Source organism: Streptomyces avidinii, from assembly GCF_045161815.1.
GTDB lineage: Bacteria > Actinomycetota > Actinomycetes > Streptomycetales > Streptomycetaceae > Streptomyces > Streptomyces avidinii.
This window is the reverse complement of sequence record NZ_CP108863.1, coordinates 2295451-2410065: the sequence shown is the minus strand read 5'-3', so window position 1 is coordinate 2410065 and position 114615 is coordinate 2295451. Positions and strand designations below refer to the sequence as shown.

Genomic DNA, 114615 nt, shown 5'->3' with positions numbered 1-114615 from the left:
GGTCCCGGTGAACACGGAGGCGTTGTGGACGACCAGGGCAGCCGAACCGCGCCCGGTGGAGGACGCGGCCGAGGGCGCCGGGTCGGCGGCGGCCGGGGCGGCCCCCAGCAGGCCGGCCGCTCCGGCGACCCCGGCGGCCGCGAGCAGTCCCCGGCGGGAAAGGTGGTGAGAAGCGTGAGAAGGGTGCGAAGACGTCATGCCCACTCCGAACGTTGGTGTGGTCAGGACACTGTTTGATTAACCGCTTAACCAGAAGCCGCCCCCACCGACGAAATCCGTACGATGGCGGCGTGCCCGCACCCCCGCCCGCACCCGGGTCCTCCTCCGGGCCTTCCTCCGGGCCCGCCCCCGGTCCGACGCTCGCCGACATCGCGCGCGCCGCCGAGGTCTCCACCGCGACCGTCTCGCACGCGCTGAACGGCACCGGCCGCCTCGGCGAGTCCACCCGGCGACGGGTCCGCGAGGTGGCGGGCGCGCTCGGCTACGGAGCGCGCCGCGGCCCGCGCACCCGCAGCCTCGGCGTCGCGGTGACCACGTACGCGGGGGACGCCTGGGACTTCGTCGGGATCGCCTACTTCTCCCGGCTGCTCACCGCGGCGACCTCGGCCGCGCACGCGCACGGCTACGCCCTGACCACCCTGCCCGCCGACCGGGGCGCGGAGCCGCTGTGGCACACCCTCGCCGTGGACGGGATGCTGCTGCTCGACAGTCCGGCCGGCGACCCGGTGCTGCGGGCCCTGCGGGCGCGGGGTCTGCCGGTGGTCTTCGACGGGCGGCCGCCCGACCCCTGGCCGGGGGACGTGTGGGTGGACAACGACCACACCGCCACCACCCGGGAGGTGCTCGACCACCTCGCCGCGTCCGGGGCCCGGCGGATCGCCCTGCACGCCGGCTACGGCCGGGAGTTCTACACGGGGGCCGTCACGTCGGCCTACGAACAGTGGTGCGCGGAGCGCGGCCGCGCTCCGCACCTGGTCCCCTTCGACCCCGAGGACACGGCGGGGCGCGCCTTCGACTCCGCCTTCGCCGGCCCGGACCGCCCCGACGCCGTGTACTGCGTGTACGACCCGGGCGGCCGGCAGGTACTGGCCGCCGCCGCCCGCCATGGCCTGCGCATACCCGGCTCGCCCGGCCCGCGTACCGGCGCATCCGGCATTCCGGGGCATGACGGGCTGCTGCTCGTCTGCGCCAGCGAGGATCCGGCCTACGCCGCGACCGAACCCGCCGTGACCACCGTCACCCTGAATCCGGAGCGGATCGCCGCTTCGGCGGTGTCTGTCCTGGTCAACCTGATCGAATCCGGGCATGCGGAATCGCCAGGGCAACGGACGGTCCCGGCGGGGCTACGGGTGCGCGCCTCGTCCCTCCGCCCGGACATGTACTAGAGTTATCTCGACATCGAGATATCTGCCGAAGGCGTACCGCAGCCGCCCCCGCTGGTAAGGGTTACCTAACTTAGCCCTACCTTAGCGGATTGGCCAAGGGGCGTGGCGGCAGGATTGCGGTAATACGCGCGAATTCATGCATGAAGGAGACTGTCGTGTCGGCGAACAGCTTCGACGCCCGCAGCACGCTGCAGGTGGGCGACGAGTCGTACGAGATCTTCAAGCTGGACAAGGTCGAGGGCTCCGCCCGCCTTCCCTACAGCCTGAAGGTCCTGCTGGAGAACCTGCTTCGCACCGAGGACGGCGCGAACATCACCGCCGACCACATCCGGTCGCTCGGTAACTGGGACTCGCAGGCCCAGCCCAGCGAGGAGATCCAGTTCACGCCGGCCCGCGTGATCATGCAGGACTTCACCGGCGTCCCCTGCGTCGTGGACCTCGCCACCATGCGTGAGGCCGTCAAGGCCCTCGGTGGCGACCCGGCGAAGATCAACCCGCTCTCGCCCGCCGAGATGGTCATCGACCACTCGGTCATCGCCGACAAGTTCGGCACGAAGGACGCCTTCGCGCAGAACGTCGAGCTGGAGTACGGCCGCAACAAGGAGCGCTACCAGTTCCTGCGCTGGGGCCAGACCGCCTTCGACGACTTCAAGGTCGTCCCGCCGGGCACCGGCATCGTGCACCAGGTCAACATCGAGCACCTGGCCCGCACGGTCATGGTCCGTAACGGTCAGGCGTACCCCGACACCCTCGTCGGCACCGACTCGCACACCACCATGGTCAACGGCCTGGGCGTGCTGGGCTGGGGCGTCGGCGGCATCGAGGCCGAGGCCGCGATGCTCGGCCAGCCGGTCTCCATGCTGATCCCGCGCGTCGTCGGCTTCAAGCTGACCGGCGAGCTGCCGACCGGCACCACCGCCACCGACCTCGTGCTGACCATCACCGAGATGCTGCGCAAGCACGGTGTCGTCGGCAAGTTCGTCGAGTTCTACGGTGAGGGCGTCGCCGCCACCTCCCTCGCGAACCGCGCCACCATCGGCAACATGTCGCCGGAGTTCGGCTCCACCGCCGCGATCTTCCCGATCGACGACGAGACCCTGAAGTACCTGCGCCTGACCGGCCGCGACGCCCAGCAGGTCGCCCTCGTCGAGGCGTACGCCAAGGAGCAGGGCCTGTGGCTGGACCCGGCCGCCGAGCCGGACTTCTCCGAGAAGCTGGAGCTCGACCTCTCCGCGGTCGTCCCCTCCATCGCCGGCCCGAAGCGCCCGCAGGACCGCATCGTCCTCGCCAACGCCTCCCAGCAGTTCGCGCTGGACGTGCGCAACTACGTCGAGGACGACGACGAGGCGGGCAAGGAGTCCTTCCCGGCCTCCGACGCCCCGGCCTCCACCGACGGCGTGCCGACCCGCCCGACGCTGGTCACCCTGGCCGACGGCACCTCCTTCGAGATCGACCACGGCGCCGTCACCGTCGCCGCGATCACCTCCTGCACCAACACCTCGAACCCCTACGTCATGGTCGCCGCGGCGCTCGTGGCCAAGAAGGCGGTCGAGAAGGGCCTGACCCGCAAGCCGTGGGTCAAGACCACCCTGGCCCCGGGCTCGAAGGTCGTCACCGACTACTTCGACAAGGCCGGCCTGACCCCGTACCTCGACAAGATGGGCTTCAACCTCGTCGGGTACGGCTGCACCACCTGCATCGGCAACTCCGGTCCGCTGGACGAGGAGATCTCGAAGGCGATCAACGAGCACGACCTCGCGGTCACCTCGGTGCTCTCCGGCAACCGCAACTTCGAGGGCCGGATCAACCCCGACGTCAAGATGAACTACCTGGCCTCCCCGCCGCTGGTCGTCGCGTACGCCATCGCGGGCTCCATGAAGGTGGACATCACCACCGAGGCCATCGGCATCGACACCGAGGGCAACCCGGTCTTCCTCAAGGACCTCTGGCCCTCCGAGGCCGAGGTCAACGACGTCGTGGCGAACGCCATCGGCGAGGACATGTTCAGCAAGTCCTACCAGGACGTCTTCGCGGGCGACGCCCAGTGGCAGGCGCTGTCGATCCCGACCGGCAACACCTTCGAGTGGGACCCGCAGTCCACCTACGTCCGTAAGCCCCCCTACTTCGAGGGCATGACGATGGAGACCACCCCGGTCTCCGACATCGCCGGCGCCCGCGTGCTGGCGAAGCTGGGCGACTCGGTCACCACCGACCACATCTCCCCGGCCGGTGCGATCAAGGCCGACACCCCGGCCGGCAAGTACCTCACCGAGCACGGCGTCGAGCGCCGCGACTTCAACTCGTACGGTTCCCGCCGCGGCAACCACGAGGTCATGATCCGCGGCACCTTCGCCAACATCCGCCTGCGCAACCAGATCGCGCCGGGCACCGAGGGCGGCTTCACCCGCGACTTCACCGTCGACGGCGCGCCGGTCTCCTTCATCTACGACGCCTCGCAGAACTACCAGGCCGCCGGCATCCCGCTGGTCATCCTGGCGGGCAAGGAGTACGGCTCCGGCTCGTCCCGCGACTGGGCGGCCAAGGGCACCGCGCTGCTCGGCGTCAAGGCCGTCATCGCCGAGTCCTACGAGCGCATCCACCGCTCCAACCTGATCGGCATGGGCGTCCTGCCCCTGCAGTTCCCCGAGGGCGCCACCGCCGCCTCCCTGGGCCTCACCGGCGAGGAGACCTTCGCCTTCACCGGTGTGGAGGAGCTGAACAACGGCACCACCCCGCGCACCGTCAAGGTGACCACCGACACCGGTGTGGAGTTCGACGCGGTCGTCCGCATCGACACGCCGGGTGAGGCGGACTACTACCGCAACGGCGGCATCATGCAGTACGTCCTGCGGAACCTCATCCGAGGCTGAGGACCGTAGCGGCACCAAAGGGCCGTATCCCCGTTAAGGGGGTACGGCCCTTCCGCCTTTTCCGGCCGGGGCCAGGTTTCGGGGAGGTCTCAACTCGGAAAAGCTGACAGGCAACCGTGTGCATGATCTTGCTCACACGAGCGGAAGTGGACTATACCTGTGCCCGTCCGGATCGCCGCGGTACGGGGCGGCGCCGGACCGGGGGATGGCGGGGACCTGCGGTGATGTCCGTATGCGCGGTGACCGTCGCGATTTCCGGCCTCCTTCACACTTCTGACGAAGGCGAGGACAAGAGCATGGGATCCACTGGTGAGGGCCTCGGCCGCCGTGACCTGATCAAGCGCTCCGCAGCGCTGGGACTGATCTCGGTGCCCACGATGAGCTTCCTGTCCGCCTGCGCCTCCGGCGGTCAGGACACGACGAAGGGGCCGGACAAGGGGGCGGTGACCAAGGAGAACCCCTTCGGCGTCGCCAAGGGCGGCAAGCTGGACGTCGTCGTCTTCAAGGGCGGGTTCGGTGACGACTACGCGAAGGCCTGGGAGGCCGCCTTCGACAAGAAGTGGGGCACCACCAGCTCCCACCTGGGCACCCAGGAGATCACCGGAAAGCTCCAGACGCGCTTCAACGGCGGAAACCCGCCGGATGTCGTCGACAACTCCGGCGCCCAGAAGATCAAGCTGGACGTGCTCTTCAAGAGCAACCAGCTGGCCGACCTGACCCCGGTGCTCGACGCGCCGTCGCTCGACGACCCGAGCAAGAAGGTCCGCGACCTGCTGATTGCCGGCACCATCGAACAGGGCACGCAGGGCGGCAAGTTCGTCTCGCTCAACTACGTCTACACCGTCTTCGGCTTCTGGTACTCCGGCAAACTCTTCAAGGAGAAGGGCTGGACGGCGCCAAAGACCTGGGACGAGTTCCTCGCCGTCTGCGCGAAGGCCAAGGAGGCCGGCATCGGCGGCCTCGCCCACCAGGGCAAGTTCCCGTACTACATCAATGTCGTCATCATGGACCTGATCGCCAAGAAGGGCGGTCTGGACGCCATGAAGGCGATCGACAACCTCGAGCCGAACGCCTTCGAGGGCAGTGCGGCGGCCCTCGCCGCCGTCGAGGCGGTCTACGAGGTGGTCGAGAAGGACCTGCTGCTCCCGGGCACCAACGGCCTGACCCACACGGAGTCCCAGACCGCCTGGAACCAGTACAAGGCGGCCTTCATCCCCTCCGGCTCCTGGCTGGAGAACGAGCAGCTCAAGCAGACGCCGGAAGACTTCGACATGCAGTTCCTGCCGGTCCCGCTGCTGGCCGACAGCAAGCTGCCCCTCGAGGCCATCCGGGCAGGCGCCGGCGAGCCCTTCATCGTTCCGGAGAAGGCGGCCAACAAGGCCGGCGGCCTGGAGTTCATCCGTTCGATGCTGTCCCGCGAATGGTCGACCATGTTCGCCCAGCAGGCGAACTCGCTCACCGTGGTCAAGGACGGCGTGGACCCGGGCGTGAAACTGCGGCCCGGCACCCAGTCGGCGGTGACGGCCCTCAAGGCGGCGGGTACGAACACGTTCAACTACCTGTACCCCGACTGGTACAGCGAAATGGACACGGCGATCCAGGACGCGTCCAATGAGCTGATGGCCAAGCGGATTCAGCCGAAGGAGTGGATCAAGCGGGCCCAGGCTGCGGTAAACAAGGCGGCGCAGGACCCGAACGCCAAGAACAACCGTCGCAGCTGACCACGCGCACCACCGGGCACCGGTCACCGGGCACTCCAGGGACGGACACCATGAGCCAAGTAGCCCAGGGCAGGGGACGGGGCGGCTTCATCGCCGGCTTCCTCCTCGCACCCCTCGCGCTGTACCTGACCTTCGTCATCTGGCCGTACGTACAGACGTTCGGCTATTCCTTCACCAACTGGACGGGCCAGTCGCCGACCTTCGATTTCGTCGGGGTGGACAACTACACGGCCCTGATGAAGGACGAGGTCTTCCGCGGCGCCCTGTGGAACAACCTGCTCCTCCTGGTGTTCGTCCCGGTGGTCACCATCCTGCTCGCCCTCTTCTTCGCCTTCATGGTGAACGCGGGCGGGCGGGGCGGGGCCGGCGGGGTGCAGGGTGTGCGGGGATCGGGCTTCTACAAGATCGTCTACTTCTTCCCGCAGGTCCTCTCCCTCGCCATTCTCGCGGTGCTCTTCGGCGCCGTGTACCGCACCGACGAGGGCGGCCTGCTCAACGGCGTCCTCATCCGTCTCGGCCTGGTCGACCGGCTGCACCCGGTCGAATGGCTGAACGAGCCGCGACTCGTGCTCTGGTGCCTGCTCCTCGTGGTCGTCTGGCACGGCGTCGGTTTCTACCTCGTGCTGTTCTCGGCGGCCATGCAGTCCGTCCCCAAGGACATCTACGAGGCCGCCCTGCTCGACGGGGCCGGGCGCGCCCAGACCTTCTTCAAGGTCACCCTGCCCCTGCTGTGGGACTCTGTGCAGACTTCCGCGGTCTACCTCGGCATCGCCGCGATGGACATGTTCGTCCTGGTGTCGACCATGACCTCGGGCCAGTTCGGCGGCGGGCCCGACCACCACAGCGAGGTCATGGCGACGGTGCTGATGAGGAACTTCCTCTACTTCGGCAAGAGCGGCTACGCCTGCGCCATGGGCGTGGTCATGCTCGTCCTCACCATGATCCTTTCCGTCATCACGCTGCGCGCCACCCGCCGCGAGCGCATCGAGTTCTGAGCGGGAGACCCTCATGACCACAGTGATCAAGGCTCCGGGCGAAGCGGCCGCGGAGCGGTCCGGGGGAGCCGGCCCGAGCGGGGAACGGGGCGGAAAAGGCTCCGAGGGCACGGTCCTCAACGTCTTCTCCCACGGCTTCCTCGCCGTCTGGGCCATACTGATCGTCCTGCCCCTGATCTGGCTGGCGCTCGGCTCCTTCAAGACCGACGCGCAGATCGGCGGCTCGGCCCTCAGCTGGCCCTCCAACTGGAACCTCGACGCGTTCGGCCGGGCCTGGGACAAGGGCATCGGCGACTACTTCGCCAACACGCTCATCGTGATGGTGTTCTCGGTCCCGCTGACGATGCTCCTCGGGTCCATGGCGGCGTACGTACTGGCCCGCTACCCCTTCCCGGGGAACCGGTTCGTCTACTACTTCTTCGTCAGCGGGGCGATGTTCCCCGTCTTCCTGGCGCTCGTCCCGCTCTTCTTCATGGTCAAGCGGTTCGACATGCTGAACACGTACCAGGGCCTGATCCTCGTGTACGTCGCCTACTCGATGCCGTTCACCGTCTTCTTCATGCACTCCTTCTTCCGGACGCTGCCGACGGCGGTGCACGAGGCGGCGGTGATCGACGGGGCCTCGGACACCCGGATCTTCTTCCAGGTGATGGTGCCCATGGCCAAGCCCGGCCTGATCAGCGTCGGGATATTCAACATCCTGGGCCAGTGGAACCAGTACATCCTGCCCTCCGTGCTGATGCAGCCCCAGACCGGCTCGGACCCCGAGCGCTATCTGCTCACCCAGGGACTGATCCAGCTCCAGCAGCAACAGGGGTACGAGACCGACCTGCCGGTCCTCTTCGCCGGTGTCACCATCGCGATGATCCCCATGCTGGTGGTCTACCTCTCCTTCCAGCGCCAGATCCAGGCGGGCCTCACCTCGGCGACGCTGAAGTAGCGGCTCCGGCCTCCGGCGTCAGGAGCCGCCGGAGGCCTTCCGCAGCCTGTAGAACTTCCCGGAACCCGGGTCGCCGACCTCCTGCTGGATCCGGGGCTGCCGGGCGGTGCCGCCGACGCTCCACGCGGGCCAGGTGCACCCCGGGACGTCTGTGCGGATCTGCTGCGTCCGGACGTCCCTGCCGGGCTCGTACGACCAGGTCCCGGAGCCCGAGCACCGCTCCGACGGGCCACTGGGGTGGTCGCCGGGGCGGTGCCGACCGACGCCGGAGGCCGTGACCCGGCCGTCCGAGGTGAAGACCAGGCTTCCGCCCGTGTGGGCGGCCCAGCTGCCGGGCATGGTCTGCGGACCGATCGCCGGGGGCTCGTAGGCGGGCAGCAGGCCCGCGGTGAGCCCGAGTGCGCCGAGCAGGCCCGTCCCCGCCACCACCGCCGTGCCCCGCAGCGCCACCCGCCGCAGCAGTCCCGGGTACCGGGGCCGGGCGATCAGCGCGCCCACCGAGAGCGAGACCGTGGCCGAGGCCCAGAAGATCAGGGTGGGGCGCGTCTGCGCATCGTTGTACGCCGCGTAGCCCAGGACGGGCGGCGCCAGCAGGGCCGCCACCATCGGCGGGACCACCCACCACGGCGCCTCGCGCCCGCCGAACAGGCGGCCGAGCAGGTCGGCCAGCGCGACCGCCGGCAGCACGAAGACCACCGTCAGCAGGAACGCGATGACGGCGACGAGGGGCCAGGCGGAGAACACGGCCGCCGCGACGGCGGCGTAGTCGGGGCGTTCGTCCGGCGGCGGCTGCGTCTGCACGTAGAGCAGGACCACCACGACGGCGAGCGCGACCTCCAGGTTTCCCACCAGCGTCGAGACCAGCAGGATCCGGCCGTACGACCGTTTCTGACGCATGCTCAATCCCCCCTCGCGGCACGACGGAGGAACGCGCCGGCCCGGCCGGCGGCGTCCCGGCAATTCATTCTTCGTGCCCACCTCCCCCGGGCACGACCGACCAGCTGACCGCCGACACCGAGGGATCCAGCGAGAGGTTGCTGACCGCCTCCTCCAGCGTCCGGCCCGCCTCGCCCTCGGCGGTCAGCAGCGCGGACACCGTCACCCGGCCGGGCACCGGGCCGTCCTGGCTGCGGATCGAGCGCAGCCGGTAGCCCGGACGGCCCAGGGCATCGACCAGCCGGTGGCGGATGTGGGCCTCCTCCGCCTCCAGGCACACCGCCTCGAAGTGGTAGTCGGTGGCCACCTCGGCCCCGCCGCGCGGCTCCCGGTCCAGGCGCCGGCCCAGCGGGCGCAGCAGGATGTTGGCTCCCACCACGCCCGCCGTGCCGCACAGGGCCAGGACGAACAGGCCCACGCCGGCCAGGCAGCCCACGGCCGCCGAACACCACAGGGTGGCGGCCGTGTTCAGGCCCCGCACGCTCAGGCCGTCCCGCATGATCACTCCGGCGCCGAGGAAGCCGATCCCGGAGACGATCTGGGCGGCGACCCTCGATCCGTCGTAGTTCACTTCCGAGGCCGCGCCGATGAACCCGTACTGCGAGAGCAGCACGAACAGCGCGGCCCCGCCCGCCACGAGGGCGTTCGTACGCAGCCCCGCGAGGCGGGCCCGCCACTGGCGCTCCAGGCCGATGACCGCTCCGAGTCCGAGCGCGGCGGCCAGATGTGCGGCCATCTGCCATTCGGTGAGCAGCATCGGCCTCTCCCTCCTTCCGGGGCTGCTACAGCCAGGTGTTGAACCGGCGGATGTACCAGGTCTTCACGAGCTGGGTGAGCGTGCAGTACGCGAGCAGGACGCCGATCAGCCACGGGAAGTAGCTCGCCGGCAGGGCCACGAAGCCCAGCGAGGGCGCCAGCGGCGAGAAGGGCAGCCAGAGCCCGGTCAGCACCGCGAGGACGGTCATCACCATCACCGGCCAGGAGGCGCGGGACTGGATGAAGGGGATCTTCCGGGTGCGGATCATGTGGACGATCAGGGTCTGCGAGAGCAGGCCCTCGATGAACCAGCCGGACTGGAAGAGGGACTGCTCGGCCGCGCTGTTCGCCCCGAAGACGTGCCACATGATCAGGAACATCGAGATGTCGAAGACGGAGCTGACCGGACCGATGGTGACCATGAAGCGGCCGATGCCCTTGGCGTCCCAGTTTCGGGGCTTGCGCAGGTATTCCTCGTCCATCCGGTCCCACGGGGTCGCCAGCTGCGAGATGTCGTAGACCAGGTTCTGCACCAGCAGCATGATCGCGAGCATCGGCTGGAAGGGGATGAAGGCGCTCGCGACCAGGACCGAGAAGACGTTGCCGAAGTTCGACGACGCGGTCATCTTGATGTACTTGATCGTGTTGCCGAAGGTGGTCCGGCCCTGGATCACGCCCTGCTCCAGGACGGTCAGGTCCTTCTCCAGCAGGATGATGTCCGCCGACTCCTTGGCGATGTCCACGGCGGTGTCCACCGAGATGCCGACATCGGCGTCCCGCAGCGCGGCCGCGTCGTTGATTCCGTCGCCGAGGAAGCCGACGGTGTGCCCGTCGGCCTGCAGAGCGCGTACGATCCGGGCCTTCTGGACCGGGTTGACCTTGGCGAAGACCGTCGTACGGGCGGCCAGCGCGCGCAGCGCGGCGTCGTCGAGGTCGTCGGTACCGGGGCCGAGCACCACCTGCCCGACGTCGATGCCGACGTCGGCGCAGACCCGGGCGGCCACGAGCTCGTTGTCGCCGGTGACGACCTTCACCGCGATGCCCTTGTCGGCCAGGCCCGTCAGGGCCCGGGCCGCGTCGGCCTTCGGCGGGTCGAGGAAGGCGAGGAAACCGACCAGGGTCAGCCCGTCCTCGTCGGCGACGGTGTAGGCCTCCCGCGGGGTGTCCATCGTGCGGGTGGCGACGGCGAGGACCCGCAGGCCCTGCCGGTTGTTGCCCTCGGCGATCCGGGTGACGTGCCACCGCAGCTGCTCGGTCAGCTCGACCCTCTCACCGCGGTCCCTCATGTGGGTGCACAGGGCCAGGACCTCCTCCACGGCACCCTTGGTGATCACGATGTGCTCGGGGCGCCCGAAGTCGCCCACCACGCGATTGCGCCCCAGGACCACCGACATCCTGCGCCGGGCGAAGTCGAAGGGGATCTCGTCGACCATCGAGAACCGTGCGTCGACGACAACCTCCTCGGCCTCGTCCACGCGGTCGATGACGGCCTGGTCCATCAGGTTCTTCAGGCCGGTCTGGAAGTGCGAGTTCAGGTAGCCGTACTCGAGCACCTCGGCGTCCTCGTCGCCGTGCACGTCCAGGTAGCGGTCCAAGACGATCCGGTCCTCGGTGAGCGTGCCGGTCTTGTCCGTGCAGAGCACGTCCATCGCGCCCAGGTTCTGGATCGCATTGAGCCGCTTGACGACCACCTTGCGCCTGGACATGGCCACCGCCCCGCGCGCCAGGTTGGCGGAGACGACCATCGGCAGCATCTCGGGGGTCAGTCCGACGGCGACGGCGATGCCGAAGAGGAAGGCCTCGTCCCAGTCGCCCTTCGTGAAGCCGTTGATCATGAAGACGACCGGGACCATCACCAGCATGAAGCGGATCAGCAGGAAGCTGACCCTGCGCACGCCGGTGTCGAAGTTGGTCTGAGGGCGCTCGCCGACCAGCGAGCCCGCCATCGAGCCGAAGTAGGTGTCGCCGCCGGTGGCGACGACCACGCCGGTGGCGGTGCCCGAGGTGACCGAGGTCCCCATCAGGACCAGGTTGTCGGCCTCCACCGGGTCGGTGGTGTCCGGCCTGCCGAGGTCCTGCAAGCGGGTGTCGGCCTTGGCCACCGGCAGGGACTCGCCGGAGAGCGCGGCCTGGCCGACATTGAGGTCCTTGGCGGTGATGAGCCGCAGGTCGGCCGGGATCAGGTCGCCGGCCGCCAGCTTGACCACATCGCCGGGGACCACCTGGTCCATGGGCACCTCGAACGTGGTGGGCGCGGAGCCGCTGCCTGCCCGGCGCTGCACCGCGCAGGTGGTGGACACGAGCTTCTTCAGCGCGTCGGCGGCGCGGCCCGAGCGGAACTCCTGCCAGAACCGCAGCAGCCCGCTGATCCCCACCATCACGGAGAGGATGACGACGCCCGGGTCCGCGGGGTCCTGCCAGTACATGACCGCCGCGAGGAGGACCAGGACGGCGATGAAGGGGTTCCGGAACGCCTTGGCCAGCTGGAGGTACCAGCGGGGGGCGCGCTCGTGGGCGACGACGTTGGCGCCGTGGCGCTCCAGGCGCAGGGCGGCCTCGGCGTGGGTGAGGCCGGCGGGCGAGGCGTCCACCTCCTGCAGGACCTGGACGCCCGAACGGGCGCTGATCCCGGCGAGGCGCTCGCCGACGAGCCGGGTACGGGCCTGCAGCTCGGCGGCCCGGCGCTCGCGGCGGGACCGGCCCGGCGGTGCGAGCTCGGCCGGGGTACGGGGGGTGAGCATGGTCATGACGAATACCTCCCTCCACGGTGTCCGGACAGCGCGAGGCCGAGCGGTCACGTGGAGTGATCATGGGTCGGCGCACGGCGGTCCGAAGGGGCCGCGGGCACGCCGATGGGCATGGATGACGCACGCCCGGCAGAGTTGGCAGGGCATGCGGAAGGAAGGGAATGTGGAAGGAAGGAACGCGCAGCAACGCGAGCGCGCACAAAGCAGCGGTCCACCGCTGCCGTGCGTACGCAGAGAAAGGTCAGCCGGTCACAAGGTCAGCCGACGAGAGCGCTGCAAGGACTTCGATCGGGACTCATCCCGAACACCTCCTTGCGCAGCGCGGTCATTACGAAACGCCCGATCCGGCCGGAAAGGCCACAGATGATCGGCGCCTCAGCGACCGTAGCACGATCCAGGGGGCCGCTTCTCTCCCCCTTTAGGTCAGTAGCGGCCGTTTCATGCCGCGTCAGCCTCTTGACGTCTGGATGCGCGCAGGCTCGACTTAAGGTTCACAAGTTGGAGAGATGCCGGGGTCTCGGAGTACGAAGCCGTGACGTGCCCCGGCCGGGGGGCGACGGCTTGCCGTCGCTAATGGGCAGGAGTGGATGAGTCGTGCAGACTCCCGGATCGCAGTCGTCGCTGCATCGCGCGAATCTCGAACGGGTCGTGCGGGCGGTGCGGCTCGCGGGATCGCTGACCCAGGCGGAGATCGCCCGCGCCACCGGACTGTCGGCGGCCACGGTCTCCAACATCGTCCGGGAGCTGAAGGACGGCGGGACCGTCGAGGTCACCGACACCTCGGCCGGTGGCCGCCGGGCCCGCAGCGTCTCGCTCAGCGGTGACGCGGGCATCGTCATCGGTGTCGACTTCGGCCACACCCACCTGCGGGTGGCGGTGGGGAACCTCGCCCACCAGGTGCTGGCCGAGGAGTCCGAGCCGCTCGACGTCGACGCCTCCTGGGCGGACGGCTTCGACCGGGCGGAGGCCCTGGTCGGCCGCCTGATCGCGGGCATCGGGGTGGGGCTGGAGAAGGTCATCGGCGTCGGGCTCGGCGTGCCCGGCCCGATCGACGTGGAGTCCGGGACCCTGGGCTCGACCGCGATCCTGCCGGGCTGGGCGGGCATCAACCCCCGCCAGGAGCTCTCGCAGCGCCTCGGGGTGCCGGTCTACGTGGACAACGACGCGAACCTCGGCGCCCTCGGTGAACTCGTTTGGGGGAGCGGGCGGGGAGTAAAGGACCTGGCCTACATCAAGGTGGCCAGCGGCGTCGGCGCGGGCCTCGTGATCAACGGCCAGATCTACCGCGGTCCCGGCGGCACGGCGGGCGAGATCGGGCACATCACCCTGGACGAGTCGGGCCCTGTCTGCCGCTGCGGCAACCGCGGCTGCCTGGAGACCTTCGCGGCCGCCCGGTACGTCCTGCCGCTGCTCCAGGGCACGCACGGGCCGGAATTGACGATGGAGCGGGTGGTCGAACTGGCCCGCGAGGGGGATCCGGGCTGCCGCCGCGTGATCACGGACGTGGGCCGGCACATCGGCAGTGGCGTGGCCAGTCTCTGCAACCTGCTGAACCCGAGCCGGGTGGTCCTGGGCGGCTCGCTGGCGGAGGCCGGTGAACTGGTGCTCGCTCCCATCCGTGAATCAGTGGGGAGGTACGCGATCCCCAGCGCGGCCCGGCAGTTGTCGGTGCTGACGGGGAGCCTGGGCGGGCGCGCCGAGGTGCTGGGCGCACTGGCGCTCGTACTCAGCGAGATGGGCGATTCGACGCTTTTGTCAGATCATGGGAGTGGAGTGCGCGCTCCAGCGGTCTTGTCTTCAGGTAGATAACGAATGGCACCGTTGTCATCTCGTTAAGAATTCACTCCTTGACGGCAAAACGCGGCCGGGGTTGACTCACATCCACCTCGGCCGCGGCGTAGCGGCCTCGTCAGGGAGGTTCAAGTAATGAACACGCGTATGCGCAGAGCCGCTGTAGCCGTTGCCGCCGGCGCCATGGCCGTTTCCCTCGCCGCTTGTGGCAGTGCCAAGGAGGCCGGCGACAAGACCAAGGAGTCCTCCGGCGCTGCCAAGGGCGACGCGATCAAGGTCGGCCTGCTCCTGCCGGAGAACCAGACCGCGCGTTACGAGAAGTTCGACAAGCCGCTCATCGAGAAGAAGGTCGCCGAGCTCACCGGTGGCAAGGGCGAGGTCGTCTACGCCAACGCCAAGCAGGACGCGACCACGCAGAACTCCCAGGTCGACACGATGATCACCAACAAGGTGGACGTCCTCATCGTCGACGCGGTGGACTCCAAGGCCATCGCCGGCTCGGTCAAGAAGGCGAAGGAGGCCGGTATCCCGGTCGTCGCCTACGACCGACTGGCCGAGGGCCCGATCGACGCCTACACCTCCTTCGACAACGAAGAGGTCGGCAAGGTCCAGGGCAAGGCGCTGCTGGAGGCGCTGGGCGACAAGGCCAAGGACGGCCAGATCGTCATGATGAACGGTTCGGTCACCGACCCGAACGCCAAGCTCTTCAAGTCCGGTGCGCACTCCGTCCTCGACGGCAAGGTGAACGTCGGCAAGGAGTACGACACCGTCGAGTGGAAGCCGGAGAACGCCAACACCAACATGGCGGCCGCCCTCTCCGCGCTCGGCAAGGACAAGGTCGTCGGCGTCTACTCCGCCAACGACGGCATGGCCGGAGGCATCATCACCGCCCTCAAGGCGGCCGGCGTCTCCCCGCTTCCGCCGGTCACCGGCCAGGACGCCGAACTCGCCGGTGTGCAGCGCATCGTCGCGGGTGAGCAGTTCATGAGCGTCTACAAGCCGTACGCCCCCGAGGCCGAGGCCGCGGCGAAGATGGCCGTCGCCCTCGCCAAGGGCGAGAAGCTCGAGGGAGTCACCACCTCCACGGTCGACAGCCCGACCACCAAGGGTGTCGCGTCCGTGCTGATCCCGGTCGTCTCGCTCACCAAGGGCAACATCAAGGACACCGTCGTCAAGGACGGCGTCTACTCGATCGACGAGATCTGCAGCGACAAGTACGCGGCGGCCTGCGCCGCCGCCGGCCTGAAGTAGCGGCCCCCGCCGTCTCCCCACGAGACGGCCCCCGTGCCTGACCGGCGTCCCGCCCACTCATCCCCGCCACCGGGCGGGGCGCCGGGCAGAAACGTTCCTCCCTCATACACCCTGCTCCTGCTCTTCTGTACGACATCCCCGCCGGTCAGGCGGCGAAGGAGATGGTTCATGTGTCCGCTGCGCCCGTGCTGGCGTTGCGAGGGGTCTCGAAGCGGTTCGGTGCCGTTCAGGCCCTCACCGACGTAGAACTCGAGATCCACTCCGGTGAAGTGGTCGCCCTCGTCGGCGACAACGGTGCCGGAAAGTCCACGCTGGTCAAGACGATCGCCGGCGTGCACCCCATCGATGAAGGTGTCATCGAGTGGGAGGGCCGCCCGGTCGCCATCGGCAAGCCCCACGACGCCCAGAACCTGGGCATCGCGACGGTCTACCAGGACCTGGCGCTCTGCGACAACATCGATGTTGTCGGCAACCTCTTCCTCGGCCGGGAGCTCAAGAGCTTCGGCATCCTCGACGAGGTGGAGATGGAGCGGCGCGCCCGCGAGCTCCTGACCACCCTGTCCATCCGGATCCCCAGTGTCCGGATCCCCATCGCCTCGCTCTCCGGCGGTCAGCGCCAGACCGTGGCGATCGCCCGTTCGATGCTGGGCGAGCCCCAGCTCGTCATCCTCGACGAGCCCACCGCAGCCCTCGGCGTCGAGCAGACCGCCCAGGTCCTCGACCTGGTGGAGCGGCTGCGCGAGCGCGGCCACGCCGTCATCCTCATCAGCCACAACATGGCCGATGTGAAGGCCGTCGCCGACAAGGTGGCGGTCCTGCGGCTGGGCCGCAACAACGGTGTCTTCAGCGTCGCCGACACCTCGCAGGAAGAGATCATCTCCGCCATCACCGGTGCCACGGACAACGCCGTGACCCGCCGGGCGGCCCGCACCTCGGAGGCCGGCAAGTGAGCACCCAGAACCCTGCCACCGGTCCACTGGACAAGGGCCCCGTCGACCAGCAGGAGCACGTCGACCCGGTCAACCCCGCGGCCGCGCACGACGCGATCCCGGCCGTGGACCCCCGCCTGCTCGTCAGGGAGGAGGGCCTCGCCGGATACGTGGGCGAGTTCAAGCGCAAGATGAAGGCCGGCGATCTGGGTTCCCTCCCGGTCGTCATCGGCCTGATCGTCATCTGGTCCATCTTCCAGGGGCTGAACTCGAACTTCCTCTCCCCGGAGAACCTCACCAACATCGCGATCACGATGACCGGCACCGGCATGATCGCCATCGGCATCATCTTCGTGCTGCTGCTCGGTGAGATCGACCTCTCGGTCGGCTCGGTGAGCGGTGTCTCGGGCGCGATCGTCGCCGTCCTCGCCGTCACCAACGGCGTGAACGAATGGCTGGCCATCCTGGCGGCCATCGTCGGAGGGGCCCTGATCGGCTCCATCCACGGCTTCTTCTTCGCCAGGATCGGCGCCCCGGCCTTCGCCGTCACCCTGTCGGGCCTGCTCTTCTGGCTCGGCGCGATGCTGCAGATCCTCGGCAGCAACGGCACGATCAACATCGACTCCGACGGCGTGGTCGGCCAGCTGACCACGTACTTCTTCTCGGACGTGGCCGTCGCCTACGGGCTGGCCGCACTCGCGGTGGCCGGTTACTTCCTCGCGTCCTTCTTCGACGCGAGGCGCCGCGAGGCCGCCGGGATGCCCTCCCGGCCGCTCGTCGAGGTCCTGCTGCGCACCGGTCTGCTCGCGCTGTGCACCTTCGGCCCCGCCGTGCTGTTCAACCAGTACAAGGGCCTGCCGCTCGCGGTGGTGCTCTTCCTGCTGGCCCTGGTCGTCACGGACTTCCTGCTGCGCCGCACGACCTTCGGGCGAAACGTTTTCGCACTGGGCGGCAGCGTCGAGGCCTCCCGCCGCGCGGGCATCAACGTCACCCGGATCCGGATCACGGTCTTCGCGATCTCCAGCACCTTCGCCGCCATCGGCGGTCTGTTCTGGGCCTCCAAGATCGCGGCGGCCAACCAGAGCGCCGGCGCCGGCGACCTGCTGATGAACGTGATCGCGGCGGCCGTCATCGGCGGCACCAGCCTCTTCGGCGGCCGGGGCCGGACCTGGAACGCCCTCCTCGGCGTCATGGTCATCGTCTCGATCCAGTACGGTCTGGCTCTGGAAGGCATCGCGACGCCGATCCAGTACATGATCACCGGTGCGGTGCTGCTGACCACCGTGGTGATCGACTCGGTCTCGCGCAAGACCCAGAAGACGGCCGGACGCGCCTGACAGCGCGTCCGATCGCCCGCCGGAGCGGCATTCGGCGGTAAGACCGGTCACAGTGCCCGGCGCCACTTCTTGTGGCGCCGGGCATCCGTGCTTACACGTACGGGGTACTCATGTGCGGGTATACGCCCGTATGTGATGTGTGGCCGAGCATTCGTGCGTACATGTATGACAAAGGTGTGACTCCCCCGGGACGGCCCGATGACCGAGCCCGGGAGCGGAACATTAGACTCGACAGATCAGCTGGCAACTGCAAGGAGGCACGGGTGCTGCTGCCCCGCATCAAGGGACCGCGCGATCTGGACCGGCTCAGCCAGGAGGAGCTCGACCAGCTCGCGGCCGAGATCAGGTCCTTCCTCGTCGACGCCGTCTCCAAGACCGGCGGGCACCTCGGCCCCAACCTCGGGGTGGTCGAACTGACGATCGCCCTGCACCGGGTCTTCGACTCGCCCAAGGACAAGGTCCTCTTCGACACCGGCCACCAGGCCTACGTCCACAAGCTGCTCACGGGCCGCCAGGACTTCGCCGGCCTGCGCACCAAGAACGGCCTGTCCGGCTACCCCTCGCGCGCCGAGTCCGACCACGACGTGATCGAGAACTCGCACGCCTCCACCGTGCTCGGCTGGGCCGACGGCCTGGCCAAGGCCAACGAGGTGCTGGGCCGCGAGGACCACCACGTCGCCGCCGTCATCGGCGACGGCGCGCTGACCGGTGGCATGGCCTGGGAGGCGCTGAACAACATCGCCGCCGCCAAGGACCGCCCCCTCGTCATCGTCGTCAACGACAACGAGCGCTCCTACGGCCCCACCATCGGCGGCCTCGCCAACCACCTGGCCACCCTGCGCACCACGGACGGCTACGAGCGCTTCCTGGCCCGCGGCAAGGAGATCCTGGAGCGCACCCCGGTCGTCGGGAAGCCGCTCTTCGAGACCCTGCACGGCGCCAAGAAGGGGCTCAAGGACTTCATCGCCCCGCAGGGCATGTTCGAGGACCTCGGGCTCAAGTACATCGGGCCCATCGACGGCCACGACATCGAGGCCCTGGAGTCCGCCCTGCAGCGCGCCAAGCGCTTCAGCGGCCCGGTCATCGTGCACTGCCTCACCCAGAAGGGCCGCGGCTACACCCCGGCCCTGGAACACGAGGCGGACCGCTTCCACGCGGTCGGTGTGATCCACCCGGACACCGGCCTGCCGGTGAAGACCGCCGCCGCCAGCTGGACCTCCGTCTTCGCCGACGAGATGGTCAAGCTCGGCCACGAGCGCGAGGACATCGTCGGCATCACCGCCGCCATGCTGCACCCGGTCGGCCTCAACAAGTTCGCCGAGGCCTTCCCGAACCGGATCTACGACGTGGGCATCGCCGAGCAGCACGGCGCCACCTCGGCGGCGGGCCTCGCCACCGGCGGGGTCCACCCGGTCTTCGCGGTGTACGCCACGTTCCTCAACCGCGCCTTCGACCAGGTCCTGATGGACGTGGCCCTGCACAAGTGCGGGGTCACCTTCGTCCTGGACCGCGCCGGCGTCACGGGTGACGACGGTGCCTCCCACAACGGCATGTGGGACATGTCCATCCTGCAGGTCGTCCCCGGTCTGCGGCTCGCCGCCCCGCGCGACGCCGAGCAGCTGCGCGCCCAGCTCCGCGAGGCCGTCTCGGTCAAGGACGCCCCGACCGTCGTGCGCTACTCCAAGGGCGTCGTCGGCCCGGCCGTCCCGGCCGTCGGTCGGATCGGCGGCATGGACGTCCTGCGCGCCCCGCGCGCCGAGGTCACCCACCCCCTCGGCCCTTCGGGCCTGGGGGGACCCCTTGGGGACGTACTGCTCGTCTCGGTCGGCGCGCTCGCCCCGATGTGCCTGGAAATCGCCGATCTGCTGGACAAGCAGGGCATCTCCACGACCGTGGTCGACCCCCGCTGGGTCAAGCCCGTGGACGAGGCCCTGGCCCCGCTCGCGGACCGGCACCGCGTGGTCGTCACGGTCGAGGACAACGGCCGCACCGGCGGTGTGGGAGCGGCCGTCTCGCAGGCCCTGCGGGACGCGGGTGTCGACGTACCGCTGCGCGACTTCGGCATTCCGCAGCGCTTCCTCGACCACGCCCTCCGCAAGGAGATCATGGCCGAGATCGGCCTGACCGCGCCGGACATCGCCCGGCAGGTCACCGGCCTGGTCGCCAAGCTGGACGGCCGCTACGACAGCGAGCCGGCCGCCGCCGTCGACTAGTCCGGAAATCGCCGCCCGCGCCGTTCGTAGATCGAGGCGCGGTTGCACGTCACGGGCCGGGAGATCACTCTTGAGGAGTGGGCCTCCCGGCCCGTTCGTGCGTCGTCACCTCTCGGAGGCGTCGGTGAGCAAGGATCTGAACAGCCCATTCCGTACCAAGACGGTGGAGCAGTCCATCCGCGACACGGAGGAGCCGGAACACGCGCTCCGGAAGTCGCTTTCCGCCTGGGACCTCACGGTCTTCGGGGTGGGCGTCATCATCGGCACCGGCATCTTCGTCCTGACGGGCATTGCCGCCCGCAACAATGCCGGTCCCGCGACCGCCCTGGCCTTCGTGGCAGCGGGCATCGTCTGCGCCCTCGCGGCGCTCTGCTACGCCGAGTTCGCGTCCACCGTCCCGGTGGCCGGGTCGGCGTACACGTTCTCGTACGCCTCGATCGGTGAGCTGCCCGCCTGGATCATCGGCTGGGACCTGGTGCTGGAGTTCGCACTCGGCACCGCCGTCGTCGCGGTCGGCTGGTCCGGGTACGTACGCCACCTCATGGACACCAACCTCGGCTGGACCCTGCCGACCTCCCTGTCCGGCCCCGATGCCGGCGGCCACTTCGACCTGCTGGCGTTCCTGCTGGTCCTGGCGCTGACGGCGATCCTGGTCGTCGGGACGAAGCTCTCGGCCCGCATCACCGCGGTCGTCGTCGCCATCAAGGTCACGGTCGTGCTGCTGGTCATCATCGCGGGCCTGTTCTTCATCAAGGCCGACAACTACTCGCCGTTCATCCCGCCGGCCCAGCCACAGGCCGAGGGCGTCAGCGGCTGGCACTCGCCCCTGGTCCAGTTGCTCTTCGGCTACGAGCCCACGAACTTCGGCGTCATGGGCATCTTCACGGCGGCCTCGCTCATCTTCTTCGCCTTCATCGGCTTCGACGTGGTGGCGACGGCGGCGGAGGAGACCAAGAACCCCCAGCGGGACATGCCGCGCGGCATCCTCGGCTCGCTGCTGGTCTGCACGGTGCTCTACGTCGCCGTGACCCTGGTGGTCACCGGCATGCAGAAGTACTCGGAGATGTCCCCGACCGCACCACTCGCCGAAGCCTTCAAATCGGTGAACCAGCCGTTCTTCTCGGGCGCCATCAGCCTCGGCGCGGCCGTCGGTCTGATCACCGTGTGCATGATTCTGCTGCTCGGCCAGACCCGCGTGTTCTTCGCGATGAGCCGTGACGGACTGCTGCCGCGGGTCTTCTCCGTGACGCACCCGAAGTACCGCACCCCCTACCGGGCGACCCTCTTGCTCGGCGGGATCATCGCGATCGTCGCGGGTTTCACCAGCCTGGAGACCCTCGCGGAACTGGTGAACATCGGCACCCTGTTCGCCTTCGTGGTGGTCGCGCTGGGCGTGATCGTCCTGCGCAAGACCCGCCCCGACCTGCACCGGTCCTTCCGGACCCCGTGGGTGCCGTTCATCCCGATCGTGTCGATCGCGGCCTCGTTCTGGCTGATGCTCAACCTGCCGGCCGAGACCTGGCTGCGCTTCGGCATCTGGATGGCCATCGGCATCGTCGTCTACTTCCTCTACGGCTACCGCAACAGCCGCCTGCACAAGGTCGGCCAGGACGCGAGGTTCTGAGCGCCGCTCGCCGGCCGCACACGACGCAGCGGGCCCGTACGGGAGACATTCCCGTACGGGCCCGCTGCGTCGTGCGTGCGGTTGCGGCAGGCGGCTCAGCCCTTGGCGGGGGAGTCCTTCGCCGAGGCCGGGACCTTCTGGTCGTTGCGCAGGGCCTCCCACAGCTGGGTCGCCTGCGGCTCGGCCACGACCACGCGGTTCGGGTCCACCTTGTCGTAGGCGACCGGAAGCATGATCGTCTCCATGGTGTCCGGGTCGACGCCCTTCATGCTCTGCGCGAAGTCGGACAGCGCGGTGAGGGAGGCGAGATCGGAGTCGGTGGTCAGCGACTTGGTGCCGGCGTCCGCGAGTTTGTACAGCCGTGCCGGGTTGCCGAGGGCGTCCTGCTTCTTGATCTCGGACAGCATCGCCATCATGAACTTCTGCTGCAGGCCGATGCGCCCGAGGTCGCTGCCGTCGCCGTAGCCGTAGCGGGTACGGACGAACTTGAGCGAGTCGGCGCCGTTCAGCCGGTGCGTGCCCGCGTCCAGCTTCAGGCCGCCCTTCGCACCGCTCATCGGCTTGTCCAGGGTGACGGTGACCCCGCCCAGCGCGTCGACCAGGCCCTTGAAGCCGGCGAAGTCCACCTCGACGAAGTGGTCCACGCGGACACCGGACAGCTGCTCCACCGTGTTGACCACACAGGCCGGACCGGCGAGCGAGTAGACGGAGTTGAACATGACCCGCTTGGCGGACGGCAGGGTCTTGCCCTTCCCGTCCTTGCACTCGGGCCGGGTGATGAGGGTGTCGCGGGGGATGCTCACCGCGGTCGCCTTGGCCCGGCCCTCGGGTATGTGCACCAGCATCGCGGTGTCCGAGCGGGCACCGCTGACGTCGCCGTGGTCGAGATCGGCGTTGGCCCCGGCGCGCGAGTCGGAGCCGAGCACCAGGATGTTCTGGGCGTTCGCGACGACCTTCGTGGGGCGGTTGTCGCCGATCGCCTGGTCCAGGTCGACGCTGTCGATGTTGGAGTTGAGGTGGCTGTAGGTCCACCAGCCGGCTCCGGCAGTGCCCAGGATCAGCACGGCGACCAGCAGCAGGGTGATCCGCAGAATGCGGCGGCGGCGCCTGGGCCGCGCGTGCTTTTCCGTCATGAGGGTGAATCTTAGACAGGTATTCGAACGGATCCGGCCCGCCCCCCGGAGGGAGCGGGCCGGTCCGCTGTACGGCTGTCCGCGACCGGTACTAGACCGGCACGCTCGCCAGGCCGGGGGCGAGGAACTTCTTGCCGTTGACGCGCTCCGAGACGCCTTCACGGTCCAGGTACGGCGTCACGCCGCCCAGGTGGAAGGGCCAGCCGGCGCCCGTGATGAGGCAGAGGTCGATGTCCTGGGCCTCGGCCACGACACCCTCCTCCAGCATCAGGCCGATCTCCTGCGCCACCGCGTCCAGGACGCGGTCGCGGACCTGCTCCTCGGTCAGGACGACATCGCCCTGTACGAGGAGGGCGGCGACCTCGGGGTCCAGCTCCGGCTTGCCGGAATCGTAGACGTAGAAGCCGCGCTTGCCGGCCTTGACGACGGCAGCCAGGTTCGGGGAGACGGTGAAGCGCTCCGGGAAGGCGCGGTTCAGGGTCTCGGAGACGTGCAGACCGATCGCAGGTCCCACGAGCTCCAGGAGCACCAGCGGGGACATCGGCAGGCCGAGCGGCTCGATGGCCTTCTCCGCCGTGACGACCGGGGTGCCCTCGTCGATGACGTTCTGGATCTCGCCCATGAAGCGGGTCAGGATGCGGTTCACGACGAACGCCGGGGCGTCCTTGGTGAGGACCGCGGTCTTCTTCAGCTTCCTGGCGACACCGAAGGCCGTGGCCAGCGAGGCGTCGTCGGTCTGCTCACCGCGGACGATCTCCAGCAGCGGGAGGATCGCGACCGGGTTGAAGAAGTGGAAGCCGACCACGCGCTCCGGGTGCTGGAGCTTGGAGGCCATCTCCGACACCGACAGCGAGGAGGTGTTGGTGGCGAGGATCGCGTGCGCCGGAGCGACCGCCTCGACCTCCGCGAACACCTTCTGCTTGACGGACATCTCCTCGAACACGGCCTCGATGATGAAGTCCGCGTCCGCGAAGCCCTCGGCCTTGTCCAGGACACCGGTCACCAGGGCGGTCAGGCGGTTGGCCTTGTCCTGGTTGATGCGGCCCTTGCCGAGCAGCTTCTGGATCTCGGCGTGGACGTAGCCGACACCCTTGTCCACGCGCTCCTGGTCGATGTCGGTGAGGACCACCGGCACCTCCAGGCGGCGCAGGAAGAGCAGCGCCAGCTGCGAGGCCATCAGGCCCGCGCCGACGACGCCGACCTTGGTGACCGGACGGGCCAGGGACTTGTCCGGGGCACCGGCCGGGCGCTTGGCGCGCTTCTGGACCAGGTTGAAGGCGTAGATGCCCGAGCGCAGCTCGCCGCCCATGATGAGGTCGGCCAGGGCCGCGTCCTCGGCGTCGAAGCCGGCCTGGAGGTCGCCCGACTTGGCCGCGGCGATGATGTCCAGCGCGCGGTAGGCGGCGGGAGCGGCGCCGTGCACCTTGGAGTCCGCGATGAAGCGGCCCTTGGCGACAGCCGCGTCCCAGGCCTCGCCACGGTCGATCTCGGCGCGGACGACCTCGGTGGTGCCGTTCAGGACGTTCGCGGTCCACAGGAGCGACTGCTCCAGGAAGTCCGCACCCTCGAAGAGCGCGTCGGCGATGCCCAGGTCGAAGACCTGCTTGCCGCGCAGCTGCTTGTTCTGGTTGAGCGAGTTCTCGATGATCACCGAGACCGCGCGCTCGGCGCCGATCAGGTTCGGCAGGATGGCGCAGCCGCCCCAGCCGGGAACCAGGCCGAGGAAGACCTCGGGCAGCGAGAAGGCCGGGATGGCCTTCGAGACGGTGCGGTAGGTGCAGTGCAGACCGACCTCGACGCCGCCGCCCATGGCCGCGCCGTTGTAGTACGCGAAGGTCGGGACGGCCAGCGCCGAGAGGCGCTTGAAGACGTCGTGGCCGCCCTTGCCGATGGCGAGCGCCTCGTCGTGCTTCTTCAGCAGCTCGACACCCTTGAGGTCGGCGCCGACCGCGAAGATGAACGGCTTGCCGGTGATGCCCGCGCCGACGATGGAGCCGGCGATGGCCTCCTGCTCGACCTGGTCGATCGCCGCGTTCAGGTTGGCGAGCGACTGCGGACCGAAGGTGGTCGGCTTGGTGTGGTCGAAGCCGTTGTCCAGCGTGACGAGCGCGAAGCGCCCGGCGCCGAACGGCAGGTCCAGGTGGCGGACGTGCGCGGACGTGACGACCTCGTCCGGGAACAGCTCGGCCGCGCCCTTCAGGAGCTCAGCGGTGGTGCTCACTTGGAGTCTCCCTCGGCGTTGAAGTTCGGGTTCTCCCAGATGACCGTGGCGCCCATGCCGAAGCCGACGCACATGGTGGTCAGGCCGTAGCGGACGTGCGGCTGCTCCTCGAACTGACGGGCCAGCTGCGTCATCAGGCGCACGCCCGAGGAGGCGAGCGGGTGACCGAAGGCGATGGCGCCGCCGTACTGGTTCACGCGGGCGTCGTCGTCGGCGATGCCGTAGTGCTCCAGGAACGCGAGGACCTGGACCGCGAAGGCCTCGTTGACCTCGAAGAGACCGATGTCATCGATCGTCAGGCCGGCCTGGGCCAGGGCCTTCTCGGTGGCCGGGATCGGGCCGTAGCCCATGACCTCGGGCTCGACACCCGCGAAGGAGTACGAGACCAGGCGCATCTTGACCGGGAGGTTGTTCTCCCGGGCGAAGTCCTCGGACGCGATGATCGCGGCGGTGGCACCGTCGTTGAGACCGGCGGCGTTGCCCGCGGTGACCCGGCCGTGCGTACGGAACGGGGTCTTCAGGCCGGACAGGTTCTCCAGCGTGGTGCCCGGGCGCATCGGCTCGTCGGTGGTGACCAGGCCCCAGCCCGTCTCACCGACCTCCGCGTTGGTGTTGCGCACCGAGATCGGGACCAGGTCCTGCTGGATCTTGCCGTCGGCGTACGCCTTGGCGGCCTTCTCCTGCGAGCGCACGGCGTACTCGTCGGCGCGGAGCTTGGTGATCGTCGGGTACCGGTCGTGCAGGTTCTCGGCGGTCATGCCCATGAACAGGGCGGACTCGTCGACCAGCTTCTCGGAGACGAAGCGCGGGTTCGGGTCCACGCCCTCGCCCATGGGGTGACGGCCCATGTGCTCGACACCGCCGGCGAGGGCGACGTCGTACGCACCGAAGGCCACGCCGCCCGCGACGGCGGTCACGGCGGTCAGCGCGCCGGCGCACATGCGGTCGATGGAGTAGCCCGGGACGGACTGCGGGAGGCCCGCGAGAATGCCGGCGGTACGGCCCAGCGTGAGGCCCTGGTCACCGATCTGCGTGGTCGCGGCGATGGCGACCTCGTCGATCTTCTTGGGGTCCAGGTCCGGGTTGCGGCGCAGCAGCTCCCGGATCGCCTTCACGACGAGGTCGTCGGCGCGGGTCTCGTGGTAGATGCCCTTCGGGCCCGCCTTGCCGAACGGGGTGCGGACGCCGTCGACGAAGACGACGTCCCTGACGGTACGAGGCACGTTGGCTCTCCTCCAGGTGCGGGGGTGCACTGCTGCGCGCGGGGGCGTTCGGCGTAGGTCGCTGAGCGCCCGCTCACCCGACCATGCTACTTGCGGGTAACCAATGTGCACACCCCCTCCCGGAGGAGCGGCGAAGGTCACACTCCCCGGCGCGGGAGCACGGCTGCGCCCGCCACCCCCGGGACCGCGCCCCGGGCGCCGCGCCTCACACGCCGGCGGGGCTGGACCCGTCCGGCGCCGGCGCCGGGAATCGGTCGGGGCCGGTGCGCATCGCCCTGGCCAGCGGGCCGGAGGAGCGGATCACGTCCGCGGTGAACCTGCGGCGCCGGACGCCCAGGTGGCGCAGCGCCGGGCCGTGGTCCGCGGCGACGATCGCGGCCGCCCCCGCGAGCAGGACCCGCCAGGCCGTCGTGGCGCACCGGCGGACGGGAGCCGGCAGCGGGGACAGCCCCTCGTGCAGCCGCCGGCAGTGGAACGGCACGTGCCGTTCCTCGTCCGCCAGGATCCGGCCCGCCACCTCCGCGGCCAGCGGATCGGGGGCCCCGTCCCGCACCGCCCGGTAGTACCGCAGGGCCACCACCTCCGCGACCATCAGCACCAGCAGTTCGACCCGCAGCCCCAGGAGCCGGCGCAGTCGCACGAACACCGCGTCGCTCCAGTGCCCGGACAGGGTGCCCGCGCCCCCGGCCGCGAGCAGCAGTGCCAGCATCCGCGCATGGTTCTGCTCCTCCGCGACGAACAGCCGTACCGCCTCGGCGTACGCCGGATCCCCGGCCCGCTCCGCCTTGCCGATCAGGGCGGAGCCGTCCCCGTCCTCACCCACCTGGAATCGCTGCAGGCTCCGGACGAGCGCCGGATCCAGCGCCGCGCCCCGGCTCCACGCGGGATCGCCCACCGTGGCGCGGCGCTCCCGCTCGGCCTCGAAGTCCCGCACCCACGCCTCGTATTCATGATTGATCATGTTCAAAAAGCTAGCGAGGTTTGAGCGTGTTCAAAAGATGCCCCCGGGGGGTTGTGGCGGAACCGGGACACTCGCTGCGCGCGGACTGGTCCAGGGTGCGTCAGGCGGTGGCGGCCAGGGCTGTGACCAGTACCGGGGTCACCAGCTCGATCTGCCAGGGCCGGGCGCCGTGGCCGGCGAGGGCCTGTGAGACAGCGTCCGCGGTCAGCCGCTGCGGCGGCTCCCAGCACAGCCGGCGGACCGTGTCGGGGGTGATCAGGTTCTCCTGCGGCAGGTTGAGCTCCTCCGCCAGCGCCGAGACGGCGGTGCGGGCCGCCGAGAGCCGGGCGGCGGCGGCCGGGTCCTTGTCCACCCAGGAACGCGGCGGCGGCGGACCGGCCGGGGTGGCCCCGGGCTGCGGCAGCTCGCTCTCGGGCAGGGCCTTCGCCCGGTCCACGGCGGCCATCCACTGGTCCAGCTGGCGCCGGCCCATCCGCTGCCCGTAGCCGGGCAGGGCGGAGAGGGTGTGCACGTTGGCCGGCAGGGCGAGAGCGGCCTCGACGATCGCGGCGTCGCCCAGCACCTTGCCCGGCGACACGTCACGCCGCTGCGCGATCCGGTCCCGGGACTCCCACAGCTCGCGCACGACCGCCATCTGCCGGCGCCGGCGCACCTTGTGCATGCCGGACGTACGGCGCCACGGGTCCTTGCGCGGCGGCGCGGGCGGGGCGGAGGCGATGGCGTCGAATTCCTGGCGGGCCCATTCGAGCTTGCCCTGCCGGTCCAGCTCCTTCTCCAGCGCGTCGCGCAGGTCCACCAGCAGCTCGACGTCCAGGGCGGCGTAGCGCAGCCACGGCTCGGGGAGCGGACGGGTCGACCAGTCGACGGCGGAGTGGCCCTTCTCCAGCGCGAAGCCGAGCACGCTCTCGACCATCGCGCCGAGCCCGACCCGCGGGAAACCGGCGAGACGGCCGGCCAGCTCGGTGTCGAACAGGGAGGTGGGCACCATGCCTATTTCCCGCAGGCACGGCAGGTCCTGGGTGGCGGCGTGCAGGATCCATTCGGTGCCGGACAGGGCTTCGCCCAGTGCGGACAGGTCGGGGCAGCCCACCGGGTCGATCAGTGCGGACCCCGCACCCTCGCGGCGCAGCTGCACCAGGTAGGCGCGCTGGCCGTACCGGTACCCGGAGGCCCGTTCGGCGTCGACGGCGACGGGGCCGGTGCCCGCGGCGAAGGCCGCGACCACTTCGGCGAGGGCGTCCGCGTCGGCGACCACCGGAGGAATCCCCTCACGGGGCTCCAACAAGGGAGTCGGCAGCCCACCGGGCGGAACAACGACGTCGTCCGGGGGGCCGCCCCCGGTGGTGGTGCGCAGGTCTGCTGCGGGATCTTGGGCGTCGGTCACCGGTCAAGGGTATCTGTGTATACGACGCGCCCGTCGCCGGAACGTTCCGTCGACGGGCGCGAGCGGTATGCGGGGCGTTTTCCCGGCAGCCTCCGGGGGTCTCCCGGGAGGTTTCCCGGCAGCGGCAGCGGCAGCGGCTGCGGAGGCGGGTATCCGGGGGCCGCGGCCCCGGGTCAGTGGATGATCCCGGTGCGCAGCGCCACGGCGACCATGCCGGCGCGGTCACCGGTGCCCAGCTTGCGGGCGATCCGGGCGAGGTGGGACTTGACGGTCAGGGCGGACAGGCCCATCGAGACGCCGATGGCCTTGTTGGACTGGCCCTCCGCGACGAGGCGCAGGACCTCGACCTCGCGGCCGGAGAGCTCGCGGTAGCCGCCCGGGTGGCTCGGGGCACCCGGGGGGCGGCGGTGCATACGGGCGGCGGCAGCGCCGATGGGGGCGGCGCCGGGCCGGGTGGGGAGCCCGATGTTGGTCCGCGTACCGGTGACGACGTAGCCCTTGACGCCGCCCGCGAGGGCGTTGCGCACGGCGCCGATGTCGTCGGCGGCGGACAGGGCCAGGCCGTTGGGCCAGCCGGCGGCCCGGGTCTCGGAGAGCAGGGTGAGACCGGAACCGTCGGGCAGGTGTACGTCGGCCACGCAGATGTCGCGCGGGCTGCCGACGCGGGGGCGGGCCTCCGCGATGGACGACGCCTCGATCACGTCACGTACTCCGAGGGCCCACAGATGGCGGGTCACGGTGGAACGGACGCGCGGGTCGGCCACGACGACCATGGCCGTCGGCTTGTTCGGGCGGTAGGCGACCAGGCTTGCGGGCTGCTCGAGAAGAACGGACACCTAGGCCTCCTGGGGGAGTGGCGGGACGGCCGGCTCGGGGAAGGAAGCCGGTGCGAACCGTGCGGATGGTCACCCACTCCTTCGGCACGTCACCCGCCCGGCTTTAGGGAATGATCACGATTTGGTGAGTAACAATTCGGGCAATTCGGACGCACGATCGATCATCGGTTGATCAGAAGCCCGCAAGGGGCGCCGTCTTTCGACAATCCGCCCAGGTCTTCGATCAGTCGTTCTGCACCGCGTGCCGTTCCCGGCGGCCGGACGGCTCTGTGACGCGGCCGTACGGCCCTGCCGCTACGGGTGGTGCGGACCGCGGCGCTGTGGCAGGGAGACCACGCCCGTCGCGGTGTCCGTCGGACCCACCGGCGGCAGGCCCGCGATCTGGCACAGCAGTTCGCACCACGCCGACAGGTGCGCCGAGGTGTCCGGCACCCCGCCCACCCCCTCGCGCGGCGTCCACGAGGCCCTGATCTCGATCTGGGTGGCCGGACGCCGCTCCGCGAGCCCGCCGAAGTAGTGCGAGCCCGCCATGGTCACGGTGCCGCTCGCCTCCCCGTACGCCAGCCCGCGCGCGTCCAGCGCGCCGGTCAGCCAGGACCAGCAGACCTCGGGCAGCAGCGGGTCCGCGGCCATCTCCGGCTCCAGCTCCGCCCGTACGAGCGTCACCAGCCGGAAGGTCCCCTGCCAGGCGTCGTGCCCGGCCGGATCGTGGAGCAGGATGAGCCTGCCGTCGGCCAGGTCGTCCTCGCCGTCCACCACCGCGGCCTCCAGCGCATAGGCGTGCGGCGCCAGTCTCTGGGGTGGTTTCGTGGGGTCGATCTCGATCCCCGGACGCAGCCGGGACTTCCTCAAGCCGTCGACCGCCCGCCGGAACGGGAGCGGGACGGAGCTCTCCTTCGCGCTGTCCGTACCCTCGGCGCCATCTGAAAATCGTCCCTGAGCCGCAGCCATGCGGGGAAGACTAGGCGGAACGAGCGCCCGTACGGCGCAGGGACACCCTCGCCGGGGCGGACACTTCTTCATACGTGCGAAGATTTGGGTCGTGAGCGCCAACACCCGCCCCACGGGCCAGCCGAGTCAGACGTACGATTCCGCCTTCCTGAAGGCGTGCCGGCGGGAGCCGGTGCCGCACACCCCGGTGTGGTTCATGCGACAGGCGGGGCGCTCGCTCCCGGAGTACCGCAAGCTGCGCGAGGGCACGCAGATGCTGGAGTCCTGCATGCGGCCCGACCTGGTCACCGAGATCACGCTGCAGCCGGTGCGGCGCCACCAGGTGGACGCGGCGATCTTCTTCTCGGACATCGTGGTCCCGCTCAAGGCCATCGGCGTCGACCTGGACATCAAGCCGGGCATCGGCCCGGTCGTCGCCCAGCCGATCCGTCGCCGCGAGGACCTCGCACAGCTGCGCGACCTCACCCCCGAGGACGTCTCGTACGTCACCGAGGCGATCGGCATGCTCACGGGTGAACTGGGCTCCACTCCGTTGATCGGATTCGCGGGCGCGCCTTTCACCCTCGCGAGCTACCTGGTCGAGGGCGGACCCTCCAAGAACCACGAGCACACCAAGGCCCTCATGTACGGGGACCCGAAGCTGTGGGCCGACCTCCTGGACCGCCTCGCGGAGATCACCTCCGCCTTCCTGAAGGTCCAGATCGAGGCCGGCGCCTCCGCCGTCCAGCTCTTCGACTCCTGGGTCGGCGCGCTCGCCCCGGCGGACTACCGCCGCTCGGTGATGCCGGCGTCGGCGAAGGTCCTGGAGTCCGTCGCCTCGTACGGGGTCCCGCGCATCCACTTCGGCGTGGGCACCGGCGAGCTCCTCGGCCTCATGGGCGAGGCCGGCGCGGACGTCATGGGCGTCGACTACCGGGTCTCGCTGGACGAGGCCGTGCGCCGCGTCGGCCCCGGCAAGGCGCTCCAGGGCAACCTGGACCCCGCGGTGCTCTTCTCCACCCCGGAGGCCGTCGAGGCCAAGACGGACGAGGTCCTCGCGGCCGCCGCCGGCCTGGAGGGCCACATCTTCAACCTGGGCCACGGCGTCCTCCCGACGACCGACCCCGACGCGCTGACCCGCCTGGTGGACTACGTCCACACCAAGACGGCCCGCTGATCCGAGCAAGATCGAAACGTCGGTACCGTGCCATGCATGACATGGCACGGGCCGACGTTTCGCATATCCGACGGAGAAACCATCGACGGGGTCTGGTGCCTCGTCGAGAGCAAGCACGACTGGCTGGACGAGCACCACACCGAGCACCTCTTCGTCTACGCGGACGGCAGGATCACCCGCGGGCGGTACGAGGAGACCGACCTGGCCGGGCTGGGGAGGCTGCTGGCCTCGGGGAAGCTCGCACTGGACCCGCCGGGAGTCCGGGAGCGTCCCGCCGAGCCGTCGAAATGGCGGTCCCGCAGCCCGGAACCGAGGACGGACGAGAGCTTCCTCCTGGAAGTCGCCGACGAGATCGCCCGGCTGGCCGGCAGGCCGACGGCGGCCGACCGGTGCTGGGACGCCATCCGCGCCCACCTGGCGGAGCCGACACAGGAGCGACGGGTCCGGCTCCGGGACGCCTACCTCGCCGTCCCCGCCCACCGGCGGGTCTACGTCCTGGGCGACATGGACAGCCAGGACCGGCCGCTGCGGATCCTGGTGACCGACCCGGGCGAGGCGGTGGACGGAGACGGCCCGGTGGTGACGCACGAGCTGCACCGGGAGGCCCTCGCCTACTTCACCGACCTTGAGGAGGGCGTGGAGCGGGCCGAAGAGCGGCGGGCCGTCCTGCACGCGGACGACCCGAGCGGTGCCCCGCAGCCCCCGGTCGTCCTCCATCAGACCGTGTACCCGCAGGGCCCACCCGCCGAACCCGGCGACTTCGCGCTGCGCAACGACCACGACGCCCCCTTCACGTACGCGGGGCAGACCTACCCCACCGTGGTCCACGGCTACTGGGCCCTCTCGGCCGCGGCCCCCGCCGACCACGAGCGCATCCGCTCCGCCGCCACCGCCGACGAGGCGCGGGAAGAGGGCGGGCGTGCGGCGCGGCGTGCCGACTGGTCCGGTGTGCGGCTCGCCGTCATGGCCGGGCTGCTGCGGGCCAAGTTCGACCAGCACCCCGACCTCGCGGACCTGCTGCTCGCCACTGGCGAAGCGGGCATCAGCTACACCGGTTTCTCCGACGCCCCCTTCTGGCGCGACGAGGACCCCCGCGGCGGCCGCAACTGGACGGGCCGCCTCCTGGAACTGGTCCGCTCCGAACTCCGGGCAGCGCGCCGGCCTCAACGGTGAGGACGTCCGCTCCGGATCCACGGCTCGGCCCGGACCGGACGGGCGGGGAAGGGGCCGGGCGGACGCAGCATCCAGGACGTGAGGAAGTGTCCCGTCTCCCGTCCGCCCGCCGCGTCCGGGCGGGGCGACGAGGCGGCGGACGGGGACAGTTCCGGCGCCGCCGCGAACGGCGGGGTGTCCTGCCCGCACCGCGCCCCCTGCGGCGGGAGCGCGCCGGTCAGGACGTACCGCACCACATGACGCTTCACGCAGGCACTCGGGTTGTCCAGCGCGGTGTGCCCGTAACCGTCGAGCGTCAGCAGCCGGGCCCCGGCGAGCTCCGCGGCCATCGCCTGCCCGCCGCGGTAGGGGGTCGACGGGTCGTGCACCGTGTTGACCACCAGCACCGGGTGCGCGGTGGTCCGGTTCCACGGGCCCGTGTACCGGTCGGCGGCCCGGGCCGGCCACGCCGTGCACGGCTCGTTCGCCCACGCCCACCACCGGCCGAGCGCCCCGGCCCGCTGCACGGCCCGCTTCTCCAGCTCGGCGTAGCGTTGCGGGGAAGCGGGGTTGGGGCTCTCGGAGCACAGGACGGCGAGCGACTGTTCGAACCCGGGGTAGTGGTCGGGCCCGGTCGGCGCCGGGGGCTCGTCGGGCGCCCGTCCCTGCCACAGGGCCTGAAGCATGTCGGCCGTCCCGGCCCAGCCCGGGTGCACGGTGTAGAGCCCGCCGCGGACCTCGCTCACCGCCCGGGCGTACGTCCAGCTTCCGACCGGCCGCCCTTCGAGACGCGTCAGCAGGGTGTCGTACTTGGCCCGGGTCGCGGCCGGGCTCCCCGCGGAGAACGGGCAGCGGGACGCCGGCGCCCGGCCGCAGCGGTCGAGGAACTGCGCGAGCGTGTCGGCGGATCCGAGGTCCGAGCCGAGGCGCAGGAAGGTGTTCAGCCCGGGCTCGGCGCGCGCGCCGTGGTCCATCCACTCCTGCGGGTCGACGTTGCCGTCGACCACGAGCCGCCCGACCCGGTCGGGGAAGAGGTTCGCGTACGTCGCGCCGAGCAGCGTGCCGTACGAGATGCCCCAGTAGCGCAGCCGGTCCTCTCCCACCGCCCGGCGGAGCAGGTCCAGGTCGCGCGCGGTGTCGGCGGTCGAGACGTGGCGCATCAGCTGCGGATCCCGCCGCTCGCACCGCTCGGCGAGCTCGACGTGCGCAGCTATGTAGGCCCGCTGCTCCTGGGGGCCCACGGGGAACGGCGGGACGTCCTTGTGCCAGGCCGCGGCCTCGGCGGCGGTGTCGAAGCAGCGCACCGCCGTACTCTCCCCGACGCCGCGCGGATCCCAGCTGACGATGTCGAAGCGGTCCTTCAGCTCCTGCGGAAACTTGCCGTACAGCTCGGGCAGTCCGAGGGTCCCGGGGCCACCGGGCCCACCGGGGTTGAAGAACAGCGACCCGGCGCGCCGCCGCGGGTCGGCCGCCCCGCGGCGGATCACCGCCAGGTCGATCGTCCGGCCCGAAGGGGCGGCGTGGTCCAGCGGCACCTTCGCCACCGCGCAGTCGAAGCCCGCCTGCGCCGGCCCGGAGCACGGCCGCCAGCGCAACGCGCGGCCGCCGCTGTCGCCGCCTCCGCCCGGACCGCCCGCCGACGCCACACCGGCCGCCGCCGTCAGCGCCAGTAGGGCTCCTGCCGCCAGCCCCGCCGCGCCTCGCAGCGGTGTCGATATGCCGGTGCTGCGCATCGCGGGCCCTTCGTACGGGGGAGGGTCCACGGGTGCCGACAGACCCTGCCTGTCATGACACCGGCGGTCGGTGCGCCGGGCAACCGACGGGCGTCCGAACGGGTGGGCCTCGAACGCCGGCCGGCCCGAGGTCCGCCTCGAACGCCGGCGGGGCCGGATTCGGCTGATGCCGCCTGCCGGGTGCGGCCGGACCGCGGCCCGCACGGGCCGCCCGTCAGACCCCGGCCGAGCGGACCGCCGAGACGGCCTTGCGGGCCGCCACCAGGATCGGGTCCCAGACGGGGGAGAACGGCGGGGCGTAGCCCAGGTCCAGGGACACCACCTGGTCCACCGTCATCCCCGCCGTGAGGGCCACCGCCGCGATGTCCACCCGCTTCGCGGCCCCCGCGCCACCGACGATCTGGACCCCGAGGAGGCGGCCCGTGCGGCGTTCCGCCAGCATCTTCACCGTCATCTCCGCCGCGCCCGGGTAGTAGCCCGCCGTGTTGGTGGAGGTGATGGTGGCGGTCACGAACCGCAGGCCCGCCTCCAGCGCGTCCCGCTCGCGCAGCCCCGTACGGGCGATCTCCAGGTCGCAGACCTTGCTGACCGCCGTGCCGACCACCCCGGGGAAGGTCGCGTAGCCGCCGCCCACGCCCGAGCCGATGACCTGGCCGTGCTTGTTGGCGTGCGTGCCGAGCGGGATGTGCCGGGTGCGGCCCGCGACCAGGTCCAGGACCTCCACGCAGTCGCCGCCCGCCCAGATGTTCTCGTGGCCCCGGACGCGCATCGAGAGGTCGGTGAGGATGCCGCCCGACGGGCCGAGGGGGAGGCCGGCGGCGCGGGCGAGCGCCGTGCGCGGCTCGACGCCGATGCCGAGCACGACCACGTCCGCCTCGTACTCCTCGCCCGCCGACGTGGCCGCCGCACGGGCCCGGCCCTCCTCGTCGGTGAGGATCTTCGTCACCTCGGCGCGGGAGACCGTACGGATCCCCATGCGGTTCATCGCGCTGTGCACCAGGCCGCCCATGTCCGGGTCCAGCGTGGCCATCGGCTGCTCGCCCCGGTGCAGGACGGTGACCTCGTAGCCCCGCTCCACCAGTGCCTCGGCCATCTCCACGCCGATGTAGCCGGCGCCGACCACGACCGCCCGGCGGCCCCCGGTGCGCCGCAGGGTGTCCATCAGGCGCTGGCCGTCGTCCAGGGTCTGGATGCCGTGGACCCCGTGCGCGCCGATCCCGGGGAGCCGGGGGCGGACCGGGCGGGCGCCGGTCGCCAGGACGAGCTTGTCGTAGCCCGTCCAGGATTCGGATCCGGTCTCCAGGTCGCGGGCGCGGACCCGGGATCCGGGGAGATCGAGCTCCACGACCTCGGTCCGCGTGCGCAGATCGATGTCCCGGGCGCGGTGCTCCTCGGGGGTGCGGGCGATCAGGTCGTCGCGCTCGGAGACCCGGCCGCCGACCCAGTACGGGATCCCGCACGCGGAGTACGAGGTGAAGTGCCCCCGCTCGAAGGCGACGATCTCCAGCTCCGCCGGGCCCTTGAGCCTGCGGGCCTGTGACGCGGCGGACATCCCCGCCGCGTCACCGCCGACCACCACCAGTCGTTCCGTCGCCATCGTCCGTACCGCCCCTTCACCATCATCGGATGGTGAACACGCTACGGCCGAACGCGCGTTCAGTCCTGTACGTCGGCCTCGGTGTCCGGTGCCTTCCGGGCCGCCGGCACCGTCACCCGCTTCGCCACCGGGCCCGTCCTCGGCGCCGCCGGACGCCACCGCCGGTACAGCCGGACCAGCAGCGCCACCACCGCGGCCGTCAGCACGAACGGCAGCACCGCGCCCACCGCCACCGTCAGGTAGCGCAGGACCTTGGTGAAGACGTCCCAACCGCCGCCCAGGGCCCCCAGGAAGGTGGGCTCCTTCTTCTTCTCCTTCTTCTCCGCCGCCGGCTTCGCGGCGGGCTCCGAGACCTCCAGCGTGATCGTGCCCAGCGAGGTCTGGTCCTTCAGCGCCGTCTGCTGCGCCAGCAGCGACTCCAGGTCGGACTGGCGGCGGGACAGCTCGCTCTCCAGCATCACCACCTCGCTCAGCGCCGAGGCCTTGCCCATCATCTCCCGCACCCGCGCCACGCTGGCCTGCTGTGACGCCACGCGGCTGCCGATGTCGGCGACCTTCTCGGTGACGTCCTGCGCGTCGACCTTGCGGTGCAGGAGCTTTCCGCTGCCCTCCATCGCGCCGAGCACCGCGTCGTACTGCTCGCCCGGTACCCGCAGGGTCAGCGTCGAGGTCATCCGGCCGTCCTCGCCGCGCTTGGTGGACTCGTTGCCGACGTAGCCGCCCGCTCCGTCGGCGGCCGTGCGGGCCGCGGCGAGCGTCTTCTGGACGTCCTCCGTCTCGATGCCCAGCGTCGCCGTACGGATCACGTTCGGGCGGACCACGGCCGGCGGCCGGTCGGTCCTGCCGGCGGCGCCGGAGCCGGAGGCCCCCGCGGACCCGGCCGGCGCCGGGGCCGCCGCGGCGCCCTCCGGGGCCTTGCCGTCGGCGGCGGGCGCCACGGCCGCCTTGTCGCCGGCGGAACCCTGGCCGCTCGCGCCGCAGCCGGTGAGCGCGAGCGCCCCGGCCAGTGAGAGGGCGGCCAGGGCCGCCGCGGAACGGTGTCTGTCGAAGCTGCGCATCGCTGTAAACCCCCGAGGATCGGCTGGTGTTGCCGGTTCGACGTCCAGAGTCCCGTCGCGGGTTTCGAATCCACGGTCCCGGGCCGATCCCGATGCGGTCACGGTCCGGCCTCGGAGATCGATCTGAGACGATGTGTCCATGCACGAAGCGGACATGCGTACGGATCGGCCGGGCTCCTCCCCCCGGTCCACCGGCTCCCCGGGCCACGTCGTCGTCATCGGGGGCGGCATCGCGGGCCTCGCGGCAGCCCACCGGCTGCTCGGCGAAGGCGTCCGCGTCACCCTGCTGGAGGCCGGACCGCGGCTCGGCGGCAAGCTGTACGCCGGTGAGCTCGCCGGGGCGCGCGTCGACCTCGGCGCCGAATCCATGCTCGCCCGCCGTCCCGAGGCGGTGGCGCTCGCCGAGGCCGTCGGCCTCGGCGAAGCCGTGCAGGCGCCCGCCACCGCCACCGCCCACCTGTGGACCCGCGGCGCGCTGCGTCCGATGCCGCGCGGCCACGTCATGGGCGTCCCCGGCGACCTGGCACCGCTCGCCGCCTCCGGGGTGCTCTCCGCCGAGGGCCTGGCCCGCATCGAGGCCGAGCGGACGCTGCCGCCCACCGAGATCGGCGAGGACGTCGCCGTCGGCGAGTACGTCGCGGCCCGCCTCGGCCGCGAGGTCGTCGACCGGCTGGTGGAACCGCTGCTCGGCGGGGTCTACGCGGGCGACGCCTACCGGATCTCCATGCGGGCCGCCGTGCCCCAGCTCTTCGAGGCCGCCCGCACGCACGCCCTCCTCTGCGACGGCGTACGCGAGCTGCAGCGCCGGGCGGAGGCCGCGCCCCAGCAGGCCGGCCCGGTCTTCGCCGGTATCGACGGCGGCATCGGACGGCTCCCGCTCGCCGTGGCCGAGGCCTGCCGGGCGGCCGGGGCGCGGCTCGTCACCGGCGCCCCCGTCCGCGAGGTCGTCCGTACCGCCGAAGGCTGGCGGGTGGTGGCCGACGCCGAGGTCATCGAGGCCGACGCCGTGATCCTGGCCACCCCGGCCGGGGCCGCCGCCCGCCTGCTGGACGGGCTCGCGCCGACCGCGGCCGCCGAGCTGCGCGGGGTCGAGTACGCCTCGATGGCCCTGATCACGATGGCCTTCCGCCGCTCCGACCTGCCGGCGGCCGTCTCCCGCGGCGGCGCCAGCGGATTCCTCGTACCGCCCGTCGACGGCCGGACCATCAAGGCCTCCACCTTCTCCAGCAACAAGTGGGCCTGGGCCGGAGCGGATCCGGAACTCTTCCTGCTGCGCACCTCGGTGGGCCGCTACGCGGACGAGAGCGACCTGCTGCGCGAGGACGGCGAGCTCGTCGACGTCTCCCTCGCCGACCTCGGCGAGGCCGTGGGCCTGGCGGCCCGGCCGGTCGCCTCCACCGTCACCCGCTGGGACGGCGGGCTGCCCCAGTACCCGGTCGGCCACCTCGACCGCGTCGCCCGGATCCGCGGCGCCGTCGCCGCCCTGCCGGGCCTTGCGGTGTGTGGCGCGGTCTACGACGGCGTGGGCATCCCGGCCTGCGTCGCGAGCGCCGGCAAGGCCGCGGACGCGGTGATCGCCGCGCTGGGTGCGCGTACGGCACCCCTGGCACCGACCACTGATCAGCGCACGGGACAATAGGCACATGACTGCACCAGAGAAGATTCCCAACGCGGGGAAGAAGGCGAAGGACCTCAACGAGGTCATCCGCTACACCCTGTGGTCCGTCTTCAAGCTGAAGGACGTTCTTCCCGAGGACCGGAGCGGCTACGCCGACGAGGTCCAGGAGCTCTTCGACCAGCTGGGCGCCAAGGACATCACCGTCCGCGGCACCTACGACGTCTCCGGCCTGCGTGCCGACGCCGACGTCATGATCTGGTGGCACGCCGAGACGGCGGACGAGCTGCAGACCGCCTACAACCTGTTCCGCCGCACCAGGCTGGGCCGCGCGCTGGAGCCGGTGTGGTCGAACATGGCCCTGCACCGTCCGGCCGAGTTCAACAAGTCGCACATTCCGGCCTTCCTGGCCGACGAGGTCGCGCGCGACTACGTCAGCGTGTACCCCTTCGTGCGCAGTTACGACTGGTACCTGCTGCCCGACGAGGACCGCCGCCGTATGCTCGCCGACCACGGCAAGATGGCGCGTGGCTACCCCGACGTGCGCGCCAACACCGTCGCCTCCTTCTCTCTGGGCGACTACGAGTGGATGCTGGCCTTCGAGGCGGACGAGCTGTACCGCATCGTCGACCTCATGCGTCACCTGCGTGCCTCCGAGGCCCGTATGCACGTCCGTGAAGAGGTGCCCTTCTACACCGGGCGCCGCAAGTCCGTCGCCGACCTGGTCGCCGGGCTCGCCTGATACCTCCCCTGGGGGGAAGGACCGGAGGACGACCACACCGTCAGGTGAGTTCCTCCGGTGGATCGGGAGGCTGGTCCGAAAGACGGCCCCTGCCCCCGAAACGACGCAGCCGGAGATCCCGCCCGGAAGTTCAGACGACTGGCGGCAGCAGCGCCCTGCGGGCACTCGCTGCCCGGTCGTCCAGCGACACCGGTGCGGGCTCCGGATGCGGCGCGCACGTGACGCGCCACCCCGGGGTGGCGCCCGTCAGCAGATACCGCTCCACGTGACGGTCCACGCAGTCATTGCCTGCGCCGACCACTCCGTGGGAGCCGGCCCCCGCCTCCGTCACCAGCGAAGCCCCGGCGCCGAGCCGCCGCTGGAGTTCCAGCGCGCCCGGGTACGGTGTCGCCCCGTCCCGCTCCGCCGCGACCACCAGGGTCGGCGGCAGCCGCTCCGGCTGGGCCCCGACCGCCACCGGCCGCTGCCGCTCGCGCACCGGCCAGGAGGCGCACGGCAGGTTCAGGAAGGCGTTGTCCCAGGTCTCGAAGGGGGCCCTGCGGGCCAGATCGGTGTTGTCGCGGTCCCAGGTCTCCCAGTCCGCGGGCCACGGGGCGTCGTTGCACAGCACCGCCGTGTACACCGCCGTCGCGTTCTCGGCCCCGGCCGCCGTCTCCGGGTCGGGGGCGGGCGCGGCCTGGGCGGTCAGCGGCGCGGGATCGCCGCGCAGGTGGGCCGCGAGGGCCGCCGCCCGGTCCGGCCACACATCGTCGTAGTACGCGGCCTGGAGGTAGGCGGCCCGGAGCTCGCCGGTGCCGACGACCCCGCCCGCCGGGGTACGGGCCACCGCGTCCCGGACCCGTTCGTAGCTCGCCTGTACGGCCGCGGGAGTGGCGCCGAGGGCGTACGTGTCGTGGTGCCGGGCCGCCCAGGCGCGGAAGTCGTACCAGCGGCGCTCGAAGCCGGCCGACTGGTCGAGGTTGTTGCGGTACCAGATGCGGCGCGGGTCGGGATCGACCGCCGAGTCCAGGACCATCCGGCGGACCCGGCCCGGGTACAGGGTGGCGTAGACGGCCCCGAGGTACGTGCCGTACGAGGCGCCCGTGAAGCTCAGCTTCCGCTCGCCGAGCGCGGCCCGCAGGACGTCGAGATCGCGGACGTTGTTGAGCGTCGTGTAGTACGGCAGGGCCGAGCCCGCCCGCCGTGCGCAGCCGCGGGCATAGGCCCGGGCGGCCGCGAGGCGTTGCCTCTTGTACGCCGGGGAGGGCTCGGCCGGTACCCGGGTGGGGCCCCCGGCCCGGGCGGCGGGGTCCTGGCAGGACAGCGGGGCGGAGCGGCCCACGCCGCGCGGGGCGTAGCCGACGAGGTCGTAGGCGGCGGCGATCCGCTCCCAGCCCGGCAGGTCGGCGACGAGCGGGAAGTGCATGCCGGAGGCTCCAGGGCCGCCGGGGTTGTGGACCAGCGCGCCCTGGCGGACGGCGCCGCGGGCGCCGGTGGCGGCAATCCGGCTGACGGTGAGGGAGATCTGCGGGCCGTCGGGGCGGGCGTAGTCGAGCGGTACGTCCAGGGTGGCGCACCGGACCGGGCCGGGGAGGCCCTCGACCCCGGGACAGCGGCCGAAGCGGAGGCCGTCGCCGCCCCGGGCCGCGGCGCGGCGGGCGACGAGGGCGGCGCCGGCGGCCTCGGCCGCCGTCCCGCCGAGGGGGCCGGGCGGGGCGCTCTGCGCGGCGTGGGCCGGCCGGTGGGCCGGGGCGCAGAGGAGGAGCGAGAGCGCCGCCACGGCGGCCGTGCGCCCCACCAGGCCCGTCCGCATGGCGGCCCCTTCCTCTCATCCGATGAACCGATGAGAGGCCCGGGCCCCGCACTTGTAAAGGATCACCGCCGGGTGTCGGCGCCTATGCTCCCGTTGCCGCGGAATCCGCCCCCGGTTGCCGTACCCCCGGCGGTCAGGAGCTGCTGCTGCCGCAGCTGGAGCTGGACGAGCTGCCGCAGCTCGACGAACTGCCGCAGCTGGAGCTGCTGCTCGAACAGCTGGAACCGCCTCCGGAGGAGCCGCAGCCGCCTCCCGAGGAGCCGCAGCTCGACCCGCCGCCGCAGCCCGAACCGCTGCCGCAGCTCGACCCGCCGCCACCGCCGCCGCCGCTCCCGGCGCACCAGAGGATCGGCAGCACCTCGGCCCCGGACCAGTGCGCGGAGCTGTCCGTGCCGTGGGAGCGCGTGTGCGACTGGGCCGCGGCCAGCCGGGTACCGCGCGCGGCGGGCACCAACTGCTGGCGCAGGTACGGGTCCCGCAAGCCGCGCAGCCCGAACAGCGCGGTCTGCACGCGCGGGGTCCGGTCGTTCAGATGGGCCGAGCGGATCGCGCGCAGCGCCCGCGCCCCGGCCCCGGTGACCCGGCTCTTGGCCCGGGCCGCGCAGACCAGGCCCACGACGATGCCGCCCACCAGGGCGAACAGCACCTTCACGACGAAGGGCACCGCGGAGCCGGAGTCGACGGCGAGCGCGACGAAGGTCAGCACCATCGACACCGGGAACAGCAGCGCGCACACCAGGGCCTGAATCAGCCCCCAGCGACGCCATCGCCGCAGTCCGGACCCGGGCGGGGTGATCAGCCCGCGGGCGGCCAGCGCATCCCCGATCTCCTGGACGGCCGGGTCGCACATGGCGGCGTAGCGCACCTGGTAGAGCCATCCCGAGGGCGCCCCCCGGTGGGCCTGGAGGACGGCCCGCTCGGCGGGGTCGGTGGCCCGAGCCCCGGGGTGTACCTGGACGATCCCCGGACCGCCCGCCACCAGCCGGCCGTCCCCGAGCATCGAGACGAGCGCGGCATCCACGACGGTGCCGGGGCCGCCCACCACGAAGGCGGCCTCGGACAGGTCGTGCAGGCCGGGGGCGGGTCCGGCGGGCGCGGACCGGGACCGGCGGAGTCCGGTGATCAGCAGGAGGGAGGAGGTGAGGACGGCGATCCAGATCGCCACGGCGAGAAGGTTCATGCCGCTCTCCCCGCGAGCGACCGGGCCCAGCGCACGATCCGGCGCGGCGGCCTGGCCCCGGTCCGGTCCCGCCACCAGGAGGTGAGCCGGCGCCGGGCGACGGGATCGGCCGGCAGGTCCCGGATCAGCAGGTCCTCGGCGAAGTCCAGCGCGTCCCGGCGGTACCCGGCGGTCATCGGGCGGCCCTTGGCGTAGGAGAGGAAGGCCTCGCGGTACGGCTCCAGGCCTCCCAGGATCGCCGGCAGCTCGGGAGCCAGCCGGGCCACCACGTCGGCCCGCTTGGCGGCCAGCGCACGGGCCTGCACCCGGATCCGCCGGCGGTCGAAGCCCTCGGGCACGGGGGTCCCGGCCACCAGGGCCGACAGCAGCGCGGCCTGTCCGAGTGCCACCCGGGTCCGGGCCGACTCCTCGACCGGGCGCGGCTCCTCGACCGTGCGCGGCTCGCAGGCCGCCGGGCCGGACCCGGCGACGGCCGGCCGCTCCGGGGTGGGCGGCCGCTCGGGGGCGGGCGGTCCCGCCGTCACCACCGCGCGGATCGCGGCCAGTTCTCCCGCGAGCTCCGCCTCCGCCGGGAAGTCGTCGTCCCGCTCCAGCAGGACGCCCGGCGGGTCCACCCGGGAACGCAGCTCGGCCAGCAGGTCGAGCACCACCGGCGGCACCGGGTGCGCGTGGGTGTCGTGCCAGACGCCGTCCCGTTCGATCCCGCCCGCCACGTGCACGTACGCGAGTGCCTCCAGCGGGATCGCGTCCAGCACGGCGGCCGGGTCCTCGCCCCGGTTGACCCGGTTGGTGTGCAGGTTGGCCACGTCGATGAGCAGCCGGACCCCGGTCCGCTCGACCAGCTCCGTGAGGAACTGCCCTTCCGTCAGCTCCTCGTCCGGCCAGGAGAACAGCGCGGCGATGTTCTCCAGGGCCAGCGGCACCGGGAGGGCGTCCTGCGCGATCCGCACGTTCTCGCACAGCACGTCCAGCGCGTCGCGGGTGCGCGGAACGGGCAGCAGGTGCCCGGCCTCCAGTACCGGCGAGGAGGTCCGTACGAAGGCGATGTGCTCGGTGACGAGCGGCGCCCCCAGCGCCGCCGCCCGCTCGCCGAGCGCCGCCAGCTTCGCCGGATCGGGGCGGTCGGCCCCGCCGAGGCCGAGCGAGACCCCGTGCGGCACCACGCGGGTGCCCCGCTCGCGCAGCCGCAGCAGGGACTCGGGCAGGTGGCCCGGGCATACGTTCTCGGCCACCACCTCGACCCAGTCCAGGCCGGTCAGCCGCTCGACGGCGTCCGCGATCTCCGGCCGCCAGCCGATGCCCACCCCCAGGTGTGCCATGGGTTTCATGTCCCCTCGCCCCCTCTCGTCGCACCGTGTGCCGGTGTCATGGCCCCGACGGAGTCGCGCCAACCGCAGAAGGGGACGTTCAGAGGAACATTTGAGGTTCCCGCCGGCCGGCGCGGAGCCCGGCCGTCAGAGCCCGGCCGTCAGGGCCCGGCCGTCAGGGCCCGGCCGTCAGGGCCCGGCCGTCAGGGCCCGGCCGTCAGGGCCCGGCCGTCAGGGCCCGGCCGTCAGAGCCGGGCCCGCAGCGCCGGATGCTCGGCGACCACCGTCGCGCTGCCCGGCGCGATCTCGGTGAACCCGGCGTCGCGGACCACCGGGAGCCCGCTCCCGCTGAGCTCCGCCCACCGCTCCCGCGGGGCCGTCCGTACCGACAGCCGGAAACCGGACTCCTGCCAGGCGGCCCGCTCCGCCCCCGTCAGCTCCCACCACGCCAGTTGCGCCGCGTGGCCGGCCTGGGCCATGGCCTTGCCGGCCGACATGTCGAGGCCCGGGTTGAGCCACAGCACGGGCAGGCCCGGCTCCGTGGCCGCGGCGACCGGCTCCGGGTCGTCCAGATCGGTGCCCGACACCTGGAGCTTGGCCAGTTCTTTGGGCCAGCCGTCGAGGGGCACCGGCGGGAAGACGCGCACCTGCGCGCCGTCCCCGTGGACCGTGACGCCCGGCAGGGTCTCCGCCTTGCGCCACTCCGCCCCGCGGGCCCGCCGGACCACCTTGCGGATCCGGGCGTCCTGCCAGTCGCGGACCGCCCCGGCCCACTCGCCCTCGCCCTGCGCCCGCTCGTCGGTGAGCAGGACCAGTACCGCGCGGGCCGCCGTCTCCAGAGCGTCGGTCCGGGCGGGCGGCTCGGCCTTCTCGATCCGCACCACCAGCGGCAGCACGAACTGCGGGGCCTCGTCGCGCCGTACGTGCTCCTGCCGGAAGGGGCTGTCCTGCCCGACCGCTGGGACGTCGGAGATGTCGTTGGTGTGCTGGCTGCTCATCCCGCCAAGGATGCCAGCCTCCACCTTCAGGATGACGCCCCGGGTGTGCGGCCCGGGTGAGGATCGCAGCCATGAAGAGTGACCTTTTCGCGTCCGAGAACCTGGCCCAGGCGGCTGTCGCCCCCGGCATGAGTCTGCAGAACGCCAAGTCGGTGAAGTACAACGTCAACGGTGAAATGCTGGCCCGCCAGGGCTCGATGGTCGCCTTCCGCGGCAACCTCCAGTTCGAGCGCAAGGGGCAGGGCATAGGCGGCATGCTCAAGCGCGCCGTGACGGGCGAGGGCCTCGCGCTCATGTCCGTACGCGGCCAGGGCGAGGCCTGGTTCGCCCACCGGGCGGGCAACTGCTTCATCATCGACTTCGAGCCGGGCGACGCCCTCACCATCAACGGCCGCAACGTGCTCTGCTTCGACACCACGCTGTCCTACGAGATCAAGATGGTGAAGGGCGCCGGGATGACCGGAGGCGGTCTCTTCAACAGCCTCTTCACCGGCACCGGCAAGCTCGCCGTCGTCTGCGACGGCCACCCGATCATCATCCCCGTCACCGCGCAGGCACCGGTCTACGTGGACACGGACGCGGTGGTCGGCTGGAGCGCCCGGCTGGAGACCGGCCTGCACCGCTCCCAGTCGGTCGGCTCGATGATCCGCGGCGGCTCGGGCGAGGCGGTCCAGCTGAAGCTGAGCGGCGAGGGCTTCGTCATCGTCCGCCCGAGCGAGGCCACCGAGACGGCGGCGGCGCACTGAACCTGACCGGTGTGGGCCGCCGCTACGGACGGCGCCGGCCCTGGGTGCTGCGCGGGATCACCCTGGAACTCCCGCGCGGCGCCCTCGTACGGATCGAGGGCGGCAACGGCGGCGGCAAGTCCACCCTGCTGCGGCTCCTCGCGGGGATCGACGCCCCGACCGAGGGGCGCATCACGGGCCGCCCGCCCCGCACGGGCTACGTGCCCGAACGCTTCCCGGCGGCGCTGCCGCTCACGGCCGCCTCCTACCTGACCCACCTGGGGCGGGTGCACGGACTGCCGCGCGCCGAGGCGGCCCGCCGGGCGGCCGACCGGCTGGAGCGGTTCGGCGCCGCCGCGTACGCCCGCACCCCGATGGCCGAACTGTCCAAGGGGAGCAGCCAGAAGGTGGCCGTCGCCCAGGCCCTGCTCGCCGAACCGGGGCTGCTCGTCCTCGACGAGGCGTGGACCGGCCTGGACGCCCCCGCCCGGGCCGAGCTGGACCGCGCCGTCACCGAGCGCACCGCCGCCGGAGGCACCGTCGTGTTCGTCGACCACGACCCGCGACGGCTCGCGGGCGCTGCCGACGCCCACCACCGGATCGAGGGCGGGACCCTCGTCCCCGGGTCCCGGACGGCCGGACCCCGCGTACGGATCCACGCGGTCGGGCCGCCCGGCAGCCCGCTGCCCCCCGGCCCGGGCGTCGCACCCGCCCCCGGCGGTGGAGTGCTGCTCACCGTGGACGCCGAACGCTCCGACGCGGTCCTGAGTGAACTGCTCGCGGCCCGGCCGCCCTGGCACATCCGCACCGTGGAGGAACTCCGGTGACCGCCCTGCTCCGTTACCGGGGCGCGCTGCTCCTGCGCTCCCAGCGATGGCTCGCGCCCCTGATCACGTACGCCGCCTTCGTGGCCGCCGGGATCCGCCCGGGCGACCCGGCGCTGGACTCCCTCGGGTTCGCGGCCGCCGGCCTGGTCCCGGCCACCGCCTGGCTGGTCCGGATCTGCGTGACCGGCGAGCCCGACGCGGCCCGCGACTGCACGGCCGCCGCGGCCGGGCCCGTACGGGTGCACGCCGCGGCCCTGCTCACGGCCCTGGCCGGGGCGCTGCTCGCCGGTGCCGCGGCGGCCGCCGTGGCCCTGCTGATCGGTGACCGTGCCGGCGCCGGAGCCGGCCCGGCCGCCCTCGCCGGAGCCCTCGCGGTGGCGGCCTGCGCCCTGACCGGCGCGGCCGTGGGCGCCCTGTGCAGCCGGCCGCTGGTCCGGCGCCGGGGCTACGGCGTCCTGGCCGCGACCCTCGGTTCCCTGCTGGCCTGGCTGCTCGCCTTCTCCCCGGCCCACGGCGCGGTGTCCGCCCTGGTCACGGCGGCGCGCTCGGGGACGGCGCCGCTGCCCCTCGCGCCCCTGGCGGGTGCGCTGCTGCTGGCCGCCGGGGCGGGCACGGCGGCCTGCCTGGCCGCCGCGCGCAGGAGCTAGGCCGGCTCTTTCGGATCTTGCCGGGCCCGCGACGCCCGGCACCGCACCCGGCCGCGTTGTCGGGCACGGCACCGGACGCCGCGGGCTCGGCCGACAAGGTCCGAAAGAGACGACCTAGCCCACGCTCGCGGGGGAGGAGCCGCCCGGGACGAGGAGACGGGGTGGGCCCGTGCCGTCCGCCGGGACCGACCAGATGTCGCTGGTGCGGCCGTCCTGTCCGGGCAGGGCGTAGGCGAGGGTCGAGTCGTCGAGCCAGGCGGCCTGGTCGTCGACGCTGTGCGGTTCGGCCAGCGGCTGCTCGCGCATCGTCGCCAGGTCCAGGACGTACAGCCGCCAGGGTGCCCGGGGGTCGTCGGAGACCTTCTTCTTGAAGGCGACGCGGGCGCCGTCCGGTGACAGCGAGGGACACTCGGCGTTCTCCCGCAGTGCCTTCGCCGACCAGGCGCGCAGGTCGCCCTCGACCAGGTGGGTGGCGCCCCGGGTGGAGACGGTGGCGTAGAAGCGGTTGTCGTCGGCGGCGAAGGTCACGCCCCAGTAGTTGACGTCGGAGTCGTGGTGGCGGGCCCCGCCGAGGGTCAGCGGGATCTGCTCGATCGACTTGATCAGGTAGCCGGTGCGCAGGTCCAGGATCGCCGTCCGGGTGGAGAACGCGGCGGTGTTGTAGGAGTCGCCGGTCGTGAAGGTGGTCCACGACAGGATCCGGCCCGAGGCCGAGACGCGGGCCCGGTTGGGGATGCCGGGAACGGTCACTCTGCGGACCTCCCGCAGCCCCCGGTCGAGTACGAGGGCCTCGGTACGGGCCGGGACCCCGGGCAGCTTGCGCAGGCACAGCGCGTGGTCCCCGGCGGTGTGGAAGCGGTCGCAGGACGGGCCGCCGGTCACGCGGGGCAGACCCGCGCCGGGTTGGCGCGCGACCCGCCCGCCCGCCGTGTCCCGGAAGTAGAGGCCCGGCTCCTCGAGGCGGAAGGAGGCGTCGGCCCGCTGCCCGGGCGGCTGTTCGCGGTGCCGCGCGTGGAGTACGTACCCCAGCGAGCCGCCCGCCAGCAGCAGGACCGCGGTGACGGTGAGGGCGAGGCGGAGCCGGCGGGAAAGGGCGTTCACGGGGCCTCCGGTGCGGTCGGGGAAGCGGCGGGCACAGCGGCGGGCATGATGCGCGAAGCGGCCGCGAGGGCCCCGGCCAGCGCGAGGGCCGCGGCCCAGAGGGCGGGCCGCGACCCCCAGAGGGTCCAGGCCGCCCCGAATCCGGCGGCGCCCACCAGCCGGGCCAGCGCCTGGCCGGTCTGCAGCACGGCGAGCCCGCCCGCCCGGCCGGCCGCGGGCAGCGCGGGCGCGGCGAGCGCCATCAGGACCCCGTCGGTGGCGGCGTAGAAGACGCCCAGCAGGGCGAGCACCCCCACGACGGTCGGTGCCCCGACGGGGGCGAGCAGCAGGGCGTACGCGCCGAGCAGGGCGGCGTGCCCGATCAGGAAGGCCGTCCGGCGCCCGGTGCGGTCGGCGATCCGGCCCGCGGGGACGGCGAGCAGCAGGTAGACGGCGGCGGCCCCGAGCGGAAGCAGCGTGAACAGCACGGGCGGCAGGTCGAGTCCGCGCAGGAGCAGCAGGTAGAGGAAGGAGTCGCCGATGGTGGTGGCGCCGAGCAGGGCCGAGGCGTACAGCACGCGGCGGAAGGCCGGATCGCGCAGGACCGAGGGCCGCGGTGGGGCGGCCCGGGACGCGGGGGGCGCGGTGGCCGGACCGGGCGCGGCCGGGACGTACACCACGAGCAGGAGCACACCGAGCAGGCCGGTGCAGAAACTGACGGCGAACACCGCGTCATAGGCGTCGGCGGTGGCCCACAGCACGGCGAACGCGGCGAGCGGCCCGAGCAGGGCACCCGTGGTGTCCATGGCGCGGTGCACGCCGAAGGACCGGCCGAGGGTCTCCGGAGGCCCGCTGAGGGAGATCAGGGCGTCGCGCGGGGCGGTACGGATGCCCTTGCCGAGCCGGTCGGCGGCGAGCGCCGCGGCGATCGCACCGGTGGCGCTCCCGGCGAGGAGCAGTCCGAGCCGGGAGAGGGCGGAGAGCAGGTACCCGGCGCCGGCGACCCGCTTGTGGTGGCCGCGGCGGTCGGCGAGCCGGCCGCCGAGCAGCCGTACGAGTGCGGTGGCCCCGTTGAACATGCCGTCCAGGAAGCCGAACTGGAGGGGGGTCAGGCCGAGGCCGAGGACGAGGTAGAGCGGCAGCACCGCCGTGACCATCTCGGAGGAGATGTCGGTGACGAGGCTGACCGCGCCGAGCGCGAGGACGGTGGCGGGGACGCGCCGCCGGGCCCCTGGGGTGCGGGGCGGCGCGTCCGGGCGGCCGTTGGCGGCCAGGTACATCAGTGGCAGCTGTACTTCGGGCTCGTGTCCTTGACCTGGCCGTCGGTGGCGACGTAGGTCCACCCGTAGCCGGAGTCGGTGAAGTCCAGCTTCACCACGCCGTACGGTCCGCTGATCCGCTTCTGGCTGTTGGGCTGGACCTCCTCGATCGGGTAGGGCTCGGCGCCGCCCATCCCGCCGACGATCTCCACGATTCCGTCGGCGGTCGCCCGGCCCTCGGGGTCCTGCGGGGCGAACCGCTCGTAGTGGTGGTCGTGCCCGTTCAGGACCAGGTCGGCCCTGGCCGCGTACAGGATCTTCCACACCGGCTTGGAGACCGGGTCGTTGCCGTGTCCGCCGGACGAGTAGAGCGGGTGGTGCCAGTAGGCCGCGACGCATTGCCTGGTGTTCGCGGCGAGGTCGGCCTTCAGCCAATTGAGCTGGGCGGCCTGGTCGAAGGAGTTGGAGTCGAGGGCGATGAAGTGCCAGTTGCCCTCGTCGAAGCTGTAGTAGCTCTTGCCCTGGGGGAAGGCGATGCTGCCGAAGTACGACTTGTACCCGGCGAGCGGGCCGGCCGGGTCGTACGTCTCGTGGTTGCCGGGGACCGGGCGGGTCTTGGCCTTGAAGGCGCCCCAGCTCTTGTCGTAGTAGGCGCGGTAGTCGGAGAGCCGGGCGTCGTCGTACTGGTTGTCGCCCATCGTCAGATAGAACTTCGGGTCGATCCGCTGGGCGAGCGCGGCTGTTCTGGGATGCGCGCAGCCGCTGTCCGACGCGGTGCACTGGGCGGCGATGTCACCTGCGGCGACGACCGTGAAGGAGCCGCCGGGCGGCGGCCCGCCGTCGACGGCGCCGTACACCTCGGCCTCGAAGAGCGAGTAGCCGTACGAGGTTCCGCGCGCGGTGCCCTGGACGCGCAGGTACCGGCCCTTGCCGGACAGGCCGGTCCAGTCGTCGACGCCGCCGTTGCCGGCGGCCTCGGTGGCGAGCGCGGTCCAGGCGGCACCGTCGGCGGACACCTCGACGCGGTACGCCCGGGCGTAGGCAGCCTCCCAGGTGAGGCGCACCCGCGAGACGGTGGCGAGGGAGCCGAGGTCGACCCGGATCCACTGCGGGTCCTTGCCCTCGGCGCTGGCCCAGCGGGTGGCCGGGTCGCCGTCGAAGGCGTTCTTCGCGGAGAGCGAGGAGCTCTCGGTGGAGGACGCGGTGGCCGGCTTGCCGCGCGATATGAGGGGATCGGTGGCGGCCCCGGCCCGTTCGGGCCAGGCCAGGAGCAGCGCGGCGACGAGCGCGAGTGCGGCGACGCCGGCGAGGAGGAGGGTGCGGAGTCTGCCGCGTAACAGCGGGGGACGAGCGGAGGCGTTCAGGCGCATACCTGGAACTCCCTGCCTTGAAGGGCGGCGAGAGCTGGACACTGGTGCGGGGCGCCGCACCCGTCCGCGGGCGGGCAGGGGACGACGCCACGGCGGCCGGGTCAGAGCTCTCGCTGAGCGCGTCATGCCCGTGGGGGTGGGCACCGCGCCAAGCCGCCGCCCGGGACACTAACAGGAAGGAAACTTTCCTACCAGTGTGCGGACGGCAGTTGTGGAGGCCGTTCTCGGCAGTGGTTCCGCGGCCCGGGCCGGTAGGCTCACGGGTATGGATTCGCCGGACGCGACCCCGTCGTACTGCCCCGCCCCCGCCGCCCCGGCCGGGCGGGTGCCCGGACCGCCGTACGCGGACTGCGTGGAGTGCGGGAAGCCCACCGAGTACGGGGTCGCGACCCCGGGCGTGGTGCTCTGCCCGGTGTGCGAGTGGCAGGACGCCCAGCGCACCGCCTGCTCCGGATAGTCGCTACTTCCCGATCAGCTCGGAGACCTTCACGAAGCGGTAGCCGCGCTTGCGCAGCTCCGGGACGATCCGTTGCACGGCCTCCTCGGTGACCGGGGCGGCGCTGCGCGTGCAGTGCATGACCACCACCGAACCGGGCTTCACCCCGGCGAGCACCTGCTCGGCCACGGCGGCCGGGTCCTTGGCGAAGGCGTCCCCGCTGACCACGTCCCACTGGACGGCCGTGACCTTGGCCGTGGACACGGCCCGCAGCGCCTGGTCGTCGTAGCACCCGCCGGGGAAGCGGAAGTACGGGACGGTGTTGACCGCGCCCGCCTGCCGGAAGGCGGCGAAGGCCCGGTCCACGTCGGCGCGGGCGGCCGCCGCGTCGAGCGCGGGAAGCCCGTAGCAGGGGGACGTGAAGGCGTGGTGGCTGTACGAGTGGTTCGCGATCTCGAAGTTCGGGTCGGTGCCGATCGACTTCGCCTGGTCCGGGTACTCCTCGGCCCAGCGGCCCGTCATGAAGATCGTCGACGGCACCTTCAGGGTGCGCAGGGTCGAGATCAGCGCGGGGTTGTCGAAGTGCTCCCCGCCCTCGGCGCGCGGCCCCTGATCGGAGGTCATGTCTGCGTCGAAGGTCAGCGCCACGGTCTTGTCCGTCTGCTGCTTCGCCCGCTCGAAGACGGGGGTCAGGCCGTTCGGGCCCGGCGCCATGGTCGGGGGCTTGGCGGGGGCACCGGCCTGCGGAGCCGCGGCGGGCGATCCGGAGGCCGACGGGGAGGCGGAGCCCGCGGCGGCGGGGGTGCCCATACGGGCGGCCTCGCGGCCGGCGTCCGGCGCGCCGGCGCCGCCCCCGCATCCCGCGAGGACGGCGCCGAGCATCGCCGTGGCAGCTGCGGCAGCTACTTTTCGTACGGAATTGGTCACGTACGCAAACTATATGACTAACCGATCAGAAGAATGAACGACAGGCGGTCGAGCGGAACTCACCCCGCCGGCAGCAGCCTGCGGCACTCCTCGATGTCGAACTCCCCCTTCGGATACCGCGGATCGAGGTCTTCGAGATGCTCCCGCAGCACCCGGCGGCGGTCCCCCGCGGTGCGATCTTCCGGCAGACCGAACGGGAGCGCGAGGTCAGTGCCAGGGCCCCGTCACGGCGAACGTGGTGCCGGGTGCGTAGGCGTTCACGAACATCGTCCGCCCGTCGGGGGAGAAGGTGACCCCGGCGAACTCCCCCCACTCCGGGGCGCCGGGCCGCCCGATGTCCTCTGCGTTGCGGGCCATCGGGTAGACCTCGCCGCTCGTCGTCACCCCGAAGACGTACTGCGCCCCGCCGCCGTCCTCGCAGACCATCAGTCCGCCGTCCGGGCCCGGGCAGATGTTGTCGGGGGAGTCCCCGGGCAGCGCGATGTCGGCGGCCGGGCCGAACAGCACGTCCAGCCGCAGCACCGAGCGCCGCGGATCGTAGAACCACACCTGCCCGTGATGGTCGGCGGCCGCCCCCTCGGCGCTGCGGGCGAAGCTGGACACGAAGTGGACTCCGCCGTCGCCCCAGTAGCAGCCCTCCAGCTTCTGGGCGTGGGTGATCCCGCCCGGCCCGAAGTCCTGGAGCCGGATCGGTGTCCCGGCCGCCGAGGGGTCCGGTACGGTCACCCACTCCACCGGGAACCGCGCCCCCGGCTCGTCCACCGCCGCCAGGTCCGCCAGCCCCGGGACCCGCATGGCCTCCAGCCGGCCCCCCGCCCGCAGCGAGCCGAGCCCCGCGAGCGGCCGCTGCGGCAGGAACCGGTAGAAGAGCCCGAAGGGCCGGACGAAGGCGTCCTCCGTCTCGTAGACCACCCCGCGGTACGGGTCCACGGCGACGGCCTCGTGGGCGAAGCGGCCCATCGCGGTGAGCGGGACCGCGCCCGAGCGGTGCGGGTCGGCGGGGTCCACCTCGAAGACGTATCCGTGGTCCCGGGTGTAGCCGGAGGTGCCCGCGCGGTCCTCGGTCTCCTCACAGCTCAGCCAGGTGTTCCAGGGGGTGCGGCCGCCCGCGCAGTTGACGGCGGTGCCGGCGAGGGCGACCCGCTCGCCCGTGACCCGTCCGGCCGCGTCGAGCTCCAGGGCGGTGCAGCCGCCGAGGGCTTGGGGGTCGTAGGTCAGTCCCGGGACGGCGGGGACGCGCAGGGCCGCGGTGGTGCGGTTCTCGTGGTTGCGGACCAGCCGCACGCGCCCGCCGCCCGCGTCGAAGGCGGCCATGCCGTCGCAGTTGGCGGGCACGGGGCCCTCACCGGAGCGCAGCGAAGCGCCGGCCCGGGAGAGCACCCGGTACGTGAACCCCGCGGGCAGGTCGAGCAGCCCGCGCGGATCGGCCACCAGCGGCCCGTAACCGCGGTCGGTCCGGGGGGCCCGGGGTGCGCGGGTGGCACGGGCGGCCCGGGCGTCGCCACCGGCGAACAGCGCGCCGAACGCCCCGCTGAAGGCGATCGTGCCCGCGGCGAGCAGGCTGCGCCGGGTGACGGACTCCGGCGGCCGCACGGGCGGCATCAGACGGCGGGCTTGGGGCGGGTGGTGCCCGGGAGGCAGTTCACCGCCTGGTTGAAGGTCTTGAACAGGCCGCCGGGATTCTTCTTCCAGAGCCACATGTGCAGGGCGTAGTGCACCGGCTGACCGGGGAAGTTGCCGGGCCGGGGGCCCTGGAAGGCGGTACCGAACATCGTGGGGCGGTCGTCGTCCGTCGTCACCTTCTGGTCGCGGTCGTAGACCAGCCACTGGACCGCGACGAGCCGCTTGCCGCCGCGTCCGTCGTCCTCGTAGAACAGTGCGGCGGGCTTCGCCGGGTCGACGGAGTTGTCGTACTTGTGATTGAAGTGCGGGTAACCGAGCGCGCCGGTGCCCGCCTTGTCGACGACGCAGTACTGGTCGGGCTTGTAGCCCGCCGCCACCGCGTTGGCGTGCACCTGGAACCTGGCGGTCGCCGCGTACACGAGGGCCCGGTCGCCCAGGGCCCGGCCGGGGCCCGGGTCCGCCGCGGCGGACGGGGCGCAGGGAGCGGCGAGGGCCGCCAGGGTGAGCGAGGCGGCTGCGGTGAGGGCCGGGGCGAGACGGCGGGCCATGCGCGGGCTCCTTGTGACGGGCTGGCTGGGGCACCTGCAGCCCTTCCCCGGGCCGCCGCGCCCGCCACACACTCGGCCCGGACGGACGACCGCCGATCGGCTGACGGCCGGCCGGACCCGTCCCGGCCACCGCCGCGGCCGGCTCACTCGAACGGGAAGGCCGCCGTTTCGCGAGGCATCCGTACGGGGAACCGGTGATGTCCCCAGAAGGCGAATGCGACGGAGGCTACGGACCATGGCGCAGCAGGATGCGGCACCGAACGGCGGAGGCGAGCTGCACGAGATCGTCTCGGCCGTGTCCCGGGGCGCGCCGGAGTACCGGCAGTGCCCCCACCCCCTGTACGCCACCCTGCGCGAGCAGGCACCGGTGTGCCGGCTGACTCCTCCGCACGGGATCGACACGTACCTCATCACCCGTCACGACGACGCCCGAGACGCACTGTCGGACCCCCGGTTCAGCAAGAACATGCACGGCGCCATCGACACCTACCACGCCGTGTACGGCAGCTTCTTCGACGCGCTCGACGACAACGTGCTCTTCTCCGACCCGCCCCGGCACACGCGGTTGCGGCGCATCCTGCGGAGCGCCTTCACCCCCCGGCGGGTGGAGCAGATGCGCCCGAGGATCACCGAGATCGCCGAGCAGATCCTTCGCGAATGCCGCAGGGCGGGCACGGTCGATCTGATGGCCTCGTTCGCCTTCCCGCTGCCCATCGCGGTCCTGTGCGAACTGATGGGCATCCCGCAGGAGGACCGCCCGGAGATCCTGGAGCAGTTCGCGGTGGTGACCCGCTCCCGGTTCGATCCCAGCAGGAGGGCGGAGCTGAAGGCCGCCGAGGAGCGCCTGCAGCACCGGTTGGAGCGGCTCATCTCGGACACCCGCGACCACCCGTCGGACTCTTTCCTCAGCGACCTCCTCCAGGCGGAGGAACGGCTGGAGGATCCCGAACTGGTGGCGTCGCTGTGGGTCCTGTTCTTCGCCGGCCACAAGACCACCGCCTACCAGATCGGGAACTCCGTCCTCAACCTGCTGCTGCGCCCCGACCAGGCGGCGATGCTCCGCAGGGACCCCGCGCTCGTCCCGCGCGCGGTCGAGGAAATGCTGCGCTTCGAGGGATCGGTGGAGACGTCGACCTTCCGGTACGCGGCGCAGGACGCCGAGATCCGGGGCACGCTCATCCCCGAGGGCTCCCTCGTGCAGATCGCGATCTCCTCGGCCAACCGGGACCCCGAGAAGTTCGACCTGCCCGACGAGCTGGACGTGACGCGCGAGGGCCTCCAGGGGACCCACCTGGGCTTCGGGCACGGAACCCACTACTGCCTGGGGGCGCCCCTGGCGCGGCTCGAACTCGAGATCGCGATCGGCTGCCTCCTGCGGGAGTTCCCGGACATGGAGCTCGCCGACGCACAGGAGACCGGGAGGGCGTGGCTCAAGGGGCCCGTGCCGGCGTTCCGCGGCCTCGAACACCTCCGGATCGTCCTGGAGCCCGCGCGTGCCGGCGGGGACCCGGGCGAGCCGTCCCTGGCCTCCGTGGCCTCCGGAAAGTAACCCAGACCCGATGGGCGGTGGATTGGCATGACGGATTCCGTGAGTACCTCCCCGGTGCGCCTGCTGGGAACACCGGCGGACGAACTGCGCATTGCCGCGGTGGGCACCAGTGAGGTCATCCGGGTCGCGCACGGCTCCTCCGTACCCGGCACGCATGACGCGGCCGGCGCGGTTCATTCGAAGATCGACATGCATCATCACTTCTGCGCGCCGCAATGGCGCGACTGGGCCGCGCACCACGGACTGATCAAGCCGGAACGGCTGCCCCCGTGGACCCGGCTCGACACCGGGGCGGCGATCCGCTTCATGGACGACGCGGGCATCACCACCGCCGTCCTCAAACCGATGCTGCCGGCGCGCTACCGGTCGTCGGCGCAACTGCGGGAAGCGATCAACATCACGCTGCAGTCGATGATCGAGGTAGCGCAGTCGCACCCGGGACGGTTCTCGTACTACGTGCCGCTGTTCCTGGACGACCCCGAGGCCTCGTCCTGGGCCGTACGCCGCGGGCTCGGGCAGCTCGGCGCCGTCGGGGTGAACGTGACGGCCAACTACGGGGGCGTCTACCTCGGCGATCCCGCCTACGACCGGCTGTTCCACGAGCTGAACGACTACTCCGCCGTGGTGGACACCCACCCGCACAATCTTCCCGACGGCCCGCCCGGAGGGCCGGGTGCGGCCGGTGGCCCCGGTGCGTCGACGGTTCCGGGCATTCCGAACTTCATGTGCGACTTCCTGCTGGACACCACGCGCGCCGCCGTGAACATGATCAGCAGGAGGACGCTGGACCGCTTCCCGGACCTCTCCGTCGTCCTGCCGCACGCCGGGGGCTTCCTGCCGTACATCGCGACGCGCCTGCAGGCCCTCGGGCGGTTCTGCGAACCGAGCGTCGAACCCGCCGCCGTCCGCGACCACCTGAGCCGCTTCTACTACGACACGGCTGGCCCCATGGCGCCCGCCACGACCCTGCTGGAGCACGTGCCGGCCGACCACATCCTCTTCGGCACCGACTGGCCCGCCGCTCCCGCCGACACGGTCATGGACCTGGCGCTCCCCTCCCTCGAAGCGGACCCGGCCTTCACCCCGGAGCAGCTGCAGGGGATCTACCACGACAACGCGATGCGCCTGATCCCGCAGTTGGCGACCGCCTGACGGGGGCGCGGGCCGCACCCCGCGGCCCGCGCCCCCGCCGGAGCGGAAGCGGGAGGATCAGACGAGCTTGGCGCTCAGGGTGATCGTGGTGCCCGTCAGCGCCTGGCTGACCGGGCAGTTCGCCTTGGCGTCCTCGGCCGCGGCGGTGAACGCGTCGGCGTCCAGGCCCGGCACCTCGCCCTCGGTGGTGAGGTGGATGCCGGTGATGCCCTTGCCGGGCACGAAGGTGACGGCGGCCGAAGTGGTCAGCTTGGCCGGCGGGTTGCCCGCCTTCGCCAGGACGTTCGAGAAGGCCATGTTGAAGCAGCTGGAGTGCGCGGCGGCGATGAGCTCCTCCGGGCTGGTCCGCCCGTTTGCCGCCTCGTCGGTGCGCGCGGGCCAGGAGACCGGGTAGCTGCCGAGGCCGGACGAGTCGAGGGTGACGACGCCCTTGCCCTCGAACAGGTCGCCTTCCCAGACGGCGTGTGCGTTGCGTGTGGCGGCCATGGTGGATCCCTTCGTAGAAGTGGGAACGGCCGGAGTACCCGAAGGTCCCCGGCGTCCCCAAACCTACTGGGAGACCAGGGGCTTCGCGTCGCGTGCCAGCGCGGTGAGCCGCGATATGGCGCGGAAATACTTCTTGCGATAGCCGCCGTTCAGCATTTCCTCACTGAACAGCTTGTCGAAGGGGACCCCGGAGGCCAGGACCGGGATCTCGCGGTCGTACAGCCGGTCGGCCAGTACCACCAGCCGCAGCGCCGTCGACTGGTCCGGCACCGGGCCGACGCCGGTCAGGCAGACGGCCGTCAGGCCGTCGGTCAGCGCGCCGTAGCGGCTCGGGTGCACCCTGGCCAGGTGTTCGAGCAGGCCGGGGAAGTCGTCCAGGCTCGCGCCCTCGGTCGCGTACGCGGCCTTGGTGACCTGCTCGTCGGAGAACGGAGCAGGGGCCTCCGGAAGGCCGCGGTGGCGGTAGTCCTGGCCGTCGATGCGCAGCGGCCGGAAGTGGGCCGACAGCCCCTGGATCTCGCGCAGGAAGTCGGCGGCGGCGAAGCGGCCCTCGCCGAGCTTGCCCGGCAGCGTGTTGGAGGTGGCGGCGAGCGCCACGCCCTGCTCGACGAGGCGGCTGAGCAGCGAGGACACCAGGACGGTGTCGCCCGGGTCGTCCAGCTCGAACTCGTCGATGCACAGCAGCCGGTGTCCGCCCAGGGTCTGCACGGTCTGCTGGAAGCCGAGCGCGCCGACCAGGTTGGTCAGCTCCACGAAGGTGCCGAAGGCCTTGAGCGCGGGCTCGGCGGGGGTGGCGTGCCACAGGGAGGCGAGCAGGTGGGTCTTGCCGACGCCGTAGCCGCCGTCGAGGTAGACCCCGCGCGGGGCGGCCGGGGCGGCCGGCTTCTTCGAGAACCAGCGCTTGCGGCCGGAGCCGGTGGCGTGCGCCCCGCCCAGCCCGGCGGCGAAGCCGCTCAGCACGGTGACGGCCTCGGACTGGCTCGGCTGGGTCGGGTCCGGGTTGTACGTGTCGAAGCGCACCGAGTCGAAGCGCGGCGGCGGCACCATCTCGGCCACCAGCCGCTCGGCGGGCACCCGGGGCTCGCGCGCGCAGAGGGCCTGGGGGCCCGCGTCGGCTATATGAGGCCGGCCGGAGGTGTAACCGGAGGTGGAGAGAGATGTTGACACAGCTCTTAACTCTACGGGGCGTGGCACACTGCACCGATGCGACGCCTGTTCCCTGTGACCGATCAGACATCAGCCTCGCCCCGGGATCCGGCCGACCTGGCCGACCGGGAGTGGTCGCTCGACGAGCTGGCGGAGGCCTACGCGTACCCGGAGCTGGCGGCGGACGGCCACTGGCTCCGGGCGAACATGGTCTCCACCCTGGACGGGGCGGCCCAGCACGACGGACGCTCGCAGCCCATCTCCGGCGAGACCGACATGCGGATCTTCGGCACCCTGCGGGCGCTGGCCGATGTGGTGGTCGTCGGCGCGGAAACGGTTCGCCAGGAGGGCTACCGCCCCGCCCGGGCCCGGGAGGCCTTCGCCGCCCGCCGGGCCGCCTCCGGGCAGGGCCCGGCCCCCGCCATCGCCGTGGTCACCGCGAGCCTGGACCTGGACTTCTCGCTGCCCCTGTTCACCTCGCCGCTGGTGCCGACCCTGGTGGTCACCGGAGCCGCCGCGCCGGCCGCCCGGGTGGCCGAGGCGGTCGGGGCCGGGGCCGAGGTCGTGGTGGCCGGTGAGGGCGCGGGCGTGGACACCGCCCGGGCGGTCCGGGAGCTCGCCGCGCGCGGGCTGCGCCGCCAGCTCACCGAGGGCGGGCCCCGGCTGCTGGGCCAGTTCGTGGCCGCCGACGCGCTGGACGAGCTGTGCTTGACGATCTCCCCGATGCTCGCGGCGGGCGGGGCCCAGCGGATCGCCGGCGGCCCTTCCGTCACGGTTCCGCACCGGCTCGCGCCCGCGTGTGTACTGGAAGAGGCCGGGTTCCTCTTCACGAGCTACCGTCGGATCTGACAAGGCCCGGAATTTGTCGTTCCGCTTTGCTTCCGCTGGGCACATAACTGGGCAGGTATGTCTGCGCAGGCCCCGTGCGACAGCGGGGCAGGATGGTTTCCGCAGGGGTCGGCCGGCCGGCCTCGGCCCATGAAGGAGAGGGCGTCCGTGTTCACGAGCGTATTGATGATCGAGCAGCCGTTGACGGCGGTGGACGTGGACTTCGTCACCACCCTGCACGGGGACGACGCGGTCTCCTTCATCGTCCTCATGCAACCCCGGGGCGACCAGGACCGACTGCTGCGCGCCATCGACGACGTAGCGCTCGGTGAGCTCCCCGAGGCCATCCACGAGGGTGACGAACCCGAGGGCGACGATGCCCTCGGCCCCGCCGCACACGCCCTCGCGCACTCCCTGAACGCGCTGCGCGCCAAGGGCGCCAAGGCCGTCGGGCAGATCATCGAGGACCACCCGCTCGACAAACTGAAGACCGTCGTGGACGAGCACGGCGCCGACGAGGTGATCGTCCTGACCGCCCCGCACTTCGTGGAGGAGTTCTTCCACCGGGACTGGGCCTCCCGCGCCCGCCACAAGGTCGGCGTTCCCGTGCTCAAGCTCTTCGCCCACAACGAATAGGCTGGGGCCAGTCAGAGCCTCACGCGCACCCGCACGACACGATCCTGGAGCGACCTGAATGAAGCCCGGCCTGCCGACCGCGATGGAACGGCCCCACTTCATCGGTATCGGCGGCGCCGGCATGTCCGGCATCGCGAAGATCCTGGCCCAGCGGGGAGCGCGGGTCGCGGGCAGCGACACCCGCGGCGACTCCGAGACCGCCGAGGCGCTGCGCGCCCACGGCGCCACCGTCCACGGCGGTCACGCGGCCGGGAACCTCGCCGCCGACTCCACCTGCGTGGTCGTCTCCAGCGCCATCCGCGCCGACAACCCCGAGCTGGCCCGTGCCGCCGAGCTCGGCATCCCCGTCGTGCACCGCTCCGACGCGCTGGCCGCCCTGATGGACGGGCTGCGCCCGATCGCCGTCGCCGGCACGCACGGCAAGACGACCACCACCTCGATGCTGGCGGTGTCCCTCTCGGCCCTGGGTCTGGACCCCTCCTACGCCATCGGCGGCGACCTGGACGCCCCCGGCTCCAACGCCCACCACGGCGAGGGCGACATCTTCGTCGCCGAGGCGGACGAGAGCGACCGCACCTTCCACAAGTACACCCCGCAGGTCGCGATCATCCTCAACGCGGAGCTCGACCACCACGCGAACTACGCCTCCATCGAGGAGATCTACGAGTCCTTCGAGACCTTCGTCGGCAAGGTCGTGCCCGGCGGCACCCTCGTCGTCGCCCACGGCCAGGAGGGCGCGGCCGAGATCGCCCGCCGGGTCGCGGGCCGGGAGGGCCTCACCGTCGTCACGTACGGCGAGGAGGAGGGCGCCGACGTCCGCATCACCAAGATCACCCCGCGCGGCCTGACCAGCGAGGTCACCGTGGTCCTGGACGGCCGGATGCTCACCTTCACCGTCTCGGTCCCCGGCCGCCACTACGCGCACAACGCCGTGGCGGCCCTCGCCGCGGGCGTGGCCCTCGGCATCCCGGCGCACAACCTGGCGAGCGCGCTCGGCAAGTACACCGGCGTCAAGCGCCGCCTCCAGCTCAAGGGCGAGGCCGCCGGCGTCCAGGTCATCGACTCCTACGCGCACCACCCCACCGAGATGACCGCCGACCTGGAGGCCATCCGCGGAGCCGCCGGGGACGCCCGGATCCTGGTCGTCTTCCAGCCGCACCTCTTCTCCCGCACCCAGGAGCTGGGCAAGGAGATGGGCCGGTCGCTGGCGCTCGCCGACGCCTCCCTGGTCCTGGACATCTACCCGGCCCGCGAGGACCCGATCCCCGGCGTGACCAGCGAGCTGATCATCGCGGCCGCCCGGTCGGCGGGCGCCGACGTCACCGCCGAGCACGACAAGGCGGCCGTCGCCGACGCCATCGCGGGAATGGCCAAGCCCGGTGATCTCGTTCTCACCATGGGCGCGGGCGACGTCACGGACCTCGGTCCGGCCATCCTCGCCCGGCTGTCGAGCTGAAGGTCACAGGGAGCGGGAGAGTCATGTCGTACGAGGTCGAGAAGACGGACGAGCAGTGGCAGGCGGAGCTGACCCCGTCCGAGTACCAGGTACTGCGCCTGGCGGGCACCGAACCGGCCTTCCGCGGTGAGTACACGGACACCAAGACGGACGGCGTCTACTCCTGCCGCGGCTGCGGGTCCGAGCTGTTCCGCTCGTCGGAGAAGTTCGAGTCGCACTGCGGCTGGCCGTCCTTCTTCGACCCGAAGGACACCGACGCGGTCGAACTGATCGCGGACACCTCGCACGGCATGGTCCGCACGGAGGTCCGCTGTGCGACGTGCGGGTCCCACCTCGGCCACGTGTTCGAGGGTGAGGGCTACCCGACCCCGACGGACCAGCGCTACTGCATCAACAGCATCTCCCTGCGCCTGACCCCGACGGAGGGCTGACGCCGCGGCCCGCGGCCGCGGCCCCGGGAACGCACGACAGGACGGCCGCCACCGGACCCGGTGGCGGCCGTCCTGTCGTGCGTTCCCGGGGGCTGCACCTGCTCCGGTTCGCGGTGGCGAACCGGGCCGGCGGGCCCGTACGTGCGGCGGGTCAGGTGATGACGCGGACGGAATCCGGCTTGGGGAAGGGCATCCTCACCCAGCCCGCGGGCCAGCCCCCGTCGTAGGGGTCCCCGGGTTCGGTCACGAGCAGTCGGGGGACGCGCCACAGCCACCACTGCTCCTCGCCGCCGCGGCCGGGCCACCCGATCGTCGCCGCGCGGAACCGTTCGTCGAGCTCGTGGAGCCTCGGCTGCCGGGCCGACCGGACGCGCGGGGGCAACAGGGGCCAGACGCGGGCCAGCGTGGTCCGGCACCAGATGTCGCTGTCGAACTCGGCGAGGCACCACGCGTAGCCCTCCTCCACGCCCGCCACCTCGTCGCCCCAGCAATCGAGCAGCGCGGAGAACGTGCAGGGCTGGCCGCCCGCCCAGCGGTCGGCCCCGGCCGCGACCATGGCCGCGTGCACGGCCTCCTGCTCCTGCGTGGTCACGAGCACCCCGTCCGTGCGTCCGAGGGCGGCGAGGGCAGGATCGGGACCCACGTCCACCCGGAGAGCGGGCGGGGTGCTCCCGAGCAGGGTCTCCCCGCCGCCGCCCCGATCATCCGCAGGCCGCGTCCCCCGGGTCAACGGATTTCGCCGGGCGGACCCGGACTCCCTCCGCACCGGCAGCCGGAAGCGCCCGGTGTCCTGACGCTCGGACAGCTCGCCGATGCCCGCTTCGGCCCGCTCCGTCCGGTTCGGCCGGTCCGGGCCGAAGTCGTCCTCCCCGTACCGCCGATGACCGCTCGGGGGCCCGGCGGAGCGGCGGCCGGAACATGACGGGGCGGCAATGATGTCGAGTACATCGCAGTTCGATTCCGATCCGATCTCTGGCCTGCGATGATTCGCCGCAAGTAGCACGCTTCGGCCAACGGGGACAGCTATCCGATTCTTCGCCATGTCTGGTTATGATCGGCACCCTCCCGCCGTCCCCCGCTCGCGAGGACCGATGTCTCCCATAGAACCCGAAGGCATACGACGGCAGTCGACGCCCCGTCGGCGGCGCACCGTGCGCCTGCGCACCCTGCTCATCTGGCTGGCGGTGGTCCCCACCGTCGCGATGGGCACCCAAGTGGCTTTGACCGCGGAGCGGTTGCTGGACCAGTCGGAGCAGCTGCGGTCCGACGTGGTGGCCGCCGAGCAGATCGGCGCCCCGCTCTACACGCTCATGGTCGACATGCAGGCCGAGCGGACGGCGACCGCCTCCCGCTGGGCGGAGACCGGCGGGTCCGAGGGCGAACTGCGCGCCCGGCGCGAGGCCACGGACCTGGCCGCGGCCGAGTTCCGCCGCCTGGCGGTCGATCCGTCGAGGTCCTTCGGGGAAGTGACCCGGCAACTCGACAAGCTCGCCGACCACCGTCAGCGGGCGGACACCCGCAGCGGCACCGCCGACAGCACGCTGGCCTACTACTCCGAGGTGATCGGCAAGGTCATCCAGGTGTACCAGCAGGAGTTCAGCCACGCCGAGGACGCCGAACTCGCCCAGGCGAGCCGCCCCGTGGTGTCGATGCTCCAGGCCACGGAGATGGTGGCGCGCGAGGACACCGTCCTGGCCCTGGCCGGGCCGTCCGGGGAACTGAGCTTCGCCGGCTACGACCAGTTCGTCAGCGCCCTGGGCGCCCAGCGGTACCTGCACGAGGCGTTGATCGTGCCGCACCTCACGGCGCGGGACCAGCGGTTCTACGAGCGGGTCGTCGGCTCCACGGACTGGCAGACCAAGACGCGCATCGAGAGCGCGGTCCTCTCCGGGCACAAGGACATCGTCTCGGGCATCAGGCTGCCCGCCGAGATCGCGGGCTGGCCCTCCGCGCACGCCAACTTCTCGGTGCAGATGACCACGCTCAACATCGACCTGGCCCGCTCGGTCCTCGCCCGCGGCGACGCCAAGGCCGCCGAGCTGCAGACCGAGGTCGCCTGGCTGATCGGGGGCAGCGCCGGCGGGCTGCTGGCCGTCGTCGTCGTGGTCGTCATCACCACCCGGTCGGTCCTGCGCCGCCTCCACGACCTGCACGAACGCACCGTGACCGTCGCGGAGGAGACACTGCCCGACGTCGTCTCCCGGCTCCAGCGCGGACAGACCGTGGACCCCGAGGCCCTGCCGGCCGTGAGCGGGGACCGGGACGAGGTCGGACGCATCAGCGACGCGTTCGCCCGGGCCGTCGCCGTGTCCGTCGACGGACACCGCCGGCTCGCCGCCGAGCGCCACGGATTCGGCCTGTTCGCCTCCGGCATCGCCTCGCGGACCGGGAACCTGGTCAGCCGCCAGCTGAGCCTCACCGAGGACCTCCAGGACACCTTCGGCCACGACGAGGCGCTGCTCGCGGAGCTGATGAAGGCCGACCAGCTGACGGTCGGCATGCGGCGCCAGATCGAGAACCTCCTCATCCTCGCGGGCGGTGAGGTCCCCGACCCGCACACCGAGCCGATGCGCGTGGCCGACCTGCTGCGCGAAGCGGCCGCGGAGGTCGAGGACTTCCGGCGCATCGAGCGGCAGGCCCTGGACGAGACCAGTGTGGAACCGAGCGCGATCAGCCGGATCAGCCACCTGCTCGCGGAACTGCTGGACAATGCCACCCGGTTCTCCCCGCCGCGCGCCAAGGTGGTCATCCGCGCCGAGGTGGTGGCGGACGGGCTGTCCGTCGAGATCGAGGACCGCGGGCCGCGCGTGAGCCCGGAGCGCTACGAGGAGATGAACGGGCGCCTGCACGCGGCCCCGCCGTACTCCGTCCTGGCGCAGAACGCCCACCGGCTCGGGCTCTTCGTCGTCGGGCACCTCGCCGAGCAGCTCCGGGCCACGGTCACCCTGCGACGCTCGGTGTACGGCGGCACCTCGGCGGTGGTGATCCTGCCCCATGAGCTGCTGGTGGCCACCGACGACCGGGACCCGCGCGCCCCCGAGCCCGAGCCGCAGCGTGCGCTGGAGGCCCCGGCCCCGGTCCCGGAGCTGCTCCCCGCCCCCGACCCGGAGCCCGCTCCGGCTGATTCGGTGCCGGAACCGTCCGCGGCGAGCGGGCCCGAGCCCGCCCCCGAGCCGGTCGTGCACACGAGCGCCGGCCTGCCGAGCCGCCGTACCAAGGCACCCGCGGCCGTGCCCGCGGCCGCACCCGCCCCCGCGCTGGTACCCGCACTCGCGGTCCGCCCGGCCCTCCCGGAGCGCGTCCCGCAGACCCACATCGCCGAGCAGCTGCGCGAGCCCCGCGCGCAGGAGACCGTGGTCCGGCCCGACACCGCGACACCCGAAGAGGTGGCCGATGCCTGGGCGGACTACGAACAGGGGACCCAGACAGTGGAAGAAGAGCTCCGACGGGATCAGCCATGACCACCTCACCGAACACTGCGGCAGCCAACGACGCGATCTACAGCGTCCTCGACAACAACCTGAGCAGGATCGCCGGCGTCCAGGGAGCCGTGCTCCTGTCCAACGACGGCATCAAGCTCAGCGCCTACCTGCTGGACGAGCCCCAGGCCGAGCGCATGGCGGCCGCGGCCTCCGGCATCGCGTCCACGATGAAGGCGATATCCCGGGACGTCGACGGCGGCCGCGTCATCCGCCAGCTCGTCGAGATGGACGACCGGTACCTGTGCATCGTCGGATGCGGCGAGGGCAGCACGCTCATCGTGGTGACCTCCCGCAAGGCGCGGCTCGGCGAGCTGGGCGGCGAGGCCGTACGGACCGCGCAGGCGCTCGGCGAGTGGCTGGGCACCCCCGAGCGCGGCCAGCCGTCCGCATAATGCCGCAGGACGAGCCACAGCCACAGCCCGCCGGCCGCCGCCGGACGCGGCTGTACGCCCTGACCGACGGGCGTACGGCCGCAGCGCACAACGTCCTCACCATGGACACCACGATCACGGCGGCGACCGGCGCGGACGTGGACGGCGGCCTGCCCACCGAGTGGCAGGAGATCCTCGCCATGTGCGCGCCGCCGGGCGGGCGGGCGGTCGCCGAGATAGCGGCGCGGATGAACATCCGCCTCACCCCGATGACGCTGCTCCTCGGTGAACTCGCCGACCGCGGGCTGATCCACCACCGGCCGCCCCTGGCGGTCGCCGAGACCACCGACGTGCACCTGCTCATGAGAATCAGGGACAGCCTTGCCCGGATATGACACGACCGAGACCGCCCACCGGGAACCGGCCCCGGTCAAGATCCTCGTCGCCGGCGGGTTCGGGGTCGGGAAGACGACGCTGGTGGAGACGATCTCCGAGATCGAGCCGCTGCGCACGGAGGAACGGCTGACCGCCGCCGGTGTCGGCGTCGACGACCTCGACGGCATCGAGTCCAAGACGGTGACCACCGTGGCGATGGACTTCGGCCGGCTCACCCTCACCGACGCCGGAGTCGTCCTCTACCTGTTCGGCACGCCCGGCCAGGAACGCTTCTGGTTCATGTGGGACGACCTGCTGAACGGCGCGCTCGGGGCGATCGTGCTGGTCGACACCGGCCGCCTCGACCGCAGCTTCCCGGCCGTGGACTTCTTCGAGAGCCGCGGCCTGCCCTTCGTGGTCGGCGCGAACTGCTTCCACGGCGAACAGCCCTACACCGCCGAGGAGATCGCGGCCGCGCTGCACCTGCGCGATCCGAACACGCCCGTCCTCATGCTCGACGCCCGCTCCCGTACGGACGTCCGCGCGTCCCTGATCGCGCTGCTCGACCTGCTCATCACCAAGGCGCAGGCCCCGGCGCCCGTCAGCGGCTGAGCCCGGGCCGGGCCGCCGTCACCGACGCCAGGTGGTCGGCCAGGCTCCGGTGCGGGCTCCAGCCCCGCGCCCGGGCCCGGGTGAGGTCCAGTACCACCGGGTGCGCCAGCTGGTCCACCGCGTAGCGGCTGAGGGCCGGTTCGGTGCCGGCCGCCGTCGCCACGGCCTCCGCGATCCGCGCCGCCGCGGCGGCCACCGGCAGCGGGAGGTGCCGGATCCGGGCCCGGACGCCGTGGGCGCGCAGCACCGCCCGCACCGCGGCGTCGCGGCCGTACGGCTCGCCGTCGGCGATGTTGTACGCACCCGGCGCCCAGCCGGGCGCGGCCAGGCAGGCCCGCGTCAGGTTCTCCACCGCGGTGAGGCTGAGCCGTACGTCCGGGCCGGGCAGCAGCAGCGTGCCCGCCCGGACCCGGGACAGCAGCCGGGGCAGCAGCGTGGTGTCGCCCGGTCCGTAGACGGCCCGCGGCCGCAGCACCACCGCCCCCGCGGCCAGCGCCAGGGCCTCGCCCTGTGCCTTGGTCCGCCCGTAGGCGTTCAACTGCCCGGCGCGCGGGTGCTCCTCGCCGACCAGGCCGCGGTCGCGCCGCGGGTCGTACACACTGGCGCTGCTCACCCACACCACGGGCCGCCCGCCGGCCGCCCTCAGCAGCCGCTCCGTACCGTCCACGTTGACCGCGCGCATCAGCGCCGCGGCCCGCGAGCCGGGCGCGGGATCCCCGACGGCCGCCGCGCAGTGCACCACCAGGTCCGCGCCCGTCAGGTCCGGCAGCTCCCGGGCGGCGTCCCAGAACCGGTGCGTGCCCACCGGGCCGGGCCTGCGGCCCAGGCACACCACCTCGGCCCCGGCCGCCGCGGCGGCGCGTGCGACGTGCCCGCCGCAGAAACCACTCGCCCCCGTGACCGCGATCACCGCGCGGCTCCGGCGGCTCCGGCCCCCGCGGTCCCGGTGGCTCCCGCGGCCCCGGCCCGTACGGTCAGTGCGCGCCAGCCGGGCAGCGCCGCGCCCCGGTCCACCCGGGCCCGCGCGACCTCAGGCCGGTACGGGGCCAGCGCGCCCAGGACGTCGGCCAGTTGCACCCGGGCCAGCCGGGCCCCGGGGCAGGCGTGCGGTCCGGCACCGAACACCAGCCGGGCCACCGCCGGGCCGGCGGGCCGCAGGGCGTCCGGGTCGCGCCGGTGCGCGGCGGCCGCGTGCCGGGCGACCAGCAGCAGCCGGTCGCCGCCCCGCACCGGGCAGCCGCCGACGGCCCCGTCCGCCGCGGCCACCCGGGGCAGCAGCGGGGAGGCCGCGGTGACCCGCAGCAGCTCGTCGGCCAGCACGGGCCGCAGGGCCGCGTCCGCCGCCTGGTCCCACAGCCCCGCGTCGGCGCACCAGGCCACCGCCCGCGGCAGCGCGGCGACCGTGGTGTTGACGGCGGCCACCGCCACCATCACCGACAGGGCCTCCTCGGCAGGGCCCAGGAGCAGACGGAGCCGGTCGGTGGCGCGGGCCGCGGCGGCCTCGGCCCGCGCGCGGCGCGGACCCGGCAGGTGACTGCGTACGGAGGCGGCAGCGGCCTCGGCGGCCGCTCCCGCGACCGCCCGCGGGTCGGCGCCGGACCCCAGCAAGGCGCACACCACCGACCCGGAGAGCTCCCGCGCGAGGTCGACGAGGTCCACCTCGCCGCCCCGCGCCAGCGGCGCGAGCCGGCGTACGAGCAAGGGCTGCCAGAGCGCCCGGAGTTCCTCGACCCCGGCCGTGCCCAGAGCGCCCGCGAGGCCCCGCCGGTCCGCCCGGTGCCCGCCGCCCTCCTGGTCGAACAGCACGCCCCCGCCGTCGCGCAGGGCCGCGCGCGCGGCGGCGCCCGTCGTACCGGCCGCCGTCCGGTCGAGCGGCAGCCGGGTCAGGGCCTCCCGGTAGGCGTCCGGCCCGTGCACCAGCAGGGTCCGGCCGAGCCGTCGCACCGCACGCCCGCGGCCGGCGGCGAGCAGCCCGAACAGCAGGGGATGGCTGCGCAGGTAGACCCGGCGGTCCCGGCGGCGGGCCCGGGCGTGGGACGTGGTGCTCATCGGGGGTCCACCTCCGTGGAATCGGCCGGCCGGGCGGCGCGGGCCGTCATCGCGCGGGGCCCAGGCGGCGCGCCGCGAGGGCGGCCGTCGCCGCCCGGTCCGGTTTGCGCGAGCGCCCCGACAGCGGGATCCGCGCGAGGAGCAGTGCGTCGGGCCGGGCCGTGCCCATCCGCCCGACCGGCTCCGACAGGGCGGCGCGCAGGGCCCGTTCGTCCGCGCCGCGCTGCGGCTGCACGACGGCGACGAGACGTTCGTCGCCGTCGCCCGCGGGGATCCCGACGAGCACGGCCAGTTCCACCCCCGGCACGTGCAGGGCGGGCTCGTACAGCCCCGGGTAGATGTTCTCCGCCCGGCGCAGCACCATGTCCTTGCTCCGGCCCTCGAGGACGATGCGGCCCGCGCCGTCCAGCCGGGCCCGGTCGCCCGTACGCACCCACGCGTCGGGCTCCTCCCCGAGGTAGCGGTGGCGGGCCGCGGGACCGGACAGCAGCAGCTGCCCGCTCTCGTCCGGCTTGGCGAGCACGCCCGGCAGCGGCGCCCCGACCAGGTCCCCGGCCCCGTCGAAGGCGGACTTCTCGCGTGACTCGACCGCGGCGGCCGGGAACAGCTCGGTGAGCGCGTACACCCCCCAGGCCTCGGCCGCGCCCGCCGCGCGCACGCGTTCCAGCAGCCCGGCGCCGGCCGGGGCCGAGCCCGTCCACACCCGGCCGTGGAAGCGGGCGCCCGCGCCCAGCGCGTCCCGCAGCCGGGGCGGGGTCAGATAGGTGTCCTGCGGCCGCAGCCGGTGCAGCTGCCGCGCCAGCACCCGGGCGCTGCCCGCCGGGAGGGCGACGGGGGCGCCGCGCGTCAGCGCCGGCACGAGGACGAAGAAGGTGCCGCCGAGCACCGGGCGGTCCCCCGGCGCGTCGAAGAGGGAGGAGACCGTGGCCATCCCGGCCGAAAGGCTCGCCCGGGTGTGTACGACGGCCCGCGGCCGGGAGGTGGTTCCGGAGGTGAACACGATCACCGCGTCGGCGTCCCCGTCCGGGCCGGCGCCGGGCGCGGGCACCCCGTGGCGCGGCGCGTCCGGGTCCAGCGCGGGCGCGCAGCCCGGCAGCCGCGGCCCGACCGTGGCCACCGGCCCGAGCTCGGCAAGGTCCGGCAGCGCGAGCCGGGCCCGGCGGGCCAGCGGCCGGGCCCAGCCCGCCACCGCCTGCGCTGCAGCGTCGGCCAGCACCAGCGAGGGCCGGGCCAGCGCGAGGCGGGCGCGCAGCACATCGTGCCCGGCGCCCGGGTCCAGTACGGCCCCGCGCAGCCCGAGCCGCCACAGCGCGAGCAGGACGGCGAGGGCGCGCGGACCGGGGCGTACGGCGACGCCGACGGTGTCCCCGGCGCGCAGCCCGCGCGCGTGCAGGGCCGCGGCGAAGGCATCGGACAACTCGGCGAGTTCGCCGCGGGTGGCCCGTACCCGGGGTGCGCCGGTACGGGTGGCGGTGAGTACGGCGGGCCGCTCGGGGCGGCTGCGCAGTGCGCGGTCGAGGCGGTCCAGCATCAGCGGGGGTCGTCCGTTCCGTGCGTGCCGCTGCCCTGGTCGAGGTACCAGCGGGCGGTGCCGGCGATCCCGTAGGCCCGCAGGCGCCGCGTCGAGTTCTCGACGACCATCTCCCGGCAGTGCGTGATCCGGTCGGTGTGGCGGCGTACGGCGTTGAGGAAGAGCCGGTCGGTCGGCGAGGGGCGCCGGGGCATACCCCCGACGGTCAGGTACAGCTCGGCCGTGATGGCCATGTTGTTCCCGGCGTGCATGCGGTACGGCGCCCGGTAGCCGCGCCGCCGGGCGTGCTCGGGCCGCAGTCGGCCGAAGAGCACGGCGAGGGACACCAGAGCGCCGAACCCGGCCCGGCCCAGCGGGCCGTGCTCGTCGCGGCGGGCCACGATCCGCCCGCACACCAGCCCGGGGCTGCGGTGGAGCGCGGTCCGGGCGGCGCCGGTCCAGCCGGGACGGGGCAGGCAGTCGGCGTCCGTCCGGGCCAGCAGGGCGGCGCCCCGGCCGATCGCGTACCGGAAACCGGTGTCCACCGCGGAGCCGACGCCCTTCTCCGGCTCCTCGATCACCTCCACCGGGAAGGGCGCGCCGGCCGCGAACGCGCGGGCCACGGCCCCGGTACCGTCCGCCGAGGCGTTGTCGACGACCAGCAGGGTGAAGTCCCGGTCCCGCTGCGCGGCGAGCGCCCGCAGGGTGTCGGCCAGCCGGGCCTCCTCCTCGTACGCGGGCACGATCACCCACATCGGGGCGTCCGCGGCCGTCACGACTTCTCCCAGACCATCGTCATGATGCTGATGCCGCCGCCGAGGCCCACGAACAGCACCCGTTCCCCCGGCGCGAGTTCCCCGAAGACCCGGTCCAGCTGGAGCCCGATGCTCGCGCTCGCGACATTGCCGAGCTCGGGCACCGTCACCACCAGCTTCCCGGCGGGCACCCCGGTCAGTTCCGCGAACCGCTCCAGGTACGGCACCGTCACCTGGTGCACCAGCACCCTGGCGAAGCCGTCCCAGTCCATCCCCGTGCGGTGCAGCGTCCGGTCGATGACGGCCGTGCCCACCTTCTCGAAGACGCCCCGCAGTTCGTGCCCGTCGCCGCGGAAGTAGGTGTACGCGTCCCCGCGCGGGTGCCGCGACCCGCCGCCCGGGATGCCCCCGACCTCCCAGTGCTCCGAGTGGGTCTCGGTGTCCACGTCGATGATCCCGCCGCGCTCCACGGCCTCCACGAGCACCGCCGCCCCTGCATCGCCGAACGTGTAACCGGCGAAGCCGTCCCGCAGCTCCGCGAGATCGGCCGGGTCCCTGCGCACCGCCCGGCTCGGCGTCTCACCCGTGACCACCAGGGCCCGCCGCGCCCGCCCGGCGAGGATCATGGAGCGGGCGAGGTCGATGCCGTTGACGAAGCTGTTGCAGGCGTTGGTGACGTCCAGGGCGTGGGCCCGCGAGCCCAGTTCCGCCTGCACGATGTGCGCGGTGGCCGGCTCGACCAGGTCGCGGGAGGCGGACGCGAACAGCAGCAGGTCCACGTCCAGCGGGCCGAGTCCGGCGGCGGCCAGGGCCCGGCGGGCGGCGCCCACCGCGAGGGTGGAGGCGTACACGCCCTCGCCCACGACCCGGCGGGAGACGATTCCGGTGGCCTGTGTCAGCAGCCTGGGCGGCAGCGTCAGGCCACTGCGGCGCGCCACCTCCCGCTGGAGGGCGTCCGAGGACAGCACCTCCTCGGGCAGCAGACTGCCGACGGCGGTTATCCCGGCGCGCGGCAGCGGATCAAACGGCTGAATGAACATGCCCCCACGATGACAATCCGGCACCGCCCGGGACCTGAGTACGGATGCTCAGTTCGCCGCCGCACGCCGCACGGGCCGCCTGAGTACGCGGCCGGTGCCGGACCGGCCCCGCCAACCCCGCGACAGGCAGGGCCCGTTTACATAGGGTGAGGCGGAAGGGGATCGTGGGCCACGGGGGAGGGCACGACATGGCGGCACGCCGGTTACCGGTGCTGGCACAGTACCGGGACGACGCGGTGACCCGTCTGCTGTGCGCGGCAGCGCACCTGGACGAGGGCTTCGCCCGCGAGGTGGACGTGGAGCTCACCGAGGACCGGCTGCGCGCCACCGGACTCTCCCTCGGCATCGACCTGGTGGCCCTGGCCCGCCACGCGCGGGCTGCCGTCCGGCGCACCGACCTGCGCGACCGGCGCCTCGCCGGGCTCTGCGCGGCCGGCGTGTGGGCGGCGGTACCGGCCGCGCTGTACGGGCTGGTCGCGGGGCTGCCGGCCCTCGCCCTCGGGGCCGGAGCCGCACTGGTCCTCGCGTACACGACCGCCTGGGGGCTGGTCCGCGGGGCCGAGGACGCGGCCCGTACGGCGGCCCTGGGCGTCGAGCACGGCGCCCGGCGGCCGAAGGACCTCGCCCCCGGGGTCGGCGCGGAGGTGGAGGACCGGCTGCTGGAGCAGAAGCGGGCCAACGTGGTTCCGTACACGGCGAGCGCCGAGCGCACCAACCCGTTCGTCGGCAGCGGCTCGAAGATCAAGGAAATGGTCTGGCAGCCCATCGACGTCAGCCGGCCCGCCGACGATCCGGCGGGCGGCGGCAAGCTGACCATCAAGCCCTTCGACGCCGTCGACCTGCACAGCTTCATCGCCCGCGAGATGGAGCACATCGCCGGGCTGAAGGGACTGCGGGCCCGCAACCGGCTCTACGTGATAGGCGATCACGTCTCCTACGTCGGCCCCGACCTGCTTCCCGACCGGCTGCGCCGGCCGCGCGCCCAGATCGCCAAGCAGCTGGTGCAGGCCGGGGTGGTGCAGCCCGGCGCCGGCATGCGCACCTATCTGAGCCTGGAACGGGCCGGCGAGGGCGGCCGCGTCATCGTCTCCATGCACCTGCGGGCCAGGCTCCAGCACCCCAGCCTCACCTGGGAGGTCGCCGCGTACGGGATCCCTCCCCTCCAGTCGCGCTTCTACCGGGTGCACCAGCTGCCGCAGGACGGCTGGGAGCGCTGGTGGAGCCTCTTCTCCTTCGCCACCGCCACCACCGCGTCGGCGCTGGTCGGCGCCCCCGGGAGACTGTCCCGGCGGGCCTCCGCCCGGCGGGCGCGGGCCCGGGGGCTGGAGAAGTGGCGCCGCGAGATCGACCGGCGGCACCTGCGGTTCGACTACGGAGCCGTGGACAGCCTCCGCGAGCGGGTCGCCGACTGGGAGCAGCTGGGCTTCTCCGAGCGGACGGACTCCCAGGACTTCCTCCAGCGGCTCCAGCAGGGCGTGCTGATAGCGACCGAACGGTTCCTGAAGGACCACAACGTCGACACCAGCTCCTACGACCAGGCGCAGCAGGTGATCAACACCCACACCTACACCTTCCAGGGCGACATCCACTCCAGCAACATCGGCGCCCACGGCACCGTCAACCAGGCCGGTCAGGCCCAGGCACTGGGCAAGCCGGCCGGGCAACCCTGAACGAGGACGAGGAGTACCGCACGCATGAGCACCTACCACTTCCACGGGAACGTGTCCGGCCCCAACAACATCGGGGACCACGGCACCATCAACATCGGGGAGCAGGACACCGCCGCCCGGACTCTGCGCCTCGCCGCCGAACTCGCCCAGTGGCTCAGCGCGGAGGGCGCCGGACCGGAGCGGCTCGACGCGGCGCAGGCCCTGCGCGGGGAGCTGGAGCGGGCCGGGCAGGAGGGACGCCCCGCCGAACCGGGCCTGGTCCGGCGGTCGTTGGAGACCGTCACCCTCGGCCTGGGCGCAGGCAGTGCCGGCCTCGCCCTGGCCCAGGAGATCAGCCGGCTGCTGGGCTGATCCGGCTCACCTCGCCCGTACGACGGCCCGCGCGCCGCCGAAGTCCAGCTCCAGCCCCGAACGCAGCGGCACGGTCTGCCCCGGAGCGATCTCCTGCGTGCTGCCGTCCGCGCGGGTCCCCGTCCAGGCGGCCCCGGAGCGGTTGGCCAGCCCGAACTTCCCGGGCCGCTGCGGGTGCTCGGTGAGCTCCGCCACCAGCGTGCCGTCGCCGTAGTCGTGCCGGGCCGGCTCCGGCGCCAGGTGGTGCGCCTGCACGCGCGAGGACCGGTGCAGCAGGATGTGGTGCTCGGTGCGCGGCGGGGGCGTGGTCAGCACCAGCCGGGGCGGCAGCACCAGCGCGTTCCCGCAGCTCCAGCAGGTGCCCGCGGCGGCCGCCCGGGGTTCGGTCATGTTCTGCTTCCCGCAGTGGGCGCAGTCCACCACCGCGTCGAGGACCGCCCGGAGGGCGTCCCGCCACTGCGACTCCCGCACCCGGGCCGCGGGGTCGTGCAGGCCGCGGGTGAAGTTCCTGGTGAACAGGTCGCGCAGGGAGGCGGGCGCCACCGCCCAGGTGGCCAGCACCGTGGCGTGCTCGACGGGGTCGGGGGCGTTGGAGCGGTCCTGCGGATCGAAGAGGAACAGCGGGTCCTTCCCGTACAGCCTGCGCTCGGCGGCCTCGTCGAAGCAGTGGATGTCCAACTCCCGCCTGCCCATCAGCGGATGATGGTTCATCAGCAGCATGAACAACAGGACCGACAGGGAGTGCAGATCGCTCTGGGTGCCGGGGGAGACCCCGGGCTCGCCGCGCACCAGCTCGGGCGCCATGAACGCCATGGTGCCGGAGATGCCCGTGCTGTCGCCCTCGACCACCGCGTTGTCGTTGTCGCAGACCAGCACCTCGCCGGTGACCGGGTCGAAGAGCAGGTTCCCCCAGGAGATGTCCCGGTAGGCGATCCCGCGCGAGTGCAGCGCCTGGTACGCCTCGACCGTGTAGAGGCAGGCGGTGAGCAGCGCGCGGATCGTGGTGCGCAGCTTGCGGCGGAAGAGCAGCGGCAGGCCCTTGAACCGGTCCGGGCGGATGTCCATCAGGTAGCCGAAGCCGCCGCGGCCGTCGGCCACGAAGTCGCGGGGCCACAGGAAACGGTCGTCGTCGAAGCCGCGGTCCACCAGCTGACGGACGATGTCCTCCTGTTCCGGCGTCGCGCACGCCGGGTAGTACCACTTGAGGGCCTGGTCCCCGGCCGGGGTGCGGACCCGGTAGACCTCCCCCTGGCCGCCGGCCCCGAGCAGGTCGAAGACCTCCACGCCCAGGCCGCTGTCGGCCGTCAGCCGGGTGCCGCTGTCGAGCATGCCGCTCATTGGTCACTCCTGTACGGGTCTGTCATGTCGGAGATGTCGGCGGGTTCCGGCGCCCGGGCGGCCGGTTCCGGCGGTCCTGCCGGGGCCGCGGGTGCTGCCGGGGCCGTGGCGGTGTGCCAGGCCGCCACCAGGGTGGTGTCGTCCCCCGAGTGCTGCGAGGCCTTGGCCAGCCACTCCGGCAGGACGGTCCGGACGCACTCGGCGCCCTCCGCCGACAGCCGGTCGTCCAGGCCGGCCATGAACTGCCGGAAGCCGCTGTCCGAGGCGAAGCTCTTGGACAGCCCGTCGGTGGTGAGCGAGACCAGCCGCGGTGCCCGTGCGGGGGCGGTCACCGGCGCCCAGTGCGTACGCACCTGCAGCCAGGCCTGCGGGGAGCACAGGGACTCCGTCTCGTCGCCCAGGTCGGCCTCGTCCGGCGCGAGCGGCACGGTCACCTGCCCGTCGTCGGTCACCACGGTCAGCTCGCCGTCGCCGAGCTGCCAGGCCGCGAAGACCCGGGGGGTCAGTACGGCGCCGACGAGCGTGCTCCCGTACAGCACCAGCTTGTCCGGCGGTGACAGCGCCGGCTCCTCGTGCGAGCTGGTCCGCGCCCAGTGCCCGAGCGCCTTCTCCTGCCAGGCGCCGACCAGTTGGCGCGGCAGCGTGTACTGGGCGTAGTTCATCAGCCAGGCGAGGCTCGGCGGCCGGAGCTCGCCCCGGGGCTCGGCGAGCGCCGCGAACTGCCTGGCCTGCTGGACGAACAGGTCCACGGCGAACCGGGAGCCCAGATGGCTGCGCGCGTGCACGGCCGAACCGTGACCGTCGGCCACCGCCATGATCAGCGGCTGTCCGGCGGTGCCGAGCCCCTCCACGTCGTAGTGGTCCTGGTTGCGCGTCTTGTTCACGCCCTGGACGCTGCCGTGGAGCGTGTCCCAGAGCGGCAGCGGCCCATGGGTCCGCACGGGCTCGCTCACCACACGTCGTCATCGTCGTCGTCGAGCACGGGCGGGGCATAGGGCGGCTGCTTCACGGTCACGTCCGCGAAGCCCGCCACCGGCTGGGAGGCGGCCTTCACCGCCGCTGTGGACGCCCAGCGGATCGCCGCCGCCAGCTGCTTGGGACTGTTCGCGTCCAGCGGCTGGAGCTCGGGATTGCCCAGGAACTCCTGGAGCACGTTGCGGTCCGCGTCCGCGCCGATGGCGATGGCCACCCGGACGGCCTTGCGGCCCCACGGGGTCGCGTCCACCGCCCGCAGCCCGGCCTTCCAGTCGTCCGTCGGCACCCCGTCGGACACCAGCGCCAACACCGGCTTCAGCGCCCGCTGCGGCATCGGTGGGGTGTCCAGTTCGCGCGCCGCGAGCTGAAGGGCCTCCCCGAGGTTGGTCATCCCGTCCACCTGCACGTCCTGCCAGGTGAACTGCTCCACCGGCACCGGGTCCTTGTGGTGCCAGCGGGCCGTGGTGGAGAAGGTCATGGTGCGCAGCAGCAGCTGGGCCGCCGGGTTGTCCTGCGCCACGGAGAGCATCTCCGGAACGGCTTCTCTGATCGCGTAGTTGAGCTGACCGATCTTCTCGCCCTGCATCGAGTACGAGCAGTCGATCAGCCAGATGAAGTGGACGGGCCGGTTCATCATCGGCCCGCCGGGGATGTCACTCACCGCGTGTTCTCCTTCAACTTCCGGTCCACCCGGGGATGTACCGTGCCAGTGCCGCCACCGCGGCGGCCGCCGTCATCACGACCGCCGACACGAACAGGGCCGTCATCATCCGGCGGCCCCGCGCGATCTGCGGTGTCATCATGGGGTGTTGCTCCTCTCGTTGCTGTCTGCGGGCCGCGCGTCCCGAGCGCCCCGCGCCTGTGGCCGGTCCCGTGCGTCCATCGCGTCCTGCCGCGTCCCGGTGAGCCGACCCACGCGCAGCCCGGTCCGTGACAGCAGCCACAGCACCGGCTCCGCCGCCCGCCGCTGCTCGGTGTCCAGGGCGCCCGCCCCGGTGGCGGCGCGGGCGCTGACCACCCAGTACCGGGCCGCCGCGAAGTCGTGGCCCAGCACGCGGACCAGCTCGTCCAGCCCGATCGCGGTCAGCCACGCCTCGACCGGCCCGGTCGGCCGCGGCAGTGAGTCCAGCCGGTCCAGCGCGTCCCGCTTGGTCACCACCGCGGCGACGGGAAGCCGCCCGCGACGGCCGCCGAGCCCCTGCAGCTCGCCGGTGAACCCCGCGTACGTCTCCACCGGGCCGAGGTCGGCCGGCCGGGCCGCCTCGGCCCGTTCGGTGTCGCCCGCGTGCAGGGCACGGCGTACGACGGGCGCGGCGAGCACGTCGGTGACCAGCAGGACCCCGTCGGCGTGCGCGAGGTAGCCCTGGTCGCGGGTGGTGTCCGCGTCCCGGAGGGACTCGCCCATCGGGTCGTACAGGTAGAGCAGCCGGCGCCGGCGCCCGTACCCGACCAGCAGCATCAGGGCGCGCGGCTGCCCGCCCTGGGTCTTGAGGGTCCACCCGGTGCTGTTCAGCTGCCGGCCGAGGGTGTTGGCCTCGCGCAGGTCGTCGGGGGAGGCGTATTCGATCGTCAGCCGGGACTCGTGCGACCAGGACCGCAGCCCTTCGAGCATGGCCGCCAGCAGCATGGTCTTCCCGGCGGAGGTGCCCCCGATCAGCGGCAGGTGCACGACCCGGGTGGTGCCGACGGCCGGGGGAAGGCTCCGGTCGCAGTGCGGGCAGCGGGCGGCGAGCCCCCGCCGCCCGGTCATCGGGGTGGTCGGCAGCCCCCTGCCGCAGCGGCAGACGTGCCGCAGCGCGCCGAAGGCGCCGGGCCGCAGCTCGCGGTGGGCGGCGCCGCAGCCCGGGCAGAGGTGGACGGCCAGCGGGAACGGCCGGTAGCAGCCGGGGTACGGGCACTTCATCCGGATGCCCAGGACCAGCTTCCACAGCCGCTCCGCGGTCCGCCCGGCCAGGACGGCGGCCAGCACGGCCAGCAAGACCAGGACGAGCTGTACGGCGAAGAACAGCGCGACACCGGCCAGCAGGACCGACGCGAGCAGCGCCGACAGCACCGCGGCCAGCGCCGTACCGGGCGCCAGCAGGCGCAGAAGGAGCCGTCCGAAGCCGTTGTCGGCGAGCATGCCGGTCTGCCCGTTGCGGCCGCGCAGCAGGCGGCGGCGCACCACCTCGCCCAGCCAGTGCCGGGTCAGCAGGTACCAGACGGTCAGTGCCGCGGCCTGTCCTGCGAACCGCGCGTCCAGCCACATCTGTCCGGCCCAGTAGGCGGGTCGGGCCGGCTCGGGACCCGTGTACGGGACGATCCGCGGGTCGCTGCCGCCCGGCGGGCGCGGCCGGAAGGCGGCCCAGGCGGCCGACAGGGCCAGCGCCAGGAACCGCCACAGCCCGTACCCGAGGCACACGGCGACCCCGATCACCCCGGTGAGGGTGCCGAGGATCCGTGCGATCAGCGCCGGATCGACCATGTCAGCCCCCATGACCACCGGCCCCCTTCCCGCCCGGCCCCTGCCCGCCCGACCCCTGGCCGTCGCCGGAGCGGCGCCCGCCCCAGCGTTCGCGCAGCCGGCCGAAGGCGCCCGGGCGCTGCCAGCCGCGGAACTCGTCCGCCCAGCGGCCGCCCAGCCGGGCCAGTGCCTGCTCCACCTCGGCCAGCTCCGCCGGCGAGAGGCCCCGTACGGCCGGCCGCAGCACCCCGTCGAGCAGGTCCGTCCGCGCCTCCTGCCAGAGCGGGCCGGCCTGCGGCTGCGAGGACCACACCGTGAAGCAGTCCGCCGCATAGCCGGGATCCAGCCGCAGCCGGTCGTGGACCACCGGCTTCCGTGCCGCCAGCCGGTAGGCGGCCAGCAGCTCCGCGTCGTTGCTCTCGATCAGCGCCCGCAGCTCGCTGTCCGGCCGGTCCGAGGCCAGCAGCCGCGCGCACAGGACCGCGTAGGCGGTCTCCCGCGGGCCCGGCTCCGGATCCAGCGACCGCAGGTCCAGCGCCTGGCGGACCCAGCCGCCGCCCGCCGCGCCCGTCCGCAGGTTCCGGGCCAGCTCCAGCAGCAGCAGCGACGGCCGCAGCCGGGCCGGGATCTCCTCCTGGAACTGGCCGAGGAGCTCCGGCGCCAGCTCCAGCGCCCCGTCGTCCCCGGCCGGGGCGCGCACCGCCGCCCGCACGAGCAACTCCCAGGTCCCGGCCTCCCGGTGGACCTGGGCCCCGGTCGCCATGAGCACCAGACCCGCATCGTCCGCCCCCGGCGGCTCCCCGTCCCACACCAGCCGCATCGCGGTCCGCAGCACCAGCGGCTCCGCGTACAGCGAGACGCCCGAGTGGGCCAGCAGGGCGTTCAGCGCGCCGACCCGGTCCCGGCCGGCCGCGGCGGCCACCGCCGCGGATTCGGCGCACATCCGCAGGTGCGGGCGCGCGTCGGCCGCCGTCAGCCGCAGCGCGGTCCCGGCGAACAGCCGCCGTGCCGCGGCCGGATCGCCCGCCGCGAGCGAGTCCAGCCGGTCGAGTACGAGGGCGCGGAGCCCGGGCAGTTCGGCCAGCGCGGCCCGCACCCCCGCCCCGTACGCCCGCTCCGGATCGGCGAGCAGCGCGAGGGCCAGTTGCCGGGCCACCGCGGGCAGCAGGTCGCTCACGTCCACCCCGAGCACCGAGGCCACCCGCAACAGCCCCGCGCAGTGCTCCGGTTCGGCCGCGGGTCCGCTCAGCGCAGCCCGCAGGCCCGGTTCCAGCTCCGCCGCGAGCCGGCTCCGGACGGCCGCGCCCAGGGCCCCCGCGGTGGGCAGGGCCGCGGGCGGCGCGCCGGTCCGTACCGCCTCGGTCAGGGTCAGGGCCACCAGTGGCTCGCACACCGCGGGTGGTGCCCAGCCGTCCAGGGCCGCGAGCAGGTGCCCGGCCGCCTCGACCTCCGCCGGCTCCCGGTCCCCGGCCGGGCCGCCCAGCGCCAGGGCGAGCGCGTGCAGCCGTACGTGGTCCAGCGCGTCCCGGTGCCCGGCCGCCCAGTCGGCGGCCGCCGTCCGGCCGGGGGAGGGCAGGGCGATGCCCGCGGCCAGAGCGAGTGCGGCCAGCGGGCCCGCGTCGTACGGCCCGGCGGCCAGCCGCCGGACCTCGGCGACCAGGTCCTGGCGCTGCCCCTGCCAGATCCGCGCGGCGGTGTCCGCCCACACGTCCGGCGCCCCGGCTGCGGGGGCGGCGGAGCGGGAGGCGTCGTACACCCGGTAGCGGTGCTCCTGCCCGGCGAGGCCGAGCCCGTCCTCCGGCATCACGCCGATGATCTGCTGCCGGGCGAGCTGCGGCCGCCTGGTGTAGGTGGTGAAGGTGAGCCACTGCCCCCGCTGGTGCGGCAGCACACTGCACGCGAGCATGATCCAGCGGGCCACGGCCTCGCTGTCCGCCTCCACGAGCACGATCTGCGGGGCGTCCGGGTCCTCGCCGAGACGGCGCACATCGGCGAAGAAGGCGGCCAGCCACGGTGCGCGGCCGGCGACGAAGGCGGCCAGCGCGGCCCGGTCCAGCCGGCCCGGCGCGGGCACCGCGGGCAGCGCCGGCACGCCGCCCGGCGGGGTGGCGGCGGCCCACTGCGGCGAGCCCCAGGCGGTGATCGGCAGTTCGCCCACGGCCGGGCCGGAACCGGCGGGCTGCGGCAGGTGCACCGCATGGGCGTGGAAGTTGCCCCAGCGGCCGCTGTAGTCGGCGCCCGTGTACACCGAACGCGCCAGCAGTCGGCTGCCGTCGGCCAGCACGTTCAGGCTGAGCGCCTGGGGGAAGTCGGCCAGCTCGTGCGGCCCCGGCCGCGGCGGCGCGTCCCGGGGAGGCTCGTAGCCGATCAGCTGCTCCGCCTCGCGCAGCAGGGCGGCCGGCACCCCGGGGCTGACGGCCGTGAACCGGAAACCGGAGCCGTCGGGACCGGGCGGCGCCGAGGTGTAGTGCAGTTGGGCGAGATTCATGAGTTCCCCTCCGAGCCGGTACGGGAACCCGTGTCCGAGCCGGTCCGGCCACCCGTGTCCGAGCCGGTACGGGAACCCGCGCCCGCGGCGGCGCCGCCGACGCGCGGCAGCAGCCCGCCCAGCCCCAGCAGCCACAGCAGCGGATCCTCCACGCGCAGCGGCCGCGGGCCCGACTTCGGGGCGTCGGCCGGAGCGTCCGCGGGCGGCGGAGAGCCGAGGGCCGAGAGCCCGAACAGCGACAGCTGCGCGAAGTCCCGCTCCAACTGCCGCAGCAGCGCCCCCGAGTCCCAGCCGTCGAGCAGCGCGCGCATCTCCTCGTGCACCGTCTGCCGGTCCTCCTCGTCCAGCGCGCCGGCGGAGTGGTCGGCGTTGCGCAGCAGCGGCGAGTGCGGCTCCAGCAGCGGCGCCAGCGAGTCCGTCTTGGTCACGGCCACCGCCACCGGGGTGGTGACCCGGCCGCGCGAGGAGCCCCGGCCGTGGGCGCGCAGCTGCGCCGCGAGGTCGGCGGCGATCTGCTGCGGCGGCGTCTCGATGACCGGCAGCGGAGGCCCGTCGTCCAGCGGCAGCCGGTCGCGCACCGCCCGCATCTGCAGCGGGTCCACGAGCAGGATGATCCCGTCGGCGGCGGCCAGGTAGTGCGTGTACCGGTCCATGGCCTCGGCGCTGCCGAGGTCCTCGCCCGCCGCGTCGAAGAACACCAGCGCGGTGTGCCGGCTGCCGTCCCCGCGCAGCCGGCGCCGCAGCGGCAGGCTCAGCCGGTACAGCAGCGGGTCGTTGAAGCCCAGCGCCGCCGGTCTGGTGGCCCCCGGCAGCCGCAGCCGGTCGTACAGGTCCTCGGCCAGCTCCCGGTCCCGGCGCTGGGTCTCGCCGCCCATGGCGGTCACCGAGGCCCCGTACGCCCGGCCCACCCTGCCGCGCAGTTCGTTGAGCAGCACCGAGACGTAGGTGCTCTTGCCGGAGGCCTTGGGGCCGAGCAGGGCGATGATCCGGGTGTCCTGGTCGCAGTAGTCGCTCGGGAAGTCGCTGTGGCAGCGACGGCAGACCCGCACCGGGGAGGACCCGCCGCAGGCGGGGCAGTCCGCGCGCGAGCCGCCCGCCTTCGGCGCGAGGCGCCGGCCGATGCCGCGCGGGGCGGTGAAGACCGGGCCGCGCATCTTCAGCGCGGGGGGCACGCTCGGACCCATGAACTCGGCCCACACGGTGTCGAGCTCGGCGCTGCAGGGTCTGGCGCCGCGCACCCCCGTGGCGGACATCTGGCAGCGGTAGGGCAGCCGGGCCGCCGGGGACCGGTCGAAGCAGTAGGGGCAGACGACGGAGGTCATGTCAGCGGACCACCAGGGAGAGGAGAGGAGGCTCTTCGAGCCGGACGGAGGCGGCGGCGCCGCCGAGGAGAAAACCGCGCAGGGCGTACGGGCGGCCGGGCGCGGCCGTGGTGTCGATCGGGCGCTCCACCGTGCCGGTCCCCGTCCCGGTGGCCGCGGCCGCGGCCGCGAGTTCGGCTCCGGTCACCCGGCACACGGCCGGGCCGCCGGCCGGGCCGCCCGGGCGCTGCGGGTTGCGGCCGCCGTCCCCCCGGGCCACGAGGAGGAAACCGGGGAGGTCCGGGCCGGGCCCGCCGCCCGGTGTCCGTACGGTCACCCGCAGGACGGCGGGCCCGCGGCGCAGTCCGCGCCGGGGGCCGGGCACCAGTTCGTAGGCGATGGCCACGTCGGCGGGCAGCTCGGCCCGTGCGTCGGCCGCGGGAGCGGCGAGTACGGACCGGGCGCTGCGCTGCGCGGCATGTGCCTCGACGGACAGCGCGGCCGGGGTGACCGGCAGTTGCAGGCCCTCGCGCAGGAATACGCTCCGGGCCACGGCGAAGTCGGTGCGCCGGCCGTCCTGGGTGACGGTGGCGGTGACCGTGCCCGCGGCGCCGGGCCAGTCGAAGGTGACCTGGACCAGGTCGGGCGCGGTGCGCCGCAGCGCGAGCCCGGTCACCGGCAGCGGGGCCTCGACCAGGACGCAGGGCCCGGCCAGTGCCCGCTCGCCCAGGACGGCCACGGCGGCCACGGTGGTCAGCGAACCCGGCGGCGGCGCTCCGATCGAGACCGGTCCGCTCGGTCGTCGTCCGGCCGTACCCGGTCCGGACGAGTCCCGTCCGGCCGTGTCGCCTCCGGCCGTGCCCGGTCCGGCCGTGTCGCCTCCGGTCCAGTCCCGTCCCGCCCAGTCCAGCGGCGGCGGCAGCTCGGCCGCTGTCAGTTCGGTCCCCTCGGCGGGGGCCTCGCCGGGCCACTCCACCAGCCGGACCCGGCCGCCGTCGCCGCCGGTCCGGTGGAACTCCACCCCGCCCGCCGCCCGGGCCGTCGCCGTCAGGGTGCGTACGGGCGCCGGCCAGACGTGCACGGTGACCGCGGCCGTCACGGCCGCGGAGAGCACCCCGCGGTCGGTGCGTCCCGTCGGGGCGTACCGGGCCCGCACCGCCAGCTCGTACCGCCCGGGGGCCAGGCCCCGAGCGCGCACGGCCTCCCGCAGGCCCGCCCGCGCGGCCGGCGGCAGCGGGGGCGCCGGGGCGCGTCCCCCGGGCCCGGTCAGTGTCACCTCGCAGCGGGCGGCGCCCGCCGGCGGGGTCCACGAGGCCTCGATCCACCCGTCGCCGTCGCCGACCCTCAGCTCCGTCACCGCCGGGGCGACCGACAGCGGCGCGCCGATCAGCGCCGGTCCGTCGACGGCGCCGTCGGCCCGGAGCGGCAGTGCCACATGGCGGACCTCCACGCCGGTCCCGGCGCTGCGGTCCACGAGCACGCCCCCGGCGGGCCGGCCCGCCACCTCGGCGAGCGGGGCGCCGGCCGGCTCCCCGCGGGTGAGCCGCACCACCCGCCAGCGCGTGTCGCCGAACTCCTGTACGGGCCAGCGCAGTTCGACACCACCGGGGACGAGTGCGGACTCCAGCGGGCCGGGGTCGCCGGGATCCGGCCGGTGGCCGCGCACCAGCCCGCGCACCGCGCGCGGGCAGTCGCCCGCCAGCGCGAGCGCCTCCTCGTAGTGGACGCGGGCCCGCTCGGGATCCCCCTGCTCCTCGTGGCGCCGGGCCACGGCCAGCTCGACGTCGGCGGCCGCGGTCCGGGCGGCCAGCCCGGCGAGGAGGGCCGCCAGCGGCGGGTCCCCGTCCGCGGGCGGCAGCAGGGCGGCCCGGCGGGCGGCGGAGCGGATCCGGTGCTCCAGCAGTTCGTCCCGCAGGGCCTCGGCGGCGGCCCGCTGCCCGTCGTCCAGCCGGGGCCGCCGGGCGGCCCCGTGGACCAGGGCGGCGGCCTCGGCCGGGTCGATCCCGAAGCCGGTCGCGGTGGCCGGCAGGTGCCCCTGGGGGTGGTCGTGGAGCAGGTGGGTGAGCTGGTACAGCAGGATCCGGCGCAGGGCGGCGGGGTCCGCCTCCTGGATCCCGGCCAGCCGCTCCAGTAACCGGGCCGCGGCAGGTTCGGCCTGTTCCCGGCGCAGCGCCCGCAGCACGCCGGCGCCCACGTGCCGGCGCCGACCGGGTCCGGTGACGGCGAAGATCCCGTCGAGCACCCGTAACCGGCCGCCGGGCGGCACCAGCAGGTCGCCCAAGTGGCGTAGGCCGACGGCCTGTTGCGCGGCGAGGAGTTCCCCGTAACCTCCCAGCAGCGGCGCCAGCGGCAGGCCGGAGAGCGCGCGGGACAGCCCGATGGCATGCCCGAACTCGGTCCCGGCCATCGCTCTGCGCCCCCCGTGCAGTGTGTGGGAGGTCATTTCAGCAGATCCGCAGGTCGTTCGGGAGCTCTTTTCGTTCTCCAGGTGTACGGCGCAGTGTCACGAAGTGATCTCCGGCCGGTACCCCGGGACCGCTGTCCTTGGGGCGCCCCTCGACTCCCCCCTCACCCGCAGAGGTCGTCACCCCATGGCAGAACTCAATCGTCGCAGGTTCCTGCAGATAGCCGGTGGCACCGCGGCCCTCACGATGCTGAACGACAGCATCGCGCGAGCCGCCGCCATCTCGGCACAGGGCACCACCGGAACGATCCAGGACATCGAGCACATCGTCGTCCTCATGCAGGAGAACCGGTCCTTCGACCACTACTTCGGCGCGATGAAGGGGGTCCGGGGCTTCGGTGACCCGCGGCCGGTCCTCCAGGACAACGGAAAGTCCGTCTTCCACCAGTCGAACGGCACGAAGGACGTCCTGCCCTTCAACCCGCAGATCCAGGACCTCGGGATGCAGTTCCTGGAGGGGCTCAACCACGACTGGGCCGGCGGCCACCAGGCCTACAACAACGGCAAGTACGACAAGTGGGTCCCGGCCAAGACGGCCACGACCATGTCGTACATGACCCGGAACGACATCCCGTTCCACTACGCCCTCGCCGACGCCTTCACGGTGTGCGACGCCTACCACTGCTCCTTCATCGGCGCCACCGACCCGAACCGCTACTACCTGTGGACGGGACACACGGGCAACGACGGAGTGGGCGGCGGCCCGGTCCTCGGCAACCAGGAGGCCGGCTACGGGTGGAAGACGTACCCCGAGCGGCTGGAGTCCGCCGGGGTCTCGTGGAAGGTCTACCAGGACATCGGCGACGGCCTGAACGCCGCCGGCTCCTGGGGCTGGATCAACGACGCCTTCCGCGGCAACTACGGCGACAACTCCCTGCTGTACTTCAACAACTACCGCAATGCCCAGCCCGGCAGCGCCCTGTACGAGAAGGCGCGCACCGGCACGAACGCCAAGGCGGGCGAGGGCTACTTCGACCGGCTGCGCGCGGACGTGGTGAACGGCGCCCTGCCCCAGGTCTCGTGGATCGCCGCCCCCGAGGCGTTCAGCGAGCACTCGAACTGGCCGACGAACTTCGGCGCCTGGTACATCTCGAAGGTCCTGGACGCGCTGACCGCCAACCCGGCGGTCTGGGCCAAGACCGCGCTGTTCATCACCTACGACGAGAACGACGGCTTCTTCGACCACGTGGTCCCGCCGTACCCGCCGGCCTCCGCGGCCTGGGGCCTGTCCACGGCGGACGTCTCGAAGGACCTCTACGCGGGCGGAGGCGGCTACGCGGCCGGACCGTACGGGCTCGGCCCGCGCGTCCCCATGATCGTGGTCTCCCCCTGGAGCAAGGGCGGCTACGTCTGCTCCGAGACCTTCGACCACACCTCGGTGATCCGCTTCATGGAGAAGCGCTTCGGGGTGCACGAGCCGAACATCTCCCCGTGGCGCCGCGCCGTCTGCGGCGACCTGACCTCGGCCTTCGACTTCACCCGGGCCGACGCCGCGCCCGCCGCGCTCCCGTCCACGGCCGGCTACGTCCCGCCGGACAAGGACCGCCACCCGTCCTACCACCCCACCCCGCCGGCGACAGGCACCCTGCCACGGCAGGAGGCCGGCTCCAAGCCGACCCGCGCGCTCGGCTACAGCCCCTACGTGGACGGCGCCCGCACCACCTCCACGGGCAGGTTCACCCTCACCTTCGCCTCGGGCCCGACCCTGGGCGCCCACTTCCACAGCACCTCGGGCAACCGTACGGACGGCCCCTGCCCCTACACGGTCGAGGCGGGCAAGACCCTCTCGGACACCTGGTCGACCAGCAGCTCCACCGGCAACCAGATCAACCTCACGGTCTGGGGCCCGAACGGCTTCCTGCGTACCTGGAAGGGCCCGGCGAAGAAGGCCGGGCCCGAGGCCACGGCCCGCCACGTGGCGGCCACCGGGAACCTCGCCCTGACGCTGACCAACTCCGGGACGACGGCCGTCAACCTCACGGTGACCAACGCCTACGGCGGCGCGCCCCAGATCCTCCGGGTGGCGGCCGGTGCCACGGTCTCCCACACGGTGCCCCTCGCCGCCTCGGGCCAGTGGTACGACGTGCAGGTCGTCTCCGACGCCGACACCACCTTCCTGCGGCGTTTCGCCGGACACGTGGAGACGGGCGCCGCGGGCATCTCGGACCCGGCGATCAAGACCGTCTGACCCGTTCCTCCTGCTGCGGGCGGCCCGCAGCAGGAGGTTCCGCGCGGGATGCCGCACGCGCGGTGTGACCGCGGGTCCGGTGGGCAGAACCCTCGGCGTCGGTTTTGTTCGCCACGTCACCGAGGGAGAACGCATGGCCATCGCCCACCGCAGGATCGGCTCCGGACCCGTCCGCGTCATCGTGCTGCACGACTGGTTCGGAACCTCCGCGAACTGGGGTTCCGTACTGGACCACCTGGACCCCGAGGGCTTCAGCTACGTCTTCCTCGACTACCGCGGCTACGGCGACCGGCGCGACGTCTCCGGCCGTCACAGCCTGGCCGAGATCGCCGACGACGTCCTCGAACTCGCCGACCAGCTCGGCTGGGACACCTTCTCCCTCCTCGGTCACTCCATGGGCGGCAAGGCGGCCCAGCAGGTCCTGGTCCGCGCCCCCGAGCGGGTCGAGAAGCTGATCGGCCTCGCGCCCGTGCCGGCCGAGCCCTACGCGATGGACGACGCGACCCACGCCCTCTTCCACGGCGCCGCCGCCGACCCCGACAAGCGCCGGACCATCCTCGACCTGGTCACCGGAAACCGCGTGAGCCGGCACTGGCTCGACCGGATGGTCGCCCACTCCCTCGCCGTCTCCCGCCCCGAGGCCTTCGCCGGCTACCTCGCGAGCTGGCAGCCCCTCGACCTGTCCTCCGCCGTGAAGGGCAACACCGTCCCGGTGCTCGTCCTCGTCGGGGAGTACGACCTCGCGATCACCCCGGACGTGATGCGCGCCACATGGCAGGCCTCGTACCCGGACTGCCGGATCGTGACGATCCCGGGCTCCGGCCACTACCCGCCGCACGAGACCCCGGTGGCCTTCGTCACCGAGGTGGAGGCCTTCCTGCGGATCTAGGCCGTCTCTTCCGGATCTTGCCGGGCCCGCGGCGCCCGGCACCGCACCCGGCCGCGTTGTCGGGGCGCCCGAGTACGTCCAGTACACGGGCGCCCCTCCGCCTTGCCGGGCACGGCACCGGACGCCGCGGACTCGGCCGACAAGATCCGGAAGAGACGGCCTAGCCCGAGGGCACACGAAAAATCCCGTGGGGCACGAGGAAACCTCGTGCCCCACGGGATCAACAGGGTGAGTGACGGGACTTGAACCCGCGGCCACCTGGACCACAACCAGGTGCTCTACCAACTGAGCTACACCCACCACGACGGGCGGCGGACCGCCCGTTCGATGTGCAAGCACAGCATAGCCGATCAGAGGGGTGCTCCCGCGACGCGATATCGGCCTGTGGGCGGGCGGGCGGCGGCGGCGCCCGCGCCGCCCCGGGCGGCGCTCCTTCGCCGCGGGCGGGCTGCAGTGCCGCCGCGCGCGCCGCACGGCACTCGGCGTCCCCGGCCGGGAGGCGGACCGGCGCGGCCGCTGCCCCCGCCGCGCCGGGCACGGCAGGATCACCCGTATGACACGTGAACCCGCACCCTTCACGGCCGACGACTACGCCGCCCGGATGGCCGCCGCCGCCGAGACCGCCGCCGACGCGGGGCTCGCCGGCCTGCTGATCTCCCCCGGGCCCGACCTCACGCACCTCACCGGCTACCGGCCGACCGCCGAGACCGAGCGGCTGACCCTGCTCGTGCTGGCCGCCGGGCAGGACCCGGTGCTCATCGTGCCCGCGCTGGAGGCCCCCGACGCGGAGAAGGCCCCGGGGGCCACCGCGCTGACCCTGCGGGACTGGGCCGACGGGAAGGACCCGTACGCCGTCACCGCCCCGCTGCTGGACTTCCGCGGCCGCTTCGGAGTGAGCGACAACACCTGGGCCCTGCATCTCCTCGGTCTGCAGAAGGAGTTGCCGAACACCTCCTACGCGGCGCTCACCGACTGCCTGCCCATGCTCCGCGCCGTCAAGGACGAGCGGGAGCTGGACCGCCTCGCCGCGGCGGGCGCCGCCGCCGACGCCGCCTACGCGCAGATCCTCCACCTCCCCTTCGCCGACCGCCGGGAGATCGACGTCGCCGCCGACCTGGCCGGCCTGCTGCGCGCGCACGGCCACTCCCAGGTCGACTTCACGGTCGTCGGCTCCGGCCCCAACGGGGCCAACCCGCACCACGAGGCCGGCGAGCGCGTCATCCGCCACGGCGACATGGTCGTCCTCGACTTCGGCGGCCTGCGCTTCGGCTACGGCTCCGACATCTCCCGCACCGTGCACGTCGGCGAGCCCACCGCCGAGGAGCAGCGGGTCCACGACATCGTCCGCGAGGCCCAGCAGGCCGGCGTGGCCGCGGTCCGGCCCGGGGCCTCCTGCCAGGAGGTGGACCGGGCCGCCCGCGCCGTGATCACCGAGTTCGGCTACGGGGACCGCTTCATCCACCGCACCGGCCACGGCATCGGCGTCACCACCCACGAGCCCCCGTACATGGTCGAGGGCGAGGAGCAGCCGCTGGTCCCCGGCATGTGCTTCTCCGTGGAGCCGGGCGTGTACCTCCCGGGCCGCTTCGGTGTCCGTATCGAGGACATCGTGACCGTCACCGAGGACGGCGGGCGCCGCCTGAACAACGCCCCGCGCGAGCTGGCCGTCGTGGGGTGAGCCTCACGGGGCCAGGACGGCCGCCGACTCGCCCGGTACGTGGATGCGCCCGTCCGGACCCGGGTGTTCGAGCGGTTCCCAGGCGGCCAGCACCCGCACCCCGTTGCGGCCCAGCGCGATCGTCACCGGCTCCGCGGAGAGGTTCACGACCACCCGGACCTCGCCCCGCCGGAAGGCGAGCCAGCGACGCTCCTCGTCGTGGGCGACCCGGACCGCCGCCAGGTCCGGGTCGCGCAGGTCCGGATGGCTGCGGCGGAGCGCGACCAGGGTGCGGTACCAGTCCAGCAGGCGGGCGTGGACGGCCTGTTCGGGCTCCGACCAGTCCAGGCGGGAGCGGTCCCGGGTGGCCGGGTCCTGCGGGTCCGGGATCTCCTCGGCCTTCCAGCCGTGCGCCGCGAACTCCCGGCGGCGGCCGGACCGTACCGCCTCGGCGAGCTCCGGGTCCGGGTGGTCCGTGAAGTACTGCCAGGGGGTCCGCGCCCCCCACTCCTCGCCCATGAACAGCATCGGCACGAACGGCCCGGTCAGGGTCACGGTCGCGGCGCACGCCAGCAGCCCGGGGGAGAGCGAGGCGGAGAGGCGGTCGCCGAGCGCCCGGTTGCCGATCTGGTCATGGGTCTGGCTGTACCCGAGGAAGCGGTGGGCCGGGGTCCGGCGGCGGTCCACCGGCCGGCCGTGGGTGCGGCCCCGGAAGGAGGACCAGGTGCCGTCGTGGAAGAAGGCCCGGGTCATGGTCTTGGCGAGGGCGGCGAGCGGGGCCGCGGCGAAGTCGGCGTAGTACGCCTGGGACTCGCCCGTCAGCGCGCAGTGCAGGGCGTGGTGGAAGTCGTCGTTCCACTGCGCGTGCAGGCCGAGGCCCCCGACGGCGCGCGGGGTGGTGGTGCGCGGATCGCACCGGTCGGACTCGGCGATCAGGAACAGCGGGCGGCCGGTGTCCGCCGCCAGTTCGTCGACGGCCGCGGACAGTTCCTCCAGGAAGGTCAGCGCCCGGTCGTCGGCCAGCGCGTGCACGGCGTCGAGCCGCAGCCCGTCGATCCCGTAGTCGCGCAGCCAGGCCAGCGCGCTGCCCAGCAGGTAGGAGCGCACCTCGTCGGAGCCGGGCGCGTCCAGGTTCACCGCGGTGCCCCACGGGGTGTGGTGGGTGTCGGTGAAGTACGGGCCGAAGGCGGGCAGGTGGTTGCCGGACGGGCCGAGGTGGTTGTGGACCACGTCCAGCACCACGCCCAGCCCGGCCTCGTGCGCGGCCGCCGTGAACCGGGCCAGGCCGGCCGGGCCGCCGTACGGCTCGTGCACCGCCCAGGGCGCGACCCCGTCGTAGCCCCAGCCGTGCCGGCCGGCGAAGGAGCACACCGGCATCAGCTCCACATGCGTGACGCCGAGGGCGGTGAGGTGCCCGAGCCGGGCGGCGGCCGCGTCGAAGGTGCCCTCGGGGGTGAAGGTGCCGATGTGCAACTCGTACAGGACCGCGTCCTGGAGCCCGGTGCGCGTCGGCGCCTGCGTCGGCCGCGGGGCGAGGACCTCGAAGTCCACCACCGCCGACAGCCCGTCCGGCCCGTCGGGCAGCCGCCGCCCGCGCGGGTCGGGCCGTGGGCCCTCGCCGTCGAGCAGGAATCCGTAGCGGCTTCCGTCGGCGGCCGGGGCCTCGGCCGTCCACCAGCCGTCCCGGTCCGGATCGCGCGTCATGTCGTACGTCGCCCCGTCGAGCCGCATGGCGACGTGGCCTGTCAGCGGTGCCCACACCTCGAACTGCACGGACGGTCCCCTCGTCGTCGGCGGTGTCCAGCCTGCGTATCCTGCCCATCATTCCGGGCGTCGCGGGGGAGTTCTGGACACTCCGGCCCCGACGGGCCGACAATCACCCTGTGACGTCCAGTTTTGAGATTCCCGCCTTCCCCGCGCCGCGGCTGTCCGACGCCGAGCGCGACCGGGCGCTGGGCCAGCTCAGGGAGGGCGCAGCCCTCGGCAAGCTGTCCCACGACACCTTCTTGCGCCGGATGGAACTCGCCCTCGTCGCGCGCCGCTCCGAGGACCTCGCTGTGCTCACCGCCGACCTCCAGTCCCGGGAGGCGGCCGAAAGCCCGTGGACCCGTCGGCTGTTCGGCTGGGTCGGCCGGGTCTCCGCCGTCTCCGTCGGGGTCCGGCGCGCCTGGAACGCGGAGCGCCTGCCCAAACTGCTGCTGCCGCACCCGAGCGCGGCCGCCCTGCGGATCGGCCGCGACCCCGGCAACGGGCTGCGGCTCAGCCACGAGACCGTCTCCCGGGCGCACGCGGAGCTCAGCATGCGCGACGGGACGTGGGTCCTCAAGGACCTCGGCTCGACCAACGGCACCACGGTCAACGGACGCCGGGTGACCGGCTCCGCGGTCGTCCGGGAGGGGGACCAGGTCAGCTTCGGGAACATGACCTTCCGGCTCTCGGCCGGCTGAGGCCGACCCGCGGCGGAGACCCGCGGCGGAGACCCGCGGCGCAGGCCCGCCATCGGCCGGTGAGGTTTGTCGCGGCCGCCTGCCGGGTGGCCCCGCCGGTCCGCCGCCGGGAGCCGCCGCGCAGGATGGCCGTCATGGAACACACCTCTGTCGTCCGCTCTGTCGTCCGCCGCGCCCGCGTCGGGGACCTGCCCCGCCTCGAGGAGCTCGTCCGCGAGCACATCGCGTACGAGCGCGCCGCGCCGCGCCCGCCGGGCCTTGCCGCCCTGCTCGGCCCGCAGCTGTTCGCCGAGGACGCCCGGCTGTGGGTGCTGCTCGCCGAGGCCCCGGACGGCACCGTCGCCGGATACGCCGCCTGCTCGTCGGAGTTCTCCTTCTGGGACGCCCGGCACTACCTGCACATGGACTGCCTCTACCTGGCGGAGGAGGCCCGCGGCCACGGCCTGGGCGCCGCCCTGGTGGACGGCGTGGCGGGGCTGGCCCGCGAGCTCGGCATCGACCAGGTCCAGTGGCAGACCCCGGAGTGGAACGAGGGCGCGATCCGCTTCTACGACCGTCTCGGGGCCACCGGACGTCCGAAGCTCCGGTACACCCTGACCGTCGATCGCTGACCGCGGTCCGCCGGCCCGAGGCGGGCGTACGCCGCGCACACCCGTGCGCCCCCGTGTGCCCCTTCGGCGCGGACGGCCGCCGTCGTACGGTTCCGGGCTATGAGCGGATACACGATGGAACCGGCCACGCCGATGGAAATCAGCCCCCGCGTCCTGCCGTCCTCCGACCAGTGGTCCCCCGTGCTCGCCGTACCCGCCCCGGTCTGCCGCTTCGAGAACTTCCTCGGGGCGGAGCGGGCCGGGGCCCTGCTGGAGTACGCGATAGCGCGGCAGGACGAGTTCACGGCGGGAACGGTCCTGGACCCCCTCACCGGACAGGTGTCCCGCAAGGGGCGGGACTCGCTGGTCCTCCCCGTGACCAGTGAGGTGTTCAGCGCGCACCTGGCCGACTGTCTGCCGCTCGTCCTGGAGGTCCTCGACCACCGGGCCGCCCTCACCCGGTCGTTGACCGTCCTGACGGCGCACGGCGAAGGCGGCCACTTCGGCATCCACACCGACGCCTCCCGCGTCCGCGACGTGAGCACGGCGCTGTCCGCCGTGTACTACCTCCACCGCACGCCCCGCGGCTTCGGCGGCGGCCGACTCCGCCTGTACGACACCGTGGTGAACGACGGCAGGGCGCGGCCGGCGGAGTCCTTCCGCACCGTCGAACCCGAGCACGACACCATCGTCTTCTTCCCCTCCAGCGCCTTCCACGAGGTCGTGCCCTCCACCTGCCCGAGCGGGCGATTCTCGGACCACCGTTTCACCCTCACCACCTGGATCTCCGACGAGGAGTCCGCCACGGGGCCGGACGCCCGGCCCTCGCGGATGGCGCGGTGGATGGCGGACGCGGCCGAGGGCACCCGCCCGCTCCACGACGCCGAGGGCGACCACGACGGCGCCAGGCCGGTCGCCCTGCCGCCGTCCGGCCCCGCCACCCGCCTCAGGACGAACGGGAACTGACGGCCGTTCCGTCCGGGCGCCCGGCCGCGACCAGCCGGTCGTAGGCGGCCAGGACGGTGCGGGCCTGGTGCTCCACCTGGGTGGCCACCGGGACCCAGCGGGCCCCGAACCGGGCCGCGAAGTCCTCGCACCACCCGGTTACGAGGCGGTCCAGCCCGGGCGCCGCCGGGTGCCCCTGGGCGCGCAGTACCCGCAGCAGCATCGCGGCGGCGCGCAGCGACAGCCGCCGCCCGAAGGCGTCGATGCTGGCGATGTACGCCGCGGTGGCCTCCGCCGGTGCCCCGGCCGTCCACTCCGCCGCGACCCGGGGGATCAGCGCGAGCGTCCAGTCCACCGCCCGCAGCAGGGGGGCCGCCGCCGGGGCCCCGTACGGCGGCGGGTCCTCGGGTACGCGGGCACCGCCGCGGACCGCGGCGACGAGCGCGGCGTCCGCGGTGAGCCGCTCGGCCAGCATCCGCAGGGCGCCGCGCGGATCCGGGTGCGGGGCCGGATCGTCCACCAGGTCGGAGGCCCACATGGGGACTTCGACGATGGCGGTCGTGCCGGCGTAGCGGTGGGCGTGGTACCAGGTGCTGAGCCGGGTGTCCTCCGGATGGAAGGCGCCCGCGGCCTCGCTGCCCGGCTGCGGGATCACGAAGATCCCGGGGCCGGGGGAGGGCCATCCTGCCGCGTCCGAGGCCCCGTTCTCCACCGGGATGCGCAGCTCGGCGGCGGATTTGGCGAAGGGCTCGGCGAGGCCGGGTATGTCCCGCGTGAGCTGCACCCAGGAGCCGCCGAGGTCGGTGGCGTGCAGGGACACCTGGAGGACGGGACGCAGTTCGTCGATGAGCGCGGTCAGGGCCAGGGTCTCGGGCGGCAGCCGGTCCGGAGGCAGTAAGGACGGTGCCCACTCGGGCTGTTCGGGGCCGGGCGGCCGGAAGAAGCCCCGGTGGTAGTCCAGCAGGGAGTACGGGCGGGGTGTGCGGTGCAGGTTCGCGCCGTCCGGGTCCGCGCAGAGCAGGAAGTGCCAGCCGCAGCCGGCCCGCGGCGCCGGGTCGTCGAGGAGGCGCCGGGCGAGCGAGAGGACGGTGGCCCCGCCGACGGGTTCGTTGGCGTGCGCCCCGGCGACGACGAGGACGTTGCGGTCGGCCCCGAGCGGGGCGCCGCCCGTGGCGGCGACGGACAGGACCCGGAGCGGTTGCCCGGCTCGGGAGGTGCCGGCCCGGCGGAGCCGTACCTCGCCGGGGTGTTCGTCCGCCAGAGCGCGGGCGGCGAGCCCGAGTTCCCGCGGTGTGGGGTAGCGCATGTCACGGAGGAGAGTCACAAGGGATGCCATGCCCGCGGGGCCCGCCGCCTACTGCTCCGCGGGCCCCGCAGTTCCCCGAATTCCGGGTGAAACCCCTGGCCAACGCCCGGGCCGCGGCCCCGGCGGCCGGGTCCGGCGCCGCTGCCGCGGTTGGTCCGGGGCGGATCGCCGCGGGCCGGGCCGGGCCGTCTCTTTCGGATCTTGTCGGCCGAGCCCGCGGCGTCCGGTGCCATGGGGTCGCCCCAGGCCCGCAGGGGCCGAGGGGAAGGATCGCAAGGCGGAGGGTCGTCCTTGTACTGGACGTACCGGGGCGGGCCCGACAACGGACTGCGCCCTGCTCTCCCTCGACCCGCCGTGGCACCGGCCCCTGGCGGCCTTCTCCCGGGTCCCGCTGACCGGCGCCGCGGCCGCCTTCGCGGAGCTGATCGGCGCCCCGGCGGCGCCGGTGCCGGGTGCGGGCGCTCCGCAGGACCGAGCGGCGGACGGGCCCGGCCCTGCCGGATCACCGGCGCAGCCAGATGCCCACCGGGTGGCCGACCAGCAGCGTGGCCACCTCGGCCGAACCGCTGTGTGACGCAGGAGGGTTCGGGTGGTTCGGGGAGGCGGGGCCGACGGGGGTCCAGGTGCCGGGAGGCAGGGGCAGTCGGGTGTCCCGCCAGCCGCCCGCCCCGGCCAGCCGGTGGGACAGCCGGGTGACCGCCACCAGCAGCCCGGGGCCCCGGGTGAAGGCCACCAGGTGGTCGGCGGCCGCGCCCCGGGCCGCGACCGGCGCATAGCCCCGGAAGAGCTCCGGGCGGTCCCGGCGCAGCCGCAGCACGGCGGCCGTGAGGGCCAGCTTCTCCTCGGCCGCGTCCCGCGGGGCGGCCCCCGTGTCCAGCCGGGCCAGGGCCCCGCGGGGGAAGTGGGCCGGACGCCGGTTGTCCGGGTCCACCAGGGCCCGGTACTCCGTCTCCGCCCCCTGGTAGACCTCCGGGACGCCGGGCATCGTCAGGTGCAGGACGGTCATCCCGAGGAGGTTGGCGCGGGCCGCCCCGGCCAGCTCCGCCGGGAGGTCGAGCGGGTCCCGGACGTACCCGGCCACGCCCGCCTCGTACTCCTCGTCCGGGTCGGTCCAGCTGGTGTGCAGGGCCGCCTCGCGGACCGCCTTGAGCAGGGCGTCGGCCAGCCGGGGCGCCGCCTCGGGGGCCCGGCCGAGCCCCAGCGCGGTCTGCCGGGCCACCCAGGCCAGCTGCGGGTCGGGCCCGGCCGGGCCGCCCATCAGCTCAGGGGCCTGGGACAGCGCCGAGATCCGGGCCCGGACGTCCGCGCTGCGCTTGGTGTCGTGGGTGGACAGTACGGTCCCGGCCGCGGGCCACTCCCGGTCGAGGGCGGCGCAGTACGCGTGGAACTCCGCGGGCGGCACCGCCGGCCGCCCCGGCTCCCCGCCCACCTCGGTGGCCGACAGCAGCGGCGCGTACCGGTAGAAGGCCCGGTCCTCCAGGGACTTGGCGCGCAGGGCCGCCGAGGTCTGGGCGAAGCGGGCGGCGAAGGCCGGATCCCGCAGCAGCAGCTCCCGTACGGCGGCGACCGCGCCCGGACCGGCCAGCGCGGCGGCCTGCTCCACCGCCCGCGGCGGCAGGTCCGGCTCGCCGGGATACGGCCGGTAGACGGGAAATGCGATCAGCAACTCCCGCACCGCCAAGGCGAGTTCCGTCCCGGCCTGGCGCTCCAGGGTGCCCAGTTCGGAGGCCAGGTCGCCGGTCAGCACCTCACGAGCGGCCGCCCGGGCCGCCTCCGGCCACTGCGGCAGCCCGGTGCTCTCCCCGTACCGGGCCGCCAGTTCCGCGGCGCCCTCCGGGTCGGTGAACACCCCGTCCACCCGGTGCAGGGCGTCGTAGCCCGTGGTGCCCGCCACCGGCCAGGCGGACGGCAGCCGCTCCTCGCGGGCCAGGATCTTCTCGACCACGACCCAGCAGCCCTCGCCCGCCGCGGCCCGCAGCCGCCGCAGGTACTCCTCCGGGTCCGCCAGGCCGTCCACGTGGTCGATCCGCAGCCCGTCCGCGATCCCGTCCCGGACCAGCTCCAGCACCTTGGCATGGGTGGCCGTGAAGACGTCCGGGTCCTCCACCCGGACCCCGATCAGGTCCGAAATGGTGAAGAACCGGCGGTAGTTGAGGGACGTGCGGGCCTCGCGCCACCAGGCCGGCCGGTACCACTGGGCGGCGAGCAGCTCGGGCAGTGCCAGCCCCGCGGTGCCCTCCCGCAGCGGGAACTGCTGCTCGCCGTAGCGCAGCACGTCGCCGTCGGCCTTCAGCTCGCAGGTCTCCACCGGCCCGGCGAGCACCGGCAGCAGCACCTGCCCGCCGCCCGCCTCCCAGTCGATGTCGAACCAGCGGGCGTACGGCGAGGCGGGGCCGTCCCGCAGCACCTCCCACAGCGGCCGGTTCAGCCGCAGCGGGGTCGGCACGGCCATGTGGTTGGGCACGATGTCGAGGACCAGGCCGAGCCCGTGCGCCCGGGCGGCCGCGGCCAGGGCCCGCAGGCCCGGCTCGCCGCCCAGCTCGGCGCGGACGCGGGAGTGGTCGGTGACGTCGTAGCCGTGCGTCGAGCCGGGCGCCGCCTCCAGGACGGGGGAGAGGTGCAGGTGTGACACGCCGAGCGAGGCGATGTACGGTACGGCTGCTTCGGCCGCCGCGAAGGGGAACTCCGGGCGCAGCTGGAGACGGTAGGTCGACGTCGGAGTGACAAGTGTCGGAACGCCAGGTTCCGATTCAGGGGTCGCGCGCGGCTGGCTCATGAGAACGTACGTACCCAGCCTGCCGGATTCCGTGCCATTACCCAATGCATCCGAGTGACTGCGCCGGGTTAGCGTTGATCAAGTGGTTGGAACCGTCAACACCTATCGAAGAGTCATCGCCCTGACCGGGCCCCTACTCCCGCTCGTCTCATTCCTCGCCCGACTGCCCGTCGCGATGTCCCAGTTCGGCAGCTTCCTGCTGGTAGCCCAGACCAGCGGCTCCCTCGCCACCGCGGGCGTGGTGGGCGGCGCCCTCTCCGTCGGACAGGTCCTCTTCGGCCCCGTCCTCGGCTGGCTCGCCGACCGGCACGGACAGCGTCCCGTCGTCCTGGCCGCGGCCGCCGTCAACGCCGTGGCCACCGCCGCGCTGGTCACCGGGGCGCTCACCCACCTGGCCACCGTCCCGCTCGCCGCGATCGGCGCCCTCACCGGAGCCTCCGTACCGCTGATCGGCCCGCTCGCCCGCACCCGGTCGGTGGCCCTGGCCCGCCGGGCCGACGCCGACGAGAGCGTCGTCGGCGCCGTCCACGCGCTCGAAGGCACCCTGGACGAGGTCTCCTTCGTCTTCGGGCCCGCCCTCGTCGGACTCGCCGCCCTCCTCGCCCACCCGGCCTTCGCCCTGGCCGCCGCGGCCGGCCTCGTGGCCGTCTTCGGCACCGTCTACGCACTGCACCCGACCGCCGCCGTCACCGGGGGGCGCCCCCGGACGGAGCCCGGGGGAGGGCCGCCCGCGCGGGACCGGGGCGCGGGAGGCCGGAGCACCGGAGGCCGGGTCCGCCCGCCCGCGGTGGTCCACGCGGTACGGGGTTCCCTCGCCCTCCAGGGCGCCATGTTCGGCGCCTGCCAGGCGGGCATCACCGCCCTCACCATCCGGCTCGGCGTCCCCGACCAGGCCGCCGTCGTCTACTCCGCCATGGGTGTCGTCAGCGCGGTCGTCGGCATCTCGCTCGGCGCGCTGCCCGCCCGTTTCGGTCTGCGGCTGCGCTGGCGGGTGGCGACGGGTGCTGCGCTGGTGTTCTCCGCGCCGCTGCTGGTCACCGACGGCCTGTGGCCGCTGTACGCCGTCGTCACCGTGCTCGGCGCCGCCTACGCACCCCACCTCATCACGGCGTTCGCGCTCACCGAGCGGGCCGTGGAACCGGCCCGGCTCTCCACCTCGATGGCCTTCGCCGCCAGCTGCCTGGTGGCCGGGCAGGCCACGGCGCTCGTCGTGTGCGGACGCCTCGCCGAGGCGTACGGCCCCGCCGGGGCCTTCGCCGTGGCCGTCGGGGCGGCCGCCCTCTGCCTGCTCCTCTCCCTCGTCACCCGGGTGCCCGCGGCCGGTACGCACCCCGTCGGGGGGAGCGTTCCGGGCCCGCGGACCGGGTCGCCGGTGACGGAGGAGAACGGCGCCGCCTACGCCGGGCGCTGAAGCACCACCAGACACCGTCCCGTCAGCGCCACCCGGTCACCTGCCGCGAACTGCGGCCCGGTGCCGGGTGGCAGTACGTCCGCCCGAGCCGTGTCCACCACCAGCCGCCACTGCGCGCCGTGGCCCGCCGGGACCGTGAAGTCCTGCGGCTCCGCGCCCGCATTGAACATCAGCAGGAACGAGTCGTCGGTGATCCGCTCCCCGCGGGTGCCCGGCTCGGAGATCGCCTCCCCGTTGAGGAAGACGGTCAGCGCCCGCGCGTGCTGCGCCTGCCAGTCGCGCGCCCGCATCTCCTCCCCGTGCGGGGTGAACCAGGCGATGTCGGAGAGCTCGTCGTGCGTGCCCTCCACCGGCCGCCCGTGGAAGAACCGGCGCCGCCGGAAGACCGGGTGGTCCCGGCGCAGCCACACCATCCGGCGGGTGAACTCCAGCAGCGACGGCGCCGGCTTGCCGGGCTCCGGCCAGCCCACCCACGCCAGCGCGTTGTCCTGGCAGTAGGCGTTGTTGTTGCCCTCCTGGGTACGGCCGAACTCGTCGCCGTGGCTGAGCATCGGCACCCCCTGCGACAGCATCAGGGTGGCCGTGAAGTTGCGCATCTGGCGCTCGCGCAGCTCCGTGATCTCGGGATCCTCGGTGGGTCCCTCCACCCCGCAGTTCCAGGACCGGTTGTGGGTCTCGCCGTCCCGATTGCCCTCCCGGTTGGCCTCGTTGTGCTTCTCGTCGTACGAGACCAGGTCGTTCAGGGTGAAACCGTCGTGGCAGGTGGTGAAGTTGATGGACGCGAGCGGCCGCCGCCCGTCGTCCTGGTAGAGGTCCGACGAGCCCGTCAGCCGTCCCGCGAACTCCGCGAGCGTACGGGGTTGCCCGCGCCACAGGTCCCGTACGGTGTCCCGGTACTTGCCGTTCCACTCGGTCCACAGCGGCGGGAAGTTGCCCACCTGGTAGCCGCCCTCGCCCAGGTCCCAGGGCTCCGCGATCAGCTTCACCTGGCTGACCACCGGATCCTGCTGGACCAGGTCGAAGAACGACGACAGCCGGTCCACCTCGTGGAACTGGCGGGCCAGCGTCGCCGCCAGGTCGAAGCGGAAGCCGTCCACGTGCATCTCGGTGACCCAGTACCGCAGCGAGTCCATGATCAGCTGGAGCACGTGCGGGGAGCGCATCAGCAGCGAGTTCCCGGTCCCCGTGGTGTCCATGTAGTGGCGCGGATCGTCCGCCAGCCGGTAGTACGAGGCGTTGTCCAGCCCGCGGAAGGACAGGGTCGGGCCCAGGTGGTTCCCCTCGGCGGTGTGGTTGTAGACCACGTCGAGGATCACCTCGATGCCGGCCTCGTGCAGGGCCCGGACGGCCGACTTGAACTCCAGCACCTGCTGGCCGCGGTCGCCCGAGGCGTAGCCGTTGTGCGGGGCGAAGAATCCGATGGTGTTGTAACCCCAGTAATTGCTCAGCCCGTCGTTGACCAGCCGGTGGTCATTGACGAACTGGTGCACCGGCATCAGCTCCAGCGCCGTCACCCCGAGCTTGGTGAGGTGGCCGATGACCGCCGGGTGCGCGAGCGCCCCGTAGGTGCCGCGCAGCTCCTCGGGAAGATCCGGGTGACGCATGGTCAGGCCCTTGACGTGCGCCTCGTACAGCACGGTGTGGTGGTACTCGTGGCGCGGCGGCCGGTCGTTGGCCCAGTCGAAGTACGGATTCACCACCACCGAGCTCATCGTGTGCGGGGCGGAGTCCAGGTCGTTGCGCGAGTCGGGCCGGCCGAAGTGGTAGCCGTAGACCGCCTCGTTCCAGCTGACCCGGCCGCTGATGGCCCGCGCGTACGGGTCCAGCAGCAGCTTCGCCGGGTTGCAGCGGCGGCCGCGCTCGGGCTCGTACGGGCCGTGGACACGGAACCCGTAGCGCTGGCCCGGCATGACGCCGGGCAGGTAGGCGTGGCGGACGAAGGCGTCCGTCTCACGCAGTTCCACGGCGGACTCGGACCCGTCGTCGTGCAGAAGACACAGCTCGATGCGTCGGGCGGCCTCCGAGTAGACCGCGAAGTTGGTGCCGGCGCCGTCGTACGTGGCACCCAGCGGATACGCCTGTCCCGGCCAGACCTGCATAGATAACGACTCTTCCCTGGTTGTCCGAAGATGTCCCGGCTGACCCGGCGTGGACCACGTCCCTGGCAGATCTTCCCCGAAAGAGGGGCCCCAAGCGCGGACTTGGCAGGGGTCCTACCGGGTGACCCGCAGAGCCGATATGCGGGTCAGCGGACTGTCTGCGGATCGGATAATGGGTCAACGGACGGCCGCCGTACGGACCGTCGGGCTGCAGCGGGCCGCGCGCGCGGAGTACCCTTCCGTGATCACTGGAGACGGGCGTCCAGACGCAGAAGGCGGTGCACGGGTGAGCTCGGGAGGTCTGGAGCTGCCCCCTGGTGACAGCAGTCACGAGGGTGGCCCGGCGGACGCCCCAGGGGGTGTCCCCGGCGGGGCACCGGAGGGGCTCCCGACCGGGGCGGTCTCCCTGGCGGGCGGCCCGGCTGCGGCCGGGAGTGCGGGGGCGGGCGTCGAACTGGACTGGGGTGCGGAGGCCTGGAGCGAGGTCCGCACCCGGGCGCAGCGCGCCGGTCGCGCGTACATCTGGCTGAACCTCATCGAACAACGGCTGCGTGCGGTGGTCGGGGCGGTGCTCAAGCCGATCTACGAACCGGTGCACGGCGTGGACGACTGGGTCGTCGCGGCCGCCGGGCCCGCCGGGCAGGAATGGGTGCAGCGGGCCGTCGCCGTGCGCGAGGTCAGCCGCCGCAAGGGCTACCTGCTCGACTCGGCCGACGACAACGTGCTGAGTTTCCTGACCCTGCCCCAGCTGCGGGAGCTGATGGTCCAGCACTGGCCGTGCTTCGAGCCGTACTTCGACGACCGGCGCGAGATCGAGCTGGCCCTGGACGAGCTGGAGGTCACCCGCAACGTCGTCTCCCGCAACCGGGCACTGTCCCGGCCCGTGCTGGAGCAGGCGGAGCGGGCCTCGGCGCGCCTGCTGGAGGTCCTGGGCGGGGTCTCCGGCAGCCCCTCGGCCGAGCGGCTGCCGATCGACGCCGTCGAGGACCTGGTCGGCGACCGGTACGCGGACGTCATCTCGGTCCACCCGGACCGCGTGCGGCTGCAGCGGCAGCTCCCGGCCGAGGACCTCTTCGGCGGGGCGCGGCGGCTCGACGCCATCGGCATAGGGCTCAACCTGCTGGTCCAGAACTTCTCGGGCCGAAGACTCGTCCGGCTCACCGAGGCCGGCTGCCGGGTGCGGCTGCTGTTCCTGAACCCGGCGAGCAGCGCCGTGAAGCGGCGCGAACGGGAACTGGGACTGCGCAAGGGTGAGCTGAGCCGCTCGGTGGAGATGAACATCCTGCACGTCCGCCGGGTCCGCGCGGGCCTGCGGGACCCCTCCCGCTTCGAGATCCACGTCTTCGACGAGACCCCGCGGTTCACCGCCTACCTGGTGGAGGGACAGTCCTCGGGCATCGCGGTGGTGCAGTCCTACCTGCGACGGGCGCGCGGCATGGAGTCCCCCGTCCTGGTGCTGCGGGGCGGCGGGCGCGGAGTGCCGAAGGACGCGGACCACGGGCTGTTCACGACGTACCGCGAGGAGTTCGAGTCGATGTGGGAGGACTCCCGGCCGGTGTCCTGACCGGCGGGGGTGCGTGCTCCACGCCCCGGCAGCCGGGCTGTCAGTGCCCCGTGGCAGGCTGAAAGCCGTTGACCGAAGGTGTACGGGGGAGGGGTACGGGGTGGAGGACTGGCGCGGCATGGGGGACTGGCACGGCGGTGTGCTGATCGGATTCGACCTGGAGACGACCGGCACGGAGCCGGGGGAGTCGAGGATCGTGACGGCGGCCCTGATCGAGGTGCGCGGCGGTGCGGTGCGCGAGCGGCGCGGCTGGCTCGCGGATCCGGGGATACCGATCCCGGAAGGGGCCTCGGCGATCCACGGGATCAGCACGGAGCGCGCGGTCGCCGAGGGCCGCCCGGTGCGGGAGGTCGCGGACGAGGTCGCCGAGGCCCTGGTCGGCCACTGGCGGGCCGGCGCGGTGGTCGTCGCGTACAACGCGGCCTTCGACCTGACCCTGCTGACGGCCGAGCTGGCCCGGCACGGGCTGCCGTCGCTGGCCGACCGGCTGGGCGGGGCGCAGACCGGCCCGGTGGTGGACCCGCTGACCATCGACCGGGCCGTGGACCGCTACCGGCGGGGCAAGCGCACCCTGGAGGCGGTCTGCGGGGTGTACGGGGTCACCCTCGACGACGCGCACGACGCGGGGGCGGACGCGCTGGCCGCGGTCCAGGTGGCCCGCGCGATAGCCGAGCGCCACCCGGAGGTGGCCGCGCTCACCCCGGCCGACCTGCACGCTCGGCAGAGCACCTGGCACGCGCGCTGGGCCCGGGACTTCCAGTCGTACCTGCGCCGTCAGGGCACCCCGGACGCGGTGATCGACGAGGCCTGGCCCCTGCGCGGCCTGGTCCCCGCCTGACCCGTCCCGCCTGCGTGAAATGAAGGCGGGCCGACCCGTACGGATGTGCGACGATCACTCGTCGCAACATCACCCTGGGGGGTTCATGCCAACGCCAATGGCATCCGCTAGACATCCTTTTTCCACCGTAATGACGTGTCTGCTGGCCGTCCTCGCCGCGCTTCTCCTGCCGGTGAGCGCCGCTCAGGCCGCGCCGGCCGCCGAGGACTGCGTCGCCGTCACCGAGGGACGGTACGCGGGCAGCTTCACCGCCGCCGGGCAGACGCACTGCCTTCAGCTGCCGAGCCCGAAGGGCGCCCGGATCGCCGCCCTCACCTCGCTCGGCGGCGCGAGCCCGACCGTCACGGTCGAGGTGGTCGACCGTGACGGCACCGCACAGTGCACCGCCCTCGAGCTTGCCCGGGGCGGCTGCGCCCTCACGGGAACGGCGCCCTTCCGCGCGCTGGTGCGCGCCGAGGACGACACCGCGACCGGGCCGTACGGCGTCCACTTCGTCCGGACGGACAACCTCCAGAACGGCTGTCAGGTCCTGCCCGCGGGCACCTTCGCCGACGACGCGGCGGCCGTGCGCCTGGACACCGGCAACGGCGTCTTCTCGCACTGCCTGACCGTCCCGGCCGGCGCCCACTCCACCGAGGAGCTCCTGCGCGTCCGCTTCGGATTCCCGGACGACACGGAGCTGTTCCCGCGCTACGCGCTCATCATCGTGGACACCGACGGCAACGGGCCGCCCTCCTGCTACGCGCACCCGGCCGGCGGCCGGACGGACGGTCTCACCAGCTGCTCCTTCACCGCCGGCAAGGGCTACACCCTGCTCCTGCAGGGCCAGGACGCCCCGCGCACCCACACCCTGGACCGCCGGGACGTCACCGCCACGGCCCCGGGCTGCACCGCCTCCGCCGCTACGGCCGTCGGTGCTCCGGCCACGACCGGTGCCTCCGGTCAGAACGGCACCCTGCGCTGCCACCGGATCACCACGGCCGCCGCCACGGACCGGCTGCGCGTCGACGTCCGGGACGCCCACGACAGCACCCACATGCTGATCATGGACGCCAACGGCGGCATCGCCTGCCACCAGAAGAGCTGGGCGTGCACGGTCACCGGTTCGACCAGCTACCAGGTCGTGACCCAGGTCCCGCAGGACTGGTCCCTGCCCGGGTCCTACAGCCTCGACGCCTGGCGGATCGCCACGGCCGCCGGCGCGGCGCCCGAGTGCACCCGTGCCGGATCGGTCGCGTACGGATACGGCCCGGTGACCGGCACTCTCTCCGGGGAGCGCACGGGTGCCTGCGCGGTCCTGCCGAGCGTCTCGGGTGACCAGTTCCGGGCCGACATCACTGCGACGGACGGCGGGCAGGACATCCCGCGGCCCGCGCTCTACACCAAGGCCGGAACCGACCTCTGCACGGGCCACTCGTCCCCTTACAACTGCCAGGGCGTCGACCAGAGCCTGTTCGTCCTCACGCTGCCGGACCGGGTGGAACGTACGGCGTACCGTGCCCAGCTCGTCTGCACCACCGCGCCCTGCGGCTCCGAGGAGGTGTCCGTCGGGACGGTCACACCGACCACCGCGCAGAGCGGTACGGTCGCGACCCTCACCGTCCAGGGCACGGCCCTCGGGATGAACACCACCGTTGAGCTGACCGGAGGGCCGGCGCCCCTGACGGCCAAGACCGTGTCCGTCTCCGACGACGCCCGGACGCTGAAGGCGACCGTGGACCTGCGCACGGCCCCGGCCGGCAACTGGAACATCACCGTCGCGGCGCTCAACTTCCACTTCGCGCAGGGCACGTTGACGGTGACACCGCCCGCGGTCTCCGGGCTGGGTACCTACAAGCCGGTGACGCCGACGCGGTTGATGGACACCCGTGAGGGTCTGGGTGTGCCGAAGGCGAAGGTGGGCGAGGCCGGGACGGTGACCCTGCAGGTCGCGGGCACGGCCGGGATTCCGGCGGGTGCGACGGCTGTTGTTCTGAACGTCACGGCGACGGAGCCGACGGCGGGGAGTTTCGTTTCGGTGTATCCGAACGGTACGACGCGCACGAGTGCGTCGAACCTGAACTTCACCGCGGGGCAGACCATTCCGAATCTGGTCGTCGTTCCCGTCGTGAACGGGAAGGTCAGTTTCTACAACCATGCGGGTTCCGTTCACCTGATCGCGGATGTGGCCGGCTATTACACGACGGACGGTTCGGGTTCGACGTACAGGCCGATCACGCCGACGCGGTTGATGGACACCCGTGAGGGTCTGGGTGTGCCGAAGGCGAAGGTGGGTGCGGCCGGGACGGTGACCCTGCAGGTCGCGGGCACGGCCGGGATCCCGGCGACGGGTGTCACCGCGGTGGTGCTGAACGTCACCGCCACGGGGCCGACGGCGGGGAGTTTCGTTTCGGTGTATCCGAACGGTACGACGCGTACGAGTGCGTCGAACCTGAACTTCACGGCGGGGCAGACCATTCCGAACCTGGTGGTCGTTCCGGTGGTGAACGGGAAGGTCAGTTTCTACAACCACGCGGGTTCGGTTGATCTGATCGCCGACGTGGCGGGTTTCTACACGACCGATGGTTCGGGCTCCCTGTACAAGCCGATCACGCCGACGCGGTTGATGGACACCCGTGAGGGCCTGGGTGTGCCGAAGGCGAAGGTGGCTGAGGCCGGGACGGTGACCCTGCAGGTCGCGGGCACGGCCGGGATCCCCGCGGGCGCCACCGCGGTGGTGCTGAACGTCACCGCCACCGAACCGACCGCGGGGAGTTTCGTATCGGTGTATCCGAACGGTACGACGCGCACGAGTGCGTCGAACCTGAACTTCACCGCGGGGCAGACCATTCCGAACCTGGTGGTCGTCCCCGTCGTGAACGGGAAGGTCAGTTTCTACAACCACGCCGGATCGGTGCACCTCATCGCCGACGTGGCCGGCTACTACACCTCGTAGGAGCCGCAGGACGCCCGCCCGCGCCGACCGGACTTCCGGTCGGCGCGGCGCGGGGCGTCCCCTAGAACGAATGCCAGCGCGCCTCCCGGTCGCCGTCCCTGAGGGAGGCCACCCGATGGCGGAATTCGGCCCGGGCCGCCGGGTCGGCCGGGGCGTGCTGGGCGACCCAGGCGCAGCCGGCCGTTTCCCGGGCGCCGCGCAGGACCGCGCAGCCCGCCCAGTCGCGGACGTCCCACCCGTACGCCGCCACGAAGGCCCCGTACTCCTCGGCGGGCAAGCCGTACCGGTCGCGGGCCAGCGCCATCACCACCAGATCGTGCTCGCGCAGATCCGCCGACACGGTCTCCAGGTCCACCAGGACCGGGCCGTCCGGGCCCACGTGCACGTTGCGGGGCAGCGCGTCGCCGTGGACCGGCCCCCGGGGCAGGTGCGGGGTCAGGTCGGCCACCTCGCCGGCGTAGGCGTCCCGGCGGGCTCGCAGGTAGGCCGCGTCGGCCGGGGCGACGGCCGCGCCCGCCAGCCGCAGCCAGCGCTCGACCCCGTCCAGCAGACCCCGGGCGGGCAGGGTGAACGGGGGCTCGGGCAGTGCGTGCACCAGGCGCAGCAGCGCCGCGAGATCCTCGGCCCCGGCGGGCCGCACCGGGTCCGGCAGACGGTGCCAGAGGGTCAGCGGGTGCCCGTCCACCAGCCGCGGCCTCGGCTCGGCCGCGCGGACCGCCGGAACCCCGGAGGCGGCGAACCACTCGGACACCGCGAGTTCCCGCTCGGCCCGCGCCAGCAGCGCCGCCTCCCGGCCCACCTTGACCACCAGGTCACCGACGGCGAAGACCGCGTTCTCGCCGAGAGCGAGGAGGGCCGCTTCCCCGGGCCCGCCCCGGGTCAGGCCGGCAACCGCCAGAACTTCCCTCGCCCGCGCCTCGTCCATACCGCCGGCCCCGCCCTTCGTCCTTGATCCGCCTGTGCCCGACAGTATGTGGTGGCTTCCGGCGAGTGGCCCGATCCTGGACTCATGGGCGCCGAACCCGAGGGAAGCGCCGACCGCGGCCCCGCGGTCGTGACGCGGCGCGCCCTGCGCACCACCCTCTCCGCATGTGTCTCGTTCTTCATCTGCCTGTACGCGCTGGACCGGCCGGTGGCGGCGACGTACGCGCTGTTCGCCGCGGTGTCGATGGCGGCGCTCTCCCACATCCCCGGCACCGGACGCCAGCGGGCGGCCGTCATGGTCAAGGCGACCCCCGCGGCCTGGGTGCTGCTGACGCTCGGCACCTACCTCGCGATCCGGACCTGGAGCGCCGTCGTCGGCATGCTCCTGATCGGCTTCTTCCTGGCCTTCGTGGCGGCGGCCGGGCCCCGCGCGGCGGGCGCCGCGCCGGGGCTGCAACTGCTCTACATCCTGCCGTGCTTCCCGCCCTACGCTCCCGACACCCTGGGCGAACGGCTGGTGGGGGCCACCTTCGGCCTTCTGCTGCTGGTCCTCGCCGAGGCCTTCGTGCTGCCCGAGGAGCCCGGGCCCACCTACCGTCGGCTGGCCGCCGACGCGGCCGGGACCGCCGCCCGCTGCGTCGCCGAGCTGGGCCGCGCCCCGTACGCGCTGTCCGCCGCGTCGGCGGAGACGGCCCGGGCGGCCGGCGAGTCGCTGCGCCCCTTCCGGGTCGACGAGGCCGACCGCCCCGCCGGGCCGGGCCTGCGTGACCGCGCCCTGTCCCACGCGGGCCTGGCCGCACGCACGCTCCTCGCCCGCCTGGTGAACCTTCCCCCGCCGCCCCCGCCCCCGGGCCCGGTGCCGATGGAGCAGGAGGCCGAGGTGCTGGCCGCGGTCGGCCGGGCCGTCACCGAGACGGCCACCCTGCTGGACGGCACGTCCGGTACGACCGAAGCGGCCGCCGCCCTGCGGCGCGTGCGGGAGCAGGCCTCTGCGTCGGCCGCGCGGGAGGCACCCGCGACCGCCGCGCGGGGGCGCCGCCGGGCGGCGCTGCTGGAGGTGGCGGACGCGGCCGTGGCCCTGACGACGGCCGCCGAGCTGGCGGTACGGGGCCGTCGCGCGCGGGTGCCCGACGACGTCGATTCGGGCCGGTTCTGGTACGCGGGCAGGCTCGCGCCGCGCCTGTGGTGGCACCGGCTGGCGGGACACGCAGGGCCGCGCTCGGTGTACTTCCAGAACGCCGTCCGGATCAGCCTCGCGCTGGCGGCCGCCCGCACGGTGGCGGGCGTGGACTCGCTGCCCCACGGCTTCTGGGCGATGCTGGCCGTCCTCAGCCTGACCCGGACCACCGCCGCCCAGACACGGGCGACCGTACGCGTGGCGATCACCGGGACCCTGCTCGGCGCCTTGGCCACCGGGCTGCTGCTGGCCCTGATCGGCGGCCATACCACCGTCTACGCCATCGCCCTGCCGTTCGTGATGATGACCGCCTTCCGGGTGGGTCCGGTCCGGGGCGTGGGCTGGGCCCAGGGCATGTTCACCCTCGTGGTGGCCTTCGTCTTCGCCCAGCTGGCACCCGTGACCTGGCAGCTGGCCGAGGTCAGGATCCTGGACGTGGTCATCGGCAGCATGATCGGCGTCGTGTTCGGGGTGCTCGCCTGGCCGCGCGGGGCGCAGCGCGAGCTGCACCGGGCGGTCGCCCTGCTGCTGACGACGGAGGCCGAGACGGTCGAGCGCACCACGGCCGCCGTGGTGGAGGGCGGGCCGGGGCACGTCCCCGACGACCGGCCGCTCCAGCACGCGCTGACGATGGCGGAGTCCGCGTTCGCGCAGCACCAGAACGAGCCCCGGACGTCCGAGGACCCCACGACGGACTGGCAGGCGGCCATGATGTCGGGCCATCACGTGCTGTGGGGTTCGCGGCGGCTGTTCGTCCGGGGAGGTCCGGCGGTGGGGCCGGCGAACGGCGCCCGGCTGGACGGCCGGGCGGCCGGGGTGGCCACGCGGATGCGGGAGGCGGCCGAGGCGGTGGGGGTGGCACCGGAGGCCGCGGATCCGCAGAGCGTGCCGCTGCCCGGCGGGTCCGCGGCGGACGGGCCGCCGGGGGTCTCCTCGCCGCGGTTCTTCGCCGCGCTCGCCTGGCTGGACTCGCTGAGCGTCGACATCGAGCGCATGAGGGGCCCGGGTCACCCGTCCGGCTCGTCGGGGCCGAACGGCTCGTCCGGTCCGCATCGGCCGCCGGGTCCGTCGGGCGCCTCCCGTCCGTCCGGTCCGGCCGGTCCTTCCTGAGCCGCGGGAAATATGTTGCACGAGACGTATCGTCTCGCTTATCGTCCGATCATGACCACAGCGAAGCCCGCCCACATCGCCATGTTCTCCATCGCCGCCCACGGGCACGTGAACCCGAGCATCGAGGTGATCCGCGAACTCGTGGCGCGGGGCCACCGCGTCAGCTACGCCATCCCCGCCTCCTTCGCCGAGAAGATCGCGGAGACCGGCGCCACGCCCGTGATCTACACCTCCACCCTGCCCACCGACGACGAGCCGGAGGCCTGGGGCACCGAGCTCATCGAGAACCTGGAGCCCTTCCTGAAGGACGCCGTCCAGGCGCTCCCGCAGCTCGCCGCCGCCTTCGAGGGCGACGAGCCCGACCTCGTCCTCCACGACATCACCTCCTACCCCGCGCCCGTGCTCGCCCACCGCTGGGGAGTCCCCGCCGTCTCCCTCTCCCCGAACCTGGTCGCCTGGGAGGGCTACGAGCAGGAGGTGGCCGAGCCGATGTTCGCCGAGCTGAAGGCCTCCGAACGCGGCCGGGCGTACTACGCCGCCTTCGCGGCCTGGCTCACCGAGAACGGCCTCGGCGACGACGTCGACCGCTTCCAGGGCCGCCCGCGGCGCAGCCTCGTCCTCATCCCCCGGGCGCTCCAGCCGCACGCCGACCGCGTCGACGGGTCCGTGTACACCTTCGTCGGCGCCTGCCAGGGGGACCGCAGCGCGACCCAGGGGACCTGGCGGCGGCCGGCGGCCGCCGAGGGCAAGAAGCTCGTACTCGTCTCGCTCGGCTCGGCCTTCACCAAGCAGCCCGCCTTCTACCGCGCCTGCATCGAGGCCTTCGCGGACCTGCCCGACTGGTACCTCGTCCTCCAGATCGGCAAGTTCACCGACGAGGCCGACCTGGGCCCGGTCCCGGCCGGCGTCGAGGTCCACCGCTGGGTCCCCCAGCTGGACATCCTGCGCCGGGCCGACGCCTTCATCACCCACGCGGGCGCCGGCGGCAGCCAGGAGGGGCTCGCCACCGCCACCCCGATGGTCGCCGTCCCGCAGGCCGTCGACCAGTTCGGCAACGCCGACATGCTCGTCTCGCTCGGCGTGGCCCGGCACGTCCCGATGGCGGAGGCGGACGCCGCGACCCTGCGCGAGGCGGTCCTCCAACTCGTCGCGGACCCCGCGGTCGCCGCCCGCGCCGAGGCCGTCCGCGCGCAGATGGCCACCGAGGGCGGCACACGGCAGGCCGCCGACCTGATCGAGGCCGAATTGTCATAGCCGGGTCCTAGGGTGCGCCCATGAAGACGAAGAAGGCCATGACGAAGAAGTACGCGGCGCTGCTGCGCGGGATCAACGTCGGGGGGAACAAGAAGGTCCCGATGGCAGAGCTGCGTTCGCTCCTGGAAGGGCTCGGCCACGGCGACGTGCAGACGTACCTGCAGAGCGGCAACGCCGTCTTCAGCAGCGCGCAGCAGGACCCGGCGGTCCTCACCCGGGAGCTGGAGGCGGCCATCGAGGACCGCTTCGGCTTCCGCGTGGCCTGCCTGGTGCTGGACGGCGCGTACCTGCGCGCCGTCGCCGAGGCCTGCCCCTTCCCGGCCGCCGAGCTGGAGGGCAAGCAGCTGCACGCCACCTTCTGCTCCGAACAGCCCGGCCCGGAGCGCTTCGTCGCGCTCGACGAAGCCTCGTACCTCCCCGAGGAGTACCGGCTCGGCGACCGGGTCCTCTACCTCTACGTCCCCGACGGCCTCGGCCGCTCCAAGCTGGCCGAGGCCCTCGCCAGGCCCGCCGTCGTCAAGGGCATCGACGTGACCACCCGCAACTGGAACACCGTCGCGAAACTCGTGGAGCTGACCGGAGCCTGACCGGGAGCCCTGATCGGGCTCGGTACTTCGTTCGCCCCGCCCCCCGACGGTCACGCGGGGGGCCGGATGTGCCAGGCTCGTGGCATGCGTTACATCATCATCGGCGCGGGCGCGGTCGGCGCCACCATCGGCGGACGGCTCGCGGAGGCGGGCGGCGAGGTCGTCCTCGTCGCCCGTGGCGCGCACGCGGAGGCCCTGCGGGCCGACGGACTGCGCCTCACCACGGCCGACGGGACCCGGGTGCACCGGCTGCCCGTGGTCACCGGACCGGACGAGCTCGGTGAACTGCGCCCCGACGACGTGTTGTTGCTGGCCGTGAAGACACAGGACGCCATCGCCGCACTCGACGCGTGGGGCGACGCGGAGGTCGCAGGCGGCGGTACGGCGGCGCAGCGGCTGCCGGTGCTGTGCGCGCAGAACGGCGTGGAGAGCGAGCGGCTCGCCCTACGGCGCTTCGCGCGCGTCTACGGGGTGTGCGTCTGGCTGCCCGCGACCTTCCTGGAGCCGGGCGTGGTCTCGGCGCTGTGCGCGCCGCTGACCGGCATCCTGCACCTGGGCCGGGCGGCCGGCGGCACGGACGCCCTGTCCCGGGCCGTCGCGGCGGACCTCGCCAAGGCGGGCTTCGGTGCGCCGGCGGTCGAGGACGTGATGCGGTGGAAGTACGCGAAGCTGCTGGGCAATCTGGGCAACGCGATCCAGGCGACCACCGGCCCGGAGCCGGACCCGGCGAAGGCGGCGCTGCTGCTGCGGGCGGTCCGCGAGGGCAAGGCCGCCTTCCGGGCCGCGGGCGTCCCGTACGCCTCGGACGCCGAGCAGTCGCTGGCCCGCGACGGCAAGGTGGAGCAGCCGGCCGGGGTGCGGGGCGGCTCGTCCTGGCAGAGCCTGGCGCGCGGGACGGGCTCGGTGGAGGCGGACTACCTCAACGGGGAGATCTCCCTGCTGGGCCGTCTGCACGGGGTGCCGACCCCGGTCAACGACGTGCTGCGGCACGCGGCCAACATCTTCGCCCGCGAGGGCCTGCCCCCGGGCGCGATGTCCATCGAGGACCTCGCCGCCCTGGCCGACGAGGCCGCGGCCCGCGCGTAGTCCCCCGGCTGCGGCGCCGCCGCCGGGGGCGCCGCCCCGGACCCCGCGCCTCAAACGCCGGCGAGGCTGGATGTGGCTGCTGCCGTCCGCCCGGTCAGGCCGTCAGGGCCGGGAGCCCCGCGGGAGCGGCGGCCGAGGCGTCGAAGCGGCGCAGCAGCAGCCGGGCCAGTTCCGGGGCCGCGCCCAGCACGTCCGCGACGACATCCGCGCCCGCGGCACCGGCGCCGGCCGCAATGCGGTCCGGGAGACGGCCGGGGGCGATGACGTACGGGGCCACCGCCACCCGCTCGAAGCCCTCGGCGCGCAGGGCCCGTACGGCGTCCTCCGTACGGGGCAGTGCGGCGGAGGCGAACGCAGGCCGCACGGCACACCAACCGGTGCGCCGCCACTCCCGCGCGGTTTCAGCGATCACTGCGATCGCCTCCGGGTCCGTGGAGCCGGCGGACGCGAGCACCACTGCGGTGGTGGCGCGGTCCGCCGGGGTGAGGCCGGCTTCGGAGAGCCGGCGTTCGAGGGCGGTCAGCAGGAGCGGGGACGGTCCGAGGACGTCCGCCACCCGCACCGACAGCCCCGGCAGGCGCGAGGTCGACTCGGCGAGCGCCGCCGGGATGTCGGACTTCGCGTGGAAGGCACGGGTCAGCAGCAGCGGGAGGGCCACGACCTCCCGTACGCCGGAGAGGTAGAGCGCGGACAGGGCCTGCCCCACCGACGGGGTGTTGAAGTCGAGGAAGGCCGTCTCCACGCGCAGCCCCGGCCGCAGCGACCGTACCCGCCCGGTGAGGGCGTGCACGGTCGCCGCGTGCCGCGGGTCGCGGCTGCCGTGGGCGATGACCAGGAGTGCGGGGGACATGGCGATCAGCTCTTCGCCAGCAGGCCGCGGCTGCGCAGCACCCACCGCTCGACGGGGCTGAAGATCAGCAGGTCGATGGCGATGCCGACCACCAGGATCAGGATGATCGCGAGGAACACGCCGGGCAGGTCGATGTTGTTGCGGCCGTTCTCCAGCAACTGGCCCAGGCCCAGGCCCAGGTCCGGTGAGGAGGCGATGATCTCGGCGGCCATCAGCGAGCGCCAGGAGAAGGCCCAGCCCTGCTTCAGACCGGCCAGGTAGCCGGGCAGCGCGGCCGGCATCACGATGTGCCGGGCTCCGCGCAGACCGGTGGCACCCAGGGTGCGGCCGGCCCGCAGGTAGAGCGGCGGGATCTGGTCGATGCCGGAGACGAGGCCGTTGGCGATGGACGGGACGGCGCCCAGCAGGATCACCGTGAACATCATGGCGTCGTTCAGGCCGAACCACAGGACGGCCGGCGGCACCCAGGCCACCGACGGCAGCGACTGCAGGCCCTGCAGGATCGGGCCGATCGCGGCGCGGACGAACTTCACCCGGGCGACGAGCAGGCCGAGGGGGGTGCCGATGGCCAGGGCCAGCAGGAAGCCGAGCAGGCCGCGGGAGACGCTGGTCCAGATGACCTCCAGCAGCGTCCCCTTGAGCCACATGTCGGACAGGCTGTCCCACACCGCGGACAGCGCGGGCAGCTTGGTCTCCTCGGTGACCTTCGTCGCGACGAGCACCTGCCAGACGATGAGCACGAGGCCCACGGCCAGGACGGGCGGGAAGATCTTCTTGACGAGGATCTCGCGGACCGGGGTGCGGTGGGTCTGGATCGCGTCGAGGGCGTCGAGGCCCGCCTCGAGGCCGGCCAGGTCGTCGCTCTTGCCCGTGGCCTTCGAGGTGGTGTCAGTGCTGGCCATGGCGGCGGATCTCCCCACGCAGGTGTTCAGTGATCTCGAGGGACAGCTCGGCGACGTCCGCGTCCTCGATGCGGCGCGGCTGCGGGATGTCCACGGTCCATTCCTTGGCGACCCGGCCGGGCCGGGAGGAGAGCAGGACCACGCGCTGGGCGAGGCGGACGGCCTCGCGCACGTTGTGGGTGACGAAGAGGACGGA

General features: G+C 73.2%; 93 protein-coding genes and 1 tRNA gene (2 of these 94 cut by a window edge). 45 read left to right on the top strand and 49 right to left on the bottom strand.

Annotation, left to right across the window (positions count from 1 at the left end; all coding sequences use genetic code 11):
- A protein-coding gene (locus OG373_RS10615; protein WP_405437735.1) for an amidohydrolase crosses the window boundary here: on the bottom strand, positions 1-198 show its 5' end (the start). Its footprint begins 1734 nt before the window's first position; only the first 198 of its 1932 coding nucleotides appear in the window; the start codon lies at positions 196-198; the stop codon falls past the left edge of the window.
- Between the two features lie 92 nt (positions 199-290).
- Between OG373_RS10615 and OG373_RS10610 the strand changes: the two genes are divergently transcribed.
- The 5 genes from OG373_RS10610 to OG373_RS10590 all read left to right on the top strand — a co-directional run bounded on the left by OG373_RS10610 (position 291) and on the right by OG373_RS10590 (position 7911).
- Positions 291-1385, top strand: coding sequence for a LacI family DNA-binding transcriptional regulator (locus OG373_RS10610; protein WP_405437733.1), 1095 nt, complete (start codon positions 291-293; stop codon positions 1383-1385).
- 140 nt (positions 1386-1525) lie between these two features.
- Positions 1526-4255, top strand: coding sequence for an aconitate hydratase AcnA (gene acnA / locus OG373_RS10605; RefSeq protein WP_405437731.1), 2730 nt, complete (start codon positions 1526-1528; stop codon positions 4253-4255).
- A gap of 296 nt (positions 4256-4551) precedes the next feature.
- Positions 4552-5976, top strand: coding sequence for an N-acetylglucosamine/diacetylchitobiose ABC transporter substrate-binding protein (gene ngcE, locus OG373_RS10600; RefSeq protein ID WP_397729957.1), 1425 nt, complete (start codon positions 4552-4554; stop codon positions 5974-5976).
- Between the two features lie 50 nt (positions 5977-6026).
- Positions 6027-6971: a carbohydrate ABC transporter permease gene (locus OG373_RS10595; protein ID WP_030386097.1), complete on the top strand. Its 945-nt coding sequence runs from the start codon at positions 6027-6029 to the stop codon at positions 6969-6971.
- A 13-nt stretch (positions 6972-6984) separates the two neighbouring features.
- On the top strand, positions 6985-7911 hold the full coding sequence (locus OG373_RS10590; RefSeq protein WP_189967449.1) for a carbohydrate ABC transporter permease: 927 nt from the start codon (positions 6985-6987) through the stop codon (positions 7909-7911).
- Positions 7912-7929: 18 nt separating this feature from the next.
- On the opposite strand, the gene OG373_RS10585 is transcribed toward OG373_RS10590, so the two are convergent.
- From OG373_RS10585 to mgtA, 3 genes are all read right to left on the bottom strand, one after another.
- Positions 7930-8808: a hypothetical protein gene (locus OG373_RS10585; RefSeq protein ID WP_405437729.1), complete on the bottom strand. Its 879-nt coding sequence runs from the start codon at positions 8806-8808 to the stop codon at positions 7930-7932.
- Between the two features lie 64 nt (positions 8809-8872).
- The gene (locus tag OG373_RS10580; protein WP_405437727.1) at positions 8873-9604 is read right to left on the bottom strand and encodes an MgtC/SapB family protein; all 732 of its coding nucleotides are present in this window, start codon (positions 9602-9604) and stop codon (positions 8873-8875) included.
- Between the two features lie 25 nt (positions 9605-9629).
- The gene (mgtA, locus tag OG373_RS10575; protein ID WP_405437725.1) at positions 9630-12350 is read right to left on the bottom strand and encodes a magnesium-translocating P-type ATPase; all 2721 of its coding nucleotides are present in this window, start codon (positions 12348-12350) and stop codon (positions 9630-9632) included.
- Positions 12351-12944: 594 nt separating this feature from the next.
- Here mgtA and OG373_RS10570 point away from each other — a divergent pair.
- The 6 genes from OG373_RS10570 to OG373_RS10545 all read left to right on the top strand — a co-directional run bounded on the left by OG373_RS10570 (position 12945) and on the right by OG373_RS10545 (position 21495).
- Positions 12945-14159, top strand: a complete 1215-nt coding sequence (locus tag OG373_RS10570; protein ID WP_405437723.1) for an ROK family protein — start codon at positions 12945-12947, stop codon at positions 14157-14159.
- 117 nt (positions 14160-14276) lie between these two features.
- Positions 14277-15392 carry a substrate-binding domain-containing protein gene (locus OG373_RS10565; protein ID WP_189967457.1) on the top strand — a complete coding sequence of 372 codons (1116 nt, stop codon included), beginning with the start codon at positions 14277-14279 and terminating at the stop codon, positions 15390-15392.
- 161 nt (positions 15393-15553) lie between these two features.
- Positions 15554-16342 carry an ATP-binding cassette domain-containing protein gene (locus OG373_RS10560; RefSeq protein ID WP_405437721.1) on the top strand — a complete coding sequence of 263 codons (789 nt, stop codon included), beginning with the start codon at positions 15554-15556 and terminating at the stop codon, positions 16340-16342.
- A 26-nt stretch (positions 16343-16368) separates the two neighbouring features.
- Entirely contained in the window at positions 16369-17658 is a 1290-nt protein-coding gene (locus tag OG373_RS10555; protein WP_397730046.1) for a sugar ABC transporter permease, read from the top strand.
- Positions 17659-17921: 263 nt separating this feature from the next.
- Positions 17922-19871 carry a 1-deoxy-D-xylulose-5-phosphate synthase gene (dxs, locus tag OG373_RS10550; RefSeq protein ID WP_405437719.1) on the top strand — a complete coding sequence of 650 codons (1950 nt, stop codon included), beginning with the start codon at positions 17922-17924 and terminating at the stop codon, positions 19869-19871.
- Positions 19872-19995: 124 nt separating this feature from the next.
- Positions 19996-21495, top strand: a complete 1500-nt coding sequence (locus OG373_RS10545) for an amino acid permease (RefSeq protein ID WP_397729953.1) — start codon at positions 19996-19998, stop codon at positions 21493-21495.
- A 95-nt stretch (positions 21496-21590) separates the two neighbouring features.
- On the opposite strand, the gene OG373_RS10540 is transcribed toward OG373_RS10545, so the two are convergent.
- From OG373_RS10540 to OG373_RS10510, 7 genes are all read right to left on the bottom strand, one after another.
- Positions 21591-22628, bottom strand: a complete 1038-nt coding sequence (locus OG373_RS10540; protein WP_405437717.1) for an LCP family protein — start codon at positions 22626-22628, stop codon at positions 21591-21593.
- A gap of 91 nt (positions 22629-22719) precedes the next feature.
- Positions 22720-24849, bottom strand: a complete 2130-nt coding sequence (locus OG373_RS10535; RefSeq protein ID WP_405437715.1) for a 3-hydroxyacyl-CoA dehydrogenase NAD-binding domain-containing protein — start codon at positions 24847-24849, stop codon at positions 22720-22722.
- Positions 24846-26072, bottom strand: a complete 1227-nt coding sequence (locus tag OG373_RS10530) for an acetyl-CoA C-acyltransferase (protein WP_053177207.1) — start codon at positions 26070-26072, stop codon at positions 24846-24848. Before OG373_RS10530 ends, OG373_RS10535 begins: the two co-directional genes overlap by 4 nt.
- Before the next feature lie 205 nt (positions 26073-26277).
- Positions 26278-27033: a ferritin-like domain-containing protein gene (locus OG373_RS10525; protein ID WP_405437713.1), complete on the bottom strand. Its 756-nt coding sequence runs from the start codon at positions 27031-27033 to the stop codon at positions 26278-26280.
- Positions 27034-27133: 100 nt separating this feature from the next.
- A complete protein-coding gene (locus OG373_RS10520; protein WP_405437711.1) occupies positions 27134-28417 on the bottom strand; it encodes an HRDC domain-containing protein in 1284 nt (427 codons plus the stop codon).
- A gap of 173 nt (positions 28418-28590) precedes the next feature.
- On the bottom strand, positions 28591-29253 hold the full coding sequence (locus OG373_RS10515; protein ID WP_007267191.1) for a response regulator transcription factor: 663 nt from the start codon (positions 29251-29253) through the stop codon (positions 28591-28593).
- A 294-nt stretch (positions 29254-29547) separates the two neighbouring features.
- On the bottom strand, positions 29548-30204 hold the full coding sequence (locus OG373_RS10510) for a DUF3000 domain-containing protein (RefSeq protein ID WP_405437709.1): 657 nt from the start codon (positions 30202-30204) through the stop codon (positions 29548-29550).
- A 91-nt stretch (positions 30205-30295) separates the two neighbouring features.
- Between OG373_RS10510 and hemE the strand changes: the two genes are divergently transcribed.
- Both hemE and OG373_RS10500 read left to right on the top strand, forming a co-directional pair.
- Positions 30296-31360, top strand: coding sequence for a uroporphyrinogen decarboxylase (gene hemE, locus OG373_RS10505; RefSeq protein ID WP_397729947.1), 1065 nt, complete (start codon positions 30296-30298; stop codon positions 31358-31360).
- Between the two features lie 36 nt (positions 31361-31396).
- A complete protein-coding gene (locus tag OG373_RS10500) occupies positions 31397-32533 on the top strand; it encodes an NADAR family protein (protein ID WP_405437708.1) in 1137 nt (378 codons plus the stop codon).
- Here OG373_RS10500 and OG373_RS10495 read toward each other — a convergent pair.
- From OG373_RS10495 to OG373_RS10485, 3 genes are all read right to left on the bottom strand, one after another.
- Positions 32524-34245 carry an alpha/beta hydrolase gene (locus OG373_RS10495; RefSeq protein ID WP_405437706.1) on the bottom strand — a complete coding sequence of 574 codons (1722 nt, stop codon included), beginning with the start codon at positions 34243-34245 and terminating at the stop codon, positions 32524-32526. The two genes, OG373_RS10500 and OG373_RS10495, sit on opposite strands and share 10 nt — an antisense overlap.
- Before the next feature lie 214 nt (positions 34246-34459).
- A complete protein-coding gene (locus OG373_RS10490; protein ID WP_405437705.1) occupies positions 34460-35842 on the bottom strand; it encodes an FAD-dependent oxidoreductase in 1383 nt (460 codons plus the stop codon).
- Between the two features lie 59 nt (positions 35843-35901).
- Complete coding sequence (locus OG373_RS10485) at positions 35902-36900, bottom strand: DUF4349 domain-containing protein (protein WP_405437703.1); 999 nt, start codon at positions 36898-36900, stop codon at positions 35902-35904.
- Between the two features lie 154 nt (positions 36901-37054).
- Here OG373_RS10485 and hemG point away from each other — a divergent pair, with 154 nt between their 5' ends.
- The gene (gene hemG / locus OG373_RS10480) at positions 37055-38539 is read left to right on the top strand and encodes a protoporphyrinogen oxidase (protein ID WP_405444015.1); all 1485 of its coding nucleotides are present in this window, start codon (positions 37055-37057) and stop codon (positions 38537-38539) included.
- A 4-nt stretch (positions 38540-38543) separates the two neighbouring features.
- Positions 38544-39257 carry a hydrogen peroxide-dependent heme synthase gene (gene hemQ / locus OG373_RS10475; protein ID WP_052876931.1) on the top strand — a complete coding sequence of 238 codons (714 nt, stop codon included), beginning with the start codon at positions 38544-38546 and terminating at the stop codon, positions 39255-39257.
- A 130-nt stretch (positions 39258-39387) separates the two neighbouring features.
- On the opposite strand, the gene OG373_RS10470 is transcribed toward hemQ, so the two are convergent.
- From OG373_RS10470 to OG373_RS10455, 4 genes are all read right to left on the bottom strand, one after another.
- Positions 39388-41049 (bottom strand): alpha/beta hydrolase, encoded by a 1662-nt coding sequence (locus OG373_RS10470; protein WP_405437701.1) that lies wholly within the window; start codon positions 41047-41049, stop codon positions 39388-39390.
- A gap of 133 nt (positions 41050-41182) precedes the next feature.
- Complete coding sequence (locus OG373_RS10465; protein ID WP_405437699.1) at positions 41183-42229, bottom strand: TIGR04222 domain-containing membrane protein; 1047 nt, start codon at positions 42227-42229, stop codon at positions 41183-41185.
- Complete coding sequence (locus OG373_RS10460; RefSeq protein ID WP_405437697.1) at positions 42226-43557, bottom strand: DUF692 domain-containing protein; 1332 nt, start codon at positions 43555-43557, stop codon at positions 42226-42228. The genes OG373_RS10465 and OG373_RS10460 overlap by 4 nt, the downstream gene beginning before the upstream one ends.
- 224 nt (positions 43558-43781) lie before the next feature.
- Positions 43782-44534, bottom strand: a complete 753-nt coding sequence (locus tag OG373_RS10455; protein WP_405437695.1) for an aminoacyl-tRNA hydrolase — start codon at positions 44532-44534, stop codon at positions 43782-43784.
- A gap of 71 nt (positions 44535-44605) precedes the next feature.
- Between OG373_RS10455 and OG373_RS10450 the strand changes: the two genes are divergently transcribed.
- Genes OG373_RS10450 through OG373_RS10440 form a run of 3 tightly spaced genes read left to right on the top strand, consistent with a single transcriptional unit; the run spans position 44606 to position 46733 of the window.
- The gene (locus OG373_RS10450; protein ID WP_405437694.1) at positions 44606-45280 is read left to right on the top strand and encodes an AIM24 family protein; all 675 of its coding nucleotides are present in this window, start codon (positions 44606-44608) and stop codon (positions 45278-45280) included.
- Positions 45277-46086, top strand: a complete 810-nt coding sequence (locus OG373_RS10445; RefSeq protein WP_405444014.1) for an ATP-binding cassette domain-containing protein — start codon at positions 45277-45279, stop codon at positions 46084-46086. Before OG373_RS10450 ends, OG373_RS10445 begins: the two co-directional genes overlap by 4 nt.
- Positions 46083-46733 (top strand): ABC transporter, encoded by a 651-nt coding sequence (locus OG373_RS10440; protein WP_405437692.1) that lies wholly within the window; start codon positions 46083-46085, stop codon positions 46731-46733. Before OG373_RS10445 ends, OG373_RS10440 begins: the two co-directional genes overlap by 4 nt.
- Positions 46734-46847: 114 nt before the next feature.
- Here the strand turns inward: OG373_RS10440 and OG373_RS10435 are convergent, their stop codons facing one another.
- The 3 genes from OG373_RS10435 to OG373_RS10425 are packed head-to-tail and all read right to left on the bottom strand — an operon-like array spanning position 46848 to position 50442.
- On the bottom strand, positions 46848-47834 hold the full coding sequence (locus OG373_RS10435; protein ID WP_405437690.1) for a TolB family protein: 987 nt from the start codon (positions 47832-47834) through the stop codon (positions 46848-46850).
- Complete coding sequence (locus OG373_RS10430) at positions 47831-49093, bottom strand: MFS transporter (RefSeq protein WP_405437688.1); 1263 nt, start codon at positions 49091-49093, stop codon at positions 47831-47833. Before OG373_RS10430 ends, OG373_RS10435 begins: the two co-directional genes overlap by 4 nt.
- Positions 49093-50442 carry a discoidin domain-containing protein gene (locus tag OG373_RS10425; protein ID WP_405437685.1) on the bottom strand — a complete coding sequence of 450 codons (1350 nt, stop codon included), beginning with the start codon at positions 50440-50442 and terminating at the stop codon, positions 49093-49095. Before OG373_RS10425 ends, OG373_RS10430 begins: the two co-directional genes overlap by 1 nt.
- A gap of 265 nt (positions 50443-50707) precedes the next feature.
- On the opposite strand from OG373_RS10425, the gene OG373_RS10420 reads away from it, so the two are divergent.
- Positions 50708-50899 (top strand): hypothetical protein, encoded by a 192-nt coding sequence (locus OG373_RS10420; protein ID WP_397729933.1) that lies wholly within the window; start codon positions 50708-50710, stop codon positions 50897-50899.
- A gap of 3 nt (positions 50900-50902) precedes the next feature.
- On the opposite strand, the gene OG373_RS10415 is transcribed toward OG373_RS10420, so the two are convergent.
- The 3 genes from OG373_RS10415 to OG373_RS10405 all read right to left on the bottom strand — a co-directional run bounded on the left by OG373_RS10415 (position 50903) and on the right by OG373_RS10405 (position 53976).
- Entirely contained in the window at positions 50903-51760 is an 858-nt protein-coding gene (locus OG373_RS10415; protein WP_405444013.1) for a polysaccharide deacetylase family protein, read from the bottom strand.
- Between the two features lie 252 nt (positions 51761-52012).
- Positions 52013-53398, bottom strand: a complete 1386-nt coding sequence (locus OG373_RS10410) for an alkaline phosphatase PhoX (protein ID WP_405437683.1) — start codon at positions 53396-53398, stop codon at positions 52013-52015.
- Positions 53399-53406: 8 nt separating this feature from the next.
- Complete coding sequence (locus OG373_RS10405; protein ID WP_405437682.1) at positions 53407-53976, bottom strand: hypothetical protein; 570 nt, start codon at positions 53974-53976, stop codon at positions 53407-53409.
- Positions 53977-54211: 235 nt separating this feature from the next.
- Here OG373_RS10405 and OG373_RS10400 point away from each other — a divergent pair, with 235 nt between their 5' ends.
- A complete protein-coding gene (locus OG373_RS10400; protein ID WP_405437680.1) occupies positions 54212-55525 on the top strand; it encodes a cytochrome P450 in 1314 nt (437 codons plus the stop codon).
- A 27-nt stretch (positions 55526-55552) separates the two neighbouring features.
- A complete protein-coding gene (locus OG373_RS10395; RefSeq protein WP_405437678.1) occupies positions 55553-56677 on the top strand; it encodes an amidohydrolase family protein in 1125 nt (374 codons plus the stop codon).
- Positions 56678-56734: 57 nt separating this feature from the next.
- Here the strand turns inward: OG373_RS10395 and OG373_RS10390 are convergent, their stop codons facing one another.
- Together OG373_RS10390 and zapE are read right to left on the bottom strand one after the other, a co-directional pair.
- The gene (locus OG373_RS10390; protein WP_314248514.1) at positions 56735-57163 is read right to left on the bottom strand and encodes an OsmC family protein; all 429 of its coding nucleotides are present in this window, start codon (positions 57161-57163) and stop codon (positions 56735-56737) included.
- Between the two features lie 63 nt (positions 57164-57226).
- The gene (zapE, locus tag OG373_RS10385; RefSeq protein ID WP_397730042.1) at positions 57227-58282 is read right to left on the bottom strand and encodes a cell division protein ZapE; all 1056 of its coding nucleotides are present in this window, start codon (positions 58280-58282) and stop codon (positions 57227-57229) included.
- Positions 58283-58366: 84 nt separating this feature from the next.
- Here zapE and OG373_RS10380 point away from each other — a divergent pair, with 84 nt between their 5' ends.
- From OG373_RS10380 to msrB, 4 genes are all read left to right on the top strand, one after another.
- Entirely contained in the window at positions 58367-59158 is a 792-nt protein-coding gene (locus tag OG373_RS10380) for a pyrimidine reductase family protein (RefSeq protein WP_405437676.1), read from the top strand.
- A 147-nt stretch (positions 59159-59305) separates the two neighbouring features.
- Positions 59306-59773 carry an indole-3-glycerol phosphate synthase gene (locus OG373_RS10375; RefSeq protein ID WP_328961139.1) on the top strand — a complete coding sequence of 156 codons (468 nt, stop codon included), beginning with the start codon at positions 59306-59308 and terminating at the stop codon, positions 59771-59773.
- A 58-nt stretch (positions 59774-59831) separates the two neighbouring features.
- On the top strand, positions 59832-61229 hold the full coding sequence (gene murC, locus OG373_RS10370; protein ID WP_405437675.1) for a UDP-N-acetylmuramate--L-alanine ligase: 1398 nt from the start codon (positions 59832-59834) through the stop codon (positions 61227-61229).
- 23 nt (positions 61230-61252) lie between these two features.
- The gene (gene msrB / locus OG373_RS10365; RefSeq protein ID WP_405437673.1) at positions 61253-61660 is read left to right on the top strand and encodes a peptide-methionine (R)-S-oxide reductase MsrB; all 408 of its coding nucleotides are present in this window, start codon (positions 61253-61255) and stop codon (positions 61658-61660) included.
- A gap of 151 nt (positions 61661-61811) precedes the next feature.
- Here the strand turns inward: msrB and OG373_RS10360 are convergent, their stop codons facing one another.
- Positions 61812-62303, bottom strand: coding sequence for a hypothetical protein (locus tag OG373_RS10360; RefSeq protein ID WP_405437671.1), 492 nt, complete (start codon positions 62301-62303; stop codon positions 61812-61814).
- A 448-nt stretch (positions 62304-62751) separates the two neighbouring features.
- Here OG373_RS10360 and OG373_RS10355 point away from each other — a divergent pair, with 448 nt between their 5' ends.
- Genes OG373_RS10355 through OG373_RS10340 form a run of 4 tightly spaced genes read left to right on the top strand, consistent with a single transcriptional unit; the run spans position 62752 to position 66500 of the window.
- A complete protein-coding gene (locus tag OG373_RS10355) occupies positions 62752-65121 on the top strand; it encodes a nitrate- and nitrite sensing domain-containing protein (RefSeq protein WP_405437670.1) in 2370 nt (789 codons plus the stop codon).
- Positions 65118-65534 carry a roadblock/LC7 domain-containing protein gene (locus tag OG373_RS10350; protein WP_189967541.1) on the top strand — a complete coding sequence of 139 codons (417 nt, stop codon included), beginning with the start codon at positions 65118-65120 and terminating at the stop codon, positions 65532-65534. The genes OG373_RS10355 and OG373_RS10350 overlap by 4 nt, the downstream gene beginning before the upstream one ends.
- Positions 65534-65908, top strand: a complete 375-nt coding sequence (locus OG373_RS10345) for a DUF742 domain-containing protein (RefSeq protein WP_397729923.1) — start codon at positions 65534-65536, stop codon at positions 65906-65908. The genes OG373_RS10350 and OG373_RS10345 overlap by 1 nt, the downstream gene beginning before the upstream one ends.
- Positions 65895-66500 (top strand): GTP-binding protein, encoded by a 606-nt coding sequence (locus OG373_RS10340; protein WP_397729921.1) that lies wholly within the window; start codon positions 65895-65897, stop codon positions 66498-66500. Before OG373_RS10345 ends, OG373_RS10340 begins: the two co-directional genes overlap by 14 nt.
- Here the strand turns inward: OG373_RS10340 and OG373_RS10335 are convergent.
- From OG373_RS10335 to OG373_RS10315, 5 genes are read right to left on the bottom strand one after another with little or no spacing between them, the layout of a single operon-like run.
- Entirely contained in the window at positions 66490-67410 is a 921-nt protein-coding gene (locus OG373_RS10335) for an NAD-dependent epimerase/dehydratase family protein (protein ID WP_405437668.1), read from the bottom strand. The two genes, OG373_RS10340 and OG373_RS10335, sit on opposite strands and share 11 nt — an antisense overlap.
- Positions 67407-68549, bottom strand: coding sequence for a cytochrome P450 (locus tag OG373_RS10330; protein ID WP_405437667.1), 1143 nt, complete (start codon positions 68547-68549; stop codon positions 67407-67409). Before OG373_RS10330 ends, OG373_RS10335 begins: the two co-directional genes overlap by 4 nt.
- 46 nt (positions 68550-68595) lie before the next feature.
- Positions 68596-70080, bottom strand: a complete 1485-nt coding sequence (locus OG373_RS10325) for a class I adenylate-forming enzyme family protein (RefSeq protein ID WP_405437665.1) — start codon at positions 70078-70080, stop codon at positions 68596-68598.
- Entirely contained in the window at positions 70080-70835 is a 756-nt protein-coding gene (locus tag OG373_RS10320; RefSeq protein WP_405437663.1) for a glycosyltransferase family A protein, read from the bottom strand. The genes OG373_RS10325 and OG373_RS10320 overlap by 1 nt, the downstream gene beginning before the upstream one ends.
- A complete protein-coding gene (locus tag OG373_RS10315; RefSeq protein WP_405437661.1) occupies positions 70832-71854 on the bottom strand; it encodes a 3-oxoacyl-ACP synthase III family protein in 1023 nt (340 codons plus the stop codon). Before OG373_RS10315 ends, OG373_RS10320 begins: the two co-directional genes overlap by 4 nt.
- A gap of 188 nt (positions 71855-72042) precedes the next feature.
- Between OG373_RS10315 and OG373_RS10310 the strand changes: the two genes are divergently transcribed.
- Both OG373_RS10310 and OG373_RS10305 read left to right on the top strand, forming a co-directional pair.
- On the top strand, positions 72043-73524 hold the full coding sequence (locus OG373_RS10310) for a hypothetical protein (RefSeq protein ID WP_405437660.1): 1482 nt from the start codon (positions 72043-72045) through the stop codon (positions 73522-73524).
- A gap of 24 nt (positions 73525-73548) precedes the next feature.
- On the top strand, positions 73549-73875 hold the full coding sequence (locus tag OG373_RS10305) for a hypothetical protein (RefSeq protein ID WP_405437658.1): 327 nt from the start codon (positions 73549-73551) through the stop codon (positions 73873-73875).
- Positions 73876-73881: 6 nt separating this feature from the next.
- On the opposite strand, the gene OG373_RS10300 is transcribed toward OG373_RS10305, so the two are convergent.
- Genes OG373_RS10300 through OG373_RS10265 form a run of 8 tightly spaced genes read right to left on the bottom strand, consistent with a single transcriptional unit; the run spans position 73882 to position 84863 of the window.
- Positions 73882-75213, bottom strand: coding sequence for a protein kinase domain-containing protein (locus tag OG373_RS10300; RefSeq protein ID WP_405437656.1), 1332 nt, complete (start codon positions 75211-75213; stop codon positions 73882-73884).
- Positions 75210-76166, bottom strand: a complete 957-nt coding sequence (locus OG373_RS10295; RefSeq protein ID WP_405437654.1) for a PP2C family serine/threonine-protein phosphatase — start codon at positions 76164-76166, stop codon at positions 75210-75212. The genes OG373_RS10300 and OG373_RS10295 overlap by 4 nt, the downstream gene beginning before the upstream one ends.
- A complete protein-coding gene (locus OG373_RS10290; protein ID WP_189968294.1) occupies positions 76163-76825 on the bottom strand; it encodes a VWA domain-containing protein in 663 nt (220 codons plus the stop codon). The genes OG373_RS10295 and OG373_RS10290 overlap by 4 nt, the downstream gene beginning before the upstream one ends.
- A 37-nt stretch (positions 76826-76862) precedes the next feature.
- Entirely contained in the window at positions 76863-76991 is a 129-nt protein-coding gene (locus tag OG373_RS10285) for a hypothetical protein (RefSeq protein WP_405437652.1), read from the bottom strand.
- On the bottom strand, positions 76988-78664 hold the full coding sequence (locus tag OG373_RS10280) for a hypothetical protein (protein WP_405437650.1): 1677 nt from the start codon (positions 78662-78664) through the stop codon (positions 76988-76990). Before OG373_RS10280 ends, OG373_RS10285 begins: the two co-directional genes overlap by 4 nt.
- Entirely contained in the window at positions 78654-81119 is a 2466-nt protein-coding gene (locus tag OG373_RS10275; protein WP_405437649.1) for a GTPase-associated protein 1-related protein, read from the bottom strand. The genes OG373_RS10280 and OG373_RS10275 overlap by 11 nt, the downstream gene beginning before the upstream one ends.
- Positions 81116-82441 (bottom strand): hypothetical protein, encoded by a 1326-nt coding sequence (locus OG373_RS10270; RefSeq protein ID WP_405437647.1) that lies wholly within the window; start codon positions 82439-82441, stop codon positions 81116-81118. The genes OG373_RS10275 and OG373_RS10270 overlap by 4 nt, the downstream gene beginning before the upstream one ends.
- 1 nt (position 82442) lies before the next feature.
- Positions 82443-84863: a hypothetical protein gene (locus OG373_RS10265; RefSeq protein WP_405437645.1), complete on the bottom strand. Its 2421-nt coding sequence runs from the start codon at positions 84861-84863 to the stop codon at positions 82443-82445.
- A gap of 148 nt (positions 84864-85011) precedes the next feature.
- On the opposite strand from OG373_RS10265, the gene OG373_RS10260 reads away from it, so the two are divergent.
- Positions 85012-87072, top strand: a complete 2061-nt coding sequence (locus OG373_RS10260; RefSeq protein WP_405437643.1) for a phosphocholine-specific phospholipase C — start codon at positions 85012-85014, stop codon at positions 87070-87072.
- Between the two features lie 133 nt (positions 87073-87205).
- Complete coding sequence (locus OG373_RS10255; protein WP_405437641.1) at positions 87206-87961, top strand: alpha/beta fold hydrolase; 756 nt, start codon at positions 87206-87208, stop codon at positions 87959-87961.
- 227 nt (positions 87962-88188) lie between these two features.
- Here the strand turns inward: OG373_RS10255 and OG373_RS10250 are convergent.
- Positions 88189-88261: transfer RNA gene (locus OG373_RS10250), tRNA-His, on the bottom strand.
- Between the two features lie 253 nt (positions 88262-88514).
- Here OG373_RS10250 and OG373_RS10245 point away from each other — a divergent pair.
- Positions 88515-89639, top strand: a complete 1125-nt coding sequence (locus OG373_RS10245) for a M24 family metallopeptidase (protein WP_405437639.1) — start codon at positions 88515-88517, stop codon at positions 89637-89639.
- A 3-nt stretch (positions 89640-89642) separates the two neighbouring features.
- On the opposite strand, the gene treZ is transcribed toward OG373_RS10245, so the two are convergent.
- Positions 89643-91391 (bottom strand): malto-oligosyltrehalose trehalohydrolase, encoded by a 1749-nt coding sequence (gene treZ, locus OG373_RS10240; RefSeq protein WP_405437638.1) that lies wholly within the window; start codon positions 91389-91391, stop codon positions 89643-89645.
- A 110-nt stretch (positions 91392-91501) separates the two neighbouring features.
- On the opposite strand from treZ, the gene OG373_RS10235 reads away from it, so the two are divergent.
- The 3 genes from OG373_RS10235 (at position 91502) to OG373_RS10225 (ending at position 93621) form a co-directional block, all read left to right on the top strand.
- Positions 91502-92065: a DUF1707 and FHA domain-containing protein gene (locus OG373_RS10235; RefSeq protein WP_397729907.1), complete on the top strand. Its 564-nt coding sequence runs from the start codon at positions 91502-91504 to the stop codon at positions 92063-92065.
- A gap of 134 nt (positions 92066-92199) precedes the next feature.
- Positions 92200-92676 (top strand): GNAT family N-acetyltransferase, encoded by a 477-nt coding sequence (locus tag OG373_RS10230; protein WP_405437636.1) that lies wholly within the window; start codon positions 92200-92202, stop codon positions 92674-92676.
- Positions 92677-92775: 99 nt separating this feature from the next.
- A complete protein-coding gene (locus OG373_RS10225) occupies positions 92776-93621 on the top strand; it encodes a 2OG-Fe(II) oxygenase (protein WP_405437634.1) in 846 nt (281 codons plus the stop codon).
- Here OG373_RS10225 and OG373_RS10220 read toward each other — a convergent pair.
- Positions 93602-94924: a M14 family zinc carboxypeptidase gene (locus OG373_RS10220; protein ID WP_405437632.1), complete on the bottom strand. Its 1323-nt coding sequence runs from the start codon at positions 94922-94924 to the stop codon at positions 93602-93604. The genes OG373_RS10225 and OG373_RS10220 overlap by 20 nt on opposite strands.
- Positions 94925-95408: 484 nt before the next feature.
- Complete coding sequence (treY, locus tag OG373_RS10215) at positions 95409-97682, bottom strand: malto-oligosyltrehalose synthase (RefSeq protein ID WP_405437630.1); 2274 nt, start codon at positions 97680-97682, stop codon at positions 95409-95411.
- Positions 97683-97764: 82 nt separating this feature from the next.
- Here treY and OG373_RS10210 point away from each other — a divergent pair, with 82 nt between their 5' ends.
- On the top strand, positions 97765-99093 hold the full coding sequence (locus OG373_RS10210) for an MFS transporter (protein ID WP_405437629.1): 1329 nt from the start codon (positions 97765-97767) through the stop codon (positions 99091-99093).
- Here the strand turns inward: OG373_RS10210 and glgX are convergent.
- Positions 99078-101192, bottom strand: coding sequence for a glycogen debranching protein GlgX (gene glgX / locus OG373_RS10205; protein WP_405437628.1), 2115 nt, complete (start codon positions 101190-101192; stop codon positions 99078-99080). The genes OG373_RS10210 and glgX overlap by 16 nt on opposite strands.
- Before the next feature lie 286 nt (positions 101193-101478).
- On the opposite strand from glgX, the gene OG373_RS10200 reads away from it, so the two are divergent.
- The 3 genes from OG373_RS10200 (at position 101479) to OG373_RS10190 (ending at position 106529) form a co-directional block, all read left to right on the top strand.
- Positions 101479-102756, top strand: a complete 1278-nt coding sequence (locus tag OG373_RS10200) for an SAV2148 family HEPN domain-containing protein (RefSeq protein ID WP_397729896.1) — start codon at positions 101479-101481, stop codon at positions 102754-102756.
- A 118-nt stretch (positions 102757-102874) separates the two neighbouring features.
- Positions 102875-103594, top strand: coding sequence for a 3'-5' exonuclease (locus OG373_RS10195; RefSeq protein WP_189968296.1), 720 nt, complete (start codon positions 102875-102877; stop codon positions 103592-103594).
- Between the two features lie 130 nt (positions 103595-103724).
- Positions 103725-106529 (top strand): hypothetical protein, encoded by a 2805-nt coding sequence (locus OG373_RS10190; protein WP_405437626.1) that lies wholly within the window; start codon positions 103725-103727, stop codon positions 106527-106529.
- A gap of 61 nt (positions 106530-106590) precedes the next feature.
- On the opposite strand, the gene OG373_RS10185 is transcribed toward OG373_RS10190, so the two are convergent.
- Positions 106591-107454 (bottom strand): phosphotransferase enzyme family protein, encoded by an 864-nt coding sequence (locus tag OG373_RS10185; RefSeq protein ID WP_405437624.1) that lies wholly within the window; start codon positions 107452-107454, stop codon positions 106591-106593.
- 84 nt (positions 107455-107538) lie between these two features.
- Between OG373_RS10185 and OG373_RS10180 the strand changes: the two genes are divergently transcribed.
- The 4 genes from OG373_RS10180 to OG373_RS10165 all read left to right on the top strand — a co-directional run bounded on the left by OG373_RS10180 (position 107539) and on the right by OG373_RS10165 (position 112667).
- Positions 107539-109740, top strand: coding sequence for an FUSC family protein (locus tag OG373_RS10180; protein ID WP_405437622.1), 2202 nt, complete (start codon positions 107539-107541; stop codon positions 109738-109740).
- Between the two features lie 12 nt (positions 109741-109752).
- Entirely contained in the window at positions 109753-110994 is a 1242-nt protein-coding gene (gene mgt / locus OG373_RS10175) for a macrolide-inactivating glycosyltransferase (RefSeq protein WP_405437620.1), read from the top strand.
- Positions 110995-111032: 38 nt separating this feature from the next.
- Positions 111033-111581: a DUF1697 domain-containing protein gene (locus tag OG373_RS10170; protein WP_405444011.1), complete on the top strand. Its 549-nt coding sequence runs from the start codon at positions 111033-111035 to the stop codon at positions 111579-111581.
- Positions 111582-111665: 84 nt separating this feature from the next.
- The gene (locus OG373_RS10165; protein ID WP_405437619.1) at positions 111666-112667 is read left to right on the top strand and encodes a ketopantoate reductase family protein; all 1002 of its coding nucleotides are present in this window, start codon (positions 111666-111668) and stop codon (positions 112665-112667) included.
- Between the two features lie 94 nt (positions 112668-112761).
- Here the strand turns inward: OG373_RS10165 and OG373_RS10160 are convergent, their stop codons facing one another.
- The 3 genes in view from OG373_RS10160 to OG373_RS10150 are tightly spaced (at most 5 nt apart) and all read right to left on the bottom strand, a layout consistent with a single transcriptional unit that may run on beyond the window.
- On the bottom strand, positions 112762-113517 hold the full coding sequence (locus tag OG373_RS10160) for a sirohydrochlorin chelatase (protein WP_405437617.1): 756 nt from the start codon (positions 113515-113517) through the stop codon (positions 112762-112764).
- A 5-nt stretch (positions 113518-113522) separates the two neighbouring features.
- Positions 113523-114419 (bottom strand): ABC transporter permease, encoded by an 897-nt coding sequence (locus tag OG373_RS10155; protein ID WP_405437615.1) that lies wholly within the window; start codon positions 114417-114419, stop codon positions 113523-113525.
- Positions 114406-114615, bottom strand: partial view of an ABC transporter ATP-binding protein gene (locus OG373_RS10150; protein WP_397729888.1) — the 3' portion only. Its footprint extends 585 nt past the window's final position; the window shows 210 of its 795 coding nt (coding positions 586-795); its start codon lies off the right edge, out of view; it ends in the stop codon at positions 114406-114408. Before OG373_RS10150 ends, OG373_RS10155 begins: the two co-directional genes overlap by 14 nt.

Excerpts from the sequence above, each read along its gene's own strand:
- OG373_RS10415 (WP_405444013.1), bottom strand. The coding sequence starts at position 51,760 with ATGCTCGGCGCCGTCCTCGCGGGATGCGGGGGCGGCGCCGGCGCGCCG.
- OG373_RS10350 (WP_189967541.1), top strand. The coding sequence starts at position 65,118 with ATGACCACCTCACCGAACACTGCGGCAGCCAACGACGCGATCTACAGC.
- OG373_RS10285 (WP_405437652.1), bottom strand. The coding sequence starts at position 76,991 with ATGATGACACCGCAGATCGCGCGGGGCCGCCGGATGATGACGGCCCTG.
- OG373_RS10565 (WP_189967457.1), top strand. The coding sequence starts at position 14,277 with ATGAACACGCGTATGCGCAGAGCCGCTGTAGCCGTTGCCGCCGGCGCC.
- OG373_RS10420 (WP_397729933.1), top strand. The coding sequence starts at position 50,708 with ATGGATTCGCCGGACGCGACCCCGTCGTACTGCCCCGCCCCCGCCGCC.
- OG373_RS10455 (WP_405437695.1), bottom strand. The coding sequence starts at position 44,534 with ATGAGCAGCCAGCACACCAACGACATCTCCGACGTCCCAGCGGTCGGG.
- OG373_RS10540 (WP_405437717.1), bottom strand. The coding sequence starts at position 22,628 with ATGACGGAAAAGCACGCGCGGCCCAGGCGCCGCCGCCGCATTCTGCGG.
- OG373_RS10395 (WP_405437678.1), top strand. The coding sequence starts at position 55,553 with ATGACGGATTCCGTGAGTACCTCCCCGGTGCGCCTGCTGGGAACACCG.
- OG373_RS10585 (WP_405437729.1), bottom strand. The coding sequence starts at position 8,808 with ATGCGTCAGAAACGGTCGTACGGCCGGATCCTGCTGGTCTCGACGCTG.
- OG373_RS10180 (WP_405437622.1), top strand. The coding sequence starts at position 107,539 with ATGGGCGCCGAACCCGAGGGAAGCGCCGACCGCGGCCCCGCGGTCGTG.
- OG373_RS10485 (WP_405437703.1), bottom strand. The coding sequence starts at position 36,900 with ATGCGCAGCTTCGACAGACACCGTTCCGCGGCGGCCCTGGCCGCCCTC.
- OG373_RS10165 (WP_405437619.1), top strand. The coding sequence starts at position 111,666 with ATGCGTTACATCATCATCGGCGCGGGCGCGGTCGGCGCCACCATCGGC.
- OG373_RS10290 (WP_189968294.1), bottom strand. The coding sequence starts at position 76,825 with ATGATGAACCGGCCCGTCCACTTCATCTGGCTGATCGACTGCTCGTAC.
- acnA (WP_405437731.1), top strand. The coding sequence starts at position 1,526 with ATGAAGGAGACTGTCGTGTCGGCGAACAGCTTCGACGCCCGCAGCACG.
- OG373_RS10345 (WP_397729923.1), top strand. The coding sequence starts at position 65,534 with ATGCCGCAGGACGAGCCACAGCCACAGCCCGCCGGCCGCCGCCGGACG.
- OG373_RS10390 (WP_314248514.1), bottom strand. The coding sequence starts at position 57,163 with ATGGCCGCCACACGCAACGCACACGCCGTCTGGGAAGGCGACCTGTTC.
- OG373_RS10590 (WP_189967449.1), top strand. The coding sequence starts at position 6,985 with ATGACCACAGTGATCAAGGCTCCGGGCGAAGCGGCCGCGGAGCGGTCC.
- OG373_RS10380 (WP_405437676.1), top strand. The coding sequence starts at position 58,367 with ATGCGACGCCTGTTCCCTGTGACCGATCAGACATCAGCCTCGCCCCGG.
- OG373_RS10330 (WP_405437667.1), bottom strand. The coding sequence starts at position 68,549 with ATGAGCACCACGTCCCACGCCCGGGCCCGCCGCCGGGACCGCCGGGTC.
- OG373_RS10500 (WP_405437708.1), top strand. The coding sequence starts at position 31,397 with ATGACATGGCACGGGCCGACGTTTCGCATATCCGACGGAGAAACCATC.
- OG373_RS10170 (WP_405444011.1), top strand. The coding sequence starts at position 111,033 with ATGACGAAGAAGTACGCGGCGCTGCTGCGCGGGATCAACGTCGGGGGG.
- OG373_RS10265 (WP_405437645.1), bottom strand. The coding sequence starts at position 84,863 with ATGACCTCCCACACACTGCACGGGGGGCGCAGAGCGATGGCCGGGACC.
- ngcE (WP_397729957.1), top strand. The coding sequence starts at position 4,552 with ATGGGATCCACTGGTGAGGGCCTCGGCCGCCGTGACCTGATCAAGCGC.
- OG373_RS10400 (WP_405437680.1), top strand. The coding sequence starts at position 54,212 with ATGGCGCAGCAGGATGCGGCACCGAACGGCGGAGGCGAGCTGCACGAG.
- OG373_RS10580 (WP_405437727.1), bottom strand. The coding sequence starts at position 9,604 with ATGCTGCTCACCGAATGGCAGATGGCCGCACATCTGGCCGCCGCGCTC.
- OG373_RS10430 (WP_405437688.1), bottom strand. The coding sequence starts at position 49,093 with ATGTACCTGGCCGCCAACGGCCGCCCGGACGCGCCGCCCCGCACCCCA.
- mgtA (WP_405437725.1), bottom strand. The coding sequence starts at position 12,350 with ATGACCATGCTCACCCCCCGTACCCCGGCCGAGCTCGCACCGCCGGGC.
- OG373_RS10355 (WP_405437670.1), top strand. The coding sequence starts at position 62,752 with ATGTCTCCCATAGAACCCGAAGGCATACGACGGCAGTCGACGCCCCGT.
- OG373_RS10300 (WP_405437656.1), bottom strand. The coding sequence starts at position 75,213 with ATGAGCGGCATGCTCGACAGCGGCACCCGGCTGACGGCCGACAGCGGC.
- OG373_RS10315 (WP_405437661.1), bottom strand. The coding sequence starts at position 71,854 with ATGTTCATTCAGCCGTTTGATCCGCTGCCGCGCGCCGGGATAACCGCC.
- OG373_RS10280 (WP_405437650.1), bottom strand. The coding sequence starts at position 78,664 with ATGGGGGCTGACATGGTCGATCCGGCGCTGATCGCACGGATCCTCGGC.
- OG373_RS10260 (WP_405437643.1), top strand. The coding sequence starts at position 85,012 with ATGGCAGAACTCAATCGTCGCAGGTTCCTGCAGATAGCCGGTGGCACC.
- OG373_RS10255 (WP_405437641.1), top strand. The coding sequence starts at position 87,206 with ATGGCCATCGCCCACCGCAGGATCGGCTCCGGACCCGTCCGCGTCATC.
- mgt (WP_405437620.1), top strand. The coding sequence starts at position 109,753 with ATGTTGCACGAGACGTATCGTCTCGCTTATCGTCCGATCATGACCACA.
- OG373_RS10510 (WP_405437709.1), bottom strand. The coding sequence starts at position 30,204 with ATGGCTGCGGCTCAGGGACGATTTTCAGATGGCGCCGAGGGTACGGAC.
- OG373_RS10450 (WP_405437694.1), top strand. The coding sequence starts at position 44,606 with ATGAAGAGTGACCTTTTCGCGTCCGAGAACCTGGCCCAGGCGGCTGTC.
- OG373_RS10460 (WP_405437697.1), bottom strand. The coding sequence starts at position 43,557 with ATGAAACCCATGGCACACCTGGGGGTGGGCATCGGCTGGCGGCCGGAG.
- OG373_RS10425 (WP_405437685.1), bottom strand. The coding sequence starts at position 50,442 with ATGCGCCTGAACGCCTCCGCTCGTCCCCCGCTGTTACGCGGCAGACTC.
- OG373_RS10560 (WP_405437721.1), top strand. The coding sequence starts at position 15,554 with ATGGTTCATGTGTCCGCTGCGCCCGTGCTGGCGTTGCGAGGGGTCTCG.
- OG373_RS10190 (WP_405437626.1), top strand. The coding sequence starts at position 103,725 with ATGACGTGTCTGCTGGCCGTCCTCGCCGCGCTTCTCCTGCCGGTGAGC.
- OG373_RS10230 (WP_405437636.1), top strand. The coding sequence starts at position 92,200 with ATGGAACACACCTCTGTCGTCCGCTCTGTCGTCCGCCGCGCCCGCGTC.
- OG373_RS10495 (WP_405437706.1), bottom strand. The coding sequence starts at position 34,245 with ATGCGCAGCACCGGCATATCGACACCGCTGCGAGGCGCGGCGGGGCTG.
- hemG (WP_405444015.1), top strand. The coding sequence starts at position 37,055 with ATGCGTACGGATCGGCCGGGCTCCTCCCCCCGGTCCACCGGCTCCCCG.
- OG373_RS10595 (WP_030386097.1), top strand. The coding sequence starts at position 6,027 with ATGAGCCAAGTAGCCCAGGGCAGGGGACGGGGCGGCTTCATCGCCGGC.
- murC (WP_405437675.1), top strand. The coding sequence starts at position 59,832 with ATGAAGCCCGGCCTGCCGACCGCGATGGAACGGCCCCACTTCATCGGT.
- OG373_RS10470 (WP_405437701.1), bottom strand. The coding sequence starts at position 41,049 with ATGCGGACGGGCCTGGTGGGGCGCACGGCCGCCGTGGCGGCGCTCTCG.
- OG373_RS10245 (WP_405437639.1), top strand. The coding sequence starts at position 88,515 with ATGACACGTGAACCCGCACCCTTCACGGCCGACGACTACGCCGCCCGG.
- OG373_RS10405 (WP_405437682.1), bottom strand. The coding sequence starts at position 53,976 with ATGGCCCGCCGTCTCGCCCCGGCCCTCACCGCAGCCGCCTCGCTCACC.
- OG373_RS10185 (WP_405437624.1), bottom strand. The coding sequence starts at position 107,454 with ATGGACGAGGCGCGGGCGAGGGAAGTTCTGGCGGTTGCCGGCCTGACC.
- OG373_RS10305 (WP_405437658.1), top strand. The coding sequence starts at position 73,549 with ATGAGCACCTACCACTTCCACGGGAACGTGTCCGGCCCCAACAACATC.
- hemQ (WP_052876931.1), top strand. The coding sequence starts at position 38,544 with ATGACTGCACCAGAGAAGATTCCCAACGCGGGGAAGAAGGCGAAGGAC.
- OG373_RS10270 (WP_405437647.1), bottom strand. The coding sequence starts at position 82,441 with ATGACCTCCGTCGTCTGCCCCTACTGCTTCGACCGGTCCCCGGCGGCC.
- OG373_RS10310 (WP_405437660.1), top strand. The coding sequence starts at position 72,043 with ATGGCGGCACGCCGGTTACCGGTGCTGGCACAGTACCGGGACGACGCG.
- msrB (WP_405437673.1), top strand. The coding sequence starts at position 61,253 with ATGTCGTACGAGGTCGAGAAGACGGACGAGCAGTGGCAGGCGGAGCTG.
- OG373_RS10325 (WP_405437665.1), bottom strand. The coding sequence starts at position 70,080 with ATGCTGGACCGCCTCGACCGCGCACTGCGCAGCCGCCCCGAGCGGCCC.
- OG373_RS10525 (WP_405437713.1), bottom strand. The coding sequence starts at position 27,033 with ATGATCAATCATGAATACGAGGCGTGGGTGCGGGACTTCGAGGCCGAG.
- OG373_RS10160 (WP_405437617.1), bottom strand. The coding sequence starts at position 113,517 with ATGTCCCCCGCACTCCTGGTCATCGCCCACGGCAGCCGCGACCCGCGG.
- glgX (WP_405437628.1), bottom strand. The coding sequence starts at position 101,192 with ATGCAGGTCTGGCCGGGACAGGCGTATCCGCTGGGTGCCACGTACGAC.
- OG373_RS10465 (WP_405437699.1), bottom strand. The coding sequence starts at position 42,229 with ATGAACCTTCTCGCCGTGGCGATCTGGATCGCCGTCCTCACCTCCTCC.
- OG373_RS10225 (WP_405437634.1), top strand. The coding sequence starts at position 92,776 with ATGAGCGGATACACGATGGAACCGGCCACGCCGATGGAAATCAGCCCC.
- OG373_RS10275 (WP_405437649.1), bottom strand. The coding sequence starts at position 81,119 with ATGAATCTCGCCCAACTGCACTACACCTCGGCGCCGCCCGGTCCCGAC.
- OG373_RS10155 (WP_405437615.1), bottom strand. The coding sequence starts at position 114,419 with ATGGCCAGCACTGACACCACCTCGAAGGCCACGGGCAAGAGCGACGAC.
- OG373_RS10490 (WP_405437705.1), bottom strand. The coding sequence starts at position 35,842 with ATGGCGACGGAACGACTGGTGGTGGTCGGCGGTGACGCGGCGGGGATG.
- treY (WP_405437630.1), bottom strand. The coding sequence starts at position 97,682 with ATGAGCCAGCCGCGCGCGACCCCTGAATCGGAACCTGGCGTTCCGACA.
- OG373_RS10195 (WP_189968296.1), top strand. The coding sequence starts at position 102,875 with ATGGGGGACTGGCACGGCGGTGTGCTGATCGGATTCGACCTGGAGACG.